Below are 115343 nucleotides of genomic sequence, written 5' to 3'. Positions count from 1 at the left end.
GGTGGTTGATGATGATGGCATCTTCTTTCCACTGAGAGTTGATTTTTGGGTGCTTTTTCAATGCTAAAGCACAAGCTTTAATTACCATATCGTTAAAAGATACTTTTGTATCCGGAACAGTATTTATTGTTGCTCTTGCAGCCATTGCTTCGTCCATACTTACTTCGATCACTAAATTGTAGTGAGGTGCAGTAAATAATGATTCTGCCAAACGTTTTGCAATAATTTTACGCATTTGAGAATTTTTGATCTCTTCTGTGTAAACTTCTCCTGCAGGAACGAATACTTTTGGAGCTTCAGCTTTGGTTTCTTCAGCTTTTGCTGCCGGAGCAGATGCAGAAGATTGTCCTTGTGCAGCTGGAGTAAAGTTTTCGATATCACTTTTTACAATACGCCCGTTTTCTCCGGAACCTTTAACTTGTGACAATTGAATTCCTTTATCAGAAGCGATTTTTTTAGCTAAAGGAGAAGCTAAAATTCTTCCGTTTGAAGTTTCAGCAGCAGCTTCCGGTGCTTTTTCGGCAGCTGGAGCAGCTTTTTCTTCAGCAGCTGGAGCACTTGCAGGTGCAGCGCCTCCGGCAGTATAATTTTCAGCAATTCCGGAAATGTCAGTTCCTGCAGGTCCAATGATTGCTAATAAGCTGTCAACTGGTGCAGTATTTCCTTCCTGAATTCCGATGTATAATAATGTTCCGGCATTGAAAGACTCAAACTCCATAGTTGCTTTGTCTGTTTCAATTTCAGCTAAGATATCGCCTTCAGCAACAGTGTCACCAACTTTTTTCAGCCAGGTTGCAACCGTTCCTTCCGTCATTGTATCGCTCAAACGAGGCATAGTTACCACTACAACTCCTTTTGGCAGTTCAGCTGCAGCTTTTGCAGGAGCAGCAGCAGTTTCTGTTTTTTCTTCAGCAGCAGGAGCGGCGTCAGCTTTTGGAGCTTCAGTAGCAGGAGCATCACCACCAGCTAAAAGAGCAGAAATATCTTCTCCTTCGTTACCAATGATTGCTAATAATGAATCAACCGGAGCAGTTTCTCCAGCCTGAATTCCGATATGTAAAAGAGTTCCTTCGTTAAAAGATTCGAACTCCATTGTTGCTTTGTCTGTTTCAATTTCAGCTAAGATATCTCCTTCGCTTATTTTGTCGCCTACTTTTTTAAGCCATGTTGCTACCGTTCCTTCCGTCATAGTATCGCTCAAACGAGGCATAGTTACTTTAATTGCCATAATTTATTATAATTTATGAGGTGTAAATGGATAGTCTTCTTGTGCGTATACTACATCATATAATTGTTGTAAGTCTGGATATGGAGACTCTTCAGCGAATTTCGCACACTCCTCAACTAAGTCTTTAACTCTTTGGTCAATTACTTCAATTTCTTCTTCGGTAGCATATTTTTGATCCATAATTACATCTAAAACCTGAGTAATTGGGTCAATTTTTTTGTATTCTTCAACCTCTTCTTTAGAACGGTATAATTGTGCATCAGACATAGAGTGTCCTCTGTAACGGTACGTTTTCATTTCAAGGAAAGTTGGTCCGTCTCCACGGCGTGCTCTTTCAATAGCTTCGTGCATTGCTTCGGCAACTTTTACAGGATTCATTCCGTCCACAGGTCCGCAAGGCATTTCGTAACCTAAACCTAATTTCCAGATGTCAGTGTGGTTTGCAGTTCTTTCTACAGAAGTTCCCATTGCATAACCGTTGTTTTCAACGATAAATACAACCGGTAATTTCCATAACATCGCCATGTTGAAAGCTTCATGAAGAGAACCTTGTCTTGCAGCTCCGTCACCAAAGTAAGTCATAGTAACTCCGCCAGTGTTGAAATATTTATCAGCAAAAGCTAAACCAGCTCCAACAGGAATTTGTCCGCCAACGATACCGTGACCTCCGTAAAAACGGTGTTCTTTAGAGAAAATGTGCATAGAACCTCCCATACCTTTAGAAGTTCCTGTTACTTTTCCTAAAAGTTCTGCCATTACGTTTCTGGGATCAACTCCCATACCAATTGGCTGAACGTGATTTCTGTATGCAGTAATCATTTTGTCTTTAGTCAGGTCCATAGCGTGCAGAGCACCCGCTAATACAGCTTCCTGACCATTATATAAGTGTAGAAAACCTCTAACTTTTTGTTGAATGTATAATGCTGCAAGTTTGTCTTCAAACTTTCTCCAAAGCAGCATGTCTTCGTACCACTTTAAATATACCTCTTTTGTAACTTCTTTCATCTGAATTCTTTCTTTTGCTAAAGTTGTTTGTGTTATCGATTATTGTGCCTGTAACGCAAAATAGTTTCCTCCCACAAATTTGCGCCCGAAAGGTCGGGATGCAAAAATAAGACATTCCGTTTAAGAACTAAAATTTAAAAGGTCTTTTTTGGCTTTTTTTTACAAGAACTTTTTATCAAACATAAAAGGGAGTAAATTTTTTAGGGATGCAGATTTGTAAACTTCGCCAATTTCGCCCATAAAATAAATTTCAATAGGGGTGTCTTGTCTGATTTCATATTCTGCAATTGACTGACGGCAAGAACCGCACGGCGGAATTGGTGCCTGAGTCTGATTAGTGTCTGATGCTGCCGTAATGGCCATTTTTAAAATTTTGGCTTCGGGATAGGCGCTTCCTGCATAAAAAATAGCAGTTCTTTCTGCACATAATCCGGATGGATAAGCGGCGTTTTCCTGATTTGATCCTAAAATTACTTTTCCGTTATCCAGCAGTAAAGCCGCCCCAACTCTAAATTGTGAATACGGGGCATAAGCTTTTTTACGAATTTCAATCGCCTGATTCATTAAATCCTGAATTTCCTGCGAAAGCTCATTGATGTTGTCATATATGGTAAACGACGATGTAATGCTTATTTCTTTCATTATATTTTGAGGAAAAAAAATCCAAATTCCTAAAAAATAGAAATTTGGATTGTAATTGTTTTTTATGTTTTGTGTTTAATAAACTTCGTATTTGTCGCCAAAGTTAAACGTTAAAGAAAAACGAAGCGTATTTTCTAAAGGATTTTTCATTTTTGATGCTGAAAATAAATACGAAACATCAACTCTCATAATGTTGTATTTAAAACCGGCTCCTAAAGAAAAGAACTGTTTTGCTCCTTTCATTGGGCTTTCGTGGTAATATCCTAATCGCATTGCAAATGAATCCTGATACATATATTCTGCAGCAGCGCTATAGGTTACTTCTTTTAATTCTTCTTTAAAACCGTCTGGCGCATCTCCAAATGATTTGAAAATTCCTTCAACCCAGCCTGTATCTTTGTATTTGTTGTAGCTTATTGCATCTGCTTCTGATTGTGAAATATCTTCCGGATCTGTAAAATCACCGTCTCCATTTGTGTCAACAGGTGTTCCTGATCCCGGAGGAGTAGGAACTAAAAGCTTTGTAAACTCAACGCTTACACCTACTTTATTGTATTCGTCAAAAATAAAATCAAAACCTCCTCCTAATCTTAAGTTAGCAGGTAAAAAGTTTGAACTTAAATCGTCGTTGTCATAACTGATCTTTGGACCTAAATTCTGGAAATTAAAACCAGCTCTCCATCTTCCGTTAAAATCGGAGTATGCAATTTCTTCTGATTGATAAAAACCGGCTACATCAACGGCAAAAGAACTAGCGGCTGAAGCATCAACTTCTCCGGAAGGAATTTTTAAGTTGGATCTGATATATCGGCCAGCGACAGCCATTGAGAACGTTTCGCTCAGTTTTAATGAGTAAGATCCGTCAAGGGCAAATTCATTTGGGCTGACTTCTCGGGTAGCTTCATTTGGATCGCCAGTTTCTCTTAGCTCAATTCCTCCAAAACCAAAATAACGAAAACTTGCCCCAAAAGCACTTTTTTCATTGATTTTGTTATAATACGTTAACTGGCCAAGTGAAATATCATTGGCAAGATCTGTTAAATAAGGAGTATAACTGATAGAAAGTCCTTGTGCATCTTCTGCGAAAGCATATTTTGCGGGATTCCATTGTTGAGAAAATACGTCTGAAGATGTGGCTACACCCTGATCGCCTAAACCGGCAGCTCTTGCATCGGCTGCTACTAATAAAAATGGAACTCCTGTGGTTATAGGCCGTTCAATATTTTGGGCATTTACGAAAGAATTAACTAATAAAAAAATTAGTAAAAGTGATATTTTTCTCATTTTTGGACTTAATGGTATTGGTGTTACAAATATATATAATATTATAGAATGACAAGTTTTTCATATTTTTCTGCTTTTTTATTTGTTAAACTGGACTTTACAGTGAGTTTGTAAATATAAACTCCTTTTCCAATTCGGTCGCCAAAATCATCTTTTCCGTCCCATGTAATCTCTCTCGATAAAAATCCTTCGGTCGTAATAATCTGGTTTTTTGTCCAGACTATTTTTCCTGTAATTGTCATAACCTGAACCTGAACATCCAAGGGTTCGTAAGGTCTGTTATGTGAAAACCAAAATTGTGTGTAGGTAGAAAAAGGATTTGGATAATTGAGAACGTGTGTTAACGTCAATTCTTCATCTCCTACAACTACAAATTGTATTTCGCTTGTTACAGGATTGTTGTAAACATCCCATGCAGTGAAACTGATTGTGTGTAATCCGGCAGATAGATTTCTTAACGGAAAACGTAAATTTCCGTTTGTGTAATCATCTAATTTTGTCTGATAATAGTCGTTCAAAATATAAGGATTACTTACATCTCCGTCTAGGACAGCTATGATGTCATGACCAATTCCGCTAGCTGTATTTATACCATTTTCATCTTCTAAAAACGCTAAAAGAAAGGGCGATGCATTTGTAATTCCGCCTGACAAAAAAGTTTCATCATTCATATATAACTTAACTTTTGGACTTATATTGTCCTGAGGTGCATTTTCATTTATTCCTCCAATTTTAATTGTAGTATTAAATCCTGACTGGTTTTCTAAAGCCTGATTTCTTTTAGAATAAAAACTAATTCGGCCATTGTCAACCGGAATACGAATGTCCCTCGGCACGACAAAACTAAACTCAAACTGACCATTGATTACAGAGGCATTTCCTCTGAATATAGTTTCTCCCAGAGTTTTAAATGACATTGCAGGACTATATCCATCATTATTTAAGGTTGTTGAAGTGATCATTTTATCGAAAATAGCTGTTGCTAATTCTCCGTTATAATTACTTAAAAGAATGTTGTTTTCATCTGTAATTTCACCACTGATTTTAATTTTTGAAAGCGATTTAAAGTCCGGTATTGGCTGAGAAATCACAATATCGTTTACTTTCGTTAAATTAATTCGTGGTTTTGGGATAGCCAGCATTAAAGCCGGATCTCCTATGTATACAACCACATTACTTGCAGAACTTGGATTTTCATTTTTTGAAATCCGAAGAGACTCCGCGATACTATTGTATTGATTAGAGCCGTACGAAAGCAGGTTTTTGCTTAAACTGTCATTAAAATTTTCAGCATTAAACTGACCTATTTCGCGAATGGTAGTCAACATGGAAATTGCTCCGCCTTTTGGATTCCAAAAAGTATATTCTCCGGCAGTTGGGCGTGTTGGGTCATCAAATCTTGAGAATTCACAGGTAATGGTGATAAATAAAGGGTATTTGTACTGGTTATTAAGATTTTGTCCATCTGATTTTTCCCAGATTCGTTCACTTGCTAATCCGTCTTCACCACCATGGCCTAAATAATTAAAGACTAAAGCTCCTTTTTCAAACGCATTAAAAAAGTCGGTTCTGGCTTTTGGGTATCTTGATCCTCCGGCAGAAGCTTCTTGGGTATAAGAATCTAAAATTATTTTTTCGACATTTAAAAAAGGTTTTTCAGCAGCAATCACATCTGCCAGATTGTTTTGGCGTGCCTGTAAAGAAGCGTCAGAACTTTGGTCAGCATCATCGCTGATTAATACAAAATTGTTTCTCCAGTTTCCGTATGATTTGGTGTCATTGTATTCTAAAACTTTATTGACCATTTCCTGAGCCTGGGCATTATCTGAAACCAGCATTCGGCCAACGGCAATGTCAATTCCGTCAAAAGGGTAAGCCACAATTCCTTCATCAGAATCCATTAATCCAAAAAAGTCATCAGATGCAAAAGAAGATTCTCCGGTAGAATTACTATTTAAAGACTGGTATATAGGAACAATATTGGTGTTGTTTGAAATACGGTCTTTATAATCGTAAGAAGCATCGCCAAATAAATTTAAATATTTTATTCTTTTTTCAGAAGCTGAAGCATTTTCGTAAATGTACTTAACGCAGTTCCTGATTGACGCAATATCTTGTTTTCCGGAAGAAAATTCCTGATAGATATCTTCAAGTGAAATAACCTTTACATTTAAATTTGAATTGGTTCTGTGAAAATTCGCCAGCTTTTCGGCTTGAGAAACCAGGGATTTTGGAGATACAATAACATAATCAATGTCCTGAAAACTGTTTTGGCCGTTTCTAAAAAGAGTTCCTTTTAAGTTTTGATTGGCAATTTTTGACTGATTTTCTTTTAAAGGAGTATAATAATCGGCAGGGTCAATTGCAATGTAATTTCTAATTTCACCCAAATTAGCTTTAAAGCTGAAAGAAGGCTGATTTGTGTTTTCAATTTTGGTTATATTATATAGGTCGGTAATATCCCAAATTTGTGAAATTCCCGAAGCGTTTCCAATAGTATAATTTGCAATTCCGGACGTTGAACCCGCTAAATTATATTGAAATTTAAATTGTTTTCCTGTTCCCAGGAGTTTTCTTTTTGCGATAAGATTAATATAATCCAGATATCCTTTTGAACCGGGAACTCCGTTATTATTATAGGTAAGTTTAATTTTTACGCTTTCTGCGCCTGTAAATGTTGTGTTTGAAGGAAGTTTTTGAGTTAGGTATTTAGTTTCTGAGCTTGCGGTTAAACTTGCAAAATTTAGAGTGCCAACATTTTGTCCGTTTGCCGAAACAATAAATGAAGTAGGAGTAAAGGCAGCCGAAGCAGTATTTACTTCAATTTTTACAGGAACAGAAGTGTCAAGATTAGGAAAGCTAAAGCTAAATTCCTGTTCTTCGTTAATATCAAAAGATTCTCCCAGCCATTGCCGCCCAAGGTGCACAATATTTGTTTGATCAATTTCGTGATACTGATAGTCATCAAACGTGTTCAGTTCCAGCGTGCTGTTTGCTGTAGGCTGATTAAAATTTGGAATTCTCTTTCCGTCGCTTCCCGATGCCGTAACATAATAATAAGATCTGTTGCTGTACAGATTTAGATTGGTTTGGCTTTCGTTATTCCAGTTTTCGACACCTTCGGCATAAAAAAGTATATAATCTTCATTGTTAAAAGTTCCGTCGCTTTCGCCAATAATCTGAATGGCATTTTCGGTTAAATCTTCGGGATAGTAACTGCTGTTTGCTAAAGGAAGCATTCTTCCTCCGTTTCCGTATATTTTAATTCTTCTTGGATCGGTTTTATTTGCGTCAAAGCCAAGACTTTGCAGAAATGATTTCGTGATTTTATACACTCCTGATTTTTCTACATAAAAGCGATACCAGTCTCCTGAAGCTAAAACGGAACTTGAAATAGCAGCCGATTTTTGAAATACAGATGAATTTCTGCTTTTGGATAAAGAATTGTTGATATTGTAAGAAAAAGACCGGATTCGTTTATAGCTATTCCCTTCTTTAATAATAGGATAAAGAGAAAGAAATGCTTGTTTTGAATCTCTTGCCGTGGTGATTTTTAGTGATTGATTTACTTTTTCCGGAATATTTTCTGTCGATAAATCACCCAGATCGCTTCTTGAAACCGACTCAAAATTTATGTTTGTAATTTCTACAGAACTGCCGTTTGCGACGTTAGACTGATTCAAATTTAGCAGCAGAGTTATGCTTTTTTTAGTAATGTCGAAGCGAAAAGCGTTTCCTGTAAAGTACGGAATAACAATTTTACTGTCGCCGTAATTCATCTCTTTTTTAACTTGCCAATCGAGCGTTAAGCTCCCATTTATCTGGGAAAATGATAAAATAGGAATCAGAAATAGATATAAGATTATGGCCTGTTTCATTAGCTTAAAAACCGAAATTTAATTAAAAAAAAATTAGTAAGTAAAAATATAGTATTTCATGTTACAGTAAATAATAAAAAGTATATTTTTGCGTTCGTAACTATAGGTTATTTTCTGGTAAAAAACAGCTAAATAAAATTATTAGAACAGATGTTGCTAATTAAATGTTAATTATTATATTGCAGCACCTAAATTTATCACCTAAGAATGAGTATGAAAGTAAACAAAATTGTAGTCTTGCAATTAATGATGTCAATGGTATTGATGTTGGGCACGGCTAGTTGTAGCAAAAAATCGAGTTCGAGTCACGCTTCTAGAGCAACAGGCTGGGATGTAGATAGTCAGAATGGAACAGCTGCTAGAAATGCTGGGAAAAAACAACAGGCTGGACCTGGTTTAGTTTTTGTTGAAGGAGGTACGTTTACTATGGGTAAAGTACAGGATGATGTTATGCACGATTGGAATAACACACCAACTCAACAACACGTTCAATCATTCTACATGGATGAAACTGAAGTTACGAATGGTATGTACTTAGAATACCTTGAGTGGTTAAAGAAAGTTTTTCCTCCAACAGAAGAAAATTACAAAAATATTTACGAAGGAGCATCGCCAGATACTTTAGTTTGGAGAAATCGTTTAGGATACAATGAAACGATGACTAATAACTATTTAAGACATCCTTCTTATGCTGACTATCCTGTAGTTGGTGTTAACTGGATTCAGGCTGTTGAATTTAGTAAATGGAGAACAGATCGTGTAAACGAAGCTGTTTTAGAAAAAAGCGGATATCTTAAAAAAGGTGCTAAAACACAAGATGTTAGTGCTGAAAGTTTGTTTAATACTGAGGCTTACTTGGCTTCTCCATCTACAACTTACGGAGGCAGCGAAGAATTAGTGTTAAAGAAAAACCCATCAGGAAAAAGACCTAAAGCTGGTAAAGACGGTACAGTTGCTGAAGAGAAAAATGTTTACGCACAACGTTCTTCAGGGATTATTTTGCCGGAATACAGACTTCCTACAGAAGCTGAGTGGGAATATGCAGCTGCAGCTGATGTTGGACAAAGAGAATACAATATATACAAAGGACAAAAGAAATATCCTTGGTCCGGAGATTATACACGTTCTGCAAAACGTAAAAATAAAGGTGATCAATTGGCTAACTTTAAACAAGGAAATGGTGATTACGGTGGAATTGCCGGATGGTCAGATGATGGTGCCGATATTACAAATAAAGTGAAAAGTTATGCTGCAAATGATTTCGGTCTATATGATATGGCTGGAAACGTTGCAGAATGGGTTGCCGATGTTTACAGACCTGTAATTGATAACGAAGCTAACGATTTTAACTACTACAGAGGAAATCAATACGCTAAAAATAAAATTGGTAAAGATGGTAAAATTGAAATTGTTTCAACAACTTCAATTAAATATGATACTTTAAGTAATGGTAAAGTTATTGCAAGAAACCTTCCTGGAGAAATCGCTCAGGTTCCGGTTGATGAGCAGGAAACTTATTTAAGACAAAACTTTAGTACAAGTGATAACATCAACTACAGAGACGGTGACAAACAATCTTCAAGATTCTTTGATTTTGGAGATTCAGAATCAGGATCTAAAGCTGATCAGACAATGTACAACTCTCCTAAACATAACGTTACAGTTGACAGTTTAGGTAAAATGATTAGAAAATATGATAATTCTAGTAAACGTACTACTTTGATCGATGATAAAGTAAGAGTTTACAAAGGAGGTTCTTGGAGAGATAGAGCCTACTGGTTAGATCCGGCTCAAAGAAGATATTTCCCACAGGATATGGCAACAGATTACATTGGATTTAGATGTGCAATGTCAAGAGTAGGTGCTAAAACTGAAAGAAGAAAATCACCAAGAAATTAAGATTTAGAAATTTCAATTTAAAAAAAATTCCAAATTCCAAAAGCTGAATATTTCAGTACGGAATTTGGAATTTTTTTATTGCTTTTTTCTATTTTTATGGTCTGTAAAAATTTAATAAATGAATATTCAGGAAATTCATAACTTGTTTTTAAAATGCAAATCTCTTTCAATCGATACCCGAAAAATTGAAAAAGATTCTATGTTTTTTGCTATTAAAGGCGAGAATTTTGACGCAAATACTTTTGCAAAACAAGCGCTTGACTTAGGTGCATTATATGTTGTTATAGACAACGAATCTTATTTTATTGATCAAAGAACGATTTTGGTTCATAATAGCTTAGAAACGCTTCAGGAACTGGCTAAGTTTCATCGTAGTTATTTAAAACTGCCAATTGTTGCGCTCACAGGAAGCAATGGAAAAACAACAACCAAAGAACTTATCAATGTTGTTTTATCTCAAAAATTTAAAACCAAAGCAACTGTCGGAAATTTAAATAACCATATTGGAGTCCCTTTAACATTACTTTCTTTTACAAAAGAAACAGAAATAGGAATTGTTGAAATGGGTGCTAACCATAAAAAAGAAATAGAATTTTTATGCGAAATCGCACAGCCTGATTTTGGTTACATAACCAATTTTGGAAAAGCGCATCTGGAAGGTTTTGGAGGCGTGCAGGGTGTTATTGAAGGTAAAAGTGAAATGTATCAATATTTGGCTAAGAATAACAAACAGGTTTTTGTAAATCTGGAAGATCCAATTCAGATTGAAAGATCAAACGGTATAAAATCATTTACTTTTGGATTAAATAAAGCAAATGCCGATTTGAATATAAAAAATATCGAAGCAAATCCTTTTGTGGTTATTGATTATGATGATTTTAAGGTAGAATCGCATTTAATTGGACTTTATAATGCTAATAACATAAATGCTGCAACTGCAATTGGTAAATATTTTAAAGTAGAAGATGCAGCAATTAAATATGCAATTGAAAATTATATTCCGGAAAACAACAGGTCACAATTATTAAAAAAAGGATCTAATGAGATTATTCTGGATGCCTACAATGCAAATCCGAGTAGTATGGCTGTTGCGATAACCAATTTTCTTCAATTGGGAAACCAAAAGAAAATCATGATTTTAGGCGATATGTTTGAGCTTGGCGATGAAAGTCAGGAGGAGCATAAAGTAATTGCAGATTCTTTGTCTAATCAACAGGAATCAATTTGTTATTTAATTGGAAAGTCATTTTATGAAAATAAAATTGAAAGTGAAAACATTAAGTTTTTTGAAACTTTTGATGCTTTCGCAGCATATCTTAAAACAATCCAATTTAAAGATAATACTATATTAATTAAAGGTTCAAGGGGAATGGCTCTTGAACGAACTTTAGAATATATTTCGTAAAACAAAAAAGCCATTCTTTTAGAATGGCTTTTTTTACTTAGATACTCATTAAGAAACCAATTAGGTTTTCTTTTTTGTTTAATCCGAGTTTTTTCCTCAAACGGTAGCGTGCTAATTCTACGCCTCCAGTTGATATGTTCATAATTTCTGCAATTTCTTTTGTAGACATATTCATCAATAAATAAGTAGACAAATCTAGTTCGCGAGGTGAAATTGTCGGAAATTTTTCTTTTAAACGTTTTAAGAATTCAAAATGCACGTTTTTAATGTGTTTTTCTAAATCTTTCCAGCTTTTATCTGTATTTACCTCTTTGACAATGCTTTTATTAAGCTTGCTGACCTGGAATTTAGTTGAATCATCAAGCGCATCAATATCAATTTCTTTTAGTTTATGGATAATTCCGTTTAAGATTTTGTTTTTCTTTACAACTTGCAATGAGTTATTTACCAGTTCTTTATCTTTTGCTAAAATCTTTATCTGAAGCTTATCATTCTTTAATTTTTCAATTTCTTTTTCAAGATCGTACTGTTCTTGTCGTATTCTTGATTCTTTTTCAAGATAAAGTCTTCTTTGTTCAATAGTTTCGTAATATTTATTCTTTCTAATTTTCATTTTAATTCGATTAGAAACTACATAAATAGCAACTATTAATAATATAAAATACAGCATCAAAGCAAGAAAATGTCTGTACCACGGCGGCGAAACCGTGAAAGAAATTGTTGAAGGCTCTGATTGAACCCCGTAACTGTTTCTAACTTTTACTTTCATTACATAATCTCCTTCTCTAAGATTGGTATATTCTTTAATAGAAATTGTGGACCAGTTACTCCATTTGTCATCAAAAGGCTCTAATTGATAAGAAAACTGTACATTTTCTAAGTTTTCATATGTTGGAGAAGAAAAAGTAAACCGAACATGATTGGAAGAGTAAGGAATGCGAATATTTTCGCTTTTATTTTGATTGTTTCCAAGTATAATTGTATCGCCCGGAAATGAGAAACTGCGAATAAATGCCTTAGGCTTTGTTACAAAATTATTTAATAATTCAGAGTCGTAATGCGCTAAACCATCTGTTAAACCTATAAATATATTTTTGGGATCAATTGTGTTTACAGATAAGTAATTGCTGACCAAGTTTCCGGTTAGGTTAGAAAATGGTGCTACAACATTTTTGTACTTGTTGTTTTCTTTCATTAAAACACCTAAGGATTCGTCATATGCATACCATAAATTAGATTGAGAATCTTCACTTAAAGCATTAATAACCGGGATGTTTTTGAACAATGCAGACAGATTTTTATCTTCATAAAATATTTCCTGTTCGGTTGAATATTTATAAAAATGATTATTAGTTTGGAAATATATTTTGCCGTCAATTTTTTGAAGACTGCCTATATTTTTAAATTCTGGTACTAAACGATCAATTTTTTTAATGCTTGAAAATCGGGTTAAGTCCTCGCTCAAAGTCATTCTATAAATAGATTCATCTTTTTTAAGCCATAAATAGGATTGATCGAGCTCAAAGCTGTTTGATGACTTATCAAATCCGGCTACCTGATTCTTGAAGGTAAATCCCTGCGCCGATTTTTGGAAAACAGCAAATCCATCGTAATTTGAGCCGATGAAAAATCCAGGATGACTTGGTATTTTTTTAAAACCAAAATATCCTTTAGAATCAACAATGTTAGTAACCTTTCCTCCTTTAATAATCAATGCACCTCGGTTATTGGCACAAATTAGCTCATCATCAATTACTTGTACATTCCATGATTGCGCGGTAGTTCCTTCTACGAGTTTAAAGACGTCTTCTTTGAAATTATTATTCCAGGCATGATAAAATACTCCCTGGTTGGTTGCAACATAAAGGTTTCCCTGATGAATAACAGAAGCATAAACGGTACTAATGTCATAACTGAAACCAAAATAAGTAAAAGGAGAGCTCTCATTAACAAAAGCAATACCATTGTCGAGGCCAAGCCATAAGTTGTTTTTATTATCTTTAAAAGAAGTTAAAACGGTATTGTTCTGCAGTCCTTTTTTTCTATTGATATGCTGAATTATTTTTCCATTAAAATCGCAAATCGCAATTCCGTCCAAAACAGAATTTAGGACAATGAACTTATTATTAATAATTTCGCCTCCAAGAGAGTTGTTTCTTTTAACAAAGTTGTTTGCTTCAGTATTCCAGGGTGTGACAGTATTATTGTTGTAAATGAACAATCCTTTTTCTAATGTAATAATCAGGGTTTTGTTTTTGCCAATTGAATACATTGCCCAGATTTCGGTATTATTTAAAATTGTAGTGTTAGGAAGAGCATAAAGTCTGCCATTTTTATATTCCAAAATTCCTTTTTCAACATCTTGAAAATAAAGCCTGTTGTTTACAGTAAAAGAAAATTGAAAACGTTTTGGTGCTTTTAAAATTGATAATTTCCCGTTTGTAAATATATATGCTCTTGCAAATGATTGAAAAATAGTCTGATTGTTAAAAGAATGTATTTTCCAGATAAAATCAATGATTTTGATTTTGTTCTTATCTACTTTCTTGGCTAGTGATGTGTATTTAAGTTTTCCCTTATTATCTGGTTGAAAATATCCAAATTCATTATATCCTCCAACAAATATTTTTCCTGTCTGATCAATTTCCAGACATCGGACAGAGGTTAAATTAGGCAGGGGATATTTCCTCCACGATGAACCATCAAACTGTAAAAGACCATTATTATTGGCAAAATATAGATTTCCGTTTTTATCCTGATCAATATTCCAGTTTTGAGTTCCTCCTTTATATTCGTTTCGCTTGTAATTTCTTACATCTGGCAGTCCAATATTTTTTACCTGGCTAAAAATTGATATTGTGAATAATGTAAAAAAAGTAATATAAAAATATGATTTTGCTAATTTCATTAATTATTCGGTTTTTTTAAATTTTATTTGGTTAAGTTGTTTATTTATAACGGTTTACGAAAAAATCTTGACTACTATCACGTTGTAGAAAAGCATTTCGTTCATAAAAATAAGCATTCTTATATAATTGTAGTGTTTATTTTTGCAATTAACATTTTCATAACATCTTATTTTTTATTTTTAAAATATTGATAATTAAATATTTATAAAAAAAATGATGTGTTTTTGTAATGTATAAAATTTTAATTTGATGTGTTTTTGTAGTGAATTTTAAATACCAATAGTAAAAAAATAACATTATTATTGCATCAAATTACTAATTAATTAACCAAAATTTTTAGAAAAATGAAATTAACAAAATTACTTATTTTTTGTGTTTCGTCTTTGTTATTCTCGGTTATAGCTGTGGCTCAGGATGTCACGGTAAATGGAATGATAAACGATGAGAGTGGGATGCCGGTTCCGGGCGCAACTGTTTTACTGAAGGGTACAACAAAGTCGACCGCATCAGATTTTGATGGGAAATTCCAAATTCAGGTACCTTCAAACGGAGTTTTGACAGTTACCTTTATAGGATACGCTACAGTTAGCGAGGCGGTAAACGGGCGTTCAAAAATTACTATTCAGTTAAAACCAGAATCACAATCATTAAATGAAGTTGTGGTCGTTGGTTACGGAACTCAAAAGAAGGCAGTAGTTACAGGTGCAATTTCTAGCGTAAAAGCTGCTGATTTAGAGAAAGTACCAAATGGTAGAGTTGAACAAGCATTACAAGGACGTGTATCCGGTGTAACAATCGCTTCAAGTTCAGGTCAGCCAGGTTCAGGATCTACAATTCGTGTACGTGGTATCACAACTTTTGGTGACGGTGGAAATAATCCTCTTTGGGTTGTGGATGGTAACGTTGTAGATGCAGGTGGAATTGGTTTCTTAAACCAGTCAGATATCGAGTCTGTAGAGGTGCTTAAAGATGCTGCTTCTGCTGCAATTTATGGTACACGTGCTGCAACAGGGGTTATCTTAGTTACTACTAAAAAAGGTAAAGCGGGTAAAATTACAGTAAACTATAATGGTTTTGCAGGTGTATCTTCTCCAGCAAAAAAATTAGATTTATTGAATGCTACTCAGTATGCTACAATTATGAACGAGAAATCAGTTGCTGATGGAGGAGGAGTTTTATACGCTAATCCAGCTGCATTAGGAAAAGGAACAAACTGGCAGGATGCTATCTTTAATGACAGTGCTTTCAGATACACACACGAATTAAGTATTAGCGGTGGTGGAGAATTCTCTACTTTCTATGCTTCTTTTGGTATTCAGGATCAGGAAGGTATCGTTGCAACAGAAATTTCTAATTATACTAAAAAGAATTTCCGTTTAAACTCTACTCATAAAATCTCTAAATATTTCACATTCGGACAGACTTTTGGTTACACAAGGCAAAAAACTGTTGGAATTGGAAATACAAACAGTGAGTTTGGAGGTCCTTTAAGTTCTGCTATCAACCTTGATCCATTAACTCCACTTGTAGTTACTGATCCAGCTGTTGCAAATGCTGCTCCATATTCTACAAACCCTGTAGTTCGTGATGCAAACGGAAATCCTTACGGAATTTCTAGTGTTGTTGGTCAGGAAATGTCAAATCCATTAGGATATATCCAAACAAGATTAGGAAGATACGGATGGTCTGATGATTTTGTTGGAAATGCTTATTTAGAAGCAGCTATTACTCCACATTTAAAAGTTAGATCTACACTAGGAGGTAAACTTGCTTACTGGGGAGACCAAGGATTTACTCCTGTATATTTCTTAAGTGCAAACGTGAATGTTCTTAAAAACAGCTATTATCAAAATAACAACAAATCATTTAACTGGAATATTGAAAACGTTGTTACTTACTCTAACAAATTTGGAGATCATAACTTAAATGTTTTAGCAGGTCAGGGATCTTATGTTGATAATATTGGAGGGTATGTTGGAGCTACAATGTTTGGATTGCCAATTACAAGCTACAAAGATGCATCTTTCAAATTTGATATCCCGCAAGCAGACAGAAACAGTGCAACAGATGATTTTGTACAGCATAAAGTAACCTCTTTATTTGGTCGTTTAAACTACGATTACATGGAGAAATACCTTCTAACTGGGGTTATTCGTCGTGACGGTTCAACTCGTTTTGGAGAAAATCATAAATTCGGGGTTTTCCCATCATTCTCTTTAGGATGGGTAATTTCAAAAGAAGGTTTCTGGAAAGAAAACAATACTGTAAATTCATTAAAATTAAGAGGAGGTTACGGAATTGTTGGTAATGATCAGGTTGCTGATTTTAGATATATTTCATTAGTATCTGGAGGATACAATTATTCTTTCGGAAATACAGGATCTATCACAACAGGTTATGCTAACGTAACTCTTGATAACCCTGATTTGAAATGGGAAGAGACTTCTCAGGCAAGTATTGGTCTTGATGCAAGATTATTTAATGATTTCACTTTAACATTAGACTTCTACAAAAAGAAAACTACAGGTATCTTAAGACCAGTTGTAATTCCGGGATATGTTGGAGTTGCTGAGCAGCCATGGGCTAACGTTGCTGATATGAACAACAGCGGTATCGAATTTGAATTAAGCTGGAAGAAAAAACTTGGTGATTTTAATTTAGGTGTTAACGGAAACGTAGCTTACCTTAAAAATGAAATTACTTACGTAGGAAAAGATAACGAATTCATCATTGGAGATGCTTCTTTCCAATCTATGGGTCCTGTTACAAGAACTCAGGTTGGTCATTCATACAATGAATTCTACGGATACAAAACAGCTGGGATTTTCCAAAATCAGGCAGAGATTAATGCTTACACAAATGCTTCAGGCGGTTTAATCCAGCCAAATGCTAAACCAGGGGATTTCCGTTGGATAGATAACAATGGCGACGGATCTATTTCTGATGCAGATAAACAATTCTTAGGAACAAGTATTCCTAAATATACTTTTGGTTTAACATTAAACTTAGATTACAAAGGATTTGATTTTATGACATTCGTTCAGGGTGCTGCAGGAAGCAAAATCTTCCAGGGATTACGCAGGTTAGATATCCTGAATGCTAACTATCAAACAGAAGCATTAGGTCGTTGGACAGGAGAAGGAACTTCAAATGACTACCCAAGACTTGCTAATAATGATAGTAACGGTAACTTCAGCAAAATGTCTGATTTTTACTTAGAAAGCGGTGATTATGCTCGTTTGAAAATCGTTCAGGTAGGATATACTCTTCCAGTTGATCTTTCATCTAAAATTGGAGCAGACAGAATCCGTTTCTACTTAACAGGTGAGAACTTATACACTATCACAAAATACACAGGATATGATCCGGAAATTGGAGGACAGGTATTTGGTGTAGATAGAGGTGTTTATCCACAAGCAAGAACTTTCATGTTTGGAGCGAACGTACAATTTTAATACTTAAAGAATCATGAAAAATAAATTTAAATATATATACGCAGCCGTTGCATTAGCGGCATTAGCGGGAGCTTGTTCTGAAGATTTCGTAAGCGTTGACCCAAAAGGATCTTTCTTATCAACAAGTTACTATAAAGATGAGCAACAAGCTACAGCTGCCCTTGTTGGAGTTTATGATCCGTTGAGAAAAAATACTGGTGGTTTTGAGAACATGGTTGCTATGCTAAATGCAGGTTCAGATGATTTCTATGCTGGCGGTGGTGGAGCTTCAGATGGTACAGGAATTCAAAATTTCTCTACTCACTCTTTAACTTCATTGATTATTCCTGGAAGTTTCTGGAATGATCACTATCAAGGTGTTTACAGAGCAAACGTTTTGTTATCAAAAATGTCTGGAGTTAATATGTCAGATGCATTAAAAACCAGATTCACAGGAGAAGCTAAAGCATTAAGAGCATTATACTATTTCAATTTAGTTAGAATGTTTAAGAATATTCCATTAATTCTGGAACCTCTTACAACATCTACAATGTTAAATGTTGAACAATCATCTCCAGAGGCAGTTTATGCTCAAATCGAAAAAGATTTAGTAGAAGCTATCCCAGCTTTACCAACATCTGTTGATGCTGCTACAGGATCTGGCCGTTTAACTAGAGGTGCTGCTCAGGCAATACTTGGAAAAGTTTATTTATATGACGGTAAAAAAGCTGAAGCTGCAGCAATCCTTGCTCAGGTGAATGGAACGCCGGGACAACCAAATCAATACGGAAACCACCTATTGGCAGATTTCGATGATTTATGGGTAGTGGCTAATAAATTTAATGCTGAATCACTTCTTGAAGTATCTCATACAAGTGCAGGAAACTCTGACTGGGGATTCTGGGGTTCTGGAAGAGATGAAGGAAACTCATTAAACGTAATGGTTGGCCCTAGAGGTTATTCCAGACCAGCAAATTCTACGGCTGCAGATCTTCCTTCAGGATGGAGTTTTAGTGTTCCAACACAAAAATTGTATGATGCAATGAAGAATGACCCAAGATTTGAAGCAACGATTTTCGACTTAAAAGCTTTAAAAGCTGCCGGAAAAGCAGATTATATTCCTGGTTACCAGGATACAGGTTATTTCTTGAACAAATTTTTACCAAGAAAAACAGATGTTCGTACAGGTGGTGGAGCTGCAGAGTTGAACTACAAACAAAACTCTTATGTTATCAGATTAGCAGATACTTATTTATTAGAAGCTGAAGCATTAGGATCAGGAGCAAGAGCTCAGGCATTGTTAGATGCTGTAAGAGCAAGAGTTGGCCTGCCTTCAATTCCTGTAACATTGGCTGCTATTAAAAATGAAAGAAGAATGGAACTTGCAGGTGAAGGACACAGATTCTTTGACTTAGTAAGATGGGGAGATGCTGCTGCAGCATTATCAGACAGAGGATTCAATGCTGGTACTGATGAAGTTTTCCCAATACCTTATGTAGAATTAACAGGGACTAAATTGAAACAGAACCCTAACTACGAATAAAAAAAACTATCTAACCAAAACCAAAAACCAAAAACAAATGAACCTAAGTATAATTTTAAAAAGAGGTGCTTACCTAATGCTTGCAATAGCATTAGGTTCGCTTACTGGCTGCGAAGATGATCCAGCTAATAACGGTTTAACAGCTTCAAATGTTGATGCTTCGTTTACAATAACTCCTGTTGCGGGAAAAGTAAATACATATCTTTTAACGGCTCAGCAAAATGGAGTAATCTCATCTAAATGGGATATCGGATATGGACCATACATGGGTAAAATGGCAGAAGAAGTTGTTTTACCGGATGCAGGTACTTATACTGTAACTCACACAGCTATTGCTGCGGGAGGTGCTACAGCTAAAGTTTCTCATGATATTGTAGTAGCAGCATCAGATCCGGCAAAACCTAATTTAGTTAAAGGAGGATTCTTTAATAACGCAGCTGATATAGCTCAATGGTCTTCAGCAAAGTTAAGTGCTACAGGGGCTGCATTTTGGTCATTTAATTCAGGAACTGCTACAATTCACTCTCCGGGAGGATGGGCACAAGAAGGTATTTATCAAGCGATCGATGTTGTAAAAGATAAAGAATATACAATTGATATGTTAGTTTCTTGTCCAAGCGGTTCTGATGAAACTTGGTTTGAAGTATATGCTGGTAAATCTGTACCAAAAGATGGGGTTGAATATAAAGACAACAAAGTGATGGGATTAAGTACTTGGGATGGCTGTGCAAAAGCAGCTTTTACAGGAAGGCTTTCTTCTGTTGGCTGTGTTAAAAATGACGCTACGGCTTCTGTGTCAAATGTTGTAAAGTTTGATACTACAGGTAAAATCTATTTACTTATTCGTTCTGGTGGTAACAGTTTTACAAAAGATGGAATTACTGTGAGCAGAATTGAAATGAGAGGAAAATAAAAGTTTAAGTTAAGTTTAAGTTTGGTTGTAAATAGCCCATAATCATTATGAGTATGGGCTATTTTTAAATCCTTACGCTGTCAGAGAATGAGTTTCTGAAGAACTTCTTTTTAGAATTAAAAAAATAAGGAAAAAGAATGAAAAAAAATACTTTAAAATTTCTGTGCTTTTTATTTACAGTCTCCGCTCTTGCCCAGCAGACAAAAGCAAAGAAAGAATTTACAACCAAAGGAAAAAAAATAACGGTTTATACTACTGCTGAAAATTCAAACTTAAGATTAACATCAACTGATAACCTGACTTTTTCAGCATCAAAACAACCTCTTGAAACGGAGATTTCTGTTTTTGTAGAACCGTCTAAAAAGTTTCAGACCTTTATGGGAATTGGTGGCGCTATAACTGATGCGAGTGCCGAAATTTTTGCTAAACTTTCAAAAGAAAAACAAACAGAATTTTTAAATGCTTATTACGATAAACAAAAAGGAATTGGCTATTCTTTGCTAAGAACCACGATACAAAGTTCTGATTTTAGCAGTGGAAGCTACTCTTATATCAAAGAAGGAGATAAAGATTTAAAAACGTTTACTATTGAACATGACAGACAATTTCGTATTCCGCTTATCAAACAGGCGATCCAGACTGCAGGTGGAAAATTATTAACGTATGTGGCTCCATGGTCTCCAAATGCTTTTATGAAAAGTAACGGAAACGTATTAAAAGGCGGAACATTATTGCCTGAATATTATCAAACCTGGGCAAATTTTTATGTGAAGTTCATAAAAGAATATGAAAAAGAAGGAATTCCAATTTGGGGGACTTCAACTCAAAACGAGCCAATGGCAGTTCAAACTTGGGAATCTTGTATTTATACTGCCGAAGCAGAAAGAGATTTTATTAAAAACTTCCTTGGGCCTACTTTGAAAAAAGAAAAACTTGGAGACAAAAAAATTATTGTCTGGGATCATAATCGTGACTTGATGAATTACAGGGCAAATGTAATTTATTCTGATCCAGAAGCTGCAAAATATGTTTGGGGAATGGGTTTTCACTGGTATGAAAACTGGTCAGGAGGAGATTCAATGTTTGACAATGTGGCTAAAGTAAATGAAGCATATCCGGATAAAAAACTTTTGTTTACAGAAGGATGTGTTGAAAAATTTGACGCTGCAAAATATCAGTTTTGGGGGAATGGTGAACGATACGGAATTTCTATGATTAATGATTTTAATAACGGAACAGTTGGCTGGACAGACTGGAATATTCTTCTGGATCAAAACGGAGGACCTAATCATGTTGGGAATTTCTGCTTTGCACCAATCCACGCTGATACCACAACAGGAGAGTTAATTTACACTCCATCTTATTATTACATTGGGCATTTTTCAAAATTCATTCGCTTAAATGCAAAAAGGGTTAGTTCTGCGGTAAGCAGAAGCGGTTTGTTAAGTACTTCGTTTTTAAATACTGATGGTACAATGGCAACCATTGTAATGAATAAAACAGATAAAGAAATTACATATAATTTGATAATAGCTGCAGAGAAAACAGTAGTTAAAATTCCTGCACATGCTATTCAAACGCTTGTTTATTAATATTTTTTGAGTTAACAGAAGAGGGCTGACTTGAATCATCCAATTCAGCCCTTAATTAACTTAATTAAATGCTTTTTGAAGTAACAATGAAAACCATCAATAGAATCTTATTAGTTTCAATAATAATTTTGCAAGTAAGTTGTTCAACATCAAAAACTGCAAACGGATCAGTTGTTTCTGCATCCAAAACAAACAAAAAAATAACGGTTTACACAACTGCTGAAAATACCAATTTGAGATTATCCGCATCAGACAATTTAATCTCAGACACATCACAACAAAAAAATGCATCGGTTTCTATCACTTTAGATACTGAAAAAACAGATCAGACATTTTTAGGAATTGGCGGCGCAATTACAGACGCAAGTGCCGAAGTTTTTGCAAAACTATCTCCAAAAAAACAACAGGAATTCCTGACTGCTTATTACGACAAAAAAAAAGGAATTGGTTACACCCTGGCCAGAACAAATATTCATAGCTGCGATTTCAGCAGTGATAGTTATACTTATGTAGCCGAAGGTGATAAAGATTTAAAAACCTTCAGCATTGATCATGATCGAAAATATAAAATTCCATTAATAAAAAGTGCAATTGAAACTGCCGGCGGGAAATTAACTTTATTTGTTAGTCCATGGAGTCCCCCAGCTTTCATGAAAGACAATAATGATATTTTGCACGGCGGCGTTTTATTGCCTCAATTTGCACAATCATGGGCAAATTATTATGTCAAATTTATTAAGGCTTACGAAAAAGAAGGAATTCCTGTTTGGGGATTAACGATCCAAAATGAGCCAATGGCAAAACAAAGATGGGAATCTTGCATCTATACTCCGGAAGCCGAAAGAGATTTTCTGAAAAACTTTCTGGGACCAACGCTGGAAAAAGAAGGGTTAAGTTCTAAAAACGTTATCATTTGGGATCACAATCGCGGAGACATGTTAAACAAAAGAGCTAATTTGGTTTTTTCAGATCCGGCAGTTTCAAAATATGCATGGGGAATTGGATTCCACTGGTATGAAACATGGAACGGAGGTACGCCTAAATTTGAATCAGTAGCCGAAGTTCATGCCGCTTTTCCAAATAAAAATTTACTTTTTACAGAAGGCTGTATTGAAAAGTTTGATGCTTCGAGATTTCAGTTTTGGGGAAATGCAGAAAGATACGGGCTAAATATGATCAACGATTTTAATAACGGAACCGTTGGCTGGACAGACTGGAATATTCTTCTAGATCAAAATGGAGGACCAAACCATGTTGGGAATTTCTGTTTTGCACCTATTCACGCCGATACCACAAAAGACGAATTAATCTATACACCAATGTACTATTACATTGGACATCTTTCAAAATTTATTCGTCCAAACGCTAAAAGAATAATTCAAACTATAAGCGATAAAAAATTAATAAGCACCTCATTTAAAAACTCTGATGACAAAGTAGTTACTATTGTCATGAACCAATCAGATAACGAGATTGTTTACACTATAGAAAACCACAATTCAAAAAATACTATAACTATCCCGGCACACGCTATACAAACTATTGTATACTAATTGCTGAACTAAAAACTATCAAAAATGAAACTAAATTTTAAAAAAACTATAAAAATACTGTTCTTTTCAGCGGCAGTTTTTTCTCAGGTAAAATGCTCTACTTCAAATGATGCTGTTGATCCTGTAGTAAATCCACCGGTTGTAAACCCTCCAGTTGTAGTAACGAACGATGTCGATTTTTGGTTAACAAAAGGAGATCAAAGCATATTATTAGGAAAGCAATCGGGAATATTAGGATTTGGGACAACGGTTAATAACTATACTAATATTGAAGTTAATGCCGCGCAAAAATATCAAACGGTTGATGGTTTTGGATATACACTAACTGGTGGAAGTGCAGATGTAATTAATAAATTAACCGCAGCTAAGAAAAGCGCTCTTTTACAGGAATTATTTGGTACGGGAGCCAATTCAATTGGAATTAGTTACCTAAGAATCAGTATTGGTGCATCAGATTTAAATGCGGAGCCTTTTACTTATGATGATCTTGCAGCGGGAGAAACAGATTTAAGTTTGGCCAAATTTAGTTTAGCTAAAGATAAAGCCGGAGTAATTGCACTTTTAAAAGAAATCCTTGCAATAAACCCAAAAATTTTAATTTTGGCAACGCCTTGGTCTGCACCACTTTGGATGAAAGACAAAGACAACTTTATTGGCGGGAAACTACAAACTCAATATTATGATGTTTACGCTAAATATTTTGTAAAATACATTCAGCAAATGAAAGCTGAAGGAATTACAATTGATGCCGTGACACCTCAAAACGAACCTTTACATGACGGAAATAATCCAAGTATGTACATGTCGGCAGCAGAACAGGCTAACTTTATAAAAAACAATTTAGGACCGGCTCTTAAAGCAGCAAACCTTAGTGTAAAAATAATTGCTTACGACCATAACTGTGATAACCCAAATTATCCAAAAGCAATTTTGGCAGACGCCGATGCATTTCCTTTCGTAGACGGATCTGCTTTTCATTTATATGCAGGTGATATCAGCGCACTTTCAAATGTTTACAATTCTTATCCAACAAAAAATGTGTATTTCACAGAACAATGGACTTCTTCGGCAGGAGATTTTGGAGGAGATTTAAAATGGCACGTGAGAAATGTTGTTATTGGTTCTATGAGAAATTACAGTAAAAATGCATTAGAATGGAATTTAGCTAATGACGGGGCTTTTCAGCCTCATACAAATGGTGGATGTTCAATGTGCAAAGGCGCATTGACTGTAACATCAACAGAAAGTTTTCAGCGCAATGTAGCGTACTATATAATTGCACACGCCTCAAAATTTGTTCCGGCCGGATCTGTTAGAATTGCAAGTAATTCAAGCGGGAACATACAAAACGTTGCTTTTATAACTCCTTCCGGGTCAAAAGTTTTAATTGTTGAAAATGACGGATCTGCGGCTGAAATCTTCAATATTAAGTTCAATGATAAATGGGTTACAACTTCATTAGATGCAGGCTCTGTTGGAACTTATACCTGGAAATAAAAATAAAGAGAATTAATTGATTTTCAGATGAAAAAGACAATAATAGCATTGCAGCTTTTGTTTTCAATTACAGTTTTCGGGCAGGGGTTTTTGCACAGAGAGGGACAAAAAATTGTTGATGGAAACGGAAATAACATAATCCTAAGAGGTCTTGGTCTTGGCGGATGGATGGTGCAAGAAGGTTATATGTTACAAACACAGCCTTTTGCTAGTCCGCAATATCAAATTAAACAAAAAATTCAGGATGTTATTGGAGAAAAAGACACTAAAGAATTTTATGCAGCATATAAGGCAAACGGAATTACAAAACGCGATATCGATTCTTTAGCAAAATGGGGATTCAATTCGATTCGTCTTCCAATGCATTATAACTTATATACACCGCCAGCCGAAGAAGAAAAAAATGGAGAAATCACCTGGAGAGAAGAGGGTTTCATCATGACTGATAATTTATTGAAATGGTGTGCGGCAAATAAAATCTATTTAATTTTAGATTTGCATGCAGCACCGGGCGGACAAGGAAATGATGCCGCAATTTCTGATTATGACACCACAAAACCTTCATTGTGGCAAAGCGAGGCCAATCAGAAAAAAATGATCGCTTTGTGGAAAAAACTGGCTTCCCGTTACAGAGACAGTCAATGGATTGGAGGTTACGACATTATTAACGAACCAAACTGGAATTTTACCGGATCAAATAAAAACGGCTGTGATGAAAATTCAAACGGACCTTTAAGAGACTTAATGGTTTCTGTTACAAAAGCAATACGTGAAGTAGACACAAACCATCTAGTTATCATTGAAGGCAATTGCTGGGGAAATAATTATAATGGAATTTTTCCTTTGTGGGATGATAACATGGCGTTGAGTTTTCATAAATACTGGAACTACAACGATCAGGCCTCTATCCAGAAAATGCTGGATTACAGAACTCAATACAATGTTCCGATCTGGTTAGGAGAAAGCGGCGAAAACTCAAACGTTTGGTTTAAAGATGCCTTGACTTTAGTAGAAACCAATAACATTGGCTGGGCATTTTGGCCGATGAAAAAAATCGAAAATATTGCAGGCGTAACTTCAGTAACTAAAATTCCTGAATATGATGTTTTACTAAAGTACTGGAAAGAAGGCGGTCAAAAACCATCAGCAGAGTTTTCTAAAAAAACTTTAATGAAAATGGCAGACAATTACAAAATGCAAAACGTTACAGTTAAGCCCGATGTAATCGACGCTATGTTCAGACAAGTGCAGACAAATGACACTAAATCGTATAAAAAACATTTAATTCCCGGAAAAATTTCGGCTGTTGAATATGATTTAGGAACAAACGGATTTGCTTATTCTGATAAAGATTTTGTGAATTACAGAGTGGCGACAGGAAATTTTGATCAATGGAATAAAGGAAATACAATGCGTAATGACGGCGTTGATATTCTGCCTTGTAATGATGCCGGATCAAAAGGTTATCAGGTTTCATTTATCGAAGATGGTGAATGGCTTTTATTTACAACTCAGGTAAAAAAACAGAATAAATACAATGTTGCAATTCGCTACTCCAGCGAAAGTGCAGAAGGGCAAATTCATTTTGAAACTGCAAATGGTGCAAAATCAAAAACAATAACGCTGCCGTCAACTGGCGGAAACGAAAAATGGGAAACGATTATTTTATCTGACGTAGAATTAAATGCAGGAGAAAATAAGATAAAAGTGGTTTTTGATAAAGGAGGATTCAATTTGAATTATTTAGATTTTGTTGATAGTAAAAAGGGTGTTTCAAAAAAATAACAAAAGATGAAAAAAATTAAAAATATAATGGATAAATCAGGAATTATAACCTTTATTTTACTGTTTATTTTCCAGTCTTGCAGCAGCGGAAATGACAGTTCAGATGACACTGCAGGTAATGCTGCGCCTTCCAATCTTTCTGTTCAGGTAGAAGTTGTGGGTAAAACTGCCGCCAATCCTAATGGAGACGGAAGTGGTAAAATAAACCTTAAGATTAATGCAGCAAATGCAATTTCTTATAAAGTTTTAGTAGACAATCAGCTTAAAGAAATCACAAACGGTGATTTCACTTATACATTTACAGCTTCGGGAACAAAAACGTATTCTATTATTGTTTCTGCTTACAGTGCTTCGGGACAATTTATTAGTTCAACATCTTCTATAAATATTTATGTTGCCAGAAAAGTACTCTGGTCAGATGAGTTTGATGTAGATGGTGCTCCAAACACTTCAAAATGGGGTTACAATACAGGAACAGGAGACGGCTGGGGAAATAACGAATTAGAATATTACACAACCCGACCTGAAAACGTAATTATTTCAAATGGAACCCTGAAGATTAAAGCAATTAAAGAAGAGTATATGGGAAGCCATTATACATCTACACGAATGCTTACAAAAGGCAAATTTTCATTTAAATACGGTCGCGCCGAAGTTCGTGCAAAATTACCTGTTGGCGGCGGGACATGGCCGGCTTTCTGGATGCTGGGCGATAATATTGATACTGCAGGATGGCCGTTATGCGGAGAAGTAGATATCCTGGAATCAGTTGGAAATAATCCGGATGTGAATCATTCTTCACTGCACTCACCGGGACGTTCAGGAAATACACCTGATACTAAAACAGTAACAGTTCCAAATTCAGCAACAGAATTTCATATTTACGCAGCAGAGTGGAGTGCTGAAAGTATCAAGTTTTATGTAGATGACAATTTATTTTACACTTATGTGAATTCAGCTTCTACTCCGTTTAATCAAAACTTCTTCCTGATTTTGAATTTAGCAATGGGAGGAAATTTTGGAGGAGCAGTAGATCCAAATTTCACAAGTGCAACTTTTGAAGTCGATTACGTAAGAGTATATAATTAACATAACTTTTAAATTACTTTTTCTCTTTAAGGCTTCGGAAACATTAGCTTTACAGATTAAATTTTTAAAATTATGAAAAAGACAAATAAATTTATTTTAGCAGTATTATTACTTTTTGTATGTGTTTCGTTTTATGGTCAGAATCTAAAAATCATGACCTACAACATTCGTCTTGATGTTGCTTCAGATGGAGAAAATGCATGGCCGAAACGAAAAGATTATTTTACTTCTCAAATACAATTTTATAGTCCGGAAATTTTTGGAGTTCAGGAAGCAACACCAAATCAGGTAATTGATATTGCATCGGCTTTGCCAAATTATAACAAATTTGGAGTAGGAAGAGAAGAAGGAGGAACCGGAGAAGCTTGTACGATTTATTATAAAAAAGATCGTTTTAAGGTGCAGAATTCCAATACATTCTGGCTTTCAGAAACACCAAATGTGGTTTCAAGAGGCTGGGATGCAGCTTGCAACAGAGTTTGTACGTATGGACTTTTTACAGATTTAAAAACTAAAAAAACATTTTGGATTTTTAATCTGCATCTTGACCATATGGGAGAAGAGGCAAGAGTAAAAGGAGTACAGCTGGTTTTGAAAAAAATAAGTGAGCTCAATACAAAGCAATATCCGGTATTTTTAATGGGAGATTTCAATTCTGAGCCCAATACGCCGCAGATTGCAGAAATAAAAAAAGTAATGGATGATACCAAAGAAGTTTCAAAAGAAAAACCTTTTGGGCCATCAGGTACATTTAACGATTTTAAACATAATGAACCGGTTACGTTATTACTGGATTATATTTTTGTTTCAAAAAACAGCAAACTTACAATTCAAAAACATGCAGTTTTAAGTGATTCTAAAGATTTAAAATATCCGTCAGATCATTTACCTGTTTTAATAGAAATAGATTAAAAATGAAAAACATTAACAAAAAACTTCAAATCCTGCTTTTGCTGCCTCTAATTGCAATGCAGATAAAATGCGGATCTTCAAAAGGAACAGCTTCGGCTAATTCCGGAAAAGTAGAATCGTGGATTACAACTACTGACGAATCTTCAAAACTTAAAAAACAAGATGATTTGGCTTTTAGTACATCGACGAATTCAAACCAGACTATTGAAGTAAATCCGTCAGAAAAATTTCAAACCATAGAAGGTTTTGGATTTTCTCTTACAGGAGGAAGCGCTCAGGCGATTTTAAAACTGGATAAAGCAAAAAGAGAAGCATTGCTTCAGGAATTGTTTTCCAGAAAAAATGATGCAATTGGGTTAAGTTACCTGCGTATTAGTATTGGAGCTTCAGATTTGAATGAAAAAGTTTTTTCGTATGATGATATGCCGGAAGGCCAGACAGATTTAAAACTGGAACACTTTAATCTTGGCCCTGATTTAAATGATGTTGTGCCAGTTTTAAAAGAAATTTTAGCCATTAATCCTAATATAAAAATTATGGGTTCGCCGTGGTCGCCGCCAGTTTGGATGAAAGACAACGGAAGCTCAAAAGGAGGAAGTTTACAGCCAAAATATTATGGAGTTTACGCTGAATATTTTGTAAAATATATTCAGGCAATGAAGTCTAATGGAATTGTTATTGATGCAATTACGCCTCAAAACGAACCTTTGCACCCAGGGAATAACCCAAGTATGTACATGACTGCAGAACAGCAGGCAGATTTTATTGGAAATCATTTAGGTCCCGCTTTCGCGAAAGCCAAAATCAAAACCAAAATTATAGTTTACGATCACAATTGTAACAAACCAGAATATCCTTTGACAATTTTAAAAGATGCAAAAGCCAATCCTTATGTAACAGGTTCTGCATTTCATTTATATGAAGGAGATATTAGTGCGTTGTCAAAAGTTCACGATGCGTATCCAAATAAAGATTTATACTTTACAGAACAATATACAGGATCAGGAAGCAGTTTTGAATCTGATTTAAAATGGAGTGTTAAAAATGTTGTAATTGGTTCCATGCGTAACTGGAGTAAAAATGCACTTTCGTGGGGATTGGCAAATGATGAATATTATAAACCCTTTACCCCAGGCGGATGTTCAACTTGTAAAGGAGCATTAATGATTGATCAAAATCAAAATATTAAGCGTGAAGTTGGTTATTACATTATTGGCCACGCTTCGAAATTTGTTCCGCCAGGATCTGTGAGAATTGGAAGTAATGTTGCGGGAAATTTATATAATGCAGCTTTCAAAACACCATCAGGACAAATCGTTTTAATTGTAGAAAACGATGGAACTTCAGCAGAAACATTCAATATCAAATACAATCAAAAACAAACTTCAACGATACTAAACGCTGGCGCAGTAGCAACTTACGTTTGGTAACCAAAATCAAATTCATGAAAAAAATAACCACATTTGCATTGTTGATGGCTTCGCTTCTTGCGATGGCACAACAGCAGACAATAGATCAAAAAGTGAACGATCTGTTGAAGAAAATGACACTGGAAGAAAAAATTGGCCAGCTTAATCAATACACAGGTGATAATCAGGCAACGGGACCCATTACAATTAATCCTAACAAACAAACAGAAATCAAACAAGGTTTAATTGGTTCGATGCTGAATATCATCGGAACAAAATATACCAGACAATATCAGGAGCTGGCTATGCAGTCGCGTCTTAAAATTCCGTTGTTATTTGGTCAGGATGTTATTCACGGATATAAAACAACATTTCCAATTCCGCTGGCAGAAGCTGCTAGCTGGGATTTGCCGGCAATTGAAATGGCGGCAAGAGTTGCTGCTACAGAAGCTGCGGCAAGCGGTATTCACTGGACTTTTGCTCCAATGGTAGATATTGGACGTGATCCGCGTTGGGGAAGAGTGATGGAAGGTGCAGGAGAAGATACTTATCTGGGTTCAAAAATCGCCTATGCAAGAGTAAAAGGATTTCAGGGAAATAAACTGGGAGATTTAAATTCTGTTATGGCCTGCGTAAAGCACTTTGCTGCGTATGGTGCTGCTACAGGCGGAAGAGATTATAATTCAGTTGACATGAGCGAAAGAATGTTGTTTGAAACGTATCTTCCTCCATTTAAAGCTGCTTTAGATGCCGGAGCTGCAACATTTATGAATTCATTTAATGATTTAAACGGAATTCCTGCAACGGGAAATGCTCATTTACAGCGTGATATTTTGAAAGGAAAATGGAACTTTCAGGGATTCGTAGTTTCTGACTGGGGTTCTATTGGCGAAATGGTCGCTCACGGATATTCGAAAGACCTTAAAGCTGCTGCTTATTCTGCAATTACTGCCGGAAGTGATATGGATATGGAAAGTAATGCGTACCGTTACAACTTAGCCGCCTTGATAAAAGAAGGTAAAGTATCTATTGATTTAGTTGATGATGCCGTAAAACGTATTCTTCGCAAGAAATTTGAATTAGGATTGTTTGAAGATCCTTACAGGTATTCAGACGAAAAAAGAGCTGAAAAAGTTTTAAACGACCCTGCAAACAGAAAAGCCGCACGTGAAGTAGCGCAAAAAAGTATCGTTTTATTGAAAAATGAAAATGAAACATTACCACTTTCTAAAAACCTGAAAACTATTGCTTTTATCGGGCCAATGGTAAAAGAATACAAAGCCAACATGGGATTCTGGTCTGTTGAACTTCCGGATGTTGATTATAGCAAATGGGTCGTTTCGCAGTGGGATGGTTTACAAAATAAAGTAGGTAAAAACACAAAATTGCTTTACGCAAAAGGATGTGATATTGAAGGAGATAATAAAGACGGCTTTGCTGAAGCAGTTGCAACTGCCAAACAAGCTGATGTTGTTATTTTGAGTATCGGAGAAAGACATGATATGAGCGGAGAGGCAAAAAGCCGAAGCGATCTTCATATTCCCGGAGTTCAGGAAGATTTGGTAAAAGCAATTCAGGCTACAGGAAAACCTGTTGTTGTTTTAGTAAATGCAGGACGTCCGCTTATTTTTAACTGGACAGCAGACAATGCTCCGGCGGTTTTATACACTTGGTGGTTAGGTACTGAAGCAGGAAATGCTATTGCAGATGTTTTGTTTGGAGATTACAATCCGTCCGGAAAACTGCCTATGACTTTTCCAAGAGAAGTGGGACAAATCCCAATTTATTACAATCATTTCAGTACAGGAAGACCTTCTGTAAATGAAAATAAAATTTACAAATCGGCTTATATTGATTTGCCAACGACACCAAAATTTCCATTTGGTTACGGTTTGAGTTATACAAAATTCGGTTATTCTGATTTGAAATTATCTTCGACAAAAATCAAAAGCAATGAAACGATCAAAGTATCTTTTCAATTAACAAATACTGGAAAAGCTGCCGGAGAAGAAGTAGCACAGTTATACCTGAAAGATAAATTTGGTTCTGTTGTAAGACCTGTTTTAGAACTAAGGGATTTCCAAAAAGTGAAATTAAATGCGGGAGAATCTAAAACTATTGAGTTTACGATCGACAAAGAAAAACTTTCTTTTTATAATGATAAATTGGAATGGAATGCAGAGCCGGGAGATTTCGAAGTAATGATCGGAACTTCATCTGCTGATATTAAATTAAAATCTGATTTTGAATTAGTGCAATAATAAGAGAATTAAAAATGAAAAAGCGGAGCTGTAAACTCCGCTTTTTTTATATAACAAAAATAGATTTTTATCTAAAGTGTTTTTTTAAATTGAATTTCAGTTTGTTTAGAAAACCATCTTCAATAATATCAATGCCAATACCAAAATTACTGTCGGCGATAATATGGTGATCTGTTCTGAATTTCTCAAAATCTTCTGCCGGGATCTCTAAATTTACCAAAGGTTTAAAATCTACAAATATTGAAGCTCCATTTTTAGTTACTTTTTTACGGCTAGTAAAATCAAAATATGGATTATTGATTGTACTTTCCTGAACCGTAAATTTTTCCTGAGTATCTATTGTTTGATCAGTGTGAAGATTGATTTCGTATTTTTCATTGTCAAAATTATGCCAGAACGGAATATCGGCATGTATAAAATCACGCGCATTATTTTTCACTACATTTCTGTCAAAATACATTAAGAAACGGTTGTTCTGAGGATCTGTAAAATACGGATTTTCTATAGCAGCACTATATTGAATCGTAAATTCGTTTAGCTTTTTATCATCACTTACAATCTCAATTGCGGCGTCATTAAAAATAGTTCTTATATCAGTTCCGTTTCGGTCACTGGAATAATTTAAGGTATAAAACAGGAAATTATTCCAGCTGTCAATTATTTCTCGTTTGTTCGTATTCTTAAAATATTTACGCATGTAATTGGCTCTGTTACCTTTGTAGGTAGTCGTAAGTTTTAGCTGCCCTTTATTGTTTTGCGTGTTAAAATCTACTTTTTCGTTAATACCGTAATAGGAGAATCTGTAAGGTTTTTTAATTTGTAACTGCTGGTTAGGTTTTACTTCCAGATAATGCATAAAGTAAATAAAACCGCGATTTTCAATCAGTCCAAATTCATCTCTTGCTGTAGCATCTATAAAATAGGTTTCGTCTTTATAATTTATTTTTACGATAACATGATTAAAAGTAAGAAGCGAAGGCAGATAATGTTTAATATAATGATCTGAATTGAAGTTGACCAAAATAACAGAAGAATCAATGTTTAGATAATCTAAAACTACTTTAAGTAAAACAGATTTAGCTTTGCAGTCTCCCTGTTTGTTTTCGTAGGTTATAGAAGGCTCCTGCGGTTTATGGCCATTCATTTCATCGGCATTAAAAATATAGTATATATGATTTTGCACATAATCTATAGCGTATTGCAGCTGTTCATCCTTATCTGAAATAGCATCCAGTTTTTCTGCCAGTTTAGGAGCAAATTCTTTTAATGAAGATTTACTGTAAATTTCTTCATACAAGGGAGAAATATAATTTGATAAATCAGTCCAGTTGCTGTCTGTTGCAAAATCTATATAAGGCGCAATTTCTCTGTTTACATCAAAAGAATTGATGTAATTTTCTTTTTCGATTACCAGTCTTTCGCCTTTTTTCAAGATTCCAATTTCCGGATCCAAAACGTTTGCATTCTCATCTCTGTAAAATGTTTTTTTGTAAGCAATTGGAGCTTTTCTGTCATTGATAAAAGAAAATTTATAATTTCCGTAAGCCCAGTAAGTACTTGGAGTTACATAAACGTATTTTAAATATTCTTTTCTAAGAAAATCGCGGTCAGAAAAAACTTTTACTCTTGAATCTTCTGTAACTAAAATATCGTAAAGACGTAAATCTTTTATAGTAATATTTATTTTTTTAGTACTGTTTAAAACGCCGCCTTCACTTTGATTTTCATTGTCCAGTACTTTAATTTTTGTGTCAGGTATTTTATCAATTAAAACACCATCTCTAAGCACGCTGATTCTATGTATGATAAAAGTCTCATTTTCTTCAACAATAATGTCTTTTACAGAGGCACTTTCTAAATTTGAAGGCTCATTGAGTGTATATGCGACACATGCATATTCGCTGTTTTCGACATCACTCGTGTAATAGATTTTATCTAAAAAAAAACAGAAATCCCGCCCTTCTTCAATTTGTTTATTTGCAAAATCAGATTCCTGAATGTATTCAATTAGTTCATTATCAGTAATTATGGATGCCCAGTTTTCTGGTTTTTGAATTTTATAATTTTCTGATTCTATTGTATTTTCCATATATTTTTACATGTTTATTCTTACGTTTAAATCGCTAAAATTAATTAATAATGAACTATTTTAACCAATAAAATTGTGAAATTTATGGTAAAAAAAAACTTCACTAAATGTGAAGTTCTTTATATGATCATTATAAAGAATGAAATTATTTCAAAACAGTATGGATAAAGTCCATAGCGCCAATACCTTTGTAAGATGCGCATAAAGCTTTTTCAAAAGCTTCACGTTTTGCTTTTTTATCTTTTGCTTCGGTTTCAACAATCATTTGATTGAAAATTTTTTCCTGTTCTTCGCTATACTTCAATGAAGCTTCCAAAAGATAGGTTTTAGATACAAATCCGAAAGAAGTCCAGATTTTGGCTCTAATTTTTTTATTGATATTTTTTAACGGATTGACAACCATATTCTTTTATATTAATTTCTAATTAATATTTTTTTTGAAAGAAATTACAAAACTATAAAATTGTAATCTTTTTCTGTATTAAAATTTTAATTTTAACAATTTGATGTTTAAATGTGTTATTATGACGCAATGTACTTATTTTTTTTAAATCATTTTGTAATTTTAACTAAAATTGTGATTTACACACTTTTCTTTTTATTCTTATAAATATCAAAAAAGACGAGCAGTTTATAAAAATGCTGCAATTTTTAAAAAATAAAGTAAATTGCAGGTTTAAATTAAATGTAAGGTTGGATAAATCAAAAACTCAAATGCTGAAATTTATTATAGAAAATAATGAAAATTTCCAACCGGGACTTTCCATAGACTGTGTTATTTTTGGGTTTCATGATAATCAGTTAAAAGTGCTTTTGATTAAAGTTCCGCATAGCGAAAAATGGTCTTTGCCTGGCGGATTTATTCCCATAAATCAGGATATTGACACGGCTGCCGTTACAATTTTAAATGAGAGAACAGGTGTTGAGGGCGTTTTTTTAAGACAGTTTGCAACCTTCGGAAAAATCAAAAGAAACGATAATCATTTTGGTGCTGAAGTTTTAAAATACTTAGAAATAGATCCTGAAAAAGGAAAATGGCTCACGCAGCGTTTTGTAACAATTGGTTATTATGCTTTGGTAGACTTTTTGAAAATTGTTCCTAACCCAATAACTTCAGGTGAAATAATAGAATGGATAGACCATAAAGAAGTTCCTGAACTCATTCTGGATCACAAAGAAATCCTGGATAAAGCTTTAGATACATTAAGAACTGAATTAAATTTGATGCCGGTTGGTTATAATTTACTTCCGGAAAAATTTACAATGCCGGAACTTCAAAAATTATATGAAACAATTCTGGACAAAAAACTGGACAGAAGAAATTTTATGCGGAAAATAACCAACATTGGAATTCTGACTAAGCTTGACGAAAAGAAAAATAATGTCGCGCACAAGGCCCCAAACTTATATTCTTTTGACAAAAAAAAAATATGATGAAGTTTTAAAAAATGGATTAAATCAAGGCTGGTAACCAATTTCATAATTTAAAAAATAAATTATGGTAAGTATAGACACATTTCGAAAACTAGCCTTGGCATTTGCGGATGCAGAAGAAGTGCCGCATTTTGATAAAATTTCCTTTAGAATAAAGAAAAAAATATTTGCCACAATTGATGTGAAAAATAATCAAAGTGTTTTAAAACTCAGTGAAATTGAACAGTCGGTTTTCTGTGCATCAAGCGAAATGATTTTTTATCCCGTTCCAAATAAGTGGGGCAAACAAGGCTGGACTATTGTAGATCTGGCCAAAGTTCCATCAGATATGCTTAAAGATGCTTTGCTTCTATCTTACAATAATGCAGCAGCAAAAAAGAAATAAAACCTTATCTTACAATTGTCCTGAAAGTTAAATTAACTCTGGGTTTTTGAGTTGTTTTTGTTGGCGGTAAACGATGCAGCCAATAGGTTTGGGTTTCGTCTTTCATTACCAATAAACTTCCATGTTCGAGAATCAAAGAAACTGTTTCTTTGGTTTGTTTATGTTTAAAGGCAAATTTTCGTTCTGCACCAAAACTCACAGAACCAATGGCGCCATTTTTTTTCAAATCTTTTTCGGCATCGCTGTGCCATGCCATTCCTTCTTCTCCGGAATGATATAAATTAAGTAAACAGGAATTAAAAGTTTCTCCGGTTTTCTCTTCAATTGTTTTCTTTAATTCTAAAAGTTCAGCAGTCCATGGAAGTGCTTTTTTAGTCGTATTCGAATAAGTATATTCAAATTCCTGATCGCCGTACCAGGCCACTTTTCGTTTCGTTAAAATTAATTTTCCGAAGATAATGGCTTCGTCATTTTTCCATTCAATTGTATTCAATAAAGTATCACGATAGAAATCGGCTTTTTCTCTCGGGAATAATTTTCCGTAATAATTAACCGTTCCGTCTTTCGGAAGCAAATTGGTGTTTTCGTCTGTTTCAGGATTAAATAAGTCCATTTTTCCATTTTAAATATTCGGGTTTCATGCAATGTCCGCAAGGCCTGAAACCGCTTTTTTTTGCTTCATTTTCAGATAAAAAGAAAACCCGGTTTTCGCGTTTCATTCTTTTTCCGGAAGAACATTTTAGTGTTCCGTAGATTTTTAGTTTTCGGTTTCCACCAAAGCAAATTTCGCCTTTTTTAATTTGAATTCGTAATTCAGAATCTGAAATTTTGTTGTGATAAATCATAATATTGCCCCATTTAAACTGTGGAGACGTCCCACAGTGCGTCTGTGTTTGTGATTTTTTGCCACGAATTTCACAAATTTTTTAAACCAGAGATTTAAAGCCAACGGAATTAATATAATTAGCGAAATTCACGGCAAAAGATTAACTTAAAGCATCATGAAAAATAATTCCGAGCGTATAACGTTCGCCAGAATGAATTTCGCTGACGCCATGTTTCATATTAACGCGATAATATCCTTTAGTTCCTTTTACAGGTCTGAAATTTGTTGTAAAAGCTAAAATATCTCCTTTTTTTGGTTTCAGAACAATTGCTTTAGACTGTGCACGAGGTGTTTGCTGGGTCAGCACAAATTCTCCTCCGGTAAAATCTTTATCGGGATCTGAAAGAAAAAGTACAATCTGAATAGGGAAATAAATATCTCCATACAAATCCTGATGCAAAGTATTAAAACCGCTTTTTCCATATTTCAGAATTAAAACGGTCGCTTTTAGCTGATCATTTTCATGGCATTGTTTTAATAATTCTTCATGTTTTTCCGGATAAACGGTATTGATGTTCAATGCTTTCATCCATGCATTTGCAATTGGAGCCAATTTCGGATAAATTGAAGAACGTATATTCTGAATCAAATCAGGAAGCGGATAATTGAAATATTTGTATTCGCCAAGTCCAAACCGATAACGCTCCATAACAACTGTTTTTCGGTATAAATTTGGGTTTTGATAATCTGCCTTTAAAGCTTCGCAGTCTTCGTCGCTAAGAACATTAGAAAGAATTGCAAAGCCGTTTTCGTGCATTGATTCGGTGATATTTTCCCAGTTTTGAGATTCTAAAGCTGCTTTCATGATTTCGTTTTTGATAATCCGCCATCAACAGTAATTTCGATGCCATGGATGTAAGAAGCATCATCGGAAGCCAGAAAAAGTACTGTTTTAGCAATTTCTGAAGGTTCCCCAAAACGTTTAAAAGGAAGTGTTGGTGTTACAGCATCAATTGTGCTTTCTATTTGTTCTGAGCTCATACCGGTATTATTAAAAATATTTGTTTTTATATATCCCGGACTAATACCGTTTACACGAATGTTTTTAGAAGTGCATTCGGCAGCAAACGTTTTGATAAAAGATTGTACAGCAGCTTTTGCAGCCGTATAAATCGACATATTGGCATGACCAACTTCAGTTAGAAAAGTGGTATTCAATATAATCGAACTTCCCTCTGACAGTAATGGTAAAATCTGCTGGACAGTAAAAAAAGTTCCTTTAACAAGCATATTAAATACCTCATCAAATTCTTCAAAAGTTACATTTTCAATGGAGTTGAACTTGCCATATCCTGCATTTACAAATAGAACATCAATTTTATCAGTATGTTTTTTTATTTGATTTTGTAAATCTAAAACATCAGATAATTGTCCGGCATTTGAGACAATTCCAATTGCCTTTTCTCCTAAATCTTCTAAGGCCTTATTGACTGTTTTTTCACTGCGCCCGGTTATGATTGCTCTTGCTCCGTTATTGATAAATTCCTGTGCCGTTGCAAAACCCATTCCGTTTGTGCCTCCTGTAATAAATACGATTTTGTTTTTAAATTTTTGCATTTTTATATTGTTTCATTATAATGCAAAGATTTTGAAAATGGAGAAGTGAAAAAATCCGAAACTTGCGCTCTTGACTTAAATTTCGGAATTTATCTGTGCTCCTTCCCAGCCAATAATAGCCGTTTTTCGGGTGTTTCCCCACATATAACCGCCAAATATCCCGGAAGACTGAATGACGCGATGGCACGGAATTAAAAAAGCAACAGGATTACTTCCAATCGCAGTTCCAACTGCACGGGAAGCATTTGGTTTCTGAATTTGATGCGCAATCGAACCGTAAGTAGAAAGCTGTCCCATTGGGATTTTTAACAACGTTTCCCAAACTTTCAGCTGAAAATCGGTTCCTTTTAAATGAAGTTTTATTTCCGATAATTTACTCCAGTCATTTTGGAAAATAAACAAAGCATTTTGTTGTGGTAAATCCAGTTTTTTAGAAAATTGTGCATTTGGGAATTTATCTTTCAGCGCCATAAATCCGGTTGTTTCATCTTCGGCGAAAGCCATAAAACAAACGCCTTTTTGAGTCGAAGCGACAACAATATTCCCAAACGGACTTTCAGCAAAACTGTAATTGATAAAAAGATTTTTTCCGCCGTTTTTATATTCTGCCGGCGTCATGCCTTCGATATTTACAAATAAATCGTGGAGACGGCTGGTTCCGGAAAGTCCGGTTTCAAAAGCCGTTTCAGAAATACTTGCCTGATTTTCTTTGAGTAATTTCTTAGCGTGTTCAAGACTGGTATATTGCAAAAATTTTTTCGGACTCGTGCCCGCCCATTCACTAAAAAGCCGCTGAAAGTGAAACGGACTCAAATGTACTTTTTCTGCAACCTCATCAAGATTAGGCTGCTCTTTAAAATTAGCTTTGATATAATCTATAGCCTCGGCGATACGATTATAATTGATGGTTTCCTGTGTGTTCATTTTCATTCCATTTTTATAATACAAATATCGGTCAGGTTTTACGGTTATAAAATCCGAAACTTGCGGAAGTTTTTTTGGTTTCAGGTTTTAGGTTTCAAGTTGAAACAAAACCTGAAACCAAATTATTTAAGTTCTTCTTTTTTAAGCGAAACACTAATCAGTTTATAACCATTTTCAGTTCTGAGAAACTCAAAATGATCTTGCCCAAAATCAGTTTTGTTTTTTGGATTAATGACCACATTTTTAACCGGATATTGCCAGTCTTTCGATTCGTTGCAATTGTTGAAGTATATATTATATTCGCTGGATTCATAAATAAACTGATTAAGACCATCAGATGAAACAAAATAATCTGTTTTAGAGGAATTTAACTGCTGTAATTTTAGTTTTAAAAGCGTGTAATTCTGTTCTATGAATTTAGTTTTAGATTCGTTTATCCAGCCATTTGGTTCTTTCCGATAGGTAATTTTATCAAAAAAATGTTTTTCTAAATTAGCCTTAGATATATCTTTAAGTAAAGTATTTTTTAGCCAATGTTTAAATTCTTTGTCATAATTAATGAATGAATAATATTGTCCGTCAACACCAAGAAAATTATCTCTTGTTTGATCTTTACTTGGTTCTTTGGATTTTTCTAAAGAATAAAAATTTAATTCAGTAGTTAATGGAAAATTTTCTACTACAACTTTATTATTAATGTCTATCAGAAATTCTTTTCCGCCACTCCAGAAAAAATGTTCGCCATCGATTTCTTTTTTTGCGTCCTTTAATGCGATAATCAGACCGTTGCAAACTTTTGTCAAAGCACTGTAATGGGCTGGAATTATAATTTTTCCTTCTGAATTAAAAACTCCCATCTTATCGGTCTTAGGATCATGGAACCTTATAAAACCTTCGTTTTCGCAATCTGGACTATTGTCAAAACTGTATAAGCTGTCTCTTCCTATTATTTTTCCGTTTTTAGTTAAATAATAACTTTTCCATTTCCCATTTTCTTCTTCAGAAACAGCGATTATATTTTCAAATTTACGAGCAATTGTAAAACCTGTAAATTTAGGTTCTATTTTAATGGTTCCGTTTTTGTCTTTAAAACCAATAAGTGTAGTGTCTGTATTTGGAAAAGAAGTCCAGATATCGCTGCTTTGTGCAAATACAGAGCAATTTAGAATGACGAATGTAAAAAGAATAATAATCTTTTTCATGAGAATGTTTTATCTGAGATGAGCCTCTAATTCATTATTTCTTGCTTCTTCGAAACAATCGGAGCAAAGCATTTTAAAGTCGGCCAGAGTTTGAAATGCATCAGTCCATTCTTCGCCATTATCCAGAAGATATTGTTCACAAGAATTACACCATGCAATCTGCGGAAGATCTTCTTCTGTCTCTGAATAGAAAAATCCAACCTGAGCTTTTGAGTCTATTGCTGTTGCGATATGAATACAAGTAAAAGACATTTCTTTTGAGCCATGTAAATCACATATAATTGTCTCGATCATTTATTATTGGTTTTTTAATTTTAAAGATAATTCTACATTACTTCAATTAACTTGAATCGTAAGCTATTATTGCAGAATTCGGTATGTAAAGTTAATTCGGTTTCTTTATTATCTGCAGTGAAAAGTTTTGCTTCAATGCCAAAATCTTCGGATGAATCGTATTTAAAAATGCTGAAATGAGTTTCAACAATTTTTAGCTTTGGAAAATCTTCAGTACTAAAATATTCGAATAATTCTTCTTTGATTTCTTCAAAAATAGCCAAACTGATTCCGAAATCATTACTTAAATTCTCGAAATTCATTGTAGTAATATTTTCAATTAATACATTGTTTAAAGCGAAGGCAGTTTTTGTTATGTTTTGAGATACCATATTTATACTTAGTAAAAGAAAAAACCTTATAAATCAAAGATATGATTTATAAGGTTTTTTTTATTTTTTTGAAGAAGAATTATTTTTCTTTTTCTTGCTTTTCCTTTTCTTTCTTAGCTTTCTCTTCTTCTTTTAATTTTTTCTCTTCTTCTTGTTTTTTCTGTAGTTCTTCTTTTTCGGTTTTGAGTTTTTCTACATATTTCTTTAAGCCTTCAATCTTTTTTGAATGATATTCGATTTTGGCTTTGCTTTTACGTAATTTTTCTTTAGACTTGTTTACTTTTTCTTCAGATTTTTCGATTTCCTTTGAAATGTTGGTGTCATTATTTGAATTGCTTTTAAGATTTGCCAGTTGGTCTTGTTTCATTTTTAGATCAGCTTCCAGTTTCTCGGCTTTTTTCTCTAATTTTTGTATGTTTTTTTCTTCTTTAGCAAGGTTATGTTCAGCAGCTTCGATATGAGAAACTTGTTGAAACATCATATTTTTCATCCACGATTGTTGATTTGCAATTGCTCGCTCATTTGCCCATTTCTGATTTTGTATATTCATCTGTGTATGCATGCTTCTTGCCTGCGATTGCATATTGCTAAATTGTGCAGAAACAAAAATTGGAACTAGTAATAATGGTAATAGAATAAAACGTGTTTTCATTAATCGGTTTTTAAAGATTTGTTTTGGTGTGCCAAAAGTATATTTATATTTTAAAAACGATTGGTAATTAGGATTAAATTTTAGTTCTTAATAAAAAACAAAACCCGACAGGTTTTAAAAACCTGTCGGGTTCAGATATAATTTAAAGAAATCTAAAATCAGAAATCTTCAATCTAAAATTTCTTAGTATCTGTAGTATTCCGGTTTAAATGGACCTTGAACTTCAACACCAATGTAAGCAGCCTGATCTTCACGTAAAGTTTCCAGTTCAACACCTAACTTAGCTAAGTGTAAAGCAGCAACTTTTTCATCTAAATGTTTTGGTAACATATAAACTTCGTTTTTGTAAGCAGCGCTGTTGTTCCATAATTCGATTTGAGCTAAAGTCTGGTTTGTAAATGAGTTACTCATTACGAAACTTGGGTGACCTGTAGCACAACCAAGGTTTACTAAACGACCTTCTGCTAAGATAATGATATCTTTTCCAGCGATAGTATATTTGTCAACCTGAGGTTTGATTTCGATTTTAGAAGCACCGTGGTTTTTGTTTAACCAAGCCATGTCGATCTCGTTATCAAAGTGTCCGATGTTACAAACAACAGTTTTGTCTTTCATTTTTTCGAAGTGGCTTCCAACAACGATATCTTTATTTCCTGTAGTTGTAATGATGATATCAGCATTTGCAATAACAGTATCTAATTTTTTAACTTCGTAACCGTCCATTGCAGCTTGTAAAGCACAAATTGGATCGATTTCAGTAACTGTTACGATAGAACCTGCACCTCTGAAAGAAGCTGCAGTTCCTTTTCCTACGTCACCGTATCCGCAAACAATTACTCTTTTTCCAGCCAACATTAAGTCAGTTGCACGACGAATCGCATCTACAGCAGATTCTTTACATCCGTATTTGTTATCAAATTTAGATTTAGTAACAGAATCGTTAATGTTGATTGCAGGCATTGGAAGAGTTCCCGCTTTTACTCTTTCGTAAAGTCTGTGAACACCAGTTGTAGTTTCTTCAGAAAGACCTTTGATTCCAGGAACTAATTCTGGAAAACGGTCAATAACCATGTTAGTTAAATCTCCACCATCATCAAGGATCATGTTCAATGGTTTTCTGTCTTCACCAAAAAATAAAGTCTGCTCAATACACCAGTCAAATGACTCTTCGTCAAGACCTTTCCATGCATAAACCTGGATTCCGGCAGCAGCAATTGCAGCAGCAGCCTGATCCTGAGTTGAGAAAATGTTACAAGAAGACCAGGTAACTTCTGCACCAAGAGCAATTAAAGTTTCGATTAAAACTGCAGTCTGGATTGTCATGTGAAGACATCCGGCAATACGAGCACCTTTAAGAGGCTGTTCATCTTTGTATTCAGCACGAAGCGCCATTAAACCTGGCATTTCAGCCTCAGCCAATTCAATTTCTTTTCTTCCCCAGGCAGCCAGAGAAATATCTTTTACTTTGAAAGCCACATATGGCGTAGTTGTAGTACTCATTTATATTATATTTGTAGAATTGTAATTTTTTTGCAAATTTATGCAATAAGTTTATAATTAACTAATTTCTGTACGATTTGTGAAATCTTTAATAGCTTAATCTTTTGTATCTTAGATAAATATTTTATTGGTTTACTATATAAGTAATATAAATTTATTTAATAAAGGTATCCAAAAAGGATATTGCATAAAATCCGGCAGAAAATTCATAATTCGCAACTCATAATTTATAATTAAAAGAAATGCCTTTATTTCAGACCATACAATTTAATGAAACAACTAAAATTTTAATTTGGGAAATAACTGAATCTTTTGAGGAGTTATTGAGCAAAGTTGTGTTGAAAGAAAAAACACAAAAGAGATTGGATGGAATGAAGTCTCAAATGCATCAGCGTGCTTTTTTGAGTGTACGAATGCTGATTCAGGAAATGGGGTTTACAGATAAAGATCTGCATTATGACGAATTTGGGAAACCGTATTTTGATTGTCATAATTATATTTCAATAACCCATTCGTATCATTTTGCGGCTATAATTATAAGTCATGAAACAGTAGGAATCGATATGGAACTACAGCGTGATAAGATTCAAAAAATTGCAGATAAGTTTACGGATTATGAATGTGATTATTTAGATCCGTTACTTACAGAAGAATATATAAAAAAACTTACCGTTATCTGGGGTGCGAAAGAAGCGATCTTTAAAATCAGAAATGAAAAAGGTATTAGTTTTAAAGATCATATTAATGTAGATGACTTTTCTTTAAGAGAAAATCAAACGCACGCAAGTCTTCATTTTGATGATTTGATAAAAGATTTTGAGGTTCATTATCAGGAAATTAAATCAGATAATTTTGAGGGGCAGTTTACATTAGTTTATGCTTTTGAGAAATAGATTAAGACACTGTTTTGTCATTTCGAGGAACGAGAAATCGCACAAGAAATTCCTTAATCTATCAACATAAAAGTGTGATTTCTCGTTTTTCGAAATGATTTAAACTTCACTTTCTTTTTTTCGATGTTCAAACATGCTCATAAATAAAAAGGTACTCATTTTTCTGGCACGTCTTTTTAGTGTTTCCACATTTTCTCCTTCAAAATGCTCTTCGAGAGTTTGAAACCAATAATTTAACCAAATTCCGAATTCATTTGCAGTAATCTTGCTTCCAAAATGTTCATCAACTTCGTTATGAACTGCATGCGGATTTCCCTTGTATTTTTTAACGGCAAACAAATTAGTTTCCCAAAAATCAGTCAACTTTTCAAGATGTGCGTCCCAATCATGAATCATCGTATTAAAATAAAAGCCGATTTCCTTATCGGCTCTTATTTTATCATAGAATTGATGGACCAGAAAAGAGAGATCAGTTCTGTTTTCTATTTGTTTTTTCACAATAATAATGTGTTTACAAGAATAAATACTACACTTAAAATTGAACTTAGAATCAAAAGGTTGAAAACTACTTTGTGTTTCATTTGTGCCAAAATGGAAGTGTTTACAAAGATACAGGCCAAAACAATCACTGCCAGCTGTACCATTTGAAGCAATGAAGTTCCGTTTGCCAAAACGTACATTGCTGCAGCGCCTCCTAAACAGCTTTGTCCAATTACAGCCATTGCTGCAGAACCCATATAATTTCTATTGAAAATGTCGAATGTTGTTTGATATAGTGTCATGATATTCAGATTTTTATATCACAAAGGTACATCCGCTTTACAGCTCCATTTTATGATTAAAATCATAAAACGAGAACTTTTTTATCTGTATACTTTTCGATTAATTATCTTCAATTCACCTTTTTTTTCCAAAGCTTTAATAGCTCTGATAACCGTTTCTACACGTAAACCTGTCAAATCGCCAATCTGCTGTCTGGTAAAATTGATTAAATATCCGTTTTGATCTTTTTCAAAATTAAAATAAGTAATTCCGTGATCGATCAATTTTAAAACTCGATGTTCGGGTTCATGTGTAGAAATTTCTGCCGCCATGACCGATTTATAATACAAACGCTGTGCAAGATTTTCAATTATTTTAATACTAATTGCTGCGTTTTCTTCGAGAAGTTTCATGAAGTTTGATCTTGAAAGAAGAAAAATCTCACTGTCTGTAACCGCAACAGAATTGGCAGGATATTTTTGGTTTAAAAACAATGGCGGTTCTCCAAAAGACTGCTCTTTGTAAAATATTCCCTGAATAAATTCGCGGCCGTCGTCATTGTAGTTACTCATTTTGATTTCGCCGGAAATTATCTGATAATAATGTGTAGGCAGATTTCCTTCTTCAAAAATGATTTCACCCTTTTCGAAAGACTTTTTTGCGGCACCGTATTTTTCTAATAATTCCGGGGTAATCATATTTGGTTTGTTTGGTTATTAACAGATACTTTACAAATATAATTCATTCAAAATAGTTCTTCAACGTTAAAAACTTTTTACTTTTACAGCCGTTATGGAGCAAAAAATACTTACCATTCACCAACAAATTTTAGATGCTAAGAAAAATGGTCAAAAGTTATTGGCCATACTTCTGGATCCTGATAAAATTGTTTGGGAAAATTTAGATCATTTATTATTAAAAATAAACCAGTCTCCGGCTACACATATTTTTGTAGGCGGAAGTATTGTTCAAAGTACAATTCTGGAAGATTTAATTGCGCAGTTACAACAAAAAACAAATCTGCCGGTTATATTATTTCCGGGCGACCCGTCGCAGATTTCTCCACAGGCAGATGCTATTTTGTTTCTGTCCTTATTATCAGGCCGAAATCCGGATTATCTAATAGAATATCAGGTTCAGGCTGCACCAATTCTCAAAAAAACAAATCTTGAAGTTATTTCAACAGGATACATTTTGATAGAAAGCGGCAATGAAACCGCAGTGGCACGCGTTAGTAAAACGGAACCGCTTAACCGCAAAAATTTTGATCTGGCTCTTGCAACAGCACAAGCCGGAGAAATGCTCGGGAATAAATTAATTTATTTAGAAGCCGGAAGCGGTGCAAAAAAGCCAGTTCCTTTGGAAATGATAGCTTTAATTGCTCAAAATATAGAAATTCCTGTAATTGTTGGAGGAGGAATTGTAGATTTACACGGAATTAAAAAAGCCTACAAGGCTGGTGCCGATTTAGTAGTTATAGGGACTGCTTTTGAAAACGACAGTCATTTTTTTGATTCATAAAATATAACAGCCAGCAATACCACAAAAATGATTGATTTTTTTCTTAATAGTTATAAAAATGCTCCATTATGGCATATTGCTTTGGAGTTTCTGGTGTTTGTTTTCGGAATTTTAAGCGTCTGGTTTGCCAAAAAAGAAAATATCTGGGTGTATCCTACGGGATTAATTGCCACGGTAATTTCTGTATATCTTTTATACATTGCAGGTTATATAGGCGATATGATCATTAATGGATATTTTTCTATTATGAGTATTTATGGCTGGTATATTTGGGCAAAAGGCGGAACCGTCGAAGATAATCTGCCCATTACCCGTACATCTTTTAATGAAAAAATAATCGGAATCTTACTGTTTATTGTAACCGTTTTTGTAGTTTTCGGCATTTATAAATATTTCGGTTACGAAATTCATCCGGACAATTATGTCGATATGGTTTCATCCGGAATATTTTTCGCAGGAATGTGGTACATGGCCAGAAAAAAAATAGAAAACTGGACACTTTGGATTATTGGTGATATTATTGTTGTGCCTCTCTACGCATATCGTGGTTTAGGGATGCTGTCACTTCAGTATTTAATTTTTACAATTTTGGCTATTTCAGCTTATTTAGAATGGAGAAGAATCTTAGACAGCAAAAAACAACCATCATAAAAATTGCTTTATTTGGACCTGAAAGTACAGGGAAAACAACTTTAGCAAAACAACTTGCAGATTATTACAAAACCGAATGGGTTCCGGAATTTGCACGCGATTACCTGCAAAAAAAATGGGAACAAAACCAGCATGTTTGTACGGTCGATGATATGATGCCTATTGCATATGGCCAAACAGCATTAGAGAACGAAAAACTTGCCGAAGCCCATAAGTTTCTGTTTTGCGATACCAACTTAATGGTGACGAAGGTTTTCTCTGAGGTTTATTATGGATTTTGCGATCCGCTTTTAAATGAAGCCGCATTAGAACATAACTATGATTTGTTTTTCCTTACAGATATTGATGTTCCATGGGAGAAAGATGATATAAGAGATACGCCGGAAGGAAGAGAAACTGTATTTTCAGTTTTTAAACAAACTTTAATCAATACCAATAAACCATTTATAACTTTATCAGGCGATAAGGAAAGCCGTTTAGCAAAAGCAACAATGATTGTAGATGCATTGGCAGCCTTTAAGGAAAAAGGGTTATCGTCTCAGGATTTTGTAGAAATCTATAATCATGGAATACCGTTTGAAAATATTTTAAAACAACTAAAAATATTTAAAAAAGGAATTGCAAAAAGCAACTTAATAAGTCCGGCCACTATTAATGATGGAATTTTAAGTTTATCTGAAAATGATTTTAAAGAGAAAGCTTCTTTTTTTGATCTTCAGAAAGAGAAATTAAAAATTAAAAAATTTGTTCCTGCTTCTGGTGCTGCAACCAGAATGTTCAAGTTTTTAAGTGCTTTTCTGAATGATTTTGATATTCAAAAAGAAACGATAAACGCTTATATAAACAGAAAAAACGATAAAGAACTAGCCATCTTCATTATCGGGATGGATAAATTTCCTTTTTTTGAAACGGTTTACGAAAAGTTAAAAGAAATTTATCCTGATTTTGACACTCTGGAACGAGATTATAAAAATTACTATTTTATAAAATTATTATTATCTCAGGAATATTTCAACTCTGCAAACAAACCTAAAGCAGTTTTGCCATTTCATTTGTATAAAACACATATTGCGAATCCAATTGAGGAACATTTAAATGAATGCGTGCATTATGCAACATCAAAGAATGTTTCAAATCTGCATTTCACAGTTTCAGAAATTCATCAGGATTTATTTGAAAAAGCAGTGGATGAGGTAAGGGAGAAAGTAGAAAAACCTTCCGGGACAAAAATTAACATTGGATATTCTTATCAAAGTAAAAGCACAGATTCTATTAATGTTGATGCAAAAAACAAAGTTGTCAGAAATGCAGCAGGAAATCTGATTTTCAGACCAGGCGGACACGGCGCTTTAATCGAAAATCTAAATAACCTTGATTCAGATATTATTTTTATTAAAAATATAGACAATGTAATTCAAAATCATATTGATCAAATTACCCTTTATAAAAAGGCTCTGGGAGGTATTTTAATTGAAGTACAGCAAAAAGTTTTTGGTTATTTGAGTGCTATCGAACACAATCAGATAAATGAAAATAATCTTCAGGAAATTGCTGCGTTTTTAACGCAAAAACTTAATATCAAAGTGACTAAAGATTTCAATAAGTTTACTTTTGAAAATAAAATTGCAAAAATCAAAGATTTACTGGACAGACCAATTCGGGTTTGCGGAATGGTAAAAAACGAAGGCGAACCGGGCGGAGGACCATTTTGGGTAATGAATGATAAAGGAGAAACTTCTCTTCAGATTGTTGAAACATCACAGGTTGATTTAGCAAATAAAAAACAGCTTGAAATTTTAGAAGAAGCAACACATTTTAATCCGGTTGATTTAGTCTGCGGAATTAAAAATTATAAAGGAGAAAAATTTGATCTTAAGAAATTTGTAGATCAAAGATCCGGATTTATTGTAGAAAAAAGTGTGGAAGGAAAACCAGTAAAAAGTTATGAGCTTCCGGGATTGTGGAATGGTTCAATGGCCAATTGGTTAACCGTTTTTGTAGCCGTTCCGTTAATTACTTTTAATCCGGTGAAAACCGTAAATGATTTACTAAAACCTGCACATCAGCCACAATAATGGACATTGATAAAATCATATCAGAATTAAGTTTTAAAGCTGTTAGAAGCAGTGGCGCCGGTGGACAAAACGTCAACAAGGTTTCTTCAAAAGTTGTTTTGACTTTTAACTTAAATACATCACAAGCATTATCTGAAGAGGAAAAACTGCTTTTGCAAACCAATATTGCAGCTCGTTTAACATCTGAAAATATACTTGTTTTAAATTGTGACGAAGACAGAAGCCAGCTTAAAAATAAAGATATTGTTATAAAACGATTTTTAGAGATAATTAAAAAAGGTCTATATGTTCCTAAAGTTCGAAAAGCAACAAAAGTTCCGAAAGCGGTAATCAAAAAAAGGATTAAGGATAAAAAGAATATCTCTGATTTAAAACAATCTAGAAGAAAACCTAATGTAGATTAAAATTTTAAATTCCAAAAAATGACATGTATAATATTGTTTTGGAATTTGGAATTTGATTTTTGGAATTTTTAACATTACATTTGCATTGTCTCAAAGGGGTGCTCTAAATAACGAGCTGAGATCATACCCAAAGAACCTGAGCGAGTAATGTTGCTAAGGGAAAACGACAATTTCGAGCGTGCACACTTTATTTTGTCGTGAAACACATTTATTAATTTAACAAAAGAATAATTCCCCCTTTTATTCGTAATTTTTTACGAATGAAAACAAATTTTTTAGGTGCTAAGAAGCCAATTTACAAAGGTTCTAAGTTGTTTAAAGCAACAAGGATAAAACCTGTTTTCTTTATTTTATTCTCTATTTTCTTTACTCTATTCTCTTTCGCGCAAGAGCAGGATTCAACCAAAGTTAATCAGCTTGATGATGTTTTGGTTTCTGCAGTTCGTGTTACTTCAAAAACTCCGGTTACTTTTAGTAATATGGACAAAAAAGAAATTAAATACAGAAATCTGGGTCAGGATATTCCGGTTTTAATGAATTATCTGCCGTCAGTAGTCACAACTTCTGATGCCGGAGGCGGAATAGGCTATACCGGAATCAGAGTCCGCGGAAGCGATGCTACAAGAGTTAATGTTACCATAAACGGAATTCCGTACAATGATGCTGAAAGCCAGGGAACTTTTTGGGTAAACATGCCTGATTTTGCTTCTTCTGTAGAAAGTCTTCAGTTACAGCGCGGAGTGGGAACTTCTACAAATGGTTCGGGCGCGTTTGGAGCGAGTTTAAACATGCTGACAGATAATTATGCATCTAAAGCAAATGGAGAAATTTCGAATTCTTTCGGAAGTTTTAATTCACATAAACATACCGTAAAGTTTAGTACAGGTTTACTAAATGATCATTTTGAAGTTGCGGGACGTTTATCTGTATTAAAATCTGATGGTTATGTTGACCGTGCAAGTTCTGATCTGAAATCTTATTTTCTGCAGGGAACTTATGTTGGAAAAACAACTTTAATCAAAGCTTTAGTTTTTGGCGGAACAGAAAAAACATACCAATCCTGGAACGGAATTGACGAAGCAACTTTAAACTCAGACAGAACTTTCAATTCTGCCGGAATGTACACAGACGAAGCCGGAAATATTCGTTTTTATGATAATGAAACAGATAATTATCAGCAAGATCATTATCAGTTACACTGGAGCGAATCTTTATCAGATAAATGGAGTACAAATTTAGCTTTGCATTATACTAAAGGAAAAGGTTATTACGAAAATTACAAAGAAGATGCGTCAATGGCTGATTATAACCTTAATCCGGTTGGAGCAATTGAAACAACCGATTTAGTGCGTCAAAAATGGTTAGACAATGATTTCTACGGAACAACTTTTTCGGTAAAATACAAAGATGAAAAACTGGATGTTATTTTTGGCGGAGGCTGGAATAAATATGAAGGAGATCATTTTGGAAAAGTAATCTGGGCCAGATATGCGTCTCAATCAGAATTGGGAGATCACTATTACGATGATTTTTCTACTAAAACAGATGGAAATGTTTTCGCAAAAGCAAATTATCAGCTGACAGATAAATTAAGTTTCTACGGAGATTTGCAATACAGAAATGTGAAGTACAAAGCAGATAGTTATGAAACTGGAGTTGTTGATGATAATTTCAATTTCTTTAATCCAAAAGCAGGTTTGAATTTCGAAATCAATCAAAAAAACAATCTTTATTTTTCATACGCACGTGCGAATCGTGAACCAAACAGAACGGATTATGAAGGAGGAAATGTAAAACCGGAGAAATTAAATGACTTTGAATTGGGATGGAGATTTAATTCGGAGAAATTTCAATTAAATTCTAATTTCTACTATATGGGATATAAAGATCAGTTGATTTTAACCGGAAGGTTAGATGATGTTGGAGCGCCAATTCGATCCAATACAGATAAAAGTTATCGTTTAGGATTTGAATTTGATGCCGCGATTTCACTTTCAGAAAAATTCATTCTTCGACCAAATTTCACTTTAAGCAGTAATAAAAATGTTGATCTTGCCGTTGAAGGGCAAAACTACGGCACTACCAAAATTGCGTATTCTCCGGAAGTTATTGCAGGAAATATAATTGTTTACAGCCCAATTGAGAATTTACACATTTCATTATTGCAGAAATATGTTGGCGAACAATACATGAACAATATAGAATTGCTGGAAGCCAAACTGGCCGACTATTTTGTAAACGATTTAAATGTTTCTTTTGAAATAAAACCAAAATCTGTTTTTAAATCAATAATGATTACCGGTTTGGTAAATAATATTTTAGACAAAAAATATGTTTCAAACGGAGCCATGTGGGATATATATCCTTATTATTATCCACAGGCAGGAATTAATTTCTTAGCCGGATTAACACTGAAATTCTAAAATAAAAAAGCCTGAAAGTAATTTCAGGCTTTTTTATTTAATTGTAAACGTGAATTACGGTTCCGTTTACCTGTACTTTATATTGTTTTAGAGGATATTCTTTTCCGCCAAGTCCGGTAAATAAACTATAAGAAGTTTTATCGCAAGAGCATACTGCATTTATACCATCGATTGTCATTGCATTGCAAGAACTTATATCCTGATTAGGACAAGCAGCGTCATAAGCATTATAAGTATTTCCGGCATTAAATATTATAATTCCTTTTGCTCCGTAATTTGGAACAATAACTCCATTACTTACAAATTTCAGATTGGAATAAGAAGGCAGGTTCATGTCTACAGACAAATTAACGTTGTAATTTGGAATGTAAGGATTATTATTACTGCGTTCGCTGTCGCTGCAGGAGAAAAGCACAGAAACAAAGAGAATTAAGAGCCAGAATTTTTTCATTATTTTAATAAGAATTAGTTAAACAAAAATAATTTATTTAGATTTGATTTTTATATGATTAACATATAATTATGTACTATTAAAAATAATAGTATATTTGTAATACAAAATCCCGTCCCGATGGGATTTTTTCTATTTATATAAACGATGAAGTTATGAGTAAAGTATCTTATTATACCGCTGAGGGGTTAAAAAAATTAAAAGATGAATTGGAGCATTTAAAAAGTGTAATGCGCCCAAAGGCATCTCAAGATATAGCAGATGCAAGAGATAAAGGAGATTTGTCTGAAAATGCAGAATATGATGCGGCAAAAGAAGCGCAGGGTTTATTAGAAATGAGAATTGCAAAACTGGAAGAAGTGTATGCAAACGCAAGATTAATCGATGAATCTCAATTAGATGTTTCAAAAGTTTTGGTACTTTCTAACGTAAAGATTAAAAACCAAAGCAACGGAATGGAAATGAAATATACACTTGTTGCAGAAAGTGAAGCCGATTTAAAAACAGGAAAAATCTCTGTAACATCTCCTATTGGAAAAGGTTTACTAGGGAAATCTGTTGGGGAAGTGGCCGAAATAACGGTTCCTAACGGAATATTGAAATTTGAAATTCTGGAAATCAGCAGAGAATAGTTAAAAAAGTTTAATCGGTTAATCGTTAATTTGTTTAATCGATTCAATAATTAAACGGTTAAACAAATTAACGATTAAACGGTTAAACAAATTAAACAAAAAAAAATGGCATCAATATTCACTAAAATAGTAAACGGAGAAATTCCGGCTTATAAAATTGCTGAAGATGAGAATTATTTAGCGTTTTTAGATGTAAATCCAAATGCTAAAGGACATACGCTTTGTATTCCTAAACAAGAAATCGATAAGATTTTTGATATGGATGAAGAACTTTATCTGGGTTTAATGAAGTTTTCTAAAAAAATCGCAGCCGCACTTGAAAAAACGGTTCCCTGCAAAAGAATCGGAATTGCGGTGGTTGGATTAGAAGTGCCTCACGCACACGTACATTTGATTCCGTTAAACCACATGGATGAAATGCGTTTTCAAAATAAAGTTTCTCTTTCAAAAGAAGAATTTGAAGCTTTAGCAAAAGACATTCAAGGAAATCTTTAAAATAACTGTCAGGCTGAGCGAAATCGAAGTCTTGCCAATATAAAAAAAACACCAATTCAGATTGTTGAAATTGGTGTTTTTTATTTTAAATAGAATTAATTATTTTATAAATAATCTGAAAAGTTGTTCCTTTTCCAATTTCAGAATGTAAAACCTTAATTTTTCCGTTATGATATTCTTCAACAATTCTTTTAGTTAAAGAAAGTCCAAGTCCCCAGCCGCGTTTTTTGGTCGTAAATCCGGGTTCAAAAATGGTTTTGAATTGTTTTTTAGAAATCCCGCTTCCGGAATCTTTTACATTTATTTTTACATAATGAGAATCCTGTTCAATATGAAGGTCCAGATTTCCTTTTCCTTTCATCGCATCAATAGCGTTTTTTATCAAATTTTCTATCGTCCAGCTGTGAAGTGTAGGATTAATTAAAGCAAAAATCTGTTGTTCCGGAACCTGATAAGAGAATGAAACCTGTTTAGAAAAACGAGATTGTAAATATTCAAACGTATGTAACGTTTCTGCAATAATATTACGTGGTTCCAGTACCGGAACCGACCCAATTTTAGAAAAACGATCTGTAATAGTCTGCAGACGTTCAATATCTTTTTCGATTTCAGAAGTTATAGACTGATCGATTTCTTCTGTTTTCAAAATTTCAACCCAGCCGATTAATGATGACAAAGGCGTACCAATTTGATGTGCGGTTTCTTTTGCCATTCCCGCCCACAATTTATTTTGTGTTGCCATTTTGGTGCTTTTGTAAAAATTATAGATCAAAGCACCACATAAAAAAATAATCAGTAATAAAGCAACAGGATAATATTTAAGTTTATTCAGCAAAGCCGAGTTTCCGTAATACAACTGTTGATATTTTCCCGGAGCATATTCAAAAGTTATAGGTTCATTTTCACTTTTTAAATTTTTAAGGAAATTTTTTAATTTTTTCTTGTCATTCAGAATCTCATCTGGAACGTTTTTAGAACTCACAACGTTATCATAAAGCATTACTATGGCAGGAATTGAAGTGTTGTTACTGAAAATTTCAAGAGGAAGATCTACATCGGTGTTTTCATCTGCATTAACGATGGTAATTTGAGCATTCGCAAAAAGGTTCATTTTCAAACGCTCTTCATTTTTAAAGATCTGGAAAAAAGTATAAGTATTCCAAAGAATCAAAGTTATGATTGAAAAGGAGATAACGATTATTGCCCAACGAGTTGTATTTCTACTTTCAGAAAAACGCATAAACTAATTTTTGAGGTATAAATATAACGAAATAAACACATTTTATATTTTGTAAATCTTTAAAAGATTTTTGCTTTTATCTTTAAAACTATTTCATTGAATTGAACGATTTCTATACTTTTGTATAACCGAAAATGAGGTTCGGTTAAAGAATAAAATTATGATTAGCATCAATCCTAAAGAAATACCAACGGCTCAGTTACACGCTTATCTGCAGAGTTCCGTAGGGCCAAGACCTATTGCTTTTGCAAGTACAATAAGTGAGAAAGGAATACCAAATTTGTCACCTTTCAGTTTCTTTAATGTATTTAGTGCTAATCCGCCAATTTTGGTTTTTTCGCCTTCTCGACGTGTTCGTGATAATACTGTAAAACATACTTTAATTAATGCTGAAGCCACAAAAGAGGTTGTAATAAACGTTGTAAATTATAATTTGGTACAGCAGACTTCATTAGCGAGTACAGAATATGGAGAAGGTGTAAACGAATTTATAAAAGCTGGTTTAACGCAAATTCCGTCAGATTTTGTAAAACCATATCGTGTAAAAGAATCGCCTGTACAATTTGAGTGCAAGATAACGCAGATTATTCCGTTAGGAACAGAAGGAGGAGCCGGCAATTTGATTTTATGTGAAGTCGTAAAAATTCACATTCACGAATCCATTCTGGATGAGAACGGAGCAATTGACCAGCATAAAATAGATTTGGTTTCAAGACTGGGAGGAAATTGGTATTCACGATCGAATCAGGGACTTTTTGAAGTGCCAAAACCATTAACAACTTTAGGCTTTGGTGTAGATGCAATTCCAAATTTTATAAAGGAAAGCTCTGTGTTTAATGGGAATGATCTTGGAAAACTGGGAAATATTGAAGCCTTGCCTACAACAGAAGAAGTTAGTATATTTGTGAAAGAAAATTTTTCTGTAAAAGGAGTTTTAAGCTCAGATGATCAGGAAAAAGTCCACTTGGAAGCCAAAAAATATCTAAATAAAGATGATATCGAGTCTGCTTGGAAAGTGCTTTTAGCTAAAAAATAAGAATAGAAATAATAATTAATTATAAACGAAGATGGAAGTTATAGGAAAAGTAAAAGTGGTTAATCCTGAGCAGCAAGTTAGTGCTTCATTCAAAAAAAGAGAATTAGTAGTTACTACAGATGAGCAGTATCCACAGCACATTTTAATCGAATTTACACAAGATAAATGCGATTTATTAAGCAGCTATAAACAAGGAGAGGCAGTAAAAGTTTCTATCAATTTAAGAGGAAGAGAGTGGGTTAATCCGCAAGGAGAAACAAGATATTTCAATAGTATTCAAGGCTGGAGAATCGAAAGATTAGCACCGGAAGGACCTGCACAAACGCCTTCAGTTCCTGCAGCAGAAGCTTTTGCTCCGGCAACAAATTTAAACGAAGACGAACCAGACGATTTACCGTTCTAAGAAGTTTAAATTCCAAAAAAATAAATTCCAAATTCCAATTCATTCAACTGAATTTGGGATTTGGAATTTTTTGTATACGTTACCACTGTCAAAGTTTTAAACTTTGAAAAGGTTCGCTTTGAGTTTTGGAATTTGGACACGAGCGATAGCGAACTGACGAAGTAATTTAAAAATTGATAATTTTAAGAAATGTATTTTATATTTGATAATCTATATTTTCCGCCAGTTTCAGAAGCTGATGATGAAGGAATTCTGGCGGTTGGCGGAGACCTGAGCCCTGAACGATTAAAACTTGCCTATAGCAGCGGAATTTTCCCGTGGTTTAATGAGGGAGAATCGATTCTTTGGTGGGCGCCGGATCCTCGTATGGTTTTATTTCCGGATGAATTAATCATTTCAAAAAGCATGCGTAATATTTTGAATCGCAATATGTTCACTGTTACTTTCAATACCTCTTTTAAAGATGTAATTTTGAATTGCCAGAAAATATTACGTGAAGGTCAGGACGGAACCTGGATTTCAGATGAAATGATCGAAGCATATTATGAACTTCATAAACAGGGAATTGCAAAATCTGTTGAGGTATGGCAGGATGAGGTTTTAGTGGGCGGCTTATACGGAATAGATCTGGGTCATGTTTTTTGTGGTGAAAGTATGTTTTCTAAAGTATCAAACGCTTCAAAAACAGGTTTTATATATTTGGTAAACCATTTAAAGAAAGAAAATTACAAACTATTGGATTGCCAGGTGTATAATCCGCATTTAGAAAGTTTAGGCTGTCGCGAAATTGATCGTGAAGAATTTATGTCCATTTTAAAAAGTAAATAAAAATGAGTGCAGTTCATGTTGTAAAAGAAATCTACATTTATCCAATAAAAAGCCTGGCTGGTATAAGCTGTAAGTCTGCGTTGGCACAGGAAATGGGTTTTGAAAACGATCGCAGATGGATGTTAATTGATGAAAATAATCAAATGATTACCCAAAGGGAACATCGAATTATGAGTCAGTTTTATCCGGAGATTTCAGAGGGAAAGATCAGCATTACATTTCAGGAACAAAAACATCAATTTGCTGTTAATGAGCATTTAAAAAATTCAATAGAAGTGAATGTTTGGGATGATAAAAGCGAAGTTGTTGAGGTAAGTACTGAAACTTCAAAATGGTTCAGCCAGCATTTGGGTTTTAAATGTAAACTGGTCAAAATTATAAAAAGCGGCGATCGAAAACATGAAAGTTCAAAACTAAAAGAAACTTTCAATGTAAGCCTGGCAGATGGTTATCCGTATTTGTTAATAGGAACCGAAAGTATGAATTTCTTAAATGAGAAATTAAACGACAAAATTACTGTTTTAAGATTTCGTCCTAATATTGTAATCAGCAGCGAAACGGCTCACGAAGAAGATGATTTCGAAACTTTTACAATTGGCGAAGTTCAGTTTAAAAACGTAAAACCATGCGGAAGATGTATTATGGTGAATAATGATCCTCAAAACGGACGTTTAAAAAAAGAACCTTTAAAAACTTTAAGTACATACAGGGTCGTCAATAATTCTGTTTTGTTTGGAACTAATATTGTGAGTTTGAATTCAGGAAATATTAAAGTTGGGGATCCTCTTGTTTTTTAAAAATTAAGCTTCGTAAAGTTCCAGTTTAAAGTATTAAAAATGATTAATTCATTTTTTAATGTAGGAAGTTCTAAAATTAATTTCAGTGTTTCATGCGCCATCATATTTCCAATAATTCCGGGTAAAGTTCCCAAAACACCGTTCAAATTACAATTTGGAACATCTTTTGGATCTGGGATTTCCGGAAATAAATCACGTAAATTTTTACTTCCATTTTGATTGAAAACTGCAATCTGGCCTTCAAATCTCAGAATGCTTCCATAAACTAAAGGTTTTTTTAGCTGAACACAAGTATCATTTACAAGATAACGTGTTGTAAAATTATCAGAACCATCCACAATTATATCATATTGATTAATGACTTTTGACGCATTTTCTAAAGTCAGTTTCTCAGTAATAGCCTGAACATCGATAAGCGGATTTAATTTTAAAACAACTTCTTTGGCAGCTATAGCTTTTTGCCGGCCAATTTGATTTTCAGTATATAAAATCTGCCTGTGAAGATTGTGAATTTCAATGATATCAAAATCCATAATTCCGATAAAACCAACTCCTGCAGTTGCTATATATTGTAAAACAGGACAGCCCAAACCGCCAGCGCCAATTACTAAAACTTTTGCTTTTTTTAGTTTTTCCTGACCTTCATCGCCAATTTCAGGAAGAATGGTTTGGCGATTGTAACGTAAAAATTCCTTGATAACACTCATTTATTTGATTTTGGATTTGTGATTTTAGATTTTAGATTGATGAATGCGATTTGAAAATCTAAATTCTGAAATCTGAAATATAACTTCTGTCCCAGTCTTTCCAAACCGGTTCATAACCTGCATTTTTTATGATTTTTGAAATCTCATCTGCCGAGCGTTCATCACAAATTTCGAATTGTTCCAAAGATTGGGGATCAACTGCATAACCACCCGGATTTGTTTTAGAACCGGCACTCATACTGGTAACGCCTATTGGAATAATGTTGTTTCTGAATTTTTCATTTTCGCGTGTTGAAATTGAGATTTCTAAGTCTTGATTCCATAAACGATACGCGCAGATTAATTGTGTTAAGTCTTTGTCGTCCATAATAAAATTGGGTTCGATAATTCCTTCGGCAGGGCGGAGGCGGGGAAAAGAAACCGAATATTTCGTCTGCCAGTATTTCTTTTGCAAATAATCTAAATGGAGAGCGTTAAAAAAACTATCAGTTCGCCAGTCTTCTAATCCTAATAAAACTCCCAAACCAATTTTGTGAATTCCGGCAGTTCCAATTCTATCCGGAGTTTCAAGTCGATAATCAAAATTTGATTTTTTGCCTTTTGTATGATACTTTTTATAAACTTCCTGATGATACGTTTCCTGGTAAACCAAAACAGAATACACACCGGCGTTGTGCAAACGCTCATAATCTTCTGTAGAAAGCGGCTGTACCTCAACAGAAATGATTGAAAATTGATCTCTGATTAAAGAAATTGCATTCAGGAAATAGTTAATATTTACGGTATAATTGGCTTCACCAGTAACCAGTAAAACGTGGTCAAAACCTATATTTTTTAATGCTTCGACTTCGAGTTTTATTTCAGAATCAGAAAGTGTTTTCCGTTTAATTTTATTATCTAGACTAAAACCGCAATAAGTACAAATGTTTTGACATTCATTACTTAAATACAAAGGCGCATACATTTGTATCGTTTTTCCAAAACGGATTTTGGTAATTTCGTGGCATTTCTGTGCCATTTCTTCTAAATAATCCTGTGCAATTGGAGCGAGCAAAACCAGAAAATCATCGAGATTGAGTTTGGTTTTGGCCAAAGTACGTTCGACATCTTTTGATGTAGTTTTATAAATTCTGGATTGAATTTCATTCCAATTATATTGTTCGAAAATAGATTTGAATGTTTTCATAGTTTTTGATGTTTAACCGCAAGCGTGTTATAACGCAAGGTTGTAAAGCTTTGTGCCCTTTGCTTTCTTTCCGGTTAAATTATTATTCATATAAAAAAGCAGTCAAAGGACTAGAAGCTGAAGCGTAATTTTGCTGAAAACCAACTCTTGCTTCAAAAGCTCTTCTTCCTGCTGTAACCGCTTCTTTAAAAGCTTCGGCCATTAATTTTGGATTTCCGGCAACGGCAATCGCAGTATTTACCAAAACGGCGTCGGCACCAATTTCCATTGCTTTTGCAGCGTCAGACGGAGCACCAATCCCGGCATCTACAATAACAGGAACATTACTTTGTTCAATTATAATTTCCAAAAAATCGATAGTTTTTAAGCCCTTATTACTTCCAATTGGTGATCCTAAAGGCATTACGGCAGTTGTTCCGGCATTTTCTAAATGTTTGCATAAAACAGGATCAGCATGAACATAGGGCAAAACAAAAAAACCGAGTTTAGCCAATTCTTCCGTGGCTTTTAAAGTTTCAACAGGATCGGGCATTAAATATTTAGGATCAGGATGAATTTCGAGTTTTACCCAATTGGTTTCCAGCGCTTCGCGGGCTAATTGTGCTGCAAAAACGGCTTCTTTTGCATTTCTGGCCCCAGACGTATTGGGCAGTAAATTAATATTGGGGTGTTGTAAATGCGATAAAACGGCATCGGTTTCAGTTTCTAAATCAATCCGCTTTAGCGCGACCGTTACCAATTCACTTTCAGAGGCTAAAATGGCATTTTCCATTTCCTCATTTGATCCAAACTTTCCGGTTCCTAAAAATAAACGTGATTTGAAGCTTTTATCTCCAATATTAAGCAATGACGTTGGCATATAATTTTTCGTTTAATTGTTGAATTAAAATTTTCTTTTCGGTACTTTCTGTAATGATTCCCGAAACAGCAACTCCATGAATTCCAGTCTCCATCAACGGATTTATATCTCTTAATGTTATGCCGCCGATTGCATAAACAGGAATCTCAATTTTATTTTTTTTCATTTTTTGAAGAATCTCAAAATAGCCGGATAAACCCAAAATCGGACTCAATTTTTCTTTTGTAACAGTATATCTAAATGGCCCCAAACCAATATAATCACATCCATTTCTGACATGATTTTGAATGTCTTCAAAAGTATTGGCCGTTCCTCCAATGATTTTTGATTTTCCTAAAATGCTTCGCGCTTCATCGATTTTCATATCAGATAAACCAAGATGGATACCGTCTGCGGCAATTTCCTGTGCCAGATAAAGATTATCGTTTACAATAAAAGTGGCCAGATATTCTTCGCATAAAAGTTTTACTGCTTCTGCTAAAGCAAAGCTGTTTTTTTCGGTTTGGTTTTTAAATCGCATTTGTATCCAGTCGCAGCCGAAATCCAAAGCCTGATGAATATTATACAATTGCTCTTCGATTGTATTTCCCTGTGAAATGTATTGCAGTTTATGATACATAATGATATCCAATTAAAGTTGATGTTGAAGTCAGGTATTTTTCAATATAAATTTTAGCGTTTGTACAAGCTTCTTTTATAGATTGGTTTAGTGACAAATTAGAAGCTATTGCGGCAGAAAGCACGCAGCCGGAACCATGTTTTTCAAAACATTTTTTATCTGTTGGAAATAAATCCAAAACTTCATTTTGTAGAAATAAACGGTCAGTTCCAATTGCCGGTTGGTTATGTCCGCCTTTTAATAAAATATCGACAGGAATCTCATTTTCTAACCTAATATCTTTTGAAATAAATCCGGGAAACAGTATTTCAATTTCATTATAATTTGGTGTAATCAAATCAATTTTTGACAGGATTTTATTTAAACCGACACGATCTTTAATATCCATAAATTCAAATTTTGTACTGGACTTTAAAACCGGATCCCAAACAATTTGTGTGAATGGAGAAAGCCGTTTTATAGTCGAAACAATTTGGTATAAATCATCTAAAGAGGAAACAATTCCAATTTTAACGGCATTAATTTTATAACTTAAAAATAAAGTTTCAACAGACCGGAGAATAAAGCTCAACTCTGTCCATTGGATTTCACAAAATGTATTTTCGGTCTGAATGGTATTTGCGGTTGAAATCGCAAAACCAGTTATTTTGTGCTGTTCAAATGTTTTGATGTCAGCTAAAATTCCTGCTCCTCCGGAAGGATCTAAACCTGCGATTGTAAGTGCGAAAGGACGATCTGCTGACATAATTTAAATTGTTTTAGCGGGTTTTCATTATTCCATATAGTTCCTAAAAGGGCCGCATTATCAAAACCATTTTCAAGAGTTTTTTTAATGTTTTCAGCGTCAATTCCACCTAAAGCAATAACTTTTGTCTGGTAATTTGTTCTTAATTTTAATGCTTCAAAAAGATTTGTTTCCGGCTGATAATTTTCTTTTGAAATACTTTTAAAAACAGGACTTAGAAAAGCATAATTAAAATCATTTTCTAAAGAATTAAAATCTTCAATTGAATGTGTTGATGTTGATTTATAAGTATAAGATTTTGAAAACCCTGAAGAAAAGTCTTGCGTATTTTTTCTTTCTTTTTCAGAAAAATGGATTTTAGTAATTCCCAGGTCTTCTGCTAATTCATGATAATGGTGTAAAACCAGATTGGCCCTAAATTCTAATTTTATCTGATGAATGTATTTTGCCATTTCCAGTTTAGAAAAATCAGGTTTCCGAATATGGAGTAAAGCCAATCCTTCTTCCAGTAAAGCATGAAGAATAGCTGTTTCATTTTTAATAGCAAAAGGATTTGTAATCACAATCATATCTTTCATCTAGATTCTATATTCTCTTCGCTTAAATATAAATTTCTTTTCCCTGCTCAATAAATTCTTCTGATTTCTGCTGCATTCCTTTTTCTGCGGCGGCAACATCTCTAATTTCCTGAGAGATTTTCATCGAGCAGAATTTTGGCCCGCACATCGAACAGAAATGCGCCACTTTTGCACCATCAGCAGGAAGTGTTTCATCATGAAATTCCCTTGCTGTATCAGGATCTAATGCTAAATTGAACTGATCTTCCCAGCGGAATTCAAATCGGGCTTTACTTAAAGCATTATCGCGATATTGTGCTCCCGGATGACCTTTGGCCAAATCTGCAGCATGCGCTGAAATCTTATACGTTATTACCCCGTCTTTTACATCTTTTTTATTGGGTAAACCAAGATGTTCTTTTGGAGTAACATAACACAACATTGCACAGCCGTACCAGCCAATCATAGCCGCACCAATTGCAGAAGTGATATGATCGTAACCAGGTGCGATATCTGTCGTTAAAGGTCCTAAAGTATAAAATGGAGCTTCATGACAATGCTCTAATTGTTTGTCCATGTTTTCTTTAATCATGTGCATAGGTACGTGTCCAGGGCCTTCAATAAAAACCTGAACATCATGTTTCCATGTAATTTTGGTTAATTCACCTAAAGTTTCTAATTCGGCAAACTGAGCTGCATCATTTGCATCTGCAATCGATCCCGGACGCAAGCCATCTCCCAGTGAAAAGGCTACATCGTATTGTTTCATAATCTCGCAGATTTCTTCAAAATGTGTGTACAGAAAATTTTCTTTATGATGAAATAAACACCATTTTGCCATAATTGAACCGCCGCGCGAAACAATTCCTGTAACACGATTTGCAGTTAGATGAATATAACGAAGTAAAACTCCGGCGTGAATCGTAAAATACGAAACGCCTTGTTCTGCCTGTTCAATCAAAGTATCGCGGAAAATTTCCCAGGTTAAATCTTCGGCAATTCCTTTTACCTTTTCTAAAGCCTGATAAATCGGTACGGTGCCAATTGGAACGGGAGAATTACGAATAATCCATTCTCTGGTTTCGTGAATATTTTTTCCAGTAGACAAATCCATAATCGTGTCGGCACCCCAGCGACAAGCCCAAACGGCTTTTTCAACTTCTTCTTCAATACTTGACGTCACAGCGCTGTTTCCAATATTTGCATTTATTTTTACCAAAAAATTGCGCCCTACAATCATGGGCTCGCTTTCAGGATGGTTAATGTTGTTTGGAATAATAGCTCTTCCGCAGGCTACTTCAGAACGAACAAATTCTGGTGTAATTTTGCTTTTAGGTGTATTAGCACCAAAACTATTACCACCGTGCTGGCATTGCATGGCTGTGGTTTGTTGGTTTAAAAGTTCAATTCGCTGATTTTCGCGAATTGCGATATATTCCATTTCAGGAGTAATAATTCCTTGTTTGGCGTAATGTAATTGTGTTACGTTTGCACCTTTCTTAGCTCTTTTTGGCTGATGCAGATATTCAAATCGCAGATGATTAAGGCTTTCATCCCTTAATCGGCTTTGACCGTAATCGGATGTAATTTCACTTAAAATTTCAACATCGTTTCGATCCAGAATCCAGTTTTCGCGTAAGCGTGGGAGTCCTTTTCTAATGTTGATTTCAATATTTGGATCAGTATAGGGTCCGGAAGTGTCGTAAACTGTTACTGGCGGATTTTTTTCGATTCCGCCATTTGAAAGTTTAGTATCGCTGAGATGAATTTCCCGCATCGCAACTTTTATAGGATGTATTTCTCCATCTATATATACTTTTTTAGAATTTGGAAAGGGAGTTCTGGAGATTTGTTCTTCTGTAGTCATGATATTTTGTTTCGAGGTTGAAGTTTCAGGTTATTCGCAAAGTCTTCCGTTGAGCGCATCGCATTGCGTTTAACACACAGCACGAAATTGGAATTTGGATTTTTTTATTGGAATTTAATTTTAAAATTTAACCTCCTTGGGTAGCAGAAATAATTAAAATTTCGTCCGTTTCGTGTACTAAAAATTCGTTCCATTTAATTTTTGGAACAACGGTATTGTTGACAGCAACGGCGATTCCGTTTTGTTTGTGCGGAATTTCGAGATCGAGCAATGCTTGAATGCTTAGCAATTCAACATTGAAATGTTTGGTTTGTTGATTGATTTTTAGTTCCATTCCTTTAAAGTTTAGTGTATAGTTACACATTAGGAATGGCTGTAAAATACACGCAGGCGCGCGCATAGAAGTCATCTTACTTTTCCCTACGCTAGTATGAACTAGATCAGGTTCAGAGGGTAAAATCTCAGCCTGCATGTTGCAGACACCCCTAAAGTGTGAAGCAAATATAATGTTTTTTTCTAAAGTTTTCAGCCTCAGTTTTTAGTTTTCAATTTCTAACGTAATAATTTGCAGTTTAAAAACTGAAACCGTGACTTCGGCAAAACTATTTTTTTCTTGTAAAACAGTCTTCAATATGATCATTGACCATTCCGGTGGCCTGCATGTGAGCATAGATAACTGTTGAGCCTACAAATTTAAATCCTCGTTTTTTTAAGTCTTTGCTAATTGCATCTGAAATTGGCGTTGTAGCAGGAACATCTTTTAAAGTTTTTGGCTTATTATCAATGGGTTTTCCGTCAGTAAATTTCCAGATATAATTAGAAAAAGTTCCAAATTCTTCCTGAATTTTTATAAAAGCCTGAGCATTGGAAACAGCAGATTTAATCTTAAGTTTATTTCGGATAATTCCTGTGTTTTGAAGTAATTCTTCGATTTTATCTTCGGAATAATTGCTGATTTTTTTATAATCGAAATTGTCAAAAGCAGTTTTGAAATTTTCTCTTTTGTTTAAAATAGTAATCCAGCTTAAACCAGCCTGAAAGGTTTCGAGAATTAAAAATTCAAACAGAGTAGGGTCATCATAAACAGGCACACCCCATTCTTCATCATGATATTTTTTGTATAAATCGCTGGCCGAACACCAGCCACATCTTATTTTGTTCTCTTTTTCCATTATTTCCCAATCTTCCAATGATAACCTTTTACTCCCGGTATATAAGCCTTGCTGCCCATTATAATTAAATTAGTGTAGATTTTTCGATTGTATTTTATTCCGATAGCTTTTCCAGAAGTATACATTTTATCGGCCTCAAACTTAAATTTAATCTTTGAATCGGTAAATTTTGCATCCGAAATTCTTTCGATAAGCCAGGTTGATTTCCATTTTATTTCAATTTCATCTTCTGCTGTTTTCGTAATACTTTTTATCAGCTTAATTCCATCTGGAGGAATATTATGGTTTTCAACGAGTTCTTTATTTGTAAGGGTTTCACCGGTTTTACAATCTGCGAGAAATTTTTTGAAATAATTAATTCCGAGGAATTTCTCATTTCCCTCTTCTTTTTCAATTATACTGTCATTTTTAGTTTCTATATTTTCAGGAATAATCTCTGTCCTGGAAATTTTATTTACAATGGAATTTTTATACTTGGTTACGGTTTCAATAGTACTTTCTGAAATAGTTTCTATTTTGTTTGAAATTCCATCGGTTACTTCAATTAGCTTCTTTTTAGTATTGTTAATACAACTAAGAAGAAGACAGATTGCCAGTGCTGAAAAATATATTTTATAATTCCTCATTATTACAATTCTTCTTTGTCCGTATGAAGATCATCTTTTTCCAGATATTTTTTTATTAAATGATGCCCGGCATAAATAAGGGGAGTCAATAAAACCGCTACTGAAAGTTTAAAAATATAACCCGTAAGACCCGATGAAATATAAGTATCAAAATCAATTTTTCCGGGAAGGTAAAATGCAATTCCAAGAACTATAAAAGAATCAAATAATTGAGATATAACAGTTGATCCGGTTGTTCTAAGCCAAATCTTTTTTTCGCCGGTACGTCTTTTAAAAAACCAAAATATCCAGACATCTATTAATTGCGAAGCCATAAAAGCAATTAAACTTCCAACAATGATCCACATACTTTGCCCAAAAACAGCCTGAAACTGCTCATCATTTACCGGACTGATTCCTTTTGCTGCCGGAATAACAATTGCCATAAATAAGATCAGAAATGCATATGCAATTAAACAAGCGGTTATAAAAGAAAGTTTTTTGACGCCTTTTTCACCAAAATATTCATTGATTAAATCGGTTGTCAGAAAAACGATTGGCCACGGCAAAATTCCTATACTCATTACAAAAGGACCAATCTGAATTAATTTTCCTCCAATGAGTTCAGCCACAACGGCATTTGTTATAAATATTCCGGCTAGAATTACAAAAACAATTTCTTTTCTGGTTTTAAACATTTTATTTATAGTTATGATGTTTCAAATTTAAACTATTTCTTCAAATCATCGAAATGGATTAAGGAGTTCATTTGATGTTTGCTTCCGATTGGTTAATTTTGATATTCTTTCACTTTTGGAAACAGGTGAGAAGAAAACCTAATATAATTTATTATGAAAAAACAAGTTGATTTAAATAATCCGCTGCTTGAGGAGTGGGAAGGTCCTTATGGCGGAGTTCCGGATTTCACAAAATATAAAATATCTGATTTTAAACCTGCAATTGAGTTTGCTATTCAGGAAAAATTAGATGAAATTGAAGCAATTGCAAATAATATTGAAGAACCTTCTTTTGATAATACAATTACAGCTTTAGAACTTTCAGGTCAAAAACTCGATCGGATTCATGCTGTTTACGGAATTTATAGATCCAATTTAAGCAGTCCGGAATTTAATGCTGTTGATACAGAAATGTCTCCAAAACTGGCCGAAATTAGTGATAAGCTATATCAAAATGAGAAATTATTTTTAAGAATAGAAAAATTGTATAAATCTGATGAAAGCAAAAAATTAAGTAAAGAGCAGCAACGTTTACTTTGGCTTTATTATACTGATTTTGTCAGGGAAGGGGCAGAATTGAATGAAAAAGAAAAAAAAGAAGTTGCCAGGATCAATCAGGAATTGGCCGGACTTTTTACTCTTTTTAGTCAAAAATTATTGGCCGAAGAAAATGACAAATTTTTAGAATTACAATCTCAGGATGATTTAGATGGTCTGCCGGAAGAATTTAAAAATGCTGCAATTGCAGAAGCCAAAGAAAGAAATTTAGAAGCTTTAGCTTGTATTGGCAATACAAGATCGTCCATTGAGCCATTTTTGACCTTTTCCAATCGAAGAGATTTAAGAGAAAAAGCCTTTGACATTTTTGTAAAACGCGGTGATAACAAAAACGAAAATAATACGAATTCAACTCTCATTTCAATATTGCAATTGCGGGCTAAAAAGGCTCAAATATTAGGCTTTAAGAATTTTGCAGAATGGAGTTTGTCAAACAAAATGGCTAAAGATCCGCAGAAAACTTTAGACTTAATGGAATCTGTCTGGAAGCCGGCTGTTGAAAAAGTAAAAAATGATGTTTCGGCAATGCAGGAAATGATAAATCAGGAAGGCGGAAATTTTAAAATTGAACCTTGGGATTATCGTTATTATTCGGAGAAAGTCCGCAAAGCACAATACGATTTGGATCAAAATGAAATAAAACAATATCTTCAGTTAGAGAACTTACGCGAAGCCATGTTTTGGGCAGCCGGCGAATTATTTGATTTAGGATTCAAACAATTATTTGATGTTCCGGTTTATCATCCTGATGTTCGTGTTTGGGAAGTAAATAATAAAACTACAAAAGAACCAATAGGCTTATGGTATTTTGATCCTTATGCACGTGTTGGCAAACGTTCTGGCGCCTGGATGAATTCACATAGAGATCAGCAGAAAATAAATAGAAATATTCTTCCGATAGTGTCCAATAACTGCAATTTTATAAAAGGGAATGCTGATGATCCGGTGTTAATTTCCTGGGATGATGCCACAACATTGTTTCATGAATTTGGACACGCTTTACACGGATTATGTTCTAATGTTACATATCCAAGTTTATCAGGAACTTCAGTGGCAAGAGATTATGTCGAGTTCCCTTCGCAGCTTTTAGAGCATTGGCTGGCAACTCCGGAAGTGCTGAATAAGTTTGCTCTTCATTATAAAACAAATGAACCTTTGTCAGAGTCGTTAATGGAGAGAATTGGCAGAGCCGCTAATTTTAATGAAGGTTTTGCAACGGTAGAAACAATTTCCAGTTCTTTTGTCGATATGAAACTGCATTTAACAACTGAAACGATTCATCCTCATGAATTTGAAAAACAAGTTTTGAAAGAAATTAATATGCCTTCAGAAATTGTAATGCGTCATAGAATTCCTCAATTTGCCCATATATTTTCGAGTGACGGATATGCAGCGGGATATTATAGCTATTTGTGGGCCGATGTTATAAATGCCGATGCTTATGAAGCTTTTCTGGAAGGAAACGGACCTTATGATAAAAAAGTTGCCAAACGTTTATACGATACTGTTTTAAGCGTTGGTAATACTATTGATAACGAAGAGATGTATGAAAATTTTAGAGGAAGAGCACCGGAATCTTCTGCTTTAATGCGAGCAAGAAATTTTCCTGCTGCTTAAAATAAAAAAGCCCGAATAACTAAATATTCGGGCTTTTTATATTGAAAAAATAATATATTAACCTAAAGTAACTCTTTTGAAACCTGTAATTTCAACATTGAATCCTTTTACGTAATCACTTACTTTTTTACTGTCATCTTTGATGAAGTTTTGGTCTAATAAAGCTTTCTCCTGATCTAAACTAGTATTGTCAGAAATGAAACGCTGTACTTTTCCCGGAAGAATTTTATCCCAGATTTGCTCTGGTTTACCTTCAGCTTTTAATTCAGCTTTAGCATCTTCTTCAGCTTGTTTGATAACTTCAGGAGTTAATTGAGAGAAAGAAATATATTTAGGAACATTTTTTAAAGTTTTTCCTAAACGTTTTGCTTCTTCATTATCTTTTTCGATTACAGCAATACGAGCAGCAAGTTCAGATTCAACGAAAGCAGGATCAAAATCTTTGTAAGATAAAGTGTCAGCTCCCATAGAAGCAACTTGCATAGAGATATCTTTTGTTAAAGTCTCAGCGTTGTCAACTTTAGCAGAAATAGCTGTTAAAGCAGCAATTTTGTTAACGTGAACGTAAGATCCAACGAAAGCACCTTCTAAAATTTCGAAACCACCGATTTCGATTTTCTCACCGATAACACCAGTTTGCTCGATTAATTTCTCTGCAACTGTAATTCCATTGAAATCAGAAGCTAAAAATTCTTCTTTAGAAGAGAAGTTGATAGCTCTTTCAACTAAATCCTTAGCTAAAGTTACGAAAGCCTCATTTTTACCTACGAAATCAGTTTCACAGTTTAAAGTGATGATCGCTCCTTTAGTGTGGTCTGCGTTAACAAAAGAAACAGCAGCTCCTTCAGAAGACTCACGGTCAGAACGGTTAGCAGCAACTTTTTGTCCTTTTTCTCTAAGGATTTGTATAGCTTTATCGAAATCTCCTTCAGCTTCAACTAAAGCTTTTTTACAGTCCATCATTCCGGCACCTGTAGATTGTCTTAATTTATTTACGTCTGCAGCAGTAATTGTTGCCATAATATTTTGAATTTTAATGTTAAAAGTAAAAATTCCAATTTTCAAATCCCAAACTCCAATTTTATTAAATTATCAACATAACGTTTTTAATTTTTTTTTTTGGATTTTAGAATTTAAAATTTGGAATTTAAAATTTGATTTATTCTTCAGTTGCAGGAGCAGCTTCAGCTTCAGCAGCAGGAGCAGTTTCTTCAGCTACTTCAACTTCTTTTTCAGAACCTCTGTCAGAAAGACCTTCGATTACTGCAGTAGTCACTAAAGATAAAATTTTGTCAATTGATTTAGAAGCATCATCATTTGCAGGAATAACGTAATCAACCTCTCTCGGGTCAGAATTCGTATCAACCATTGCGAAAACTGGAATGTTTAATTTTTGTGCTTCTTTTATTGCGATGTGTTCAGCTTTGATATCTACTACGAACAATGCTGCAGGCAGTCTAGACATATCAGCGATTGAACCTAAGTTTTTCTCTAATTTAGCACGTAAACGATCAACTTGCAAACGCTCTTTTTTAGAAAGTGTGTTGAAAGTACCATCTTTCTTCATTTTATCGATAGAAGACATTTTTTTAACTGCCTTTCTGATAGTTACGAAGTTAGTTAGCATTCCACCTGGCCATCTTTCAGTGATGTAAGGCATGTTTGCAGCTTTTGCTTTATCAGCAACGATGTCTTTTGCTTGTTTTTTGGTAGCTACGAATAAGATTTTTCTACCTGATGCAGCGATTTTTTTCAAAGCTTCATTAGCTTCTTCAATTTTAGCTGCAGTTTTATATAGATTGATAATGTGAATACCATTACGCTCCATATAAATGTAAGGAGCCATGTTTGGATCCCATTTTCTAGTCATGTGTCCGAAGTGAACACCTGCTTCTAGTAATTCTTTTACTTCTATTTTGTTTGCCATTTTTGTACTAGTTTACGTTCTGTTGATTAGCAATGTATAAATGGCGATTTCTCAGGCTTTATACATTTAGATGCTAAACTATATCCTACCTCGATAGGAGAGCAACAATAACTGTGTTTTTTAATTTCAATAAATAATTGATAATGTCTTGTCCCATCTGAACAAGACAGGTAATATTAACGTTTAGAGAACTGGAATCTCTTACGAGCTTTCTTCTGACCGAATTTCTTACGTTCAACCATTCTTGGGTCTCTTGTTAATAAACCTTCTGGTTTAAGGATAGCTCTGTTTTCAGCGTTAACTTCACACATTACGCGTGCTAATGCCATTCTTACAGCTTCTGCCTGACCAGTTGTACCACCTCCGTAAACGTTTACTTTTACGTCAAAGTTACTAGCATTTTCTGTCATAGAAAGTGGTTGTAATACTTTGTATTGTAAAGTTGCAGTTGGAAAGTAAGTTGCGAATTCTTTTTTGTTTACAGTGATATTTCCTGTTCCTTCAGAAACGTATACACGTGCAACAGCGGTTTTTCTTCTACCGATTTTGTGAATAACTCCCATTACTTAAGATCATTTAGGTTAACAGTTCTAGGTTTTTGAGCTCCGTGAGTGTGCTCAGATCCTACAACAACATTTAGATTTCTAAAAAGTTCAGCACCTAATTTGTTTTTAGGTAACATACCTTTTACAGCTTTTTCTACTAATAATGCAGGGTTTTTAGCTTGCAGTACTTTAGCAGTTAAAGTTCTTTGTCCTCCTGGGTAACCTGTATGACGCATGTAAATTTTGTCATTCAATTTTGTACCTGTAAGGTTAATTTTTTCTGAGTTGATAACAATTACGTTATCTCCACAGTCAACGTGCGGTGTGTAACTTGGCTTGTACTTACCTCTTAAGATCATTGCAACCTTTGAAGCAAGACGTCCTAAGTTATGACCTTCAGCATCAACAACAATCCACTCTTTTGTTATAGTGGCTTTGTTAGCTGAAATTGTCTTGTAGCTTAATGCGTCCATAATATTATTTTAATTAAACATTCCATCCCCAATAAAGGGGATGCAAAAGTACAATTAATTATTTTAAAACCAAATACCTGAAAAGAATATTTTATATCCTGAAAATCAGGCTCTCAGTTTTTATTTTTAAAATAATAAAAAAACCACCTTCACAATAACGTGAAGGTGGTTTCATATTTATGATTATTTGTAACTAAACTATAAATAAATTGGCAATGTCTACTACCTGCTGAGTTGTAAGAGGCTCATCATAAGCCTCTGATCCTGCGGCTGCTCCAAATGCCGCAGCAGTATTGAATCCTGCCTGTACAGTCACACCTTCGCCATCATAAACGGCCTGAGTTGCTGCCGGCATTCCGGCACCTCTTTCAGCATTAGAGATCCATCCTTTTAAGCCTCGGAGTCTTCTTACTTCTGAAGCATGTCGGGCCTCAACTGAGTGGATTTGTAATGCTGCTGTCAATAAATCTGGTGTCGTTATTAAATTTGCTGCCTGACCTTTGTAAGCTCTAACGCCGGTATCTTCAAAGGCTTGTGCCAATGCTAAAAAGGTTGGATAGTCGTTAAACGGGTCAAATGCACCGCCAACTGTAAAGTCAAACGTTGGTTTTGGAACAAAGTTAGCGCTCATTGTTCCTCCAAGTCCTGCAATTAAGAATGAAACGTGGTCTGATTCGTGTGCCGATATTTGTTGAAAAACTTTTAAATCGCGTCCGCCATTTTCAGAAGCCGGAATTACGCCGGAGTCTAATGCCATGGCATAAAATTCATTTTCAAGATATTCTAAAGTCAATGCAAACTGTAAAGCTCCAATTGGTGTTGCCGGAGTTGGAGTTATGTCTTTTGCAAATGCTTTATTTGCTATAGCAGACAATCCGAAAGGAATTGAGGCCATTGCCAGATTTTTTCCGATATTCCCAAACTGTGTAAAACTGTCTCTTCTTGAACCAGTGCTTCTCATTAAGCTGTCATCAGTAAAGGTTTCTATAAATTTTAAAATATTCATAATTTCTAATTTTTAGCTGGTTAAGATTAAGGTAAATATTTGGCTGTGAATTTTGTTGTAATAAATCCGGCAGCAACTGGTAGGATTTTTGAAGGATCTTTTGCAGCATCCAGTCCTGTTGAAGTGCTCACAATATCATCACCTGCAAAATCTTTTGAATTAGGATTTATTAAGCTTCGAATTGCAGAAGCATGTCTGGCTTCTACAGAAACAATTTTCCCGGCCAATAATAAATAATCGGCACTTTTAATAAGTCGGCCTGCTCCATTATATGCGGCTACACCAGTATCTTCAAGTGCTTTTGCGGTAGCTAAAACTTCAGTACGGCTGTTAAAATTTAAAGACCCATAATTAAAGGCTAAAGAAGGAAGTAATTGACTACTTGGATCTGGAAGTGCTCCGGTTAAAGCAGCTTTAAAAAAATCTCTGTGAACTACTTCATGATGATATAAGTCTGTTAAGACCTGACGTTCTGTATCATTAAACACAGAATTAAAGCTTGAGGCATTTACAACTTTAGTATAAAAATCTGCTTCTAACTGCTCTAAAGCATACGCATAAGTTAGAACTCCAAAATCTCCTGACCCTAAGTCAAACACACCATTTCTGACTCCCGGAAGGGAATTGTCCTCCATCTCGTCATCATTATCGTTATCGCTGCACCCAGCTAAAACCAAACCTGCGGTAACTAATGTTAGTCCACTGAGCTTAAGAAAGCTCCTTCTGCTATCCAGGGAAGGGTTAACTTCCTGAATTTTAACTTCGTTTTTCATAATAGGCTTTTATTAAGTTAATAACATTGTATTAAGCTTATTAACGAAATTTTTAGATATCCGGTTTCAGAAAATTCTTCTTTTTTTAAATTTTTTCGAATAGATCATATAATTTGAAATAGTGGTAGGTGTTTTTTGTTTTATTTTCGGTAATTCTACTATATTTGTACTAATTACATAAACTTTTATTAAATGAAAGCTAAAGCAACTCTAAAACAAATTGCGAAGGAACTAGGTGTTTCTGTGTCAACTGTGTCTAAGGCACTTAATGACAGCCCGGAAATTAGTGAGCAGACGAAGGTGAAAATTAAGGAGTATGCCAAACTCAAAAATTATAAACCGAATGTTATTGGTCTGAACTTAAAGAACCGTAAAACAAAAACAATTGGTGTAATTATACCTAATATATTAAACTCTTTTTTCGCAAAGGTTTTTAGCGGAATCGAAAAAGTAGCCGATAAGAAAGGATATAATGTAATTACGTGTATTTCTAATGAATCTTTGGAGAAAGAAGTTCACACACTTGAAATGTTAAGCAACGGAACTATCGACGGATTTATTCTTTCTGTTTCTGAAGAAGCACAAAAACTTCAGGATTATAATCATTTTTCGGCTATTATTAATGACGGAACGCCAATTGTAATGTTTGACCGTATTGCTGATGAAGTAGAATGTGATAAAGTGGTGGTAGATGATTTTGATTCTGCTTTGAATTCTACACAGCATTTAATTGATTTGGGCTGTAAAAATATTGCTTTAATATCTTCTGTAGATAATTTAAGTGTTGGAAAACTAAGAGCCGACGGATATTTAAAAGCTTTAAAAGACAACAATATTCCGGTAAACGAAAAAATTATTCTTCGTACCGATTCTGAAGATGATATGAAAGCTAAAATCGATTCGATTTTTGATCATAAAATTGATGCCATTTTTGCTTTAGATGAAAATGATTCTGTTGCCGCTTTGAGAGTAAGTTTGAAAAAAGGATTTAAGGTTCCGGAAGATATTTCAATAATTGGTTTTGCCGATGGAATTTTAGCTTCAAGACGTTTATCTCCAAGTTTAACAACAGTAAGCCAGCACGGAATTGAAATTGGTGAAGTTGCTGCTAAAAAACTAATCGAAAGACTTGAAGAACCGGAAGGTGAAACTTCAGATTACGAAACAATCGTTATCAAGACAAAATTGAAAGAGCGCGAATCGACTCGAAAAAAATAATAAGAATAAAAAAATCCATTCAACTTGAATGGATTTTTTATAAGTTTTCCTGAATATAAGTAAACAAAAGGAACTGTTTTTTTGTTTCGTTTTAGAAGGAGGTTTAAAATTTGTGATTAAATCCTTTTTTAAAGAAAATCTAAAATTAGGATTAATGCGCTTCCAGCCAGTCTTTACCCAAGCCTAATTCCACTTCTAACGGAACCGTCATTTTAAAGGCATTTTCCATTTCGTGTTTAATCATCGGCTGAATTTTTTCGAGCTCATCATTGTGAACATCGAACACAAGCTCATCATGTACCTGAAGCAGCATTTTAGATTTCCAGTTTTCGTCCTGTAATTTTTTATGAATGTTGATCATCGCAATTTTAATCACATCGGCAGCACTTCCCTGAATAGGGGCGTTTACGGCATTTCGTTCTGCGGCACTTCTAACAACAGCGTTTGCAGAATTAATGTCTTTTAAATAACGACGGCGTCCTAAAATAGTCTGTACATATCCATTCTCACGTGCAAACTCGACTTGTTCATTAATATAAGAGCGTAATCTTGGATACGTTTTATAATATGCATCAATCAATGCCGCACTTTCGCTGCGGGATAATGAAGTCTGGTTACTTAATCCAAAAGCAGAAACACCATAGATAATTCCAAAGTTTACCGTTTTAGCATTGCTTCTTTGTTCGCGTGAAACTTCTTCCAGAGGAACATTAAATACTTTTGCAGCAGTCGCACGGTGAATATCTTCTCCATCCTGGAAAGCTTTGATCATATTTTCTTCACCGCTTAAAGCAGCGATAATTCTCAATTCGATTTGAGAGTAATCGGCAGAAATTAAAGTGTAATTTTCATCGCGGGCTACAAACGCTTTACGAATCTGACGTCCTCTTTCAGTACGAATCGGGATATTTTGTAAGTTGGGGTTGTTAGAACTCAAACGGCCTGTTGCGGCAACGGTCTGCATATAATCTGTGTGCACACGTAAAGTTGTTTTGTCAACCTGTTCCGGCAAAGCCAGAATATAAGTGCTTTGTAACTTCACCATTTGGCGCCAGTCCAAAATTTGTTTTACAATTGGGTTGTCATTAGCCAGATACGTCAAAACTTCCTCGCCGGTTGCGTATTGACCGGTTTTGGTTTTCTTTTGTTTTGCTCCGCCAATTTTCATTTTGTCAAATAAAATATCACCTAATTGCTTTGGTGATGCAAGATTAAAAGTCTCGCCTGCAGTTTCGTAGATTTGTTGTTCCAAAGATTTGATTTCAACTTCCATTTCTTTAGACATTTCTTTTAAGAAATCAACATCCAGACGAATTCCTTCTGTTTCCATTGCAGCCAAAACACTTACCAACGGAATTTCGATTTCATCAAACAGTTTTTTAGTTTCTGTTTTGTCTAATTCAGCAGTAAAAATTTCTTTTAACTGCAAAGTAACATCAGCATCTTCGGCAGCATATTCTTTAATATCTTCTAAAGGAACGTCACGCATATTAAGCTGATTTTTTCCTTTTTTACCAATTAAAGTTTCAATTGATTTTGGAGAATATTTTAAGTAAGTTTCTGCTAAAATATCCATATTGTGACGCATATCAGGATTAATCAAATAATGCGCAATCATGGTGTCAAAAAGTTTTCCTTTTACATTAACACCATAATTAGAAAGGATTTTTAAATCGTATTTTAAATTTTGTCCAATTTTCTCGATGTTTTCATTCTCAAAAAACGGAACAAATTTCTCAATTAAAGTTTTTGCTTCTTCCTGACTTTCCGGAAACGGAACATAAAATGCTTTTCCTTTTTCGTATGAAAAAGACATTCCGACAAGTTCGGCATGCAGAGCATCAATTCCGGTGGTTTCGGTGTCAAAACAAACTGACGTTTGTTTTTGTAAATTCTGCAAAAGCAATTTAATTCCTAAATCACCCTGAACTGTCTGATAAGAATGTTCAGTATTTTCTAAAGTATTATAAAAAGAAGTTCTTGGAGCATCTGAATCTTCGTCTCCGGAAGTACTTCCAAATAAATCAAACTGATCTTCGTTTTTAGGCTGTGGTTTCTTGTATAATTTAGGATCAGAAGCCGGAGCGTTATTTGCTAATTCATTTCCGCCTCCAACTTTAAATAAATTATCAAACTGTTCGGCCATTCTTCTAAATTCTAATTCCTGAAAAATAGCATCTGTTTTTTCAATATCCGGGCGGGAAAGTTCATAATCATCTTCATTAAAAACAACATCGCAGTCGCAGATAATTGTAGCCAGTTTTTTAGATAAAATACCTTTGTCTTTATTGGCTTCGATATTCTCTTTCATTTTTCCTTTTAGCAAATGTGTGTTTTCTAAAAGGTTTTCCATAGAACCAAATTCTTTCAGGAACTTTTTAGCTGTTACCTCGCCAACTCCGGGTAATCCGGGAATATTATCTACGGCATCGCCCATCATTCCAAGAAAATCGATAACCTGCTCAGGTCTTTCAACTTCAAACTTAGCCAAAACCTCAGGAATACCCCAGATTTCAATTCCGTTACCCATTCGGGCAGGTTTGTACATAAATATATTTTCAGAAACCAATTGCGCAAAATCCTTATCAGGCGTTACCATAAAAACCTTATAATTTTGTTTTTCGGCTTGTTTTGCAATTGTTCCAATTAAGTCATCCGCTTCACAACCCACCATTTCAATAATCGGAATGTGCATCGCTCTTAATAAATCTTGTATATAAGGAATTGCAATTTTAATCGCTTCGGGAGTAGCGTCACGATTGGCTTTGTATTCGGCAAACATTTCAGTTCTTACCTGACTCCCTTCTTTGTCAAAAGCAACGGCCAAATGATCTGGTTTTTCTCTTTTAATAACATCCAAAAGTGAGTTCATAAAACCCATAATTGCAGATGTATCCATTCCTTTTGAGTTGATTCTCGGGTTTTTTATAAAAGCATAATATCCACGAAAAATTAATGCATAGGCATCTAGAAGAAAAAGGCGTTTTTGAGTTGACATATAAAAAATATTAGTCTGTAAAAATAAACAATTGGGTTTTAAAAAACGATTCAGTTTTTGAAAATTAATTTTTTTTGAACCGATAGAGATGATATAAGTTCATTTTAGCAGAAATGCAAAGTTGTACGCCCTGGATTGTTTCTGATTATTCAATATTAAATGACTTCTATCAAATTATACAGTGGAAAAAAGGCAAAGCGTTAATATCAAGTTAAAATTTTTTATTCAGGGATTTCTTCATTTTCTCTTCATTTTACAGAGGTAATTTTGACTTGTAAAATAAAAGGTATTTAATTTAAATCTTGGAAATCATGAGAAATTTATTGATGTTATTAGTAGCCGTTTTAGGAACAAGTGCAATGGTTAATGCGTTTCCTGCAAAAGATGGTAAAACAGTTCCTGCAAAAGAAGTAAAAGCGACAAAACATCCAAAAGGCAAAGCTGATAAAAAAACAAAATCAGAAAAAAGCGAAGCTCCAAAAGCAGAAACAGCAAAAGTAAAAAAATAAACAAAGAGGTATTAAATAATTAGTTGGTTAATTTAAAAATTAAAAGTCATGAAAAATTTATTTATTGTATTAGCAGCAGTTTTAGGAACAAGTGTAATGGTAAGTGCTCAGACAACTCCAGCACAGACAGCGCCGGCAAAAGAAGTTAAAGCTTCAAAACACCATCATAAAGGAAACAAAAAAGCCAAAACTCAGGCTCCTAAAGAAGAAGCAAACATGAAAAAATAAGAATTGTTCTCGTTTTGTTTTCGAAGCATTGTAACGAAGGCAAAACAGGAATAATGATTATGATGAATGCGATTGAAGAAAGCTGATGAAGAAATTTGTCAGCTTTTTTTATTCGTTAATTTTTTAATAACGCGCAGCCTGACTTTTGATAATTGATTAATTTTAGCTGCACTTAAATGCATTGGTTTATGAATGTTTTAATTGTTGAAGATAATAAAGAGCTTGCTGTAGAAGTTTACGATTTTCTGTGTAATGCAGGTTATATTTGTAAAATTGCAAAGAATTGCGCCGAAGCATTAGAAGAATTTGCTGGTAATGATTATGATGCCATGCTGCTGGATTTGGGACTGCCCGACGGAGATGGTTTTGAAGTTTTGCAGACTATTCGAAAAACAAAATCAAAAATCGCAGTAATTGTGCTTACAGCACGTGGAGAACTGGACGACAGAATTAACGGCCTTCATCTGGGTGCCGATGATTATCTCACCAAACCATTTGCATTGACTGAGCTGGCTGCAAGATTATTTGCCGTTATTCGCAGGATTCATGGTTTTACCTTAAACAATTTAAGCATACACGGATTTTTACTGCAGCTCCAGGATTATAAAGTGAGTTTTAATGAAGTGCCTATAAATTTAACCAAAAAAGAATTTGATATTTTTCAATATTTAGTTTTGAATAAAAACAGGGTAATTACAAGATTGCAGTTAACAGAACATATTTGGGGTGATATTCTCGAAGTAAATTCCGATTCGAATTTTATAGATGTTCATGTTCGTAACCTTCGAAAAAAATTAGACAAATATACATCGATCGATTGGTTTGAAACGGTTCGAAATGTAGGATATCGTATAAACGAATAAATAGATTTTTGTGAAAATAAAACATCAATTGGCCATTTTTAATGCACTGACAAGATTGTTGGTGATTTTGATTTTATGGCTCATGCTTCCTATTTTGGTAGAGAATGTAGTTTACAGGCACATTAATAACGGATTAATTGAAAAGAAGGAAAAATTCATCGATCATTTAAATCAAAAAGAAATTAATGATTTTATTGAAAACCAAGATGATTCGACCGAAACTTATTCTCAGTTTTCTACACTTCACAGTGAATTTTTAGTTCTTTCGAGAGTTCCTGTAAAACCGCGGCAAAAGAAAACTTCATTTAGTAATGAATACCGAATTATTGAAGGCGAAGAAAATGAATATCGAATTCTGCAGCATCATTTTACCTATGAAAATGAAGATTATCAACTCGAAATTGGCAGCAGCTTAAGCGAAGTAAAAGACTTAACTTTTATCATAAAACTGTTTATTATAATTGTTTTGGTAATTATCCTTCTGGTTACTTTTTTAGCCGACACTTTTTATATCGAATACTTATTAAAGCCCTTTTATAAAATTATTGATACTAAAATAAGGCGCGTAAACGAACCTGAAGTTTTTGATCATACGCCCATAAATGCTAAATCCAGGGATTTTAGGGAACTCGATTTGGTTTTAAATCAAATGATGGATCGTATCGCAGAACTTTTTAAAAAAGAAAAACAATTTATTTCGAATGTTTCTCACGAATTGCTCACTCCAATTGCGCTGCTAAAAAATAAGCTGGAAAATTTACTGCAAAACGCTTCTTTAGATGATAACGCGGTTGATAAAATTGCAGGTTCTTTAAGAACATTGGATATGCTTAAAAAAATCATCAATAATCTTTTATTGATTTCCAGAATTGAAAACAATCAATATGAGGCAAATGAGAATATTAATTTTAAGGAAATAATAAATGATCTGCAGGAAGATCTTCAGGATCGTATTGATGATAAAGGAATTAAGTTTGTCAATAAAATGGAATACAATTTTGCCTTTACAGGAAATAAAACCTTAATCCATATCCTGATTTATAATTTGGTTACCAATGCCATAAAATATAATAAACCTGATGGGAAAATTATTGTGTCTGATCTGTTTGCAGAAAACCAATATTCTATTTCAATAGCAGATTTTGGAATTGGTTTAAGCGAATCTCAAATTGAAAATATTTTTAATCGATTTGCAAGAGTAAGTTCTGATCAGGAAGGGCAGGGGCTGGGCCTTGCAATTGCCAGAAGTATTGCGGCTTTTCATCGCATTGAAATTAAAGTGGCTTCAGAATTAAACAATGGAACAACCTTTACTTTACTGTTCCCTGAGGCGCCAAAACACAATTAAAAGTTAATTTTTTCAGATTGGTTCAATCTTCATTTTGTCTTCATTTACTGGTTATATCTTTGAGCTATAAATAAAGAAATAATAATCATAAATTCTGAAATCATGAAAAAATTAGTTTTATTAGCAGTAGCAATTTTAGGAACAACTGCAATGGTAGGGGCTCAAACAACACCAGCAAAAGCAACTCAGACAAAAGAAGTAAAAGCTGCTAAAAAAGAGAAAAAAGCGGAGAAAAAAGCTAAAAAAGCGGAGGCTAAGCCAGAAACGGCAAAAGCTCAGAAATAACACAATATAAGTTTATTAAATAAACTTTGTTGTAGACTAAAGGTTTTAAATAATTTGGCGGCAAAAGCCGATAGAGAAATCTATCGGCTTTTGCTATTATTTGAGTTAAATTTTTGATAATAAAAAGCGTTAGAATTTTCATTCTTTGTTACTTTGCTTAAAACTATAAATAAATGATCCTTCGTTTTGTAATTCTATGTGCTCTTTTTCTATTTATTGAGTTCTATTCGTACCAGGCCTTTCGTACTTTAATTAAATTAAGATGGGTTTTGATTAGCTATCAGGTTATAAGTGTACTGCTTTTAGCCTTTATTATATATTCTTTCACACAATTTGACCGTTCTGTAGGGCAGACCAAACAAACCATGTTTACAATGGGGTTAATGTTGCTGGTCTATGTTCCTAAAATCGTCCTTACACTGGTTATGTTTGGAGAAGATATTTTTAGAATAGGAGCAAGTATATTAAATTACTTCATGTACAATGCGCCCCGAAAAGAAATGATGCCGGACAGGCGAAAGTTTGTAAGCCAGTTAGCTTTAGGTCTGGCAGCAGTTCCGTTTCTGTCTTTGATTTACGGAATTTTTGAAGGGAAATATAATTTTAAAGTCTTTAAACAAACCATATTTTTTCCGGATCTACCGGATGAATTTGATGGTTTTAAAATAACCCAGATTTCAGATGTTCATAGCGGAAGTTTTGATAATCCTGATAAAATTAATTATGCAGTTGATTTAATAAACCAGCAGGAATCTGATATGATTTTATTTACAGGAGATATTGTAAATACACATGCAAAGGAAATGCACCCGTGGCTGGAAACTTTTAACAGGATCAAAGAATACAAATATGGGAAATATGCTGTTTTAGGAAACCACGATTACGGAGAATATGTAACATGGCCTTCTGAAAAAGAAAAAGATGAAAATTTTGCAGAAATCAAGAGTTTGTATGGCAAAATAGGATTCGATCTTTTGTTAAACGAAAATAAATATATCCAAAAAGGATCTGATAAAATTGCTTTGGTTGGAGTTGAAAACTGGGGTAAAAACTTTAAAAAAGCAGGAGATTTAAATAAAGCTTCGGCAAATCTTCAGGAAGATGATTTTAAGGTTTTAATGAGCCACGATCCAAGCCATTGGGAATATGAAATTAAAAAGCATCCTAAAAATTTTCATTTAACTTTATCAGGTCATACACACGGAATGCAGTTTGGAATCGAGATTCCGGGATATTTTAAATGGAGCCTTGCACAATATATTTATAAACAATGGGCAGGACTTTATGAAGAAGCAGGAAGATATGTTTATGTAAACCGCGGATTTGGTTTTCATGCCTATCCCGGACGAGTTGGAATTATGCCTGAAATCACGGTTATTGAACTAAAAAAAGGTAAGAATGTGGCTTAATTCGTTAAAAATGCTACATTTGTATTAATTATCTCTTTTTAATAGATTAAAAGAATTAAATTTTTGGTTTTATGTCAAAATTTGGAGAACTTATAAATGCCCAGGTTCCAGTGTTAATTGACTTCTACACAGATTGGAACGAATCATCAGTGTTAATGCATCCGGTTATAAAGGATGTTGCAGCTGCGCTTGGAGACAAAGCAAAGGTAATTAAAATTGATGTTGATAAAAATCAGGAATTAGCCGAAGCATTACGAATTAAAGGACTTCCGACTTTAATGATTTACAAAGAAGGTCAGATGATCTGGAGACAATCCGGAGAGCTTGACGCAAATACACTTATCGGGATTGTTCAGGATCAATTCGACGTATAAAACTAAAACTTCCGGAAAGATATTATTTTAGGCTCTTAATGAATAATATCAAACTTATATCCGTTTTCTTTTAAAAAATGTAATGTTTTAGGTAAGGCAAATTTTAAATTTGGTGATGCTTTTATACTGTCGTGAAATACAATTACACTTCCTGATTTTACATTTTTAGTGACATTTTCAAGACACTTTTCAGGAGTTATGCTTTGGTCAAAGTCAGCGCTTAAAACATCCCACATTATTATTTTATAACCTAGTTTACGCAAAATTTTAGATTGTGCTTTTTTGATTTTCCCATAAGGAGGACGAAAGATTAAACTTTTAGGTTTTATTTCTTCTTCTAAAATCTTAGCACAATTGTTTACGTTTTCGATATATTCATTCGTGTGGATTTTCCAGCCATTTACATGGTTCATAGTATGATTGCCAATAGAATGACCGTCGCGGATTAATTTTTCGAATAAAGATATATTTGCCTTTATATTTTTTCCAATGCAGAAGAAAGTGGCTTTGGCGTCAAACTTTTTTAATTCAGATAAAACCCAGTCTGTAATTTCAGGAGTTGGGCCGTCATCAAAGGTTAAGTATATTTTCTTTTCATTGTTTGGGATATCCCAGCAATATTTAGAAAACACCTTTTTAATAAATGAATTAGTTTTTACCCAATAAAAGCTCATTTTGAATTTATTTATCTCTACGTAAAAATAAAAAATGCAGCGCTTTTTATCAAGAAGCACTGCATTTTTTTAATCAATATATTTTTCGTATATTATTCTTTTTCGCGTCCAAAACGCTCAAAAACGTTTACATAAGTGTTGAATACTTTTTTATGTGTTTCATAGAAAGCTTTGTCTTTGTTTTCTCTCATCACATGCAGTAAGCTTCTGTATCGTTCAATGTCTGTAATAATATCCATTGCTAAATCTGTTTGATCTCCAGGAGGCAAAGTACTATAGTAATTTAGGTTTTCTTTGTACTTGTTGACCAATTTGTCTAATAAATCGTGTGCTTTAGCATTTTCGCCAACTTTATAATAACCATCAGCAAATGGTTCAACTAATGAGTAATAACCAAATTTATCTAATGGCATTTTTGTCATCGCTAAATTAATTACGTTTTTAGCCTTGTCAATTTTACCTTCGGCAATAAGTTCATTCATTAAACGCGATAAGTTGGTACGATATGTAATACTGTTTCGTCTTGTTTCCGGATCGTGATAAATGGTATTGCTTTCGCTGTTGCCCCAGTCCCATTTCATTACGATATCATACATTTTATCAGCATCAATCTGCCCCATATCCATTGGTCCGCCATCTTTTGAAGGAACATTTCTTATAGGAACTAATTTGTAAACCATTCCGTCTAATTGCAGATAATCTTTTAACCATAGATAATCTTCATCATCAAAAGCTCCACCGCTAAAATAAATTGGACGTTTCCAGTTGTTGTTTGCAAGAATATCCAGCATCATTAACCTGTTTTTGTAAAGCGCATTCCCTTTGATATCAATGTCCAAATAAGGAACAATGGAGTCATTGTATTTTGGATTTACAACTTTGTTTTTGATAATCAGATTTTTATCAATGTTCAGTCTGATTTTGTTTGTTGGATAAAAATGGATAGTCTGTCCGTTTTGTAATCCAACCGTTGATTTTGGATTTTTAATAAAATCAAGGAAATCTTTAATGTTCCAGCGTGTATCTATCTTTTGTATGTAAGCTACATAATCGAGGTTGTCACCCACAAACTGATCGTGTGTAAAGGAAATAGGCAAAGGATCAGATTCGTATGATTTGGCTTTCATTTGGTCAATATACCAATCCGTCATGAAAAGACTTGTATTTACAATTTTAACATCGGTTCTAAAATGCTCTATTTCCTGCGCGTACCAAAGCGGGAACGTATCGTTGTCACCAATCGTAAATAAAATAGCATCTTTATCACATGAACTTAAATATGCTTTTGCCATTGCAACAGCAGTATATCTTCCTGATCTGTCATGGTCATCCCAGTTTTGAGAAGCCATTAAAACCGGTGCTGCTAATAAACTTCCTGCAATAATAACGGGTCCTGCAATTTTTGGAGCGATATATTTTTTGATACTTTCATATAAAGAATAAACGCCAAAACCAATCCAGATGGCAAAGACATAAAATGATCCTACAAGGGCATAATCTCTTTCACGAGGTTCAAAAGGTCTTTCGTTCAAATAAATTTTAAGAGCAATTCCGGTGAATAAGAATAATGCTAAAAGGACATAAAAACTTTTAAGGTCTTTATTGGCATGATACATCATTCCGATTAAGCCTAAGATAAAAGGAAGGAAATAATAAACATTTCTTCCTTTATTATTTAAAACATCAGATGGTAATTTGTCCTGAGAACCCAAATGCAGAGAATCCATAGCTTTGATTCCGCTGATCCAGTTTCCGTCTAAGTTATCGTATTTTCCCTGAACATCGCTTTGGCGTCCAACAAAATTCCACATTAAATATCTCCAGTACATATATCCAAATTGATATTCAAACATAAAGCTGAAATTATCTGCAGTTGTTGGTTTTTCTATAATTAAATAGTCGCCATAACTTTTTAAGAATTTAATATAACCTTCATTGTCAATTTGTTTTTGAGCATAAGCGTTTCTAAACTCGGCAACAGTTTTTTCAACTTCATTACGAAGCTGGGCCGTTGCTTTATTGTATTCTTCTTCGGTTAATTGACTTGCGTCGATTCCGTATTTTCCTAAATCATCTTCATAGTTATAGTCTGGATTGATTCGGAATTTTGGAGGATTTGTGAAACTAATATAGTTTTGAATGTGACTTGTCTCAGTACTCCACATTCTAGGCAGAATTGTTTTTTGATTGTCATCACTATTTTGTTCTGCATTTTTATAATTGTTGGTAATAATATATTTACCGGTTTTATAATCTCTTTCGTAGTTAGGTTTTTTGTCTAAATACGGAGTTTCGGCATCAAGGCCTGCAAAAACTTCTGTATACTGAGGGCCATAGAATAATGGATTTACACCATATTGTTCACGATTGTAATATGCTAAAACCTCGGCAGCATCAGATGGTTTATTTTCGTTAATTACAGTATTTGCATTTGCACGAACAGGAAGCATGATCCAGGTAGAGAAACCAATTAATATAAATAAGATGCAAAGAATAATAGTATTGTAAAAAATTAATCCTTTTTGTTTTGTGAATTTTAGTCCAAAATAAAAGAAGGCAATTAAAAGTAAAACCACGAAAATAGTTCCGGAGTTAAAAGGCATTCCCAGATTGTTAACCATGAAAATTTCGGTTTTACCAAAGAAAGCCATAGTTAAAGGAAGAAGTAATTTAAAGATAAACAGCAAAATTCCAATTACCACAACATTTGCAATAAGGAAATTTTTAATTGTTACTTTTTCATAATGTTTAAAGTAATAAAGAAATCCAATTGACGGAATCGTTAATAATGCCATAAAGTGAACTCCAAAAGAAAGTCCTACAACCAAAGAGATAATCAATAACCATTTATTTCCTTTTGGTTTGTCCATATCTTGTTCCCAGCGTAATCCCAGCCAGAAAAGTAATGCGATTAATAAAGAGGCCATTGCATAAACTTCGGCTTCAACGGCATTAAACCAAAAGCTGTCAGAGAAAGTATAAGCTAAAGCTCCAACAAATGAGCTTCCTAAAATAACGATAGAATTATTTTGATCAATTTCGGCAAAACGAGCTACGATTTTCTTTAAAATCATAGAAGAAGACCAAAACATAAATAAAATTGTAAATGCACTAGAAAAAACAGACATCATATTTACCATCACTGCCACGTGTTGAGCATCTATAGCAAACATGGCAAAGAAAGCTCCCATCATTTGAAACAGAGGTGCTCCCGGCGGATGGCCAACTTCAAGTTTAGCTGCTGTGGCAATATATTCGCCACAATCCCAAAAGCTCATTGTAGGTTCAACAGTTAGTGTATAAGTAATTAAAGCGATTGCAAATGCAAACCAACCAATAATTGTATTCCATTTATTGAAATTGAATTGTGCCATATTTAGGTGTTAAAATTTTGTGTGTTTTTCTATCCTACAAAGAAAATGTTTTTTTACGTAAAGAAACGAGCATTAACAAAAAATTCTATAAAAGTATTTGATAGAATTAAGTAATTGTTTTTGAAATAGTTGTATATTTGGTAAGGCTTGCGGGAGTAAAAAATCGAAAAAAAATGAAATTTTTTTGAAAAAAAGTTTGCGCAAACTAAAAAAAGGTCTAAATTTGCACTCGCTAAACCGCACTACTGTATTGGTCTATGGTGTAATGGTAACACTACGGTTTTTGGTGCCGTCTTTCTAGGTTCGAGTCCTAGTAGACCAACAGGTAAAAGCCTCTCAATTGAGAGGCTTTTTTTATGGAATAAATTTTTTGATCTTTTTTAGGAGAAATTTTTATTTAAACTTTAAAGGTAATAACGGGTCGTACAGCATGATTTACTAATCCTTCGCTGATACTTCCGTTGAAGAAATGTGCAAAGCCGGTTCTTCCGTGAGTGCACATTCCAATAACATCTGCATTTATGCTATTGGAGAAATTAATGATTCCTTTTTCGATATTGGTGTCGTTATAAATATGAGTGTTGTAATTGGCAAGGTTAAATGAGTTTGTAAAATCTTTAATTGCTTTTTCAATTACATGAGTAGGTTTAAAGCTGTTTGGTGTGCAAATTGACACCAAATGAATTTTAGCATCGAATAATTTAGCGAAGTTTAAAAATTTCTCAAATGGTTTTTTGCTTTCTTCTGAAAAGTCGGATGCGAAAACAATATTGGAAACATCAAAATTTGAAACATCTTTTTTAATGACAAGCACCGGAATTTCTGAATTTCTGACAACTTTTTCTGTGTTAGATCCAATCAGTAATTCTTCAAATCCAGAAGATCCGTGCGAACCCATTACAATAAGATCAATATTGTGTTCCCTGCTTACCTGAGTGATTCCGTGTATAGGTTTGTCCATTTTTACCATTTCTGTAACCGAAATTCCGTCTAAAAATGAGCTTTCAGAGATGTTGTCCAGGGTTTCATTTGCCTTTTGCATAAAAAGCATGGTTTCAGGAATGCTTACACCTCCAAAAATGGCGTCATTGGTTTGGTGCGGTAATTCGAGCATGTGTAAAATAATGATTTCAGAATCGTTTTTTCTGGCGATTTGTGCGGCAACTTTCAAGGCATGTTCTGCATGTTCTGAAAAATCAGTAGGTACTAAAATTCGTTTCATAATTTTTAGATTAAATTATTAGAACAATTGTTTTTGAATGCTCTTATAAAGATAAGAAATATTTTTAGAGCAATCTATTTATTTGATTTATAAAAAAATCACTATATTTGCACCGTTATTTATTAAAATCTAAATAATGAGGGGACTAAGTGTCCCCTCTTTTTATAAAATTATGACATTTAAGGAAAAAGTAAACGAATTAATTACAGAAGCTCTTCTGGAAAAGCCATCGATCTTTTTGATTGATCTTTCTATTTCAGATTCTTTTAAAATTAGCGTTGGTTTAGACGGAGATAATGGAGTAGCACTTCAGGATTGTATTGATATCAGTCGTGCAATCGAGAATAATCTGGATCGTGAAGAACAGGATTTTTCGCTTGAAGTAGCGTCGGTAGGAGTAGGTTCTCCGTTGAAATTAATCAGACAATACAAGAAAAATATTGGTAGAACGTTGATTGTTACTACAAATAATGAAAAAATTGAAGCAGAATTAGTAGAAGCTAACGATGTTTTTATAATTTTGTCTTGGAAGGCAAGAGAACCGAAAAAAGTAGGAAAAGGAAAAGAAACAGTTCAAAAAGAACAACAAATACCTTATACAGAAATCAAAGAGGCAGTTGTTACAGTAACATTTTAATTAAAGAATTCGCATGGAAAATTTAGCATTAATCGATTCATTCTCAGAGTTTAAAGATAATAAACTTATTGATCGTGTAACGCTTATGGCAATTTTGGAGGACGTGTTTAGAAATGCATTAAAGAAAAAATACGGTTCTGATGATAATTTCGATATCATTATAAATCCTGATAAAGGAGATATGGAAATCTGGAGAAGGAGAGTTATCGTTGCTGACGAAGATCTTGATTTTGAGAACGAAGAAATTACCTTGACTGAAGCAAGAAAGATTGAAGCGGATTTTGAAATTGGCGAAGAAGTTTCTGAAGAAGTTAAATTGATTGATTTAGGAAGAAGAGCTATTTTGGCCTTGCGTCAAAACTTAATATCTAAAATTCACGAACACGATAATACAAATCTTTACAAGCAATTTAAAGATATTATTGGAGATATTTATACTGCCGAAGTACATCACGTGCGTCCAAGAGTTGTAATATTGGTTGATGATGAAGGAAATGAAATTGTGCTTCCAAAAGAAAAACAAATTCCTTCTGACTTTTTCCGTAAAGGAGACAATGTTCGCGGGATTATTGAAAGCGTTGAATTAAAAGGAAATAAACCGCAGATTATTATGTCCAGAACTTCTGAGAAGTTTTTGGAAAAATTATTTGAACAGGAAATTCCAGAGGTATTCGACGGTTTAATTACAGTTAAAAATGTAGTTCGTATTCCGGGCGAAAAAGCAAAAGTTGCTGTAGATTCTTATGATGACAGAATTGATCCGGTTGGAGCCTGTGTGGGAATGAAAGGATCTCGTATTCACGGAATCGTTCGTGAATTAGGAAACGAAAATATTGATGTAATCAACTATACAAATAATATTCAATTGTTTATTACAAGAGCATTAAGCCCTGCAAAAGTTTCTTCGATCAAAATTGATGAAGAAAACAAAAGAGCAGAAGTTTTCTTGAAATTAGAAGAAGTTTCTAAAGCAATTGGTAGAGGTGGTCATAATATTAAATTAGCAGGTCAGTTGACAGGTTACGAGTTAGATGTAATCAGAGAAGGTGATACTGCAAACGGCGAAGACGATGACGATGTTGAATTAACAGAGTTTTCAGATGAAATCGAAGACTGGGTTATCGAAGAATTTGCAAAAATTGGTTTAGATACAGCTAGAAGTATCTTAAAGCAAGAAGTAGAAGATTTAGTAAGAAGAACAGATTTAGAAGAGGAAACAATTCTTGATGTTATGAAAATACTAAAAGAGGAGTTTGACAGCTAGTTATCTGCTCCCTAACAACACAACGAAAAAGGTAATAATAAAAAGGTTATATGTCTGAAGAGAGAGTAATAAGAATAAACAAGGTTTTAAGGGAATTAAATATCTCGTTAGAAAGAGCTGTTGATTATCTAAAAGATAAGGGAATTGCTATTGATGCAAATCCAAATGCTAAAATTTCTGACAGTGAATTTAATATCCTGCAAAGCCAATTTGCGGGCGATAAGGGGAATAAGGAAGCTTCTAAAGAAGTAGGAGAAGAGAAAAGAAAAGAAAAAGAAGCATTGCGCGTTGAGCGTGAAAAAGAAATTGAGGACAAACGCAGACAAGACGAAGAGCGTCAGAAACAACAAGAAATCATTAAAGCGAGAGCTGTTGTAACTGGGCCTGTTCAGGTTGGTAAAATTGATTTAAATCCAAAAAAACCTGCTGTTTCTCCAGAAGAAACGGTAAAAGCCGAAGAGCCTAAAGCTGTTACTCCGACTCAAACAGAAAAACCTGTTCAAAAAGAAACAGTACAGTCTGAGCCTGCTGCTCCTGTTGTTTCTGAAGAGAAAAAGGTTGAAAAACCTATTATTACAGAGAAAAAAGAAGTAAAAGCTGAGAATTCTAAAACAGCACAGGAGCCAATTATATCAACAGATCCTGCTACTGCAGAGGAAACTATCACTACTCAATATCAAAAATTATCTGGAACGACTCTTACGGGGCAGACAATTGATTTATCTCAATTTAATAAACCGAAGAAAAAGAAAGAAGATCCAAAAATTACCCCAAATAAACCGGGTACACCTGGTGTTGGAAATAATAACAACAACGCTAATAAAAATAAGCGTAAAAGAATTGCTCCAAAACCTGGAACTCCGGGAGCGCCAAAACCTGCAGCAGGAAATAATGCGCCTGGAACGCCAAATCCAAATAAAATTACGCCAAACACTGGAGGCGGTGGCTTTAATGCAAACAGAAGTGCAAGACCTGGTTTTGTAAAAGGAAATCGTCCTGCAATTGTTGCAAAAGTAGAGCCTACGGAAGAGGAAGTTAAAAACCAGATTAGAGAAACTCTTGAAAAACTTCAGGGTAAAGGCGGTAAATCAAAAGCTGCTAAATACAGAAGAGATAAAAGAGAAACACACCGTCAGAAATCTGATGATGAACAAAGAGCTCTTGATGAAGGAAGTAAAACTATTAAAGTTACGGAATTCGTTACGGTTGGTGAAATCGCAATCATGATGGATGTGCCGATTACTAAGGTAATTGGAACTTGTATGTCATTAGGTATCATGGTAACAATGAATCAGCGTTTAGATGCTGAAACTCTAACAATTGTTGCTGATGAATTTGGCTATGATGTAGAATTTATTACAGTGGATATTGAAGAAGCAATTGAAGTTGTAGAAGATAGAGAGGAAGACTTAGTAACAAGAGCGCCGATTGTGACCGTAATGGGTCACGTTGACCACGGTAAAACATCTTTATTGGATTATATCCGTAAAGAAAATGTTATCGCTGGTGAGTCTGGAGGAATTACGCAGCACATTGGAGCTTATGGAGTTACTCTTGATAATGGACAGAAAATTGCATTTTTAGATACTCCGGGTCACGAGGCGTTTACCGCGATGCGTGCACGTGGAGCTCAGGTTACAGATATCGCAATTATTGTGGTAGCTGCCGATGATGATATCATGCCGCAAACAAAAGAAGCAATTTCTCACGCACAGGCTGCGGGAGTGCCAATTATATTTGCGATCAACAAAATTGATAAACCAAACGCTAATGTTGAAAAAATCAAAGAGCGTTTAGCTGGTATGAATTTACTTGTTGAAGATTGGGGTGGAAAAATTCAGTCACATGATATTTCTGCGAAAGTTGGTACAGGTGTAAAAGAATTACTTGAAAAAGTTTTACTTGAAGCAGAAATTCTGGATTTAAAAGCTAATCCTAATAAAGCTGCACAAGGAACTGTTGTTGAAGCCTTCCTGGATAAAGGAAAAGGATACGTATCTACGATTTTGGTTCAGCAGGGAACTTTAAAAATTGGAGATTATATGCTGGCAGGTAAGCATCACGGAAAAGTGAAAGCGATGCATGATGAAAGAGGGCATATTGTTCTTGAGGCTGGTCCTTCGACTCCGGTATCTGTTTTAGGTCTGGATGGTGCTGCAACTGCGGGTGATAAATTCAATGTATTTGAAGATGAAAAAGAAGCAAAACAAATTGCATCTAAACGTTCTCAATTAATGCGTGAACAATCTGTACGTACTCAAAGACATATTACACTTGATGAAATTGGACGTCGTATTGCTCTTGGTCAGTTTAAAGAATTAAATGTAATTCTTAAAGGAGACGTGGATGGGTCTGTTGAAGCATTATCAGATTCGTTCTCTAAACTTTCTACAGAAGAAGTTCAGATCAATATTATTCATAAAGGTGTTGGAGCAATTACAGAAACCGATGTTAACCTGGCTTCTGCTTCAGATGCTATTATTATAGGATTTAATGTGCGTCCTGCCGGAAATGCGAGACAATTAGCTGATAAGGAAGAAATCGATATCCGTTATTACTCAATTATCTATGCGGCAATTGATGACTTAAAAGATGCGATGGAAGGAATGCTTGCTCCTGAAATGAAAGAAGAAATTTTAGGAACTGCAGAAATCCGTGAGATTTTCAAAATTTCTAAAGTAGGTTCAATTGCAGGTTGTATGGTAACTGATGGTAAAATCTTAAGAACTTCTAAAATTAGAGTTATCAGAGATGGAGTTGTGGTTCATACAGGTGAATTAGTTGCTTTAAAACGATTCAAGGATGATGTTAAAGAAGTAACTAAAGGTTATGACTGTGGTATCCAGATTAAAGGATTTAATGATATTGAAATTAGCGATGTTATTGAAGCGTACCATGAAGTAGCAATTAAGAAAAAATTGAAATAATATTTCAATAATTATATAAAAGTCCCAATGAAAATTGGGACTTTTTTTCTTTCTGTTTGAAGGGTGTTTTTATTTAGATTGTTGATGTTGAATTATGTTTATTTATTTCAAATTTTAATGTTATTTTTGGTATAAACAATTAAAAAATCATCTTATGAAATTTTCGCTGTATTCACTTGTTTTGCTTTTGTGTTTTTCTCATTTATCATTTGCTCAGGAAGCAGTAGAAAAGCCTGCACCGCCAGCAGGAAATGCGTTTGTTGGAGATTTTTATGGTGCAGATATTAGTACTGCATCAGTTATCAAAGCAGTTTCTGTTGAAAAATTAGAGAATGAATTAAAAAATAGACAAAAAGCAGAACATATTGTTGTAAAAGGTGAGGTAACAAATGTTTGTGAAAAAAGAGGCTGTTGGGTAACTATTAAAACGGAAAGCGGTTCTTCCTTCTTTGTAAAAATGAAAGATTATGCATTTTTTGTTCCAACGGCATTGAAGGGTAAGAATGTAGTTTTAGAAGGAAATGCTGAACGAAAAATTACATCTGTTGATGAGTTGAAACATTATGCTAAAGATGCTAAAAAGACAAAAGCAGAGATAGATGCTATTACTTCTCCAAAAGAAGAAATACGTTTTTTAGCAGATGGGATTAAAGTGGTAGACTAATTTTAAAAAAAAATCTATTTTTAGAATATAAAAAAAAGCGAGATAATTTTTTATCTCGCTTTTTTGTTAGTTGAAATTTATTATTTCCCGGGCTTAATTAAAAAGACGCTTTTGTACTTTTTTCTAATGTCGGTTAAATTCTTTTCAGCTTCAATTCTTGATTTGAAATTTCCAACTATAACTTTATAATTTGGCGTGTTAAAAATTATTGTTCCATCAATATTGGTATACTCCCTTTTGAAGTCGGATAATGTCTTTTTTGCTTCATCACTTTTGCCGCTGAAAATTTGAATTCTATAAGAATCATTTGTACTTATTGATGTGTTAAATTTACGTTTTTCATTCAGTAACTGTTCAAATTTAGGGTCTTGATTCAGTGTTAAATTTTGGCTTTGAGCTTGAATATTATATGCTAATGTCAGCATTGTCAATGTTAAGAAAACGTTTTTTGAAGAGGTTAAAATTCTCATAATGTGATGGTTTTTATGCAAAAATACTATTTAAAGTTTGGATGTAAAATTTTAATATTATTTAGAATTGATATAAATTGATATTTAAGAGTATTTTAAGGTTTTGAGAATAGTTCATAAGTCGTATTTTTGTGCAAGTTTTAAAAGAAGGTATTAATTTTTGTCTGATTTAGTACAGAAAAAATCATACCAAAAATTAGTAGATAATTATTATACTATATGAAAAAGGTGGGTAACCATAATTCGATCTCAAGAAAATTATTACTTAGTTTATCGCTAACGTTAATTTTCTCCCTAACTTCATTTGCTCAAGATCCTGCTGCAGCTCCTGCGGCGACTGAAGCTGCTGCGGCTCCTGCTGCTGCATCTGGAGGTGGTGATCCGGTAAAAGGGAAAGAACTTTTTAATGCAAATTGTGCTGCATGTCACAAATTAGATGCTAAATCAACAGGGCCGGCTCTAAGAGGAGTTGCTGCTAAACATGAAATGGCTTGGATTTACAAGTGGGTTCATAATAGCTCTGAGGTAATCAAATCAGGTGATCCTGTTGCTGTAAAGCTTTTTGAAGAGAATAATAAGTCTGTAATGACTTCTTTTCCTCAGTTATCTGAAGCTGATATTGATAATATTATCGCTTATACTTCTGAAGAGAAAAAAGCACCGGTTCCAGCTGCTGGTACTACTGCTGTTCCTCCGGGAACAGATGTTCAAAGTGGTGGGATTTCAAATAATATTATTTTAGGGGCTCTTGCTCTTGTAATGGCTATTTTAGTTGTTATGTTATTCATGGTGAATAAAGTACTAACTAAAGTTGCTGGTAATAATGGTATTGTAGTTGCTCCAAGAGAAGGCAGAACTCCAATCTGGAAAGCGTTTGCTAAAAATCAATTTTTAGTATTGGTTACTGCAATATTTCTTCTTTTGGCTAGTGGTTATTTTGTATACGGATATTTAATGCAGGTTGGTGTTGATCAGAATTATGAACCAATTCAGCCAATTCATTACTCTCATAAAATTCACGCTGGAGATAATGAAATCAATTGTAAATATTGTCACTCTGCTGCCCGTGTGAGTAAAACTGCTGGTATTCCTTCTTTAAATGTTTGTATGAACTGTCATAAAAACATTTCTGAAGTTGCTGAAACTACTGCTACTGCTGAATACAGTAAAGCGTTTTACGATGCTCAGATTCAAAAATTATACGATGCTGTTGGATGGGATAAGACGAAACAGGCTTATACTGGAAAAACACAGCCGGTAAAATGGGTTCGTATTCATAATCTTCCTGACTTCGTTTATTTCAATCACTCACAGCACGTTTCTGTTGCAGGAGTTGAATGTCAAACTTGTCACGGACCTGTACAGGAATTTGAAATCATGAAGCAATATTCTAAATTAACAATGGGATGGTGTATTGACTGCCATAGAAAAACTGATGTTAAGATGGAAGGAAATGCATACTATGATAAAATTCATGCTGAACTTTCTAAAAAATACGGTGTAGAGAAATTAACTGCAGCGCAAATGGGAGGTTTAGAATGCGGTAAATGCCACTATTAATCGAATTATTAAGATTTTAATATATATATACAATGTCATCAAACAAAAAATACTGGAAAAGTGTTGAAGAGCTAGAAAATAGCTCTATTGTTGAGGCGCTTAGAAATAACGAGTTTGTTGAAGAGATTCCTACAGAAGAATTTTTAGGGAATGCAGATGCTTTAGCTTCATCTGGGACTTCACGTCGTGACTTTTTAAAGTACGTAGGATTTAGTACTGCAGCAGTTACACTTGCTGCTTGTGAAGGTCCTGTGCACAAGTCTATCCCTTATGTATTACAACCAGAGCAAATCATTCCTGGTGTTGCAGATTATTATGCAACTACTGTTTTTGATGGTTTTGATTTTGCTAATCTTTTGGTAAAAACTCGTGAGGGTCGTCCAATTAAAATTGAAAACAATACTATTACCGGTGCAAAGTTTTCAGCCAATGCAAGAATTCACGCATCTATCTTAGGATTATATGATAGTAAGCGTTTGAGAGCTCCTAAATTGGATGGAAAAGATAGCAATTGGTCAGCTGTTGATTTAAAAATTAAATCAAGTTTAGCTGATGCAAAAGCTAAAGGCGGTCAGGTAGTATTATTAACAAATACATTAGCAAGTCCATCTACTGAGAAATTAATAGGTGAGTTTATTGCTAAAAACCCAAATGCTAAGCATGTTGTGTATGATGCAGTTTCATCTTCTGAAGCATTAGATGCATTCGAAACTGTATATGGAGAAAGAGCTTTAGTTGATTATGATTTTTCAAAAGCTTCATTAATTGTGTCTGTTGGTGCTGATTTCTTAGGAGACTGGCAAGGTGGTGGATACGATGCTGGATACGCTAAAGGACGTATTCCTCAAAATGGAAAAATGTCACGTCATTTTCAGTTTGAATCAAATATGACATTATCCGGAGCTGCTGCTGATAAGCGTGTTCCAATGACTACAACTGATCAAAAACAAGCTTTAGTTCAAATATATAATATTGTTGTTGGTGCTTCTGTTCCGGTTTCTTTAGATGCTAAATTTAAATCGGAAGTTGTAAAAGCTGCACAACAATTAAAAGCTGCTGGTTCTAAAGGGATTTTAGTATCTGGTATTGAAGACAAAAATGCACAGTTATTAGTTTTGGCAATTAACCAGGCTTTAGCTAGTGAAGCTTTCAGTACTGCAGGTACAAGACAAATTAGAAAAGGTTCTAATGCAGTTGTTTCACAATTAGTAAAAGACATGAACGCAGGAAGTGTTCATACTTTAATTATGAGTGGAGTTAATCCGGTTTATACTTTAGCTGATTCAGCTTCATTTGTATCTGGATTGAAAAAAGTTAAAACATCAGTTGCTTTTTCTTTAAGAGAAGATGAAACTGCAGCCGTATCTACAATCGCTGCTGCTGCACCTCATTATTTAGAGTCTTGGGGAGATGTAGAGCTTACAAAAGGAACTTACAGTTTAACTCAGCCTACTATTCGTCCTATCTTTGATACAAAACAATTTCAGGATGTTTTATTGTCATTAAACGGAACTCCTGTTAAATTCTACGATTATTTAAAAGCTAATTCTGCTTCAGTAATTGCTGGTACTACTTGGAATAAAGTTTTACATGATGGTGTTTTTGTAGTTGGTTCTGCTGCTTTAGCTGGCGGTTCTTATGATTTCGCAGGTGCAGCTAATGCACTTTCAAAATCAAAAGCTTCTGGTGAACTTGAATTAGTTTTATATACTAAAACAGGAATGGGTGATGGACAGCATGCAAACAACCCTTGGTTACAAGAGTTTCCTGATCCAATCACAAGAGTTTCTTGGGATAACTACGTTACAGTTTCAAATGTTGATGCCAAAAAATACAATTTATCTAATGAAATTGTAGCAAATGGTGGTTTAAACGGTAGTTATGCTACTCTTACTTTAGCAGACGGTTCTAAACTGGAAAATGTTCCGGTAATTGTTCAGCCTGGACAAGCTGTTGGTACAGTTGGTTTATCTGTAGGTTATGGCCGTAAAGAAGGTTTAAAAGAAGAAATGCAGGTAGGTTTAAATGCCTATGCTTTATATAAAAATTTCAATAGTGTTCAGTCTGTTTCCATTGCAAAAGCAAATGGAGAACATGAGTTTGCTTGTGTTCAGGGACAGAAAACATTAATGGGAAGAGGAGATATTATTAAAGAAACTACTTTAGAGATCTTCAATACAAGAGATGCAAAAGAATGGAACGAGCAGCCAATGGTTTCATTAGATCACCAGGAAGTAGAAGCTACTACTGTTGATTTATGGGAATCATTTGATCGTACTACAGGGCATCACTTTAATCTTTCTATTGATTTAAATGCTTGTACCGGATGTGGTGCATGTGTAATTGCTTGTCATGCTGAAAACAACGTACCAGTTGTTGGTAAAGCAGAGGTAAGAAGAAGCCGTGATATGCACTGGCTGCGTATCGACAGATATTATTCTTCAGAAAGTACTTTTGAAGGTGATAACGAAAGAAAAGAAAGTATCGCTGGTCTATCTAGTTCATTATCTACATTTAATGAAATGGAAAAACCTGGGGACAACCCACAAGTAGCATTCCAGCCTGTAATGTGTCAACACTGTAACCACGCACCATGTGAAACAGTTTGTCCGGTTGCTGCAACTTCTCACGGTCGTCAGGGTCAAAACCATATGGCATACAACAGATGTGTTGGTACTCGTTACTGTGCTAATAACTGTCCATATAAAGTTCGTCGTTTCAACTGGTTCTTGTATAACAAAAACAGTGAATTCGATTATCACATGAATGATGATTTAGGTCGTATGGTATTAAACCCAGACGTAAACGTTCGTTCTCGTGGAGTTATGGAAAAATGTTCATTCTGTATCCAAAGTACTCAGGCTGTAATTCTTGAGGCTAAACGTCAAGGAAGAGTAGTAGCTAAAGATGAGTTCAACAATGCTTGTGCATGTTCTGCAGCTTGTTCTTCTGGTGCGATGGTATTTGGAGATGTAAATGATAAAGAAAGCGAAGTTGCTAAATTAGCAGAAAGCGAAAGAATGTATCATTTATTAGAGCATGTTGGTACAAAACCAAATGTTTTCTACCACGTAAAAGTTAGAAACACTTAGTAAAATTATTAATTAAGAAACAATATAAAGGATTATGTCGTCTCACTACGAAGCACCCATTAGAAAACCTTTAGTTATAGGTGATAAATCATATCATGATGTAACTGTAGATGTGGCAGCGCCTGTTGAAGGACCTGCAAATAAACAATGGTGGATTGTATTTTCAATCGCATTAATAGCCTTCCTTTGGGGATTAGGCTGTATAATTTACACCGTATCTACCGGTATCGGAACATGGGGATTAAATAAAACAGTTGGTTGGGCTTGGGATATCACGAACTTCGTTTGGTGGGTTGGTATTGGTCACGCCGGAACATTAATTTCTGCGGTATTATTACTTTTCCGTCAGCGTTGGAGAATGGCTATTAACCGATCTGCAGAAGCAATGACTATCTTCTCAGTAGTTCAAGCAGGTTTATTTCCAATTATTCACATGGGACGTCCATGGTTAGCATACTGGGTATTACCTATTCCAAATCAGTTTGGATCTTTATGGGTAAACTTTAACTCACCATTGCTTTGGGACGTATTTGCAATTTCAACTTATCTTTCAGTATCATTAGTTTTCTGGTGGACTGGTTTATTGCCTGACTTTGCCATGCTTCGTGATAGAGCTATAACTCCATTTAATAAAAGAGTTTATTCTATCTTAAGTTTCGGATGGAGTGGAAGAGCTAAAGACTGGCAGCGTTTTGAAGAAGTATCTTTGGTTTTAGCTGGTTTAGCAACACCTCTTGTACTTTCTGTACACACGATTGTATCGATGGACTTTGCTACTTCTGTAATTCCAGGATGGCATACAACAATTTTCCCTCCATACTTCGTTGCCGGAGCGGTATTCTCTGGATTTGCAATGGTAAACACATTGTTGATCGTTATGAGAAAAGTTTCTAACCTTGAAGCATACATTACATTACAGCATATCGAATTAATGAACATCATTATTATGATTACTGGTTCTATCGTTGGTGTAGCTTACATCACTGAGTTATTCGTAGCTTGGTACTCAGGTGTGGAATATGAGCAATATGCATTCTTAAACAGAGCTACTGGACCTTACTGGTGGGCATATTGGTCAATGATGACTTGTAACGTTTTCTCTCCACAGTTCATGTGGTTCAAAAAATTAAGAACAAGTATCATGTTTTCATTTATTATTTCGATTGTAGTAAACATCGGAATGTGGTTTGAAAGATTCGTAATTATTGTTACTTCTTTACATAGAGATTACCTTCCATCTTCTTGGACAATGTTCTCACCAACATTTGTTGATATTGGAATTTTCATCGGAACAATTGGTTTCTTCTTTGTATTGTTTTTATTATACTCTAGAACATTCCCTGTAATTGCTCAGGCAGAGGTAAAAACAATTTTGAAAGGAACAGGAGATAATTACATTAGAGAAAGAGCAAATAAAGATTCACATCATGAGTAATAAAGTAATATACGCCATTTATAATGACGATGATATTTTGATGGATGCAGTAAAGAAAACCAGAGCTGCTCATCATCATATTGAAGAGGTTTTTACTCCATTCCCAGTTCACGGATTGGATAAAGCTATGGGTTTAGCACCAACAAGATTAGCAATTTGTGCTTTCCTATATGGATGTGTTGGTATTTCTGTTGCAACAACAATGATGAGTTATATCATGATTCATGACTGGCCACAGGATATTGGTGGAAAACCAAGTTTTAGTTTCATTCAAAATATGCCTTCTTTTGTGCCAATTATGTTTGAGATGACTGTATTTTTCGCTGCGCACTTAATGGTGATCACTTTTTATATGAGAAGTAGATTATGGCCATTTAAACAAGCTGAAAATCCTGATGTGAGAACAACAGATGACCATTTCTTAATGGAAGTTGCTGTAAACGATAACGAAGCAGAACTTGTTTCTTTTTTCGAAGGTACAGGAGCTGTTGAAGTTAAAGTAATTGAAAAGAATTAATTGTAGCTATGAAAAGGATATATAAAATAAAACTTTTAGTTGGTATGACTATTTTAGTTTCATCTTGCCACAATAATTCGGCGCCAAACTATCAGTACTTTCCAAATATGTATGAATCTGTTGCTTACGAGCCATATACAGAAGCAAAAATATTTAAAGGTGGTAAGGAAGGACAACTTCCTGTTGAAGGAACTATTAATAGAGGTTTTGAACCTTACGAATATGAGAATTCTACAGCAGGTTACGAGTTAGCAAAAGCTAATTTAAAATCACCTCTAACTGAAGAAGAAAGAAACTCAGGAAAAGGAAAAGAACTTTTTGAAATTTACTGTATCAGCTGCCATGGTGCTGCTGGAAACGGTAAAGGTAAATTGGTTGAAAGAGAAAAATTTCTTGGAGTACCTAGTTATAAAGATAGAGAAATCACTGAAGGAAGTATCTTTCATGTTGAGACTTATGGTTTAAATGCAATGGGTTCACATGCAAATCAATTAAGTGCTCACGAACGTTGGTTAGTTGCTGACTATGTTCTGAAACTAAAAAGCCAATTATAATTGTTGAACAAACTGATCGTAATAGATATGTATACATTTTCAAGTAAATTAAAAACTTTTTCTATCATCTTAATGGTTCTGGGACTATTAGGAATTGGGTATGGTTTTTTAAGTGCACCTAAAGATATTCAAGAAGTTGAAAAAATACTAGCTGCTGAGGCTCATGGTGAACATGGTGCTGCACATGCAGAGTCTGCTGAGGCATCTCATAAAGGAGCAGGACATCATGAAGCTGCAGAAGCTTCACATGAAGAGCACAAAGGCGGAGAGCACGCAAAAGTTGGTGCTGCTGATGAGCACACTGAACATTTAAATCATGTATTGCACCAATTGCAAAACAAACCTTGGTCTGCATTATATGTAGCTTGTATTTTCTTTTTACTGCTTTCTATGGGAGTTTTAGCTTTTTATGCTATTCAACAAGTTGCTCAGGCAGGTTGGTCTCCGGTATTATTTAGAGTTATGCAGGGTATTACAGCATATTTACCTGCTGGTTCTATCATCTTTTTTATAATCTTAGTTTTATGCGGATTGCATTTCAATCATATCTTTGTTTGGTTAGGTGAAAATGTCACAAATCCAAAACATGAAGATTATGATGCCATTATTGCTGGTAAATCCGGATATTTAAATTTCCCTTTCTGGATCATTAGAGCTGCTATTTTCTTGGCAGGTTGGAATTTATATCGTTATATATCTAGAAAAAACTGTTTAGCTCAGGATGAGGCAAATGATGATCTTTACTACAAAAAGAACTTCAAAGCTTCTGCTGGATTCTTGGTATTCTTTATTGTTTCTGAGTCTATTATGTCTTGGGATTGGATTATGTCATTTGACCCACACTGGTTTAGTACATTATTCGGATGGTATGTATTTGCTTCTTTCTTTGTAAGTGGTATTACATCTATTGCTTTAGTAACAATATACTTAAAATCAAAAGGATATTTAGAGTATGTAAATACTAGCCATATTCACGATTTAGCTAAGTTCATGTTTGGTATTAGTGTATTCTGGACTTACTTATGGTTCTCTCAGTTTATGTTGATCTGGTATGCTAACATTCCGGAAGAGGTGACATATTTTGTAACAAGAATTCAATTATATAACTTACCTTTCTTTGGAGCGGTTGTTATGAACTTTGTTTTCCCATTATTAATATTAATCAATACTGACTTCAAACGTCTTAGCTGGGTTATTGTAATGGCTGGTGTTGTAATTTTATTAGGTCATTATGTTGATTTCTTCAATATGATTATGCCTGGTACGGTTGGAGACAAATGGTTTATTGGAGTTCCTGAAATTGCATCTATTCTTTTCTTCTTAGGTCTATTTATATTTGTTGTATTTACTGCATTAACTAAATCTCCTTTGCTTGCAAAAAGAAATCCTTTCATCGAAGAAAGTAAACATTTTCATTATTAATATTTAAAGAAGTAAACAGATGACAAGTTTGTTGGTAATTATAGTTTTAGTTTTATTAGCAGTTGCATTATGGCAGTTGACCAAGATATTTGATCTTACTCAAGTAGGATCTTCTTCGGACGATTCTCAAGTTGCATCAGATAATGACAATAACATTCAGGGATATATTATGTTTGGCTTTTTAGCTTTCATTTATATATTTACTATTTATGGTTTACTAAAATGGGGTAATTTGGCACTTCATACTCCTGCTTCTGAGCATGGACTTTTAGTAGATAGTTTAATGAATATTACCTGGGTTTTAATTTTTACTGTTCAGGTTATTACGCAAGGTTTATTATATTGGTTTTCTTTTAAAAACAGAGGACACAAAGACAGAAAAGCATTGTTCTTTGCTGATAGTAATAAATTAGAAGCAATCTGGAGTATTATTCCATCTGTAGTTTTAGCTTGTTTAATTCTTTATGGATTATATGCTTGGAATAACATTATGTTTGTGGATAAAGATGAAGATGTTGTAGAAATTGAATTATACGCTCAACAATTTAAATGGACTGCAAGATATGCTGGAAAAGATAACGTTTTAGGAAAAGCTAACGTACGTTTAATTGAAGGTGTAAATACATTAGGAGTTGATATGTCAGATCCTAATGCTCAAGATGATATTGTAGTAACAGAACTTCATATTCCTAAAGGTAAAAAAGTTCATTTTAAAATGCGTTCTCAAGACGTTTTGCACTCAGCTTACATGCCTCATTTTAGAGCGCAGATGAACTGTGTGCCAGGAATGGTTACTGAGTTTGCCTTTGTTCCAACTTATACTACTGCTGAATACAGAGAGTTGGATTTTATGAAAGAAAAAGTAGCTAACATCAACAAACTTAGAGCTGAGAAAAGCGCTGAATTAGTTGCAAAAGGCGGTACAGCTTTAGATCCTTATACATTTGATTATTTATTATTATGTAATAAAATCTGTGGAGCTTCTCACTATAACATGCAAATGAAAGTTGTAGTTGACACTCCTGAAGATTATAAAAAATGGTTAAGCGAAAAAACAACTTTAGCTCAGGATATTAAAGCAGCAGCGGCTGCTGAAAAACCAGCTGAAGGAGTTGAAGGTGCTGCAGATACTACTGCTAAAATTACAGATACAGTAAAAGCAGTTGTTGATACTGTTAAGGCAGCTGTAGCTAAAGTAGCTATGAAATAATATTATTAAGAAAATTTAAAGTACACATATATGTCAGCAGAAGCGCACGGTCACGATCACGGACACGATCACGAGCACGAACATCATCATAAAGACACGTTCATTACTAAATATATTTTTAGTATTGATCACAAAATGATTGCTAAACAATACTTGATTACTGGTATTGTTATGGGAGTAATTGGTATTGCAATGTCCTTGCTTTTCAGAATGCAGTTAGCGTGGCCAGAAGAGTCTTTTAAAATATTCAATGTTTTATTAGGAGATAAATTTGCACCTGATGGTGTAATGGCAAATGATATTTATTTAGCTTTAGTTACAATCCATGGTACCATAATGGTATTCTTTGTACTGACAGCCGGTTTAAGTGGAACTTTTAGTAATTTACTTATTCCGCTTCAGATTGGAGCGCGAGATATGGCTTCCGGATTTATGAACATGATTTCATACTGGTTATTTTTCTTATCTGCTGTAGTAATGTTATGTTCTTTATTTGTTGAAGCTGGACCAGCTTCTGCAGGTTGGACAATTTATCCTCCATTGAGTGCATTACCACAAGCTATCCCAGGATCTGGAACAGGTATGACTTTATGGTTAGTTTCAATGGCTATCTTTATCGCTTCTTCTTTAATGGGATCGTTAAACTACATTGTAACGGTTATTAATTTAAGAACTAAAGGAATGTCTATGACTAGACTTCCACTTACAATCTGGACATTTTTCGTAACTGCTATTATTGGTGTTATTTCATTCCCGGTATTATTATCAGCTGCTTTATTATTAATTTTTGATAGAAGTTTTGGTACTTCATTCTTCTTATCAGACATCTATATTGCAGGAGAGGTTTTACATTATCAGGGAGGTTCTCCGGTATTATTTGAACACTTATTCTGGTTCTTGGGTCACCCTGAGGTTTACATCGTAATCTTACCAGCAATGGGTCTTGTTTCTGAAATTATGGCTACAAACTCTCGTAAACCAATCTTTGGTTACAGAGCGATGATTATGTCAGTTCTTGCAATTGCATTCTTATCTACTATTGTTTGGGGTCACCACATGTTTATTTCAGGTATGAATCCTTTCTTAGGATCTGTATTTACTTTTACAACTTTGTTGATTGCAATTCCATCTGCTGTAAAAGCGTTTAACTGGATTACAACTTTATGGAAAGGTAACTTACAATTTAACCCTGCAATGTTGTTCTCTATCGGGATGGTTTCTACTTTCATTACTGGAGGTTTAACCGGGATCATTTTAGGAGACAGTACTTTAGATATTAACGTTCATGATACTTACTTCGTAATTGCTCACTTTCACTTAGTAATGGGTATCTCTGCACTTTATGGAATGTTTGCTGGTATTTACCACTGGTTCCCTAAAATGTACGGAAGAATGTTAAATAAAAATTTAGGTTATATTCACTTTTGGGTAACTGCAGTTTGTGCTTATGGAGTATTCTTCCCAATGCACTTTATTGGATTAGCTGGTTTACCTAGACGTTATTATACAAATACGAACTTCCCATTATTTGATGATTTGCAAAATGTGAATGTTTTAATTACAACATTTGCCCTTGTAGGAGGTGCGTTCCAATTAGTATTCTTATACAACTTCTTTAGCAGTATTTTCTACGGTAAGAAAGCGATTCAAAATCCATGGAAATCTACAACTTTAGAGTGGACAACTCCGGTTGAGCATATTCACGGAAACTGGCCTGGAGAAATTCCTCATGTATATCGTTGGCCGTATGACTACAGTAACCCGAATCATGATGTAGATTTTGTACCACAAAATGTACCAATGAAAGAAGGTGAAGAAGTTTTACACCACTAGAAAAAAATAACAAAAGACTGTCAGAAATGGCAGTCTTTTTTGTTTAGTTAAAGTTTTGATCGTTCATTTTTACTGTTTTACAAACTAATTAGTTTCTATATCTTTGTAGAATGAATGAAAATCTTGATCCTACTAGTAAAGGATATAACTCTGAAGAATTAGATCTTGAAAAAAGATTGCGTCCGCTGTCATTTGATGATTTTGCGGGGCAAGACCAGGTTTTGGAAAATCTAAAAGTTTTTGTTGCAGCAGCTAATCAACGTGGTGAGGCACTTGATCATGCATTATTTCATGGTCCTCCGGGATTAGGTAAAACAACTTTGGCTAATATTTTGGCAAATGAATTAGAAGTTGGTATCAAAATTACTTCCGGACCTGTTCTTGATAAACCAGGGGATTTGGCAGGACTGCTTACCAATCTTGATGAAAGAGATGTTTTGTTTATTGATGAAATTCATCGTTTGAGTCCTATTGTCGAAGAGTATTTATATTCTGCGATGGAAGATTTCAAAATAGATATTATGATTGAATCAGGTCCTAATGCAAGAACTGTTCAAATCAATCTAAATCCTTTTACGTTAATTGGAGCAACTACCCGTTCCGGATTATTAACAGCTCCAATGAGAGCCCGTTTTGGTATTTCATCCCGTTTGCAGTATTACTCTACGGAACTTTTGACCACTATTGTTGAACGAAGTGCCGGAATATTAAAAATGCCAATTGATCTGGAAGCTGCAATCGAAATTGCAGGCAGAAGCAGGGGCACACCTCGTATTGCAAATGCTTTATTGAGAAGAGTTCGTGATTTTGCCCAGATAAAAGGTAACGGAACAATTGATCTTGAAATATCTAAATATGCATTAAAAGCCCTAAATGTTGATGCACATGGATTGGATGAAATGGACAATAAGATTTTATTGACTATCATTAATAAATTTAAGGGCGGACCTGTTGGTCTTTCAACTTTGGCTACAGCCGTATCTGAAAGCAGTGAAACTATTGAAGAAGTTTATGAACCATTCCTGATTCAGGAAGGATTTATCATGCGTACTCCTCGTGGTCGTGAGGTTACAGATAAAGCTTATAAGCACTTAGGGAAGATTAATGTTAATATCCAGGGAGGATTATTTTAAATTTAAACTATGAAGAATTTCCTTTTATTTTTATTATTTAGTTGTTTCTGCTCTTTTAGCCAAACTAAAAATCCTCAGCATCTGGCTTATGGAAAAGCACCACAACAAGTTTTAGATTTATATGTTCCAAGTGGTAACTTAAACGATTTACCAGTTGTTATACTTCTTCATGGAGGAGCGTGGTCAATGGGCGGACTTGAATATACAAGTAAACATGCCAAAGATATATGTGATAAAGGATTTGTTGTTGCTAATGTTGATTATCGATATGTTAGTAATAAAATTTCTGCGCGGGATTTATTAGCAGATATTGATGCAGCTATTACTTATGTTTCAGAAGCTTCCGGGAAATACGGTTATCCTAAAAAAGGATATCATATTGTTGGAATTAGTGCAGGCGCTCATTTGGCATTATTGTATGGTTATACCAAAAAGAATATGAGATCTATAACGGCACTGTGTGCCCCATCAAGATTGAATTCTCCTGAAGCTGTAGCGTTTATGAAGAAAAATGGTCATTTGGATATCATCGAAAAACTGGCAGCAGCTAAAATAGATACAACTTCAGACAATGCTGCATTAATTAAAATAAGCCCATTTAATGTTATTTCAAATATACCAACACTCTTGATTCATGGTGATGCAGATAATTTAGTAAACGTGAGCCAGTCTCAGGATCTTTACAATGAATTAAAAAGCAAAGGCATAGATTCAAAATTGCTTATTAGAGAAGGCAAAGGACATGATGTTGGAATGAATACACCTGATACAGAAGTTCAGAATATAAAAGATATTACAGAATGGATTCTGCTGCACAATAAATAAATTTGGTTAATGAGAAAAACTAAACATCAGCACAAAGATGTTTATTTTAATTCTATTCAAAATGTCTGAAAACAAAAAATATAATTACCCGGGCAGGCTTTCGATATTAAGGTTTTTGAAAGATGCTGAAGGTGTTCGAAGAAATCCGATTCCTTTTCATAAGAGATATTTCGAAAAATTTGGAGATTCTTTTGCTATTAGAATTGGTTTCTCTAAACATATCATTTTGTCAAGAGACAATGAAATTGCACAATATATTTTAGTTAAAAATCAAAAGAATTATCATAAATCTAAATTTCAGTCTATATATCTTTCAAAATATTTAGGAAAAGGACTTTTAACCAGCGATGGTGATTTTTGGTTAAAACAAAGAAGACTTATCCAGCCGGCATTTCATAAACAAAAAATGAATCAGCTGGTTGATAATATGAACAGTACTATTACTTTGGAAATAGATAATTTGGTTGAAGATCAATCAATTAATGTTTTTCCTGTAATGAGTAATCTGGCATTTAATGTTGTAGCAAAATCTTTATTTCAGCTTTCGACAGCTGAAAATAAATTTGAACGTATAAAATTTATTATTGAAGAAGTTCAGAATTTCTTAATAAAGGAAATTAGACTACCTCATAAAGCATGGTGGTTTTCATTGAGTGGTCAGGTAAAGAAACATCTTAAACTTGCAGAAGAAAATAACAATATTATTCGTGAAATTATTGAAGAGAGAAAATCTTCAACAGAAGAAATAAATGATTTGCTAAATATGCTTTTGGAAACCAGATATGAAGATACTGGAGAAAGTATGTCTATTGAACAATTGATTGACGAAATCAAAGTTTTGTTTATTGCGGGACATGAAACAACTGCAAATGCTTTAACATTTACACTTTATCTTTTAGGAAAGAATCCGGAAGTACAACAAAAAATATTAAATGAGATTGTTGAGATTGAATCGCATACGGAAAATATTGTCGAGAAACTTCAAAAAATGACATATACAAATGCTGTTTTAAATGAATCGATGCGTTTATATCCGCCAGCATGGATTACGGACAGACAAAATCTTGAAGATGATTCTCTTGGAGAGTTTAAAATAAAAAAAAATACATTAATTGGAGTTTCTTTTTATGAATTGCATCGTAATCCCAAATATTGGGAAAATCCAGATGAATTCATTCCTGAACGCTTTCTCGGCGAGCAAAAAAAAGAGTCCATGCAATATTTCTATCCGTTTGGTGCCGGGCCAAGAATGTGCATTGGAACCGGATTTGCCATTTATGAAATGTGTCTGACAATATCTCAAATTGTAAAAAAATATGTCATTAAATCTCAGAATTATACAGTACAATTTAATCCTCTCATTACGCTAAAGCCTGTCAATGTTGAAGTTTCATTTTCTAAAAGATGAGTATCAATTCAAAAGAAACATATTCAAAATTTATAAAAGAAGAAGCCAAAAGACTGGGTTTTATTTCTTGTGGAATATCTCAGGCTGGTTTTTTAGAACAGGAAGCACCCCGGCTTGAAAAATGGCTGAATAATAACCATAATGGTCAGATGGCGTATATGGAAAACCATTTTGATAAACGTTTAGATCCGACCTTATTGGTTGATGATGCTAAAAGTGTAGTGTCTCTTTTGCTGAATTATTTTCCTTCAGAATCTCAGAATACAGACAGTTTTAAAATATCAAAATATGCATATGGTCAGGATTATCATTTTGTAATTAAAGAAAAATTAAAGGAACTTCTATATTCCATTCAAGAGAATATTGGTGAAGTTTCTGGCCGCGCATTTGTAGATTCTGCTCCGGTTCTGGACAAAGCCTGGGCTGCTAAAAGCGGTTTAGGATGGATAGGTAAGAACAGTAATTTAATTACCCAGAAAGTTGGCTCCTTTTATTTTATAGCAGAATTAATTTTAGATTTAGACTTAGAATATGATCATGCCGTAACAGATCACTGCGGTTCCTGTACGGCATGTATTGATGCTTGTCCTACACAGGCAATTCTTGCGCCATATATAGTTGATGGAAGTAAATGTATTTCTTATTATACGATTGAACTAAAAGAAAATATCCCTGATGATATGAAAGGGAAATTTGATGACTGGATGTTTGGTTGTGATACTTGTCAGGATGTCTGTCCTTGGAACCGATTTTCTAAACCTCATTCTGAACCACTTTTTAATCCAAATCCGGATTTAATTTCCTTTTCTAAAAAAGAATGGTCAGAAATTACTGAAGAAACTTTCCAAAAAGTTTTTAAAAATTCCCCTATAAAAAGAACAAAATTCGACGGACTTAAACGAAATATAAAATTTCTGAAGTAAGTCCTGTCAGGAATATTTTATTACAATTTTTTATTTTTTATAATTTTAATCAAATATCTGAAAATCAGTATTTTGTGTTCATTTTCTGTAGCTTTATGTTTTCTTATTTGTAAGATAATGTTGCGTTTTTGTTACTAAATCTTCAAAATATTGCAATTATATTAAAAAATTAAGAAATTTCTGTTGATTTGTTGTTAAATCACTATGTTTATTGGCATTCCAAAGTTATTTTTTGTCGACAAAAAGTGTATTTCAACGTTTTTCTGGGTAGTTTATCGAGTAATGTAGCTAGTATTGAGGTGTTTATATACTTTCGCGCCACCAAATCTGCTAATTTAATCCAAAGACAACTATGTGTCCTGAACCCGAAAAAATTATGGTCTATAAGATTTCTTATCTTTTTAATGATTTTGATAAAACTTTTTTCAATAATCGTAAATCTACCCTTTTATTTTTTTCGTATCTGCTAAATAATCTGATCATCATTCTTTGGTCTTCAGCTTCTATAATATCCTTTACTCAAATTAATACCGAGTCTGTATATGCGTAACTTTACTTTTAATTGGTTTAAATTTATCAAACCACAATTTCTTGTTTTGTTTTTTTTACTAATAAGCTATAGTGCTTCAGCTCAATTTTATACGAAGCATTATATTGCCCCTGCACCGTGGCAATATTTTAGTAAAGCCAATGAAATTGTTATAGCAACAAATTCTACAACTACTGTAAACATTACTCTCTCAAAAAGTAATGGTACTTTGGTAACAAATTTAACTGCAGTAAAAGGAACTCCTGCTGTTTATAGATTTGCAGGTTTGCCTAAAGATGCTCCTGCGTTTGCTTTAAATACTATTTTAAATGGCGCGGGATTAATAATTAATGCTAACGCTCCGGTTTCTATTAATTTACGAAATGTTGCTTCTGATGCTTTAGGAGGCGATGGAAGTGATCAGGATATTAAAGGAAATGCGGCATTAACCAGTTTTGGAGATGCCGGAATTGGAATAAGATTCAGAGTAGGATATTACAGAGATGGCTCTTTGGGTAATTTTAGCGGTTTTGGAGATCAGCGCCCTATTTACAGCATTATGGCTACTGTTGACAATACAACTGTAAAAATTAATAATGCTGCTGTAACGACATTAAACGCCGGACAAAGTTATTTATTTAAAGCGGCAATAGGGACATTGGTAGAATCTTCGAACCCTGTTGTAATGAATACTTCTGCAGCTATAGACATGCCAGATGGTTGTGGAGATGGTGCTTTTAATCAGATCCCGCCAGAATCAGTTTTAGGGACTGAATATTTTATTGAAAGAGGTAAAGGAAATGATACTGCAGAACAAACTACTGTAGTTGCTACAAAAGACAACACAGTTTTAACAATAGATACTTATTCGACAACCGGGGCATTAGTAGGTACAACTAACGTAACTTTAGCTACAGCAGGAAGTTTTTATACTTTTCGTAATGGTGTTTCAAATACGAGCTTTTCAGCATCACGTGTTTTTGCAGATAAGAAAATTGTTGTTTACTCCGGAACGGCTCAATCTTGTGAGGTTGATATTTCTACAATCGCACCGGTATCAGAATGCGGCGGATCTAATTTTATAGAAACGGCAAAGTTTAGAAATTATGGCACAGGTTCATTACCTTATTTTGGATATATTCTTTTAAGAAGTGCTACAGACGTAGTATCTGTTAATGGAACAAATATTGAAACTGTAAGCGGTATAGCAGCGCGTCATCAATTAGGAACGACGGGTTGGTATATAATTAATTTTGAGGACACTCAAATCGGAAGTCCAAATATTCTCTCTATATCAAGTGCTGCTAAATTGACGGTTTCAATTGTGCAGCAAGGAGGGGGATTCTCAATGGCAGGTTTCTTTTCAAATTTTGCTGTTCAGCCAGAAGATCCAACGATGACATATATTTCAGGCGGAGGCTGTACTAACAATAAAGCAGAACTAACAACACCTGCAGGTTTTGCTCCTTATCAGTGGTATTTTAACGGAACAGCTATTGCTGGAGCCAATTCATCAACTTATACGGCTACAAAAACAGGTGCATATTCTGTAGCTTCAACTTTAACTTGTGGAGCACAAACTCAATCAAAACCTGTAAGTGTTACTTTATGTACAGATTTAGGAATTACAAAAACGGTTGATAATGCAACACCATGTATAGGTTCTAACGTAGAGTTTACGATTAAAGTTAGTAATTTAGGAGGTAATAATATTTCAGGAGTTTCTGTAAATGATTTGCTTCCTTCAGGTTACACTTATGGAAGCTCGACGCCATCAGCCGGAGCTTATGATTCTGCAACAGGTATTTGGAGTATTGGAGATATAGATGCTCAGACATCTGCAACATTAAAAATTATTGCATCGATAAATGCATCAGGTAATTATACAAATACAGCATCTTTACCTTCTTCAATAGATACTAATACGGCAAACAATTCTGCAAGTGCGGCGGTAACACCAAAATCATCCATTTTTGTTGTAACAAATCCAGCAACAGTATGCGCACCGTCTACAGTAGATTTGACTGCTCCGGCAGTTACAGCAGGAAGTACTCCAAATATGACACTTTCGTATTGGACAGATGCAAATGCATCTGTTGCTTACACAACACCAGCTGCTGTTACTACTTCTGGGACGTATTATATAAAAGCAGTTTCTGCCGACGGATGTCAGTTTATAAAACCAGTTGTTGTAACAATAAATGCACAGGCAGGTACACCTACAATTTCAGCAAGTGGTTCAACTACATGTGCGACAGGAAGTGTTGTATTAACATCATCGGGTAATTCAGGGACTTATTTATGGTCAACTGGAGAAACAACAAAAAGTATTACAGTTACTGCGAACGGAAGTTACACTGTTAAAAGAATAAATGCTGCAGGATGTCCTGGAAATAGCTCTGCGGCAACTGTAGTAACTTTTACACCAGCAGCTCCAACAGCTTCTGCTCAGACTTTTTGTTCTTCTGAAAATAAAAAAGTTAGTGATTTAGTTGCGTCTGGAACTAATTTAAAATGGTATAGCGCTGCAACTGGAGGAACAGCTCTTCCAGCGGCTCAAGCTTTGGCAACCGGTGATTACTATGCAAGCCAAACGGTAAGCGGATGTGAAAGTTCACGCACCCAGGTATCTGTAACTATTAATACTACATCTTCTGCACCAGTTGCTTCTTCACAGACATTCTGCGCTGCTGATAATAAAAAAGTAAGTGATTTAGTTGCTGCAGGAACCAATTTGAAATGGTATAATGTGTCTTCAGGAGGTACAGCACTTCCTGCAAATCAAATATTAACTAGTGGAAATTATTATGTAAGTCAGACTGCAAATAGTTGTGGTGAGAGTACCAGAACTTTAGTAGTCGTTACTATAAATACAGTTCCGGCTGCTCCAGCTGCATCTTCACAAACATTTTGTGCAATTGATGCTAAAAAAGTGAGTGATTTAGCTGCGACTGGAACCAATTTAAAATGGTACAACGCTGCAACAAACGGAACCTTATATACAGGAACTGAAACCTTGGTAACAGGGACATATTATGTAAGCCAAAGTACTAATAGCTGTGGAGAAAGTCCAAGAACTTCGGTAGCAGTTACAGTAAACAATACAGCCGCTCCAACAGCATCTTCACAGACATTTTGTGCAATTGATGCTAAAAAAGTTAGTGATTTAGCTGCTTCAGGAACTAATTTAAAATGGTATAGTGCAAATACTGGAGGAACACTTTATACAGGAACAGAGACTTTGACTTCTGGGAATTATTATGTAAGCCAGACTTTAAACAGCTGCGAAAGTACAAGAACTTTAGTATCGGTTACAGTAAATAATACACCAGCTCCAACGGCATCTTCGCAGACATTTTGTGCAGCCGATGCTAAAAAAGTCAGTGATTTAACTGCTACAGGAACCAATTTAAAATGGTACAGTGCTTCAACTGGCGGAACATTATACACAGGAACTGAAACTTTAATATCTGCAAATTATTATGTAAGTCAGACTCTAACTGGATGTGAAAGTGCCAGAACGTTAGTTTCAGTAACTGTAAATCCTACACCATCAGCCCCAACTATTACGGCAAACGGACCTACTACATTTTGTTCTGGCGGAAGTGTAATACTGACTTCAAGTGGAGGAAATAGTTATTTGTGGTCAACAGGAGCTACTACTCAATCTATTACAGTATCTGCTTCAGGAAATTATAGTGTGAGAATAGCAAATGCTTCAGGATGTCAAAGTGCAGCTTCTGCAACTACAGCAGTTACTGTAAATCCAATTCCAGCTGTTCCGGCATTAAGCGCTGTTACCCAGCCTACGTGCTCGACAGCAACAGGAAGTTTTACCATTTCAAACTACAATGCTTCTAATACTTATGCGGTAAGCCCTTCAACAGGGGTTACCCAGTCAGGGAATACAATTACAGCTCCGGCAGGAAGCTACACAGTAACGGCTGCGGCTAACGGATGTACATCGGCTGCTTCATCAGCTGCTGTGATCAACGCCCAGCCTGCAACTCCTGCAGTTCCGACATTAAGCGCTGTTACCCAGCCTACATGTTCANGCACCGGCAGGAAGTTATACTGTTACGGCTTCGGCTAACGGATGTACATCGGCTGCTTCATCAGCTGCTGTGATCAACGCCCAGCCTGCAACTCCTGCAGTTCCGACATTAAGCGCTGTTACCCAGCCTACATGTTCARCTGCAACGGGAAGTTTTACAATCTCAAACTACAGYGCTTCCAATACTTATGCGGTAAGCCCTTCAACAGGAGTTACCCAGTCCGGAAACACGATTACGGCACCGGCAGGAAGTTATACTGTTACGGCTTCGGCTAACGGATGTACATC

98 protein-coding genes, 1 tRNA gene, 1 pseudogene and 1 riboswitch (1 of these 101 cut by a window edge) are annotated in these 115343 nt (G+C 34.4%); of the genes and pseudogenes, 55 read left to right on the top strand and 45 right to left on the bottom strand.

The window, feature by feature from the left end; translation table 11 throughout:
- The 5 genes from ASE21_RS04225 to porU form a co-directional block, all read right to left on the bottom strand.
- A protein-coding gene (locus ASE21_RS04225; RefSeq protein WP_057121319.1) for a dihydrolipoamide acetyltransferase family protein crosses the window boundary here: on the bottom strand, positions 1-1228 show its 5' portion. Its footprint begins 416 nt before the window's first position; the window shows 1228 of its 1644 coding nt (coding positions 1-1228); its start codon is at positions 1226-1228; its stop codon lies off the left edge, out of view.
- A 6-nt stretch (positions 1229-1234) separates the two neighbouring features.
- Positions 1235-2233, bottom strand: coding sequence for a pyruvate dehydrogenase (acetyl-transferring) E1 component subunit alpha (pdhA, locus tag ASE21_RS04220; RefSeq protein ID WP_057121318.1), 999 nt, complete (start codon positions 2231-2233; stop codon positions 1235-1237).
- A gap of 159 nt (positions 2234-2392) precedes the next feature.
- Positions 2393-2875 carry a cytidine deaminase gene (gene cdd / locus ASE21_RS04215; protein WP_057121317.1) on the bottom strand — a complete coding sequence of 161 codons (483 nt, stop codon included), beginning with the start codon at positions 2873-2875 and terminating at the stop codon, positions 2393-2395.
- 75 nt (positions 2876-2950) lie between these two features.
- Positions 2951-4159 (bottom strand): type IX secretion system outer membrane channel protein PorV, encoded by a 1209-nt coding sequence (gene porV / locus ASE21_RS04210; protein ID WP_057121316.1) that lies wholly within the window; start codon positions 4157-4159, stop codon positions 2951-2953.
- Between the two features lie 41 nt (positions 4160-4200).
- Complete coding sequence (gene porU, locus ASE21_RS04205) at positions 4201-8037, bottom strand: type IX secretion system sortase PorU (RefSeq protein ID WP_057121315.1); 3837 nt, start codon at positions 8035-8037, stop codon at positions 4201-4203.
- A gap of 213 nt (positions 8038-8250) precedes the next feature.
- Between porU and gldJ the strand changes: the two genes are divergently transcribed.
- Both gldJ and ASE21_RS04195 read left to right on the top strand, forming a co-directional pair.
- On the top strand, positions 8251-9936 hold the full coding sequence (gene gldJ / locus ASE21_RS04200; RefSeq protein ID WP_057121314.1) for a gliding motility lipoprotein GldJ: 1686 nt from the start codon (positions 8251-8253) through the stop codon (positions 9934-9936).
- Between the two features lie 118 nt (positions 9937-10054).
- Positions 10055-11341, top strand: coding sequence for a UDP-N-acetylmuramoyl-tripeptide--D-alanyl-D-alanine ligase (locus ASE21_RS04195; RefSeq protein ID WP_057121313.1), 1287 nt, complete (start codon positions 10055-10057; stop codon positions 11339-11341).
- Between the two features lie 37 nt (positions 11342-11378).
- Here ASE21_RS04195 and ASE21_RS04190 read toward each other — a convergent pair whose 3' ends face one another.
- Entirely contained in the window at positions 11379-14249 is a 2871-nt protein-coding gene (locus tag ASE21_RS04190) for a triple tyrosine motif-containing protein (protein WP_057121312.1), read from the bottom strand.
- 345 nt (positions 14250-14594) lie between these two features.
- Between ASE21_RS04190 and ASE21_RS04185 the strand changes: the two genes are divergently transcribed.
- The 11 genes from ASE21_RS04185 to ASE21_RS04135 all read left to right on the top strand — a co-directional run bounded on the left by ASE21_RS04185 (position 14595) and on the right by ASE21_RS04135 (position 32238).
- Complete coding sequence (locus ASE21_RS04185; RefSeq protein ID WP_057121311.1) at positions 14595-17705, top strand: SusC/RagA family TonB-linked outer membrane protein; 3111 nt, start codon at positions 14595-14597, stop codon at positions 17703-17705.
- A gap of 13 nt (positions 17706-17718) precedes the next feature.
- Complete coding sequence (locus tag ASE21_RS04180; RefSeq protein WP_057121310.1) at positions 17719-19227, top strand: RagB/SusD family nutrient uptake outer membrane protein; 1509 nt, start codon at positions 17719-17721, stop codon at positions 19225-19227.
- A gap of 37 nt (positions 19228-19264) precedes the next feature.
- Complete coding sequence (locus tag ASE21_RS04175) at positions 19265-20140, top strand: hypothetical protein (RefSeq protein ID WP_128414656.1); 876 nt, start codon at positions 19265-19267, stop codon at positions 20138-20140.
- A 137-nt stretch (positions 20141-20277) separates the two neighbouring features.
- Positions 20278-21732, top strand: a complete 1455-nt coding sequence (locus tag ASE21_RS04170; RefSeq protein WP_057121308.1) for a glycoside hydrolase family 30 protein — start codon at positions 20278-20280, stop codon at positions 21730-21732.
- Positions 21733-21818: 86 nt separating this feature from the next.
- Entirely contained in the window at positions 21819-23285 is a 1467-nt protein-coding gene (locus ASE21_RS04165; protein ID WP_057122326.1) for a glycoside hydrolase family 30 protein, read from the top strand.
- Positions 23286-23309: 24 nt separating this feature from the next.
- Entirely contained in the window at positions 23310-24782 is a 1473-nt protein-coding gene (locus tag ASE21_RS04160) for a glycoside hydrolase family 30 protein (RefSeq protein ID WP_057121307.1), read from the top strand.
- Positions 24783-24809: 27 nt separating this feature from the next.
- On the top strand, positions 24810-26567 hold the full coding sequence (locus ASE21_RS04155) for a cellulase family glycosylhydrolase (RefSeq protein WP_057121306.1): 1758 nt from the start codon (positions 24810-24812) through the stop codon (positions 26565-26567).
- Positions 26568-26573: 6 nt separating this feature from the next.
- Positions 26574-27656: a glycoside hydrolase family 16 protein gene (locus tag ASE21_RS04150; protein WP_057121305.1), complete on the top strand. Its 1083-nt coding sequence runs from the start codon at positions 26574-26576 to the stop codon at positions 27654-27656.
- A 72-nt stretch (positions 27657-27728) separates the two neighbouring features.
- Positions 27729-28568: an endonuclease/exonuclease/phosphatase family protein gene (locus ASE21_RS04145; RefSeq protein ID WP_057121304.1), complete on the top strand. Its 840-nt coding sequence runs from the start codon at positions 27729-27731 to the stop codon at positions 28566-28568.
- A gap of 2 nt (positions 28569-28570) precedes the next feature.
- On the top strand, positions 28571-29998 hold the full coding sequence (locus tag ASE21_RS04140) for a glycoside hydrolase family 30 protein (RefSeq protein WP_057121303.1): 1428 nt from the start codon (positions 28571-28573) through the stop codon (positions 29996-29998).
- A 14-nt stretch (positions 29999-30012) separates the two neighbouring features.
- Entirely contained in the window at positions 30013-32238 is a 2226-nt protein-coding gene (locus ASE21_RS04135; RefSeq protein WP_057121302.1) for a glycoside hydrolase family 3 N-terminal domain-containing protein, read from the top strand.
- 67 nt (positions 32239-32305) lie between these two features.
- Here ASE21_RS04135 and ASE21_RS04130 read toward each other — a convergent pair whose 3' ends face one another.
- Complete coding sequence (locus ASE21_RS04130; RefSeq protein WP_057121301.1) at positions 32306-34327, bottom strand: hypothetical protein; 2022 nt, start codon at positions 34325-34327, stop codon at positions 32306-32308.
- Positions 34328-34472: 145 nt separating this feature from the next.
- The gene (locus ASE21_RS04125) at positions 34473-34730 is read right to left on the bottom strand and encodes a hypothetical protein (RefSeq protein ID WP_057121300.1); all 258 of its coding nucleotides are present in this window, start codon (positions 34728-34730) and stop codon (positions 34473-34475) included.
- Positions 34731-35041: 311 nt separating this feature from the next.
- Between ASE21_RS04125 and ASE21_RS04120 the strand changes: the two genes are divergently transcribed.
- Together ASE21_RS04120 and ASE21_RS04115 are read left to right on the top strand one after the other, a co-directional pair.
- Entirely contained in the window at positions 35042-35761 is a 720-nt protein-coding gene (locus tag ASE21_RS04120) for an NUDIX hydrolase (RefSeq protein WP_128414655.1), read from the top strand.
- Between the two features lie 64 nt (positions 35762-35825).
- Entirely contained in the window at positions 35826-36146 is a 321-nt protein-coding gene (locus tag ASE21_RS04115; protein WP_057121299.1) for an MmcQ/YjbR family DNA-binding protein, read from the top strand.
- A gap of 4 nt (positions 36147-36150) precedes the next feature.
- On the opposite strand, the gene ASE21_RS04110 is transcribed toward ASE21_RS04115, so the two are convergent.
- The 10 genes from ASE21_RS04110 to ahcY form a co-directional block, all read right to left on the bottom strand.
- Complete coding sequence (locus ASE21_RS04110; protein ID WP_057121298.1) at positions 36151-36759, bottom strand: alpha-ketoglutarate-dependent dioxygenase AlkB family protein; 609 nt, start codon at positions 36757-36759, stop codon at positions 36151-36153.
- Positions 36746-36991: an Ada metal-binding domain-containing protein gene (locus ASE21_RS04105; protein ID WP_057121297.1), complete on the bottom strand. Its 246-nt coding sequence runs from the start codon at positions 36989-36991 to the stop codon at positions 36746-36748. Before ASE21_RS04105 ends, ASE21_RS04110 begins: the two co-directional genes overlap by 14 nt.
- Positions 36992-37132: 141 nt before the next feature.
- Positions 37133-37837: a 2OG-Fe(II) oxygenase gene (locus tag ASE21_RS04100; RefSeq protein ID WP_057121296.1), complete on the bottom strand. Its 705-nt coding sequence runs from the start codon at positions 37835-37837 to the stop codon at positions 37133-37135.
- A complete protein-coding gene (locus tag ASE21_RS04095; protein WP_057121295.1) occupies positions 37834-38589 on the bottom strand; it encodes an SDR family oxidoreductase in 756 nt (251 codons plus the stop codon). The genes ASE21_RS04100 and ASE21_RS04095 overlap by 4 nt, the downstream gene beginning before the upstream one ends.
- Before the next feature lie 75 nt (positions 38590-38664).
- Positions 38665-39513 carry a bifunctional helix-turn-helix domain-containing protein/methylated-DNA--[protein]-cysteine S-methyltransferase gene (locus tag ASE21_RS04090; protein ID WP_057121294.1) on the bottom strand — a complete coding sequence of 283 codons (849 nt, stop codon included), beginning with the start codon at positions 39511-39513 and terminating at the stop codon, positions 38665-38667.
- A gap of 122 nt (positions 39514-39635) precedes the next feature.
- Positions 39636-40715 (bottom strand): WG repeat-containing protein, encoded by a 1080-nt coding sequence (locus ASE21_RS04085; protein WP_057121293.1) that lies wholly within the window; start codon positions 40713-40715, stop codon positions 39636-39638.
- A 9-nt stretch (positions 40716-40724) separates the two neighbouring features.
- Positions 40725-41009, bottom strand: a complete 285-nt coding sequence (locus ASE21_RS04080) for a hypothetical protein (protein WP_057121292.1) — start codon at positions 41007-41009, stop codon at positions 40725-40727.
- Positions 41010-41041: 32 nt separating this feature from the next.
- Positions 41042-41311, bottom strand: coding sequence for a hypothetical protein (locus tag ASE21_RS04075; RefSeq protein WP_128414654.1), 270 nt, complete (start codon positions 41309-41311; stop codon positions 41042-41044).
- A gap of 148 nt (positions 41312-41459) precedes the next feature.
- Entirely contained in the window at positions 41460-42032 is a 573-nt protein-coding gene (locus ASE21_RS21820; RefSeq protein ID WP_057121290.1) for a hypothetical protein, read from the bottom strand.
- A gap of 183 nt (positions 42033-42215) precedes the next feature.
- A complete protein-coding gene (gene ahcY / locus ASE21_RS04065; RefSeq protein WP_057121289.1) occupies positions 42216-43532 on the bottom strand; it encodes an adenosylhomocysteinase in 1317 nt (438 codons plus the stop codon).
- A 242-nt stretch (positions 43533-43774) separates the two neighbouring features.
- Between ahcY and ASE21_RS04060 the strand changes: the two genes are divergently transcribed.
- A complete protein-coding gene (locus ASE21_RS04060) occupies positions 43775-44425 on the top strand; it encodes a 4'-phosphopantetheinyl transferase family protein (protein ID WP_057121288.1) in 651 nt (216 codons plus the stop codon).
- Between the two features lie 99 nt (positions 44426-44524).
- Here ASE21_RS04060 and ASE21_RS04055 read toward each other — a convergent pair whose 3' ends face one another.
- The 3 genes from ASE21_RS04055 to ASE21_RS04045 form a co-directional block, all read right to left on the bottom strand.
- Entirely contained in the window at positions 44525-44923 is a 399-nt protein-coding gene (locus tag ASE21_RS04055) for a group III truncated hemoglobin (protein WP_057121287.1), read from the bottom strand.
- A complete protein-coding gene (locus tag ASE21_RS04050; RefSeq protein WP_057121286.1) occupies positions 44920-45207 on the bottom strand; it encodes a hypothetical protein in 288 nt (95 codons plus the stop codon). The genes ASE21_RS04055 and ASE21_RS04050 overlap by 4 nt, the downstream gene beginning before the upstream one ends.
- An 81-nt stretch (positions 45208-45288) precedes the next feature.
- On the bottom strand, positions 45289-45885 hold the full coding sequence (locus ASE21_RS04045) for a Crp/Fnr family transcriptional regulator (protein ID WP_057121285.1): 597 nt from the start codon (positions 45883-45885) through the stop codon (positions 45289-45291).
- Between the two features lie 94 nt (positions 45886-45979).
- Between ASE21_RS04045 and ASE21_RS04040 the strand changes: the two genes are divergently transcribed.
- From ASE21_RS04040 to ASE21_RS04020, 5 genes are all read left to right on the top strand, one after another.
- Complete coding sequence (locus tag ASE21_RS04040; protein ID WP_057121284.1) at positions 45980-46708, top strand: geranylgeranylglyceryl/heptaprenylglyceryl phosphate synthase; 729 nt, start codon at positions 45980-45982, stop codon at positions 46706-46708.
- 27 nt (positions 46709-46735) lie between these two features.
- Entirely contained in the window at positions 46736-47359 is a 624-nt protein-coding gene (gene pnuC, locus ASE21_RS04035; protein WP_057121283.1) for a nicotinamide riboside transporter PnuC, read from the top strand.
- A complete protein-coding gene (locus ASE21_RS04030; RefSeq protein WP_057121282.1) occupies positions 47320-49434 on the top strand; it encodes a DUF4301 family protein in 2115 nt (704 codons plus the stop codon). The genes pnuC and ASE21_RS04030 overlap by 40 nt, the downstream gene beginning before the upstream one ends.
- Positions 49434-49838: an alternative ribosome rescue aminoacyl-tRNA hydrolase ArfB gene (gene arfB, locus ASE21_RS04025; protein WP_057121281.1), complete on the top strand. Its 405-nt coding sequence runs from the start codon at positions 49434-49436 to the stop codon at positions 49836-49838. The genes ASE21_RS04030 and arfB overlap by 1 nt, the downstream gene beginning before the upstream one ends.
- A gap of 260 nt (positions 49839-50098) precedes the next feature.
- Positions 50099-52261: a TonB-dependent receptor gene (locus ASE21_RS04020; protein ID WP_057121280.1), complete on the top strand. Its 2163-nt coding sequence runs from the start codon at positions 50099-50101 to the stop codon at positions 52259-52261.
- Between the two features lie 37 nt (positions 52262-52298).
- Here the strand turns inward: ASE21_RS04020 and ASE21_RS04015 are convergent, their stop codons facing one another.
- Positions 52299-52712 carry a Rieske (2Fe-2S) protein gene (locus ASE21_RS04015; protein ID WP_057121279.1) on the bottom strand — a complete coding sequence of 138 codons (414 nt, stop codon included), beginning with the start codon at positions 52710-52712 and terminating at the stop codon, positions 52299-52301.
- A gap of 155 nt (positions 52713-52867) precedes the next feature.
- Between ASE21_RS04015 and greA the strand changes: the two genes are divergently transcribed.
- Positions 52868-53344, top strand: coding sequence for a transcription elongation factor GreA (greA, locus tag ASE21_RS04010; RefSeq protein ID WP_057121278.1), 477 nt, complete (start codon positions 52868-52870; stop codon positions 53342-53344).
- Positions 53345-53449: 105 nt separating this feature from the next.
- Positions 53450-53839 carry an HIT family protein gene (locus ASE21_RS04005; RefSeq protein WP_057121277.1) on the top strand — a complete coding sequence of 130 codons (390 nt, stop codon included), beginning with the start codon at positions 53450-53452 and terminating at the stop codon, positions 53837-53839.
- An 85-nt stretch (positions 53840-53924) separates the two neighbouring features.
- Here ASE21_RS04005 and ASE21_RS04000 read toward each other — a convergent pair whose 3' ends face one another.
- Positions 53925-55079 carry a sensor histidine kinase gene (locus tag ASE21_RS04000; RefSeq protein ID WP_057121276.1) on the bottom strand — a complete coding sequence of 385 codons (1155 nt, stop codon included), beginning with the start codon at positions 55077-55079 and terminating at the stop codon, positions 53925-53927.
- A gap of 160 nt (positions 55080-55239) precedes the next feature.
- Here ASE21_RS04000 and ASE21_RS03995 point away from each other — a divergent pair, with 160 nt between their 5' ends.
- From ASE21_RS03995 to ASE21_RS03980, 4 genes are all read left to right on the top strand, one after another.
- Positions 55240-56115 (top strand): flavin reductase family protein, encoded by an 876-nt coding sequence (locus ASE21_RS03995; RefSeq protein WP_057121275.1) that lies wholly within the window; start codon positions 55240-55242, stop codon positions 56113-56115.
- A gap of 31 nt (positions 56116-56146) precedes the next feature.
- Complete coding sequence (locus tag ASE21_RS03990) at positions 56147-56518, top strand: DUF3127 domain-containing protein (RefSeq protein WP_057121274.1); 372 nt, start codon at positions 56147-56149, stop codon at positions 56516-56518.
- A 189-nt stretch (positions 56519-56707) separates the two neighbouring features.
- On the top strand, positions 56708-57346 hold the full coding sequence (aat, locus tag ASE21_RS03985) for a leucyl/phenylalanyl-tRNA--protein transferase (RefSeq protein ID WP_057121273.1): 639 nt from the start codon (positions 56708-56710) through the stop codon (positions 57344-57346).
- Between the two features lie 2 nt (positions 57347-57348).
- Entirely contained in the window at positions 57349-58143 is a 795-nt protein-coding gene (locus ASE21_RS03980; RefSeq protein WP_057121272.1) for an MOSC domain-containing protein, read from the top strand.
- Here ASE21_RS03980 and ASE21_RS03975 read toward each other — a convergent pair.
- From ASE21_RS03975 to ASE21_RS03925, 11 genes are all read right to left on the bottom strand, one after another.
- Complete coding sequence (locus ASE21_RS03975; RefSeq protein WP_057121271.1) at positions 58140-58850, bottom strand: HesA/MoeB/ThiF family protein; 711 nt, start codon at positions 58848-58850, stop codon at positions 58140-58142. The genes ASE21_RS03980 and ASE21_RS03975 overlap by 4 nt on opposite strands.
- A 58-nt stretch (positions 58851-58908) precedes the next feature.
- A complete protein-coding gene (gene thiH, locus ASE21_RS03970) occupies positions 58909-60036 on the bottom strand; it encodes a 2-iminoacetate synthase ThiH (RefSeq protein ID WP_057121270.1) in 1128 nt (375 codons plus the stop codon).
- Between the two features lie 82 nt (positions 60037-60118).
- Complete coding sequence (locus tag ASE21_RS03965; protein ID WP_057121269.1) at positions 60119-60895, bottom strand: thiazole synthase; 777 nt, start codon at positions 60893-60895, stop codon at positions 60119-60121.
- Entirely contained in the window at positions 60876-61514 is a 639-nt protein-coding gene (locus tag ASE21_RS03960; protein WP_057121268.1) for a thiamine phosphate synthase, read from the bottom strand. The genes ASE21_RS03965 and ASE21_RS03960 overlap by 20 nt, the downstream gene beginning before the upstream one ends.
- Complete coding sequence (locus ASE21_RS03955; protein WP_057121267.1) at positions 61504-62259, bottom strand: hydroxymethylpyrimidine/phosphomethylpyrimidine kinase; 756 nt, start codon at positions 62257-62259, stop codon at positions 61504-61506. The genes ASE21_RS03960 and ASE21_RS03955 overlap by 11 nt, the downstream gene beginning before the upstream one ends.
- On the bottom strand, positions 62217-62837 hold the full coding sequence (locus ASE21_RS03950) for a thiamine phosphate synthase (RefSeq protein ID WP_242410218.1): 621 nt from the start codon (positions 62835-62837) through the stop codon (positions 62217-62219). Before ASE21_RS03950 ends, ASE21_RS03955 begins: the two co-directional genes overlap by 43 nt.
- Before the next feature lie 22 nt (positions 62838-62859).
- A complete protein-coding gene (thiC, locus tag ASE21_RS03945) occupies positions 62860-64683 on the bottom strand; it encodes a phosphomethylpyrimidine synthase ThiC (protein ID WP_057121266.1) in 1824 nt (607 codons plus the stop codon).
- 127 nt (positions 64684-64810) lie between these two features.
- On the bottom strand, positions 64811-65017 hold the full coding sequence (gene thiS / locus ASE21_RS03940) for a sulfur carrier protein ThiS (protein ID WP_057122324.1): 207 nt from the start codon (positions 65015-65017) through the stop codon (positions 64811-64813).
- Positions 65018-65083: 66 nt separating this feature from the next.
- A riboswitch (TPP riboswitch) is annotated at positions 65084-65180 on the bottom strand.
- Between the two features lie 105 nt (positions 65181-65285).
- Positions 65286-65855, bottom strand: coding sequence for a DNA-3-methyladenine glycosylase I (locus ASE21_RS03935; RefSeq protein WP_057121265.1), 570 nt, complete (start codon positions 65853-65855; stop codon positions 65286-65288).
- A complete protein-coding gene (locus ASE21_RS03930) occupies positions 65855-66481 on the bottom strand; it encodes a hypothetical protein (protein WP_057121264.1) in 627 nt (208 codons plus the stop codon). The genes ASE21_RS03935 and ASE21_RS03930 overlap by 1 nt, the downstream gene beginning before the upstream one ends.
- 2 nt (positions 66482-66483) lie before the next feature.
- Entirely contained in the window at positions 66484-67158 is a 675-nt protein-coding gene (locus ASE21_RS03925; protein WP_057121263.1) for a queuosine precursor transporter, read from the bottom strand.
- A 153-nt stretch (positions 67159-67311) separates the two neighbouring features.
- Between ASE21_RS03925 and ASE21_RS03920 the strand changes: the two genes are divergently transcribed.
- On the top strand, positions 67312-69372 hold the full coding sequence (locus ASE21_RS03920) for a M3 family metallopeptidase (RefSeq protein ID WP_057121262.1): 2061 nt from the start codon (positions 67312-67314) through the stop codon (positions 69370-69372).
- A gap of 57 nt (positions 69373-69429) precedes the next feature.
- Here ASE21_RS03920 and tsf read toward each other — a convergent pair whose 3' ends face one another.
- The 6 genes from tsf to ASE21_RS03890 all read right to left on the bottom strand — a co-directional run bounded on the left by tsf (position 69430) and on the right by ASE21_RS03890 (position 74096).
- Complete coding sequence (gene tsf / locus ASE21_RS03915; protein ID WP_057122323.1) at positions 69430-70392, bottom strand: translation elongation factor Ts; 963 nt, start codon at positions 70390-70392, stop codon at positions 69430-69432.
- Positions 70393-70531: 139 nt separating this feature from the next.
- Positions 70532-71299 (bottom strand): 30S ribosomal protein S2, encoded by a 768-nt coding sequence (gene rpsB / locus ASE21_RS03910; RefSeq protein ID WP_057121261.1) that lies wholly within the window; start codon positions 71297-71299, stop codon positions 70532-70534.
- Positions 71300-71475: 176 nt separating this feature from the next.
- Complete coding sequence (gene rpsI, locus ASE21_RS03905) at positions 71476-71862, bottom strand: 30S ribosomal protein S9 (RefSeq protein ID WP_008466792.1); 387 nt, start codon at positions 71860-71862, stop codon at positions 71476-71478.
- Positions 71862-72317: a 50S ribosomal protein L13 gene (gene rplM / locus ASE21_RS03900; RefSeq protein WP_057121260.1), complete on the bottom strand. Its 456-nt coding sequence runs from the start codon at positions 72315-72317 to the stop codon at positions 71862-71864. Before rplM ends, rpsI begins: the two co-directional genes overlap by 1 nt.
- Positions 72318-72510: 193 nt before the next feature.
- Entirely contained in the window at positions 72511-73323 is an 813-nt protein-coding gene (locus ASE21_RS03895) for a ferritin-like domain-containing protein (protein WP_057121259.1), read from the bottom strand.
- Between the two features lie 26 nt (positions 73324-73349).
- Positions 73350-74096 carry a ferritin-like domain-containing protein gene (locus tag ASE21_RS03890; protein ID WP_057121258.1) on the bottom strand — a complete coding sequence of 249 codons (747 nt, stop codon included), beginning with the start codon at positions 74094-74096 and terminating at the stop codon, positions 73350-73352.
- Between the two features lie 192 nt (positions 74097-74288).
- Here ASE21_RS03890 and ASE21_RS03885 point away from each other — a divergent pair, with 192 nt between their 5' ends.
- Complete coding sequence (locus tag ASE21_RS03885) at positions 74289-75314, top strand: LacI family DNA-binding transcriptional regulator (RefSeq protein ID WP_057121257.1); 1026 nt, start codon at positions 74289-74291, stop codon at positions 75312-75314.
- Between the two features lie 151 nt (positions 75315-75465).
- Here ASE21_RS03885 and polA read toward each other — a convergent pair whose 3' ends face one another.
- Positions 75466-78312 carry a DNA polymerase I gene (gene polA / locus ASE21_RS03880; RefSeq protein ID WP_057121256.1) on the bottom strand — a complete coding sequence of 949 codons (2847 nt, stop codon included), beginning with the start codon at positions 78310-78312 and terminating at the stop codon, positions 75466-75468.
- A gap of 311 nt (positions 78313-78623) precedes the next feature.
- Between polA and ASE21_RS03875 the strand changes: the two genes are divergently transcribed.
- From ASE21_RS03875 to ASE21_RS03845, 7 genes are all read left to right on the top strand, one after another.
- Positions 78624-78821 (top strand): hypothetical protein, encoded by a 198-nt coding sequence (locus tag ASE21_RS03875; protein WP_057121255.1) that lies wholly within the window; start codon positions 78624-78626, stop codon positions 78819-78821.
- 48 nt (positions 78822-78869) lie between these two features.
- Positions 78870-79049, top strand: a complete 180-nt coding sequence (locus ASE21_RS03870) for a hypothetical protein (RefSeq protein ID WP_057121254.1) — start codon at positions 78870-78872, stop codon at positions 79047-79049.
- A gap of 188 nt (positions 79050-79237) precedes the next feature.
- Complete coding sequence (locus ASE21_RS03865; RefSeq protein WP_057121253.1) at positions 79238-79912, top strand: response regulator transcription factor; 675 nt, start codon at positions 79238-79240, stop codon at positions 79910-79912.
- A 10-nt stretch (positions 79913-79922) separates the two neighbouring features.
- A complete protein-coding gene (locus ASE21_RS03860; RefSeq protein ID WP_242410217.1) occupies positions 79923-81260 on the top strand; it encodes a sensor histidine kinase in 1338 nt (445 codons plus the stop codon).
- Positions 81261-81362: 102 nt separating this feature from the next.
- Complete coding sequence (locus ASE21_RS03855) at positions 81363-81545, top strand: hypothetical protein (protein WP_057121251.1); 183 nt, start codon at positions 81363-81365, stop codon at positions 81543-81545.
- A 173-nt stretch (positions 81546-81718) separates the two neighbouring features.
- The gene (locus tag ASE21_RS03850) at positions 81719-82954 is read left to right on the top strand and encodes a metallophosphoesterase (RefSeq protein ID WP_057121250.1); all 1236 of its coding nucleotides are present in this window, start codon (positions 81719-81721) and stop codon (positions 82952-82954) included.
- 71 nt (positions 82955-83025) lie between these two features.
- Positions 83026-83328, top strand: a complete 303-nt coding sequence (locus ASE21_RS03845) for a thioredoxin family protein (RefSeq protein ID WP_053474396.1) — start codon at positions 83026-83028, stop codon at positions 83326-83328.
- A 35-nt stretch (positions 83329-83363) separates the two neighbouring features.
- On the opposite strand, the gene ASE21_RS03840 is transcribed toward ASE21_RS03845, so the two are convergent.
- Positions 83364-84002, bottom strand: a complete 639-nt coding sequence (locus tag ASE21_RS03840) for a polysaccharide deacetylase family protein (RefSeq protein WP_057121249.1) — start codon at positions 84000-84002, stop codon at positions 83364-83366.
- A gap of 92 nt (positions 84003-84094) precedes the next feature.
- A complete protein-coding gene (locus ASE21_RS03835; protein ID WP_057121248.1) occupies positions 84095-87376 on the bottom strand; it encodes a DUF2723 domain-containing protein in 3282 nt (1093 codons plus the stop codon).
- 251 nt (positions 87377-87627) lie between these two features.
- On the opposite strand from ASE21_RS03835, the gene ASE21_RS03830 reads away from it, so the two are divergent.
- A tRNA-Gln gene (locus ASE21_RS03830) sits at positions 87628-87698 on the top strand.
- 75 nt (positions 87699-87773) lie between these two features.
- Here the strand turns inward: ASE21_RS03830 and ASE21_RS03825 are convergent.
- Positions 87774-88598, bottom strand: a complete 825-nt coding sequence (locus tag ASE21_RS03825) for a universal stress protein (RefSeq protein ID WP_057121247.1) — start codon at positions 88596-88598, stop codon at positions 87774-87776.
- Between the two features lie 172 nt (positions 88599-88770).
- Between ASE21_RS03825 and rimP the strand changes: the two genes are divergently transcribed.
- The 4 genes from rimP to ASE21_RS03805 all read left to right on the top strand — a co-directional run bounded on the left by rimP (position 88771) and on the right by ASE21_RS03805 (position 94090).
- Positions 88771-89235, top strand: coding sequence for a ribosome assembly cofactor RimP (rimP, locus tag ASE21_RS03820; RefSeq protein ID WP_057122322.1), 465 nt, complete (start codon positions 88771-88773; stop codon positions 89233-89235).
- Between the two features lie 13 nt (positions 89236-89248).
- Positions 89249-90499, top strand: a complete 1251-nt coding sequence (nusA, locus tag ASE21_RS03815) for a transcription termination factor NusA (protein ID WP_057121246.1) — start codon at positions 89249-89251, stop codon at positions 90497-90499.
- Between the two features lie 50 nt (positions 90500-90549).
- Positions 90550-93426, top strand: coding sequence for a translation initiation factor IF-2 (gene infB / locus ASE21_RS03810; protein WP_057121245.1), 2877 nt, complete (start codon positions 90550-90552; stop codon positions 93424-93426).
- Positions 93427-93580: 154 nt separating this feature from the next.
- On the top strand, positions 93581-94090 hold the full coding sequence (locus ASE21_RS03805) for a DUF4920 domain-containing protein (RefSeq protein WP_057121244.1): 510 nt from the start codon (positions 93581-93583) through the stop codon (positions 94088-94090).
- Positions 94091-94170: 80 nt separating this feature from the next.
- On the opposite strand, the gene ASE21_RS03800 is transcribed toward ASE21_RS03805, so the two are convergent.
- Complete coding sequence (locus ASE21_RS03800) at positions 94171-94560, bottom strand: SPOR domain-containing protein (protein ID WP_057121243.1); 390 nt, start codon at positions 94558-94560, stop codon at positions 94171-94173.
- Positions 94561-94779: 219 nt separating this feature from the next.
- Between ASE21_RS03800 and ASE21_RS03795 the strand changes: the two genes are divergently transcribed.
- The 14 genes and pseudogenes from ASE21_RS03795 to ASE21_RS21915 all read left to right on the top strand — a co-directional run.
- A complete protein-coding gene (locus ASE21_RS03795; RefSeq protein ID WP_057121242.1) occupies positions 94780-96120 on the top strand; it encodes a c-type cytochrome in 1341 nt (446 codons plus the stop codon).
- 32 nt (positions 96121-96152) lie between these two features.
- Positions 96153-99212, top strand: a complete 3060-nt coding sequence (locus ASE21_RS03790; RefSeq protein WP_057121241.1) for a TAT-variant-translocated molybdopterin oxidoreductase — start codon at positions 96153-96155, stop codon at positions 99210-99212.
- Between the two features lie 34 nt (positions 99213-99246).
- The gene (gene nrfD / locus ASE21_RS03785; RefSeq protein ID WP_042566279.1) at positions 99247-100647 is read left to right on the top strand and encodes an NrfD/PsrC family molybdoenzyme membrane anchor subunit; all 1401 of its coding nucleotides are present in this window, start codon (positions 99247-99249) and stop codon (positions 100645-100647) included.
- Entirely contained in the window at positions 100640-101164 is a 525-nt protein-coding gene (locus ASE21_RS03780; RefSeq protein ID WP_025572651.1) for a DUF3341 domain-containing protein, read from the top strand. The genes nrfD and ASE21_RS03780 overlap by 8 nt, the downstream gene beginning before the upstream one ends.
- An 8-nt stretch (positions 101165-101172) precedes the next feature.
- Positions 101173-101718 (top strand): c-type cytochrome, encoded by a 546-nt coding sequence (locus ASE21_RS03775; RefSeq protein WP_057121240.1) that lies wholly within the window; start codon positions 101173-101175, stop codon positions 101716-101718.
- A 27-nt stretch (positions 101719-101745) separates the two neighbouring features.
- Entirely contained in the window at positions 101746-103140 is a 1395-nt protein-coding gene (locus ASE21_RS03770; RefSeq protein ID WP_057122321.1) for a hypothetical protein, read from the top strand.
- Positions 103141-103159: 19 nt separating this feature from the next.
- A complete protein-coding gene (locus ASE21_RS03765) occupies positions 103160-104350 on the top strand; it encodes a cytochrome c oxidase subunit II (RefSeq protein WP_057121239.1) in 1191 nt (396 codons plus the stop codon).
- A gap of 30 nt (positions 104351-104380) precedes the next feature.
- A complete protein-coding gene (locus ASE21_RS03760) occupies positions 104381-106183 on the top strand; it encodes a cbb3-type cytochrome c oxidase subunit I (RefSeq protein WP_057121238.1) in 1803 nt (600 codons plus the stop codon).
- A gap of 110 nt (positions 106184-106293) precedes the next feature.
- Positions 106294-107316, top strand: a complete 1023-nt coding sequence (ruvB, locus tag ASE21_RS03755) for a Holliday junction branch migration DNA helicase RuvB (RefSeq protein WP_057121237.1) — start codon at positions 106294-106296, stop codon at positions 107314-107316.
- Positions 107317-107325: 9 nt separating this feature from the next.
- Positions 107326-108141 (top strand): alpha/beta hydrolase, encoded by an 816-nt coding sequence (locus ASE21_RS03750; protein ID WP_057121236.1) that lies wholly within the window; start codon positions 107326-107328, stop codon positions 108139-108141.
- Between the two features lie 61 nt (positions 108142-108202).
- The gene (locus tag ASE21_RS03745) at positions 108203-109549 is read left to right on the top strand and encodes a cytochrome P450 (RefSeq protein ID WP_057121235.1); all 1347 of its coding nucleotides are present in this window, start codon (positions 108203-108205) and stop codon (positions 109547-109549) included.
- Positions 109546-110472 carry a tRNA epoxyqueuosine(34) reductase QueG gene (gene queG / locus ASE21_RS03740; RefSeq protein ID WP_057121234.1) on the top strand — a complete coding sequence of 309 codons (927 nt, stop codon included), beginning with the start codon at positions 109546-109548 and terminating at the stop codon, positions 110470-110472. Before ASE21_RS03745 ends, queG begins: the two co-directional genes overlap by 4 nt.
- Positions 110473-111014: 542 nt before the next feature.
- Positions 111015-115055: pseudogene (locus ASE21_RS22435) on the top strand (hypothetical protein); the annotation flags it as partial.
- A 1-nt stretch (position 115056) separates the two neighbouring features.
- Positions 115057-115343 (top strand): hypothetical protein (locus ASE21_RS21915; protein WP_206779246.1); only part of this gene is annotated, 287 nt, incomplete at both ends.

The sequence above is a fragment of the Flavobacterium sp. Root901 genome (assembly GCF_001429765.1).
Lineage (GTDB): Bacteria > Bacteroidota > Bacteroidia > Flavobacteriales > Flavobacteriaceae > Flavobacterium.
Note: the sequence above shows the minus strand (reverse complement) of the source record. Positions and strands in the feature narration are given on the sequence as shown.

Coding starts and splice junctions, on each gene's coding strand:
- ASE21_RS03870 (WP_057121254.1), top strand. CDS start 78,870: ATGAAAAATTTATTTATTGTATTAGCAGCAGTTTTAGGAACAAGTGTA.
- ASE21_RS03925 (WP_057121263.1), bottom strand. CDS start 67,158: ATGTTTAAAACCAGAAAAGAAATTGTTTTTGTAATTCTAGCCGGAATA.
- ASE21_RS04165 (WP_057122326.1), top strand. CDS start 21,819: ATGAAAACCATCAATAGAATCTTATTAGTTTCAATAATAATTTTGCAA.
- ASE21_RS03935 (WP_057121265.1), bottom strand. CDS start 65,855: ATGGAAAAAGAGAACAAAATAAGATGTGGCTGGTGTTCGGCCAGCGAT.
- greA (WP_057121278.1), top strand. CDS start 52,868: ATGAGTAAAGTATCTTATTATACCGCTGAGGGGTTAAAAAAATTAAAA.
- ASE21_RS03885 (WP_057121257.1), top strand. CDS start 74,289: ATGAAAGCTAAAGCAACTCTAAAACAAATTGCGAAGGAACTAGGTGTT.
- ASE21_RS04110 (WP_057121298.1), bottom strand. CDS start 36,759: ATGGACTTATTTAATCCTGAAACAGACGAAAACACCAATTTGCTTCCG.
- ASE21_RS04100 (WP_057121296.1), bottom strand. CDS start 37,837: ATGAAAGCAGCTTTAGAATCTCAAAACTGGGAAAATATCACCGAATCA.
- ASE21_RS04150 (WP_057121305.1), top strand. CDS start 26,574: ATGAAAAAAATTAAAAATATAATGGATAAATCAGGAATTATAACCTTT.
- ASE21_RS03840 (WP_057121249.1), bottom strand. CDS start 84,002: ATGAGCTTTTATTGGGTAAAAACTAATTCATTTATTAAAAAGGTGTTT.
- ASE21_RS04060 (WP_057121288.1), top strand. CDS start 43,775: ATGCCTTTATTTCAGACCATACAATTTAATGAAACAACTAAAATTTTA.
- ASE21_RS03850 (WP_057121250.1), top strand. CDS start 81,719: ATGATCCTTCGTTTTGTAATTCTATGTGCTCTTTTTCTATTTATTGAG.
- ASE21_RS04135 (WP_057121302.1), top strand. CDS start 30,013: ATGAAAAAAATAACCACATTTGCATTGTTGATGGCTTCGCTTCTTGCG.
- ASE21_RS03865 (WP_057121253.1), top strand. CDS start 79,238: ATGAATGTTTTAATTGTTGAAGATAATAAAGAGCTTGCTGTAGAAGTT.
- pnuC (WP_057121283.1), top strand. CDS start 46,736: ATGATTGATTTTTTTCTTAATAGTTATAAAAATGCTCCATTATGGCAT.
- arfB (WP_057121281.1), top strand. CDS start 49,434: ATGGACATTGATAAAATCATATCAGAATTAAGTTTTAAAGCTGTTAGA.
- ASE21_RS04105 (WP_057121297.1), bottom strand. CDS start 36,991: ATGATTTATCACAACAAAATTTCAGATTCTGAATTACGAATTCAAATT.
- thiS (WP_057122324.1), bottom strand. CDS start 65,017: ATGGAACTAAAAATCAATCAACAAACCAAACATTTCAATGTTGAATTG.
- ASE21_RS03875 (WP_057121255.1), top strand. CDS start 78,624: ATGAGAAATTTATTGATGTTATTAGTAGCCGTTTTAGGAACAAGTGCA.
- ASE21_RS03745 (WP_057121235.1), top strand. CDS start 108,203: ATGTCTGAAAACAAAAAATATAATTACCCGGGCAGGCTTTCGATATTA.
- nrfD (WP_042566279.1), top strand. CDS start 99,247: ATGTCGTCTCACTACGAAGCACCCATTAGAAAACCTTTAGTTATAGGT.
- ASE21_RS04125 (WP_057121300.1), bottom strand. CDS start 34,730: ATGGTTGTCAATCCGTTAAAAAATATCAATAAAAAAATTAGAGCCAAA.
- ASE21_RS03950 (WP_242410218.1), bottom strand. CDS start 62,837: ATGAAAGATATGATTGTGATTACAAATCCTTTTGCTATTAAAAATGAA.
- ASE21_RS04180 (WP_057121310.1), top strand. CDS start 17,719: ATGAAAAATAAATTTAAATATATATACGCAGCCGTTGCATTAGCGGCA.
- ASE21_RS03825 (WP_057121247.1), bottom strand. CDS start 88,598: ATGAAACGAATTTTAGTACCTACTGATTTTTCAGAACATGCAGAACAT.
- pdhA (WP_057121318.1), bottom strand. CDS start 2,233: ATGAAAGAAGTTACAAAAGAGGTATATTTAAAGTGGTACGAAGACATG.
- ASE21_RS03955 (WP_057121267.1), bottom strand. CDS start 62,259: ATGTCAGCAGATCGTCCTTTCGCACTTACAATCGCAGGTTTAGATCCT.
- ASE21_RS04050 (WP_057121286.1), bottom strand. CDS start 45,207: ATGACACTATATCAAACAACATTCGACATTTTCAATAGAAATTATATG.
- ASE21_RS03890 (WP_057121258.1), bottom strand. CDS start 74,096: ATGAAAAACGAAGTTAAAATTCAGGAAGTTAACCCTTCCCTGGATAGC.
- ASE21_RS04190 (WP_057121312.1), bottom strand. CDS start 14,249: ATGAAATTAGCAAAATCATATTTTTATATTACTTTTTTTACATTATTC.
- ASE21_RS04045 (WP_057121285.1), bottom strand. CDS start 45,885: ATGATTACCCCGGAATTATTAGAAAAATACGGTGCCGCAAAAAAGTCT.
- ASE21_RS04075 (WP_128414654.1), bottom strand. CDS start 41,311: ATGAATTTCGAGAATTTAAGTAATGATTTCGGAATCAGTTTGGCTATT.
- ASE21_RS03895 (WP_057121259.1), bottom strand. CDS start 73,323: ATGAATATTTTAAAATTTATAGAAACCTTTACTGATGACAGCTTAATG.
- ASE21_RS03800 (WP_057121243.1), bottom strand. CDS start 94,560: ATGAGAATTTTAACCTCTTCAAAAAACGTTTTCTTAACATTGACAATG.
- ASE21_RS03775 (WP_057121240.1), top strand. CDS start 101,173: ATGAAAAGGATATATAAAATAAAACTTTTAGTTGGTATGACTATTTTA.
- ASE21_RS04170 (WP_057121308.1), top strand. CDS start 20,278: ATGAAAAAAAATACTTTAAAATTTCTGTGCTTTTTATTTACAGTCTCC.
- ASE21_RS04155 (WP_057121306.1), top strand. CDS start 24,810: ATGAAAAAGACAATAATAGCATTGCAGCTTTTGTTTTCAATTACAGTT.
- ASE21_RS03855 (WP_057121251.1), top strand. CDS start 81,363: ATGAAAAAATTAGTTTTATTAGCAGTAGCAATTTTAGGAACAACTGCA.
- ASE21_RS03930 (WP_057121264.1), bottom strand. CDS start 66,481: ATGAGGAATTATAAAATATATTTTTCAGCACTGGCAATCTGTCTTCTT.
- ASE21_RS03770 (WP_057122321.1), top strand. CDS start 101,746: ATGTATACATTTTCAAGTAAATTAAAAACTTTTTCTATCATCTTAATG.
- ASE21_RS03790 (WP_057121241.1), top strand. CDS start 96,153: ATGTCATCAAACAAAAAATACTGGAAAAGTGTTGAAGAGCTAGAAAAT.
- ASE21_RS04080 (WP_057121292.1), bottom strand. CDS start 41,009: ATGATCGAGACAATTATATGTGATTTACATGGCTCAAAAGAAATGTCT.
- ASE21_RS03805 (WP_057121244.1), top strand. CDS start 93,581: ATGAAATTTTCGCTGTATTCACTTGTTTTGCTTTTGTGTTTTTCTCAT.
- ASE21_RS03965 (WP_057121269.1), bottom strand. CDS start 60,895: ATGCCAACGTCATTGCTTAATATTGGAGATAAAAGCTTCAAATCACGT.
- ASE21_RS04015 (WP_057121279.1), bottom strand. CDS start 52,712: ATGAAAAAATTCTGGCTCTTAATTCTCTTTGTTTCTGTGCTTTTCTCC.
- ASE21_RS04085 (WP_057121293.1), bottom strand. CDS start 40,715: ATGAAAAAGATTATTATTCTTTTTACATTCGTCATTCTAAATTGCTCT.
- cdd (WP_057121317.1), bottom strand. CDS start 2,875: ATGAAAGAAATAAGCATTACATCGTCGTTTACCATATATGACAACATC.
- ASE21_RS03765 (WP_057121239.1), top strand. CDS start 103,160: ATGACAAGTTTGTTGGTAATTATAGTTTTAGTTTTATTAGCAGTTGCA.
- ruvB (WP_057121237.1), top strand. CDS start 106,294: ATGAATGAAAATCTTGATCCTACTAGTAAAGGATATAACTCTGAAGAA.
- ASE21_RS03835 (WP_057121248.1), bottom strand. CDS start 87,376: ATGGCACAATTCAATTTCAATAAATGGAATACAATTATTGGTTGGTTT.
- ASE21_RS03990 (WP_057121274.1), top strand. CDS start 56,147: ATGGAAGTTATAGGAAAAGTAAAAGTGGTTAATCCTGAGCAGCAAGTT.
- ASE21_RS04195 (WP_057121313.1), top strand. CDS start 10,055: ATGAATATTCAGGAAATTCATAACTTGTTTTTAAAATGCAAATCTCTT.
- ASE21_RS03920 (WP_057121262.1), top strand. CDS start 67,312: ATGAAAAAACAAGTTGATTTAAATAATCCGCTGCTTGAGGAGTGGGAA.
- nusA (WP_057121246.1), top strand. CDS start 89,249: ATGGAAAATTTAGCATTAATCGATTCATTCTCAGAGTTTAAAGATAAT.
- tsf (WP_057122323.1), bottom strand. CDS start 70,392: ATGGCAACAATTACTGCTGCAGACGTAAATAAATTAAGACAATCTACA.
- aat (WP_057121273.1), top strand. CDS start 56,708: ATGTATTTTATATTTGATAATCTATATTTTCCGCCAGTTTCAGAAGCT.
- ASE21_RS03795 (WP_057121242.1), top strand. CDS start 94,780: ATGAAAAAGGTGGGTAACCATAATTCGATCTCAAGAAAATTATTACTT.
- ASE21_RS03980 (WP_057121272.1), top strand. CDS start 57,349: ATGAGTGCAGTTCATGTTGTAAAAGAAATCTACATTTATCCAATAAAA.
- infB (WP_057121245.1), top strand. CDS start 90,550: ATGTCTGAAGAGAGAGTAATAAGAATAAACAAGGTTTTAAGGGAATTA.
- rpsI (WP_008466792.1), bottom strand. CDS start 71,862: ATGGGAGTTATTCACAAAATCGGTAGAAGAAAAACCGCTGTTGCACGT.
- ASE21_RS03975 (WP_057121271.1), bottom strand. CDS start 58,850: ATGAGTGTTATCAAGGAATTTTTACGTTACAATCGCCAAACCATTCTT.
- ASE21_RS04005 (WP_057121277.1), top strand. CDS start 53,450: ATGGCATCAATATTCACTAAAATAGTAAACGGAGAAATTCCGGCTTAT.
- thiH (WP_057121270.1), bottom strand. CDS start 60,036: ATGAAAACATTCAAATCTATTTTCGAACAATATAATTGGAATGAAATT.
- ASE21_RS21820 (WP_057121290.1), bottom strand. CDS start 42,032: ATGAAAACACGTTTTATTCTATTACCATTATTACTAGTTCCAATTTTT.
- thiC (WP_057121266.1), bottom strand. CDS start 64,683: ATGACTACAGAAGAACAAATCTCCAGAACTCCCTTTCCAAATTCTAAA.
- queG (WP_057121234.1), top strand. CDS start 109,546: ATGAGTATCAATTCAAAAGAAACATATTCAAAATTTATAAAAGAAGAA.
- ASE21_RS04040 (WP_057121284.1), top strand. CDS start 45,980: ATGGAGCAAAAAATACTTACCATTCACCAACAAATTTTAGATGCTAAG.
- ASE21_RS03750 (WP_057121236.1), top strand. CDS start 107,326: ATGAAGAATTTCCTTTTATTTTTATTATTTAGTTGTTTCTGCTCTTTT.
- ASE21_RS04030 (WP_057121282.1), top strand. CDS start 47,320: ATGGAGAAGAATCTTAGACAGCAAAAAACAACCATCATAAAAATTGCT.
- ASE21_RS04140 (WP_057121303.1), top strand. CDS start 28,571: ATGAAAAACATTAACAAAAAACTTCAAATCCTGCTTTTGCTGCCTCTA.
- ASE21_RS04115 (WP_057121299.1), top strand. CDS start 35,826: ATGGTAAGTATAGACACATTTCGAAAACTAGCCTTGGCATTTGCGGAT.
- ASE21_RS04145 (WP_057121304.1), top strand. CDS start 27,729: ATGAAAAAGACAAATAAATTTATTTTAGCAGTATTATTACTTTTTGTA.
- rpsB (WP_057121261.1), bottom strand. CDS start 71,299: ATGGCAAACAAAATAGAAGTAAAAGAATTACTAGAAGCAGGTGTTCAC.
- ASE21_RS04175 (WP_128414656.1), top strand. CDS start 19,265: ATGAACCTAAGTATAATTTTAAAAAGAGGTGCTTACCTAATGCTTGCA.
- ASE21_RS04120 (WP_128414655.1), top strand. CDS start 35,042: ATGCTGAAATTTATTATAGAAAATAATGAAAATTTCCAACCGGGACTT.
- rplM (WP_057121260.1), bottom strand. CDS start 72,317: ATGGACGCATTAAGCTACAAGACAATTTCAGCTAACAAAGCCACTATA.
- ASE21_RS03780 (WP_025572651.1), top strand. CDS start 100,640: ATGAGTAATAAAGTAATATACGCCATTTATAATGACGATGATATTTTG.
- porV (WP_057121316.1), bottom strand. CDS start 4,159: ATGAGAAAAATATCACTTTTACTAATTTTTTTATTAGTTAATTCTTTC.
- ASE21_RS04160 (WP_057121307.1), top strand. CDS start 23,310: ATGAAACTAAATTTTAAAAAAACTATAAAAATACTGTTCTTTTCAGCG.
- ASE21_RS03995 (WP_057121275.1), top strand. CDS start 55,240: ATGATTAGCATCAATCCTAAAGAAATACCAACGGCTCAGTTACACGCT.
- polA (WP_057121256.1), bottom strand. CDS start 78,312: ATGTCAACTCAAAAACGCCTTTTTCTTCTAGATGCCTATGCATTAATT.
- gldJ (WP_057121314.1), top strand. CDS start 8,251: ATGAAAGTAAACAAAATTGTAGTCTTGCAATTAATGATGTCAATGGTA.
- ASE21_RS04090 (WP_057121294.1), bottom strand. CDS start 39,513: ATGAACACACAGGAAACCATCAATTATAATCGTATCGCCGAGGCTATA.
- ASE21_RS04185 (WP_057121311.1), top strand. CDS start 14,595: ATGAAATTAACAAAATTACTTATTTTTTGTGTTTCGTCTTTGTTATTC.
- ASE21_RS04020 (WP_057121280.1), top strand. CDS start 50,099: ATGAAAACAAATTTTTTAGGTGCTAAGAAGCCAATTTACAAAGGTTCT.
- ASE21_RS03845 (WP_053474396.1), top strand. CDS start 83,026: ATGTCAAAATTTGGAGAACTTATAAATGCCCAGGTTCCAGTGTTAATT.
- ASE21_RS04130 (WP_057121301.1), bottom strand. CDS start 34,327: ATGGAAAATACAATAGAATCAGAAAATTATAAAATTCAAAAACCAGAA.
- porU (WP_057121315.1), bottom strand. CDS start 8,037: ATGAAACAGGCCATAATCTTATATCTATTTCTGATTCCTATTTTATCA.
- ASE21_RS04095 (WP_057121295.1), bottom strand. CDS start 38,589: ATGCAAAAATTTAAAAACAAAATCGTATTTATTACAGGAGGCACAAAC.
- ASE21_RS03760 (WP_057121238.1), top strand. CDS start 104,381: ATGTCAGCAGAAGCGCACGGTCACGATCACGGACACGATCACGAGCAC.
- ahcY (WP_057121289.1), bottom strand. CDS start 43,532: ATGAGTACTACAACTACGCCATATGTGGCTTTCAAAGTAAAAGATATT.
- rimP (WP_057122322.1), top strand. CDS start 88,771: ATGACATTTAAGGAAAAAGTAAACGAATTAATTACAGAAGCTCTTCTG.
- ASE21_RS03960 (WP_057121268.1), bottom strand. CDS start 61,514: ATGTATCATAAACTGCAATACATTTCACAGGGAAATACAATCGAAGAG.
- ASE21_RS04000 (WP_057121276.1), bottom strand. CDS start 55,079: ATGCGTTTTTCTGAAAGTAGAAATACAACTCGTTGGGCAATAATCGTT.